The sequence below is a fragment of the Chryseobacterium proteolyticum genome, from assembly GCF_046591535.1.
GTDB classification, from domain to species: Bacteria; Bacteroidota; Bacteroidia; order Flavobacteriales; family Weeksellaceae; genus Chryseobacterium; species Chryseobacterium proteolyticum.
Map to the genome: position 1 here is coordinate 1 of NZ_JBJLWK010000004.1, position 115,343 is coordinate 115,343.

The 115,343-nt window shown below is 36.1% G+C and carries 108 protein-coding genes, 6 tRNA genes, 1 rRNA gene and 5 pseudogenes (1 of these 120 running past the window's edge); 69 read left to right on the top strand and 51 right to left on the bottom strand.

Annotated elements, in window-relative coordinates; genetic code table 11:
- Window positions 1-70: ribosomal RNA gene (gene rrf / locus ACJ5H0_RS23160) — 5S ribosomal RNA — on the top strand; the annotation flags it as partial.
- A gap of 244 nt (window positions 71-314) precedes the next feature.
- Here rrf and ACJ5H0_RS15720 read toward each other — a convergent pair.
- Entirely contained in the window at window positions 315-1,109 is a 795-nt protein-coding gene (locus ACJ5H0_RS15720) for an MBL fold metallo-hydrolase (protein ID WP_411250375.1), read from the bottom strand.
- Between the two features lie 175 nt (window positions 1,110-1,284).
- Complete coding sequence (locus tag ACJ5H0_RS15725) at window positions 1,285-3,423, bottom strand: S46 family peptidase (protein ID WP_411250376.1); 2,139 nt, start codon at window positions 3,421-3,423, stop codon at window positions 1,285-1,287.
- Window positions 3,424-3,586: 163 nt separating this feature from the next.
- Here ACJ5H0_RS15725 and ACJ5H0_RS15730 point away from each other — a divergent pair, with 163 nt between their 5' ends.
- The gene (locus ACJ5H0_RS15730) at window positions 3,587-4,069 is read left to right on the top strand and encodes a copper resistance protein NlpE (protein ID WP_411250378.1); all 483 of its coding nucleotides are present in this window, start codon (window positions 3,587-3,589) and stop codon (window positions 4,067-4,069) included.
- Between the two features lie 24 nt (window positions 4,070-4,093).
- Here the strand turns inward: ACJ5H0_RS15730 and ACJ5H0_RS15735 are convergent, their stop codons facing one another.
- The 5 genes from ACJ5H0_RS15735 to ligA form a co-directional block, all read right to left on the bottom strand.
- Complete coding sequence (locus ACJ5H0_RS15735) at window positions 4,094-4,741, bottom strand: MgtC/SapB family protein (RefSeq protein ID WP_172284681.1); 648 nt, start codon at window positions 4,739-4,741, stop codon at window positions 4,094-4,096.
- A 114-nt stretch (window positions 4,742-4,855) separates the two neighbouring features.
- A complete protein-coding gene (locus ACJ5H0_RS15740; RefSeq protein ID WP_411250380.1) occupies window positions 4,856-6,670 on the bottom strand; it encodes a DUF7619 domain-containing protein in 1,815 nt (604 codons plus the stop codon).
- A gap of 4 nt (window positions 6,671-6,674) precedes the next feature.
- On the bottom strand, window positions 6,675-7,409 hold the full coding sequence (locus ACJ5H0_RS15745) for a hypothetical protein (protein ID WP_411250382.1): 735 nt from the start codon (window positions 7,407-7,409) through the stop codon (window positions 6,675-6,677).
- 91 nt (window positions 7,410-7,500) lie between these two features.
- On the bottom strand, window positions 7,501-9,783 hold the full coding sequence (locus ACJ5H0_RS15750) for a DUF7619 domain-containing protein (protein ID WP_411250384.1): 2,283 nt from the start codon (window positions 9,781-9,783) through the stop codon (window positions 7,501-7,503).
- 108 nt (window positions 9,784-9,891) lie between these two features.
- Complete coding sequence (ligA, locus tag ACJ5H0_RS15755) at window positions 9,892-11,898, bottom strand: NAD-dependent DNA ligase LigA (protein WP_411250386.1); 2,007 nt, start codon at window positions 11,896-11,898, stop codon at window positions 9,892-9,894.
- Between the two features lie 242 nt (window positions 11,899-12,140).
- Between ligA and ACJ5H0_RS15760 the strand changes: the two genes are divergently transcribed.
- From ACJ5H0_RS15760 to ACJ5H0_RS15795, 8 genes and pseudogenes are all read left to right on the top strand, one after another.
- Window positions 12,141-15,215, top strand: coding sequence for a TonB-dependent receptor (locus ACJ5H0_RS15760; RefSeq protein WP_411250388.1), 3,075 nt, complete (start codon window positions 12,141-12,143; stop codon window positions 15,213-15,215).
- 64 nt (window positions 15,216-15,279) lie between these two features.
- Window positions 15,280-16,026 carry a glycerophosphodiester phosphodiesterase gene (locus ACJ5H0_RS15765; protein WP_172276502.1) on the top strand — a complete coding sequence of 249 codons (747 nt, stop codon included), beginning with the start codon at window positions 15,280-15,282 and terminating at the stop codon, window positions 16,024-16,026.
- Between the two features lie 350 nt (window positions 16,027-16,376).
- Window positions 16,377-19,349 carry a SusC/RagA family TonB-linked outer membrane protein gene (locus ACJ5H0_RS15770; protein WP_411250390.1) on the top strand — a complete coding sequence of 991 codons (2,973 nt, stop codon included), beginning with the start codon at window positions 16,377-16,379 and terminating at the stop codon, window positions 19,347-19,349.
- 11 nt (window positions 19,350-19,360) lie between these two features.
- Window positions 19,361-20,812: a SusD/RagB family nutrient-binding outer membrane lipoprotein gene (locus tag ACJ5H0_RS15775; protein ID WP_411250392.1), complete on the top strand. Its 1,452-nt coding sequence runs from the start codon at window positions 19,361-19,363 to the stop codon at window positions 20,810-20,812.
- Between the two features lie 43 nt (window positions 20,813-20,855).
- Entirely contained in the window at window positions 20,856-22,439 is a 1,584-nt protein-coding gene (locus tag ACJ5H0_RS15780; protein WP_411250394.1) for a calcineurin-like phosphoesterase C-terminal domain-containing protein, read from the top strand.
- Window positions 22,440-22,582: 143 nt separating this feature from the next.
- A complete protein-coding gene (locus ACJ5H0_RS15785) occupies window positions 22,583-23,296 on the top strand; it encodes a 3-ketoacyl-ACP reductase (RefSeq protein ID WP_411250396.1) in 714 nt (237 codons plus the stop codon).
- Window positions 23,297-23,408: 112 nt separating this feature from the next.
- Window positions 23,409-24,237 (top strand): annotated as a pseudogene (prmA, locus tag ACJ5H0_RS15790) (50S ribosomal protein L11 methyltransferase).
- Between the two features lie 17 nt (window positions 24,238-24,254).
- Complete coding sequence (locus ACJ5H0_RS15795) at window positions 24,255-25,091, top strand: SH3 domain-containing protein (protein ID WP_411250398.1); 837 nt, start codon at window positions 24,255-24,257, stop codon at window positions 25,089-25,091.
- Window positions 25,092-25,166: 75 nt separating this feature from the next.
- Here the strand turns inward: ACJ5H0_RS15795 and ACJ5H0_RS15800 are convergent, their stop codons facing one another.
- The 3 genes from ACJ5H0_RS15800 to ACJ5H0_RS15810 form a co-directional block, all read right to left on the bottom strand.
- On the bottom strand, window positions 25,167-25,991 hold the full coding sequence (locus ACJ5H0_RS15800) for a 5'-nucleotidase, lipoprotein e(P4) family (RefSeq protein ID WP_411250400.1): 825 nt from the start codon (window positions 25,989-25,991) through the stop codon (window positions 25,167-25,169).
- A gap of 322 nt (window positions 25,992-26,313) precedes the next feature.
- Window positions 26,314-26,387: transfer RNA gene (locus tag ACJ5H0_RS15805), tRNA-Arg, on the bottom strand.
- A gap of 31 nt (window positions 26,388-26,418) precedes the next feature.
- Window positions 26,419-26,493: transfer RNA gene (locus ACJ5H0_RS15810), tRNA-Pro, on the bottom strand.
- Window positions 26,494-26,927: 434 nt separating this feature from the next.
- Between ACJ5H0_RS15810 and ACJ5H0_RS15815 the strand changes: the two genes are divergently transcribed.
- From ACJ5H0_RS15815 to ACJ5H0_RS15860, 10 genes are all read left to right on the top strand, one after another.
- Window positions 26,928-27,632 carry a sulfite exporter TauE/SafE family protein gene (locus ACJ5H0_RS15815; protein WP_411250970.1) on the top strand — a complete coding sequence of 235 codons (705 nt, stop codon included), beginning with the start codon at window positions 26,928-26,930 and terminating at the stop codon, window positions 27,630-27,632.
- A gap of 124 nt (window positions 27,633-27,756) precedes the next feature.
- Complete coding sequence (locus tag ACJ5H0_RS15820; RefSeq protein ID WP_411250973.1) at window positions 27,757-27,891, top strand: MoaD/ThiS family protein; 135 nt, start codon at window positions 27,757-27,759, stop codon at window positions 27,889-27,891.
- Between the two features lie 5 nt (window positions 27,892-27,896).
- Window positions 27,897-28,280 (top strand): molybdenum cofactor biosynthesis protein MoaE, encoded by a 384-nt coding sequence (locus tag ACJ5H0_RS15825; RefSeq protein WP_411250402.1) that lies wholly within the window; start codon window positions 27,897-27,899, stop codon window positions 28,278-28,280.
- Between the two features lie 79 nt (window positions 28,281-28,359).
- Complete coding sequence (gene fdhD, locus ACJ5H0_RS15830; protein ID WP_411250404.1) at window positions 28,360-29,235, top strand: formate dehydrogenase accessory sulfurtransferase FdhD; 876 nt, start codon at window positions 28,360-28,362, stop codon at window positions 29,233-29,235.
- Complete coding sequence (locus tag ACJ5H0_RS15835) at window positions 29,232-29,582, top strand: DUF7009 family protein (protein ID WP_172276532.1); 351 nt, start codon at window positions 29,232-29,234, stop codon at window positions 29,580-29,582. Before fdhD ends, ACJ5H0_RS15835 begins: the two co-directional genes overlap by 4 nt.
- 27 nt (window positions 29,583-29,609) lie before the next feature.
- On the top strand, window positions 29,610-32,003 hold the full coding sequence (locus ACJ5H0_RS15840; protein ID WP_411250406.1) for an FdhF/YdeP family oxidoreductase: 2,394 nt from the start codon (window positions 29,610-29,612) through the stop codon (window positions 32,001-32,003).
- A 37-nt stretch (window positions 32,004-32,040) separates the two neighbouring features.
- Complete coding sequence (locus tag ACJ5H0_RS15845; protein ID WP_172276538.1) at window positions 32,041-32,529, top strand: molybdopterin-dependent oxidoreductase; 489 nt, start codon at window positions 32,041-32,043, stop codon at window positions 32,527-32,529.
- A 6-nt stretch (window positions 32,530-32,535) separates the two neighbouring features.
- On the top strand, window positions 32,536-33,777 hold the full coding sequence (locus ACJ5H0_RS15850) for an L-lactate MFS transporter (RefSeq protein ID WP_411250409.1): 1,242 nt from the start codon (window positions 32,536-32,538) through the stop codon (window positions 33,775-33,777).
- Window positions 33,777-34,694, top strand: a complete 918-nt coding sequence (locus ACJ5H0_RS15855; RefSeq protein ID WP_172276544.1) for a bestrophin family protein — start codon at window positions 33,777-33,779, stop codon at window positions 34,692-34,694. Before ACJ5H0_RS15850 ends, ACJ5H0_RS15855 begins: the two co-directional genes overlap by 1 nt.
- 19 nt (window positions 34,695-34,713) lie before the next feature.
- A complete protein-coding gene (locus ACJ5H0_RS15860) occupies window positions 34,714-35,259 on the top strand; it encodes a DUF488 domain-containing protein (RefSeq protein ID WP_345990192.1) in 546 nt (181 codons plus the stop codon).
- An 8-nt stretch (window positions 35,260-35,267) separates the two neighbouring features.
- Here ACJ5H0_RS15860 and ACJ5H0_RS15865 read toward each other — a convergent pair whose 3' ends face one another.
- From ACJ5H0_RS15865 to moaA, 5 genes are read right to left on the bottom strand one after another with little or no spacing between them, the layout of a single operon-like run.
- Window positions 35,268-36,308, bottom strand: coding sequence for a ThiF family adenylyltransferase (locus ACJ5H0_RS15865; RefSeq protein WP_411250413.1), 1,041 nt, complete (start codon window positions 36,306-36,308; stop codon window positions 35,268-35,270).
- Between the two features lie 18 nt (window positions 36,309-36,326).
- A complete protein-coding gene (locus ACJ5H0_RS15870; RefSeq protein WP_411250416.1) occupies window positions 36,327-36,929 on the bottom strand; it encodes an NTP transferase domain-containing protein in 603 nt (200 codons plus the stop codon).
- Window positions 36,910-37,386, bottom strand: a complete 477-nt coding sequence (moaC, locus tag ACJ5H0_RS15875; RefSeq protein WP_345990186.1) for a cyclic pyranopterin monophosphate synthase MoaC — start codon at window positions 37,384-37,386, stop codon at window positions 36,910-36,912. Before moaC ends, ACJ5H0_RS15870 begins: the two co-directional genes overlap by 20 nt.
- An 8-nt stretch (window positions 37,387-37,394) precedes the next feature.
- A complete protein-coding gene (locus tag ACJ5H0_RS15880) occupies window positions 37,395-38,666 on the bottom strand; it encodes a molybdopterin molybdotransferase MoeA (protein ID WP_411250420.1) in 1,272 nt (423 codons plus the stop codon).
- Entirely contained in the window at window positions 38,597-39,583 is a 987-nt protein-coding gene (gene moaA, locus ACJ5H0_RS15885; RefSeq protein ID WP_411250423.1) for a GTP 3',8-cyclase MoaA, read from the bottom strand. Before moaA ends, ACJ5H0_RS15880 begins: the two co-directional genes overlap by 70 nt.
- A 160-nt stretch (window positions 39,584-39,743) precedes the next feature.
- Here moaA and ACJ5H0_RS15890 point away from each other — a divergent pair, with 160 nt between their 5' ends.
- The gene (locus ACJ5H0_RS15890; protein WP_411250426.1) at window positions 39,744-40,580 is read left to right on the top strand and encodes a helix-turn-helix domain-containing protein; all 837 of its coding nucleotides are present in this window, start codon (window positions 39,744-39,746) and stop codon (window positions 40,578-40,580) included.
- A gap of 61 nt (window positions 40,581-40,641) precedes the next feature.
- Here the strand turns inward: ACJ5H0_RS15890 and ACJ5H0_RS15895 are convergent, their stop codons facing one another.
- On the bottom strand, window positions 40,642-41,376 hold the full coding sequence (locus ACJ5H0_RS15895) for an SDR family NAD(P)-dependent oxidoreductase (protein ID WP_411250429.1): 735 nt from the start codon (window positions 41,374-41,376) through the stop codon (window positions 40,642-40,644).
- A 155-nt stretch (window positions 41,377-41,531) separates the two neighbouring features.
- On the opposite strand from ACJ5H0_RS15895, the gene ACJ5H0_RS15900 reads away from it, so the two are divergent.
- Window positions 41,532-41,891 (top strand): winged helix-turn-helix transcriptional regulator, encoded by a 360-nt coding sequence (locus ACJ5H0_RS15900; protein ID WP_172276567.1) that lies wholly within the window; start codon window positions 41,532-41,534, stop codon window positions 41,889-41,891.
- 243 nt (window positions 41,892-42,134) lie between these two features.
- On the opposite strand, the gene ACJ5H0_RS15905 is transcribed toward ACJ5H0_RS15900, so the two are convergent.
- From ACJ5H0_RS15905 to ACJ5H0_RS15915, 3 genes are all read right to left on the bottom strand, one after another.
- Window positions 42,135-42,208: transfer RNA gene (locus ACJ5H0_RS15905), tRNA-Arg, on the bottom strand.
- A 46-nt stretch (window positions 42,209-42,254) separates the two neighbouring features.
- Window positions 42,255-42,329 (bottom strand) — tRNA-Pro (locus ACJ5H0_RS15910).
- Between the two features lie 24 nt (window positions 42,330-42,353).
- Window positions 42,354-42,438, bottom strand: a tRNA-Ser gene (locus tag ACJ5H0_RS15915).
- Between the two features lie 136 nt (window positions 42,439-42,574).
- Between ACJ5H0_RS15915 and ACJ5H0_RS15920 the strand changes: the two genes are divergently transcribed.
- The 4 genes from ACJ5H0_RS15920 (at window position 42,575) to ACJ5H0_RS15935 (ending at window position 47,070) form a co-directional block, all read left to right on the top strand.
- On the top strand, window positions 42,575-43,600 hold the full coding sequence (locus ACJ5H0_RS15920; protein WP_273650908.1) for an N-acetylmuramoyl-L-alanine amidase: 1,026 nt from the start codon (window positions 42,575-42,577) through the stop codon (window positions 43,598-43,600).
- Between the two features lie 73 nt (window positions 43,601-43,673).
- Window positions 43,674-45,074 (top strand): aspartate ammonia-lyase, encoded by a 1,401-nt coding sequence (gene aspA, locus ACJ5H0_RS15925; protein WP_172276572.1) that lies wholly within the window; start codon window positions 43,674-43,676, stop codon window positions 45,072-45,074.
- A gap of 84 nt (window positions 45,075-45,158) precedes the next feature.
- Window positions 45,159-46,007 carry a glycosyltransferase family 2 protein gene (locus ACJ5H0_RS15930; RefSeq protein ID WP_411250434.1) on the top strand — a complete coding sequence of 283 codons (849 nt, stop codon included), beginning with the start codon at window positions 45,159-45,161 and terminating at the stop codon, window positions 46,005-46,007.
- 22 nt (window positions 46,008-46,029) lie between these two features.
- On the top strand, window positions 46,030-47,070 hold the full coding sequence (locus ACJ5H0_RS15935; RefSeq protein ID WP_411250437.1) for a glycosyltransferase family protein: 1,041 nt from the start codon (window positions 46,030-46,032) through the stop codon (window positions 47,068-47,070).
- Here ACJ5H0_RS15935 and ACJ5H0_RS15940 read toward each other — a convergent pair.
- From ACJ5H0_RS15940 to ACJ5H0_RS15950, 3 genes and pseudogenes are all read right to left on the bottom strand, one after another.
- A pseudogene (locus ACJ5H0_RS15940) lies at window positions 47,063-48,542 on the bottom strand (lipopolysaccharide biosynthesis protein). The gene ACJ5H0_RS15935 and the pseudogene ACJ5H0_RS15940 sit on opposite strands and share 8 nt — an antisense overlap.
- Window positions 48,543-48,551: 9 nt before the next feature.
- A complete protein-coding gene (locus ACJ5H0_RS15945; protein ID WP_411250439.1) occupies window positions 48,552-49,346 on the bottom strand; it encodes an FkbM family methyltransferase in 795 nt (264 codons plus the stop codon).
- 175 nt (window positions 49,347-49,521) lie between these two features.
- On the bottom strand, window positions 49,522-50,187 hold the full coding sequence (locus ACJ5H0_RS15950) for a DUF2461 domain-containing protein (protein ID WP_411250442.1): 666 nt from the start codon (window positions 50,185-50,187) through the stop codon (window positions 49,522-49,524).
- A gap of 488 nt (window positions 50,188-50,675) precedes the next feature.
- Between ACJ5H0_RS15950 and ACJ5H0_RS15955 the strand changes: the two genes are divergently transcribed.
- From ACJ5H0_RS15955 to ACJ5H0_RS16000, 10 genes are all read left to right on the top strand, one after another.
- A complete protein-coding gene (locus ACJ5H0_RS15955; RefSeq protein ID WP_411250445.1) occupies window positions 50,676-52,370 on the top strand; it encodes a DEAD/DEAH box helicase in 1,695 nt (564 codons plus the stop codon).
- Window positions 52,371-52,521: 151 nt separating this feature from the next.
- Window positions 52,522-53,160, top strand: a complete 639-nt coding sequence (locus ACJ5H0_RS15960; RefSeq protein ID WP_172276589.1) for a DUF47 domain-containing protein — start codon at window positions 52,522-52,524, stop codon at window positions 53,158-53,160.
- A gap of 15 nt (window positions 53,161-53,175) precedes the next feature.
- Window positions 53,176-54,318, top strand: a complete 1,143-nt coding sequence (locus ACJ5H0_RS15965) for an inorganic phosphate transporter (RefSeq protein ID WP_172276592.1) — start codon at window positions 53,176-53,178, stop codon at window positions 54,316-54,318.
- A 104-nt stretch (window positions 54,319-54,422) separates the two neighbouring features.
- A complete protein-coding gene (locus tag ACJ5H0_RS15970; protein WP_411250449.1) occupies window positions 54,423-55,394 on the top strand; it encodes a polyprenyl synthetase family protein in 972 nt (323 codons plus the stop codon).
- Between the two features lie 83 nt (window positions 55,395-55,477).
- Window positions 55,478-56,431, top strand: coding sequence for a GSCFA domain-containing protein (locus ACJ5H0_RS15975; RefSeq protein ID WP_411250453.1), 954 nt, complete (start codon window positions 55,478-55,480; stop codon window positions 56,429-56,431).
- Window positions 56,431-56,955, top strand: coding sequence for a DUF4269 domain-containing protein (locus ACJ5H0_RS15980; protein WP_411250456.1), 525 nt, complete (start codon window positions 56,431-56,433; stop codon window positions 56,953-56,955). Before ACJ5H0_RS15975 ends, ACJ5H0_RS15980 begins: the two co-directional genes overlap by 1 nt.
- Before the next feature lie 4 nt (window positions 56,956-56,959).
- Window positions 56,960-57,724: a TatD family hydrolase gene (locus tag ACJ5H0_RS15985; RefSeq protein ID WP_345990140.1), complete on the top strand. Its 765-nt coding sequence runs from the start codon at window positions 56,960-56,962 to the stop codon at window positions 57,722-57,724.
- Window positions 57,725-57,730: 6 nt separating this feature from the next.
- Window positions 57,731-58,177 (top strand): hypothetical protein, encoded by a 447-nt coding sequence (locus ACJ5H0_RS15990; RefSeq protein WP_411250459.1) that lies wholly within the window; start codon window positions 57,731-57,733, stop codon window positions 58,175-58,177.
- A 571-nt stretch (window positions 58,178-58,748) separates the two neighbouring features.
- Window positions 58,749-58,976 (top strand): hypothetical protein, encoded by a 228-nt coding sequence (locus ACJ5H0_RS15995; RefSeq protein WP_411250465.1) that lies wholly within the window; start codon window positions 58,749-58,751, stop codon window positions 58,974-58,976.
- 55 nt (window positions 58,977-59,031) lie between these two features.
- Window positions 59,032-59,265: a hypothetical protein gene (locus tag ACJ5H0_RS16000; RefSeq protein ID WP_411250467.1), complete on the top strand. Its 234-nt coding sequence runs from the start codon at window positions 59,032-59,034 to the stop codon at window positions 59,263-59,265.
- Between the two features lie 44 nt (window positions 59,266-59,309).
- Here the strand turns inward: ACJ5H0_RS16000 and ACJ5H0_RS16005 are convergent, their stop codons facing one another.
- From ACJ5H0_RS16005 to ACJ5H0_RS16025, 5 genes are all read right to left on the bottom strand, one after another.
- Complete coding sequence (locus ACJ5H0_RS16005) at window positions 59,310-60,566, bottom strand: DEAD/DEAH box helicase (RefSeq protein ID WP_172276605.1); 1,257 nt, start codon at window positions 60,564-60,566, stop codon at window positions 59,310-59,312.
- A gap of 266 nt (window positions 60,567-60,832) precedes the next feature.
- Window positions 60,833-61,867, bottom strand: coding sequence for a DUF6438 domain-containing protein (locus tag ACJ5H0_RS16010; protein ID WP_411250472.1), 1,035 nt, complete (start codon window positions 61,865-61,867; stop codon window positions 60,833-60,835).
- On the bottom strand, window positions 61,860-62,843 hold the full coding sequence (gene obgE, locus ACJ5H0_RS16015; protein WP_172276611.1) for a GTPase ObgE: 984 nt from the start codon (window positions 62,841-62,843) through the stop codon (window positions 61,860-61,862). Before obgE ends, ACJ5H0_RS16010 begins: the two co-directional genes overlap by 8 nt.
- Window positions 62,844-62,921: 78 nt before the next feature.
- The gene (locus ACJ5H0_RS16020; protein WP_172276614.1) at window positions 62,922-63,503 is read right to left on the bottom strand and encodes an adenylate kinase; all 582 of its coding nucleotides are present in this window, start codon (window positions 63,501-63,503) and stop codon (window positions 62,922-62,924) included.
- A 45-nt stretch (window positions 63,504-63,548) separates the two neighbouring features.
- Complete coding sequence (locus ACJ5H0_RS16025; RefSeq protein WP_172276617.1) at window positions 63,549-64,103, bottom strand: phosphoribosyltransferase; 555 nt, start codon at window positions 64,101-64,103, stop codon at window positions 63,549-63,551.
- A gap of 197 nt (window positions 64,104-64,300) precedes the next feature.
- On the opposite strand from ACJ5H0_RS16025, the gene ACJ5H0_RS16030 reads away from it, so the two are divergent.
- Window positions 64,301-65,890: an ABC-F family ATP-binding cassette domain-containing protein gene (locus tag ACJ5H0_RS16030; protein WP_411250475.1), complete on the top strand. Its 1,590-nt coding sequence runs from the start codon at window positions 64,301-64,303 to the stop codon at window positions 65,888-65,890.
- A 145-nt stretch (window positions 65,891-66,035) separates the two neighbouring features.
- Here the strand turns inward: ACJ5H0_RS16030 and ACJ5H0_RS16035 are convergent, their stop codons facing one another.
- Window positions 66,036-66,626, bottom strand: coding sequence for a hypothetical protein (locus ACJ5H0_RS16035; protein WP_411250477.1), 591 nt, complete (start codon window positions 66,624-66,626; stop codon window positions 66,036-66,038).
- Window positions 66,627-66,712: 86 nt separating this feature from the next.
- Entirely contained in the window at window positions 66,713-67,648 is a 936-nt protein-coding gene (locus ACJ5H0_RS16040; RefSeq protein ID WP_411250479.1) for an alpha/beta fold hydrolase, read from the bottom strand.
- Window positions 67,649-67,853: 205 nt separating this feature from the next.
- On the opposite strand from ACJ5H0_RS16040, the gene ACJ5H0_RS16045 reads away from it, so the two are divergent.
- Entirely contained in the window at window positions 67,854-69,140 is a 1,287-nt protein-coding gene (locus tag ACJ5H0_RS16045; RefSeq protein ID WP_172276629.1) for an adenylosuccinate synthase, read from the top strand.
- A gap of 273 nt (window positions 69,141-69,413) precedes the next feature.
- On the opposite strand, the gene ACJ5H0_RS16050 is transcribed toward ACJ5H0_RS16045, so the two are convergent.
- From ACJ5H0_RS16050 to ACJ5H0_RS16065, 4 genes are all read right to left on the bottom strand, one after another.
- Window positions 69,414-70,238, bottom strand: a complete 825-nt coding sequence (locus ACJ5H0_RS16050) for an N-acetylmuramidase domain-containing protein (RefSeq protein WP_411250482.1) — start codon at window positions 70,236-70,238, stop codon at window positions 69,414-69,416.
- A gap of 69 nt (window positions 70,239-70,307) precedes the next feature.
- Window positions 70,308-71,186: a hypothetical protein gene (locus ACJ5H0_RS16055; RefSeq protein ID WP_411250484.1), complete on the bottom strand. Its 879-nt coding sequence runs from the start codon at window positions 71,184-71,186 to the stop codon at window positions 70,308-70,310.
- A complete protein-coding gene (locus tag ACJ5H0_RS16060; protein ID WP_411250485.1) occupies window positions 71,143-72,138 on the bottom strand; it encodes a hypothetical protein in 996 nt (331 codons plus the stop codon). Before ACJ5H0_RS16060 ends, ACJ5H0_RS16055 begins: the two co-directional genes overlap by 44 nt.
- 67 nt (window positions 72,139-72,205) lie before the next feature.
- Entirely contained in the window at window positions 72,206-73,816 is a 1,611-nt protein-coding gene (locus ACJ5H0_RS16065; protein ID WP_172276639.1) for a hypothetical protein, read from the bottom strand.
- A 384-nt stretch (window positions 73,817-74,200) separates the two neighbouring features.
- Here ACJ5H0_RS16065 and ACJ5H0_RS16070 point away from each other — a divergent pair, with 384 nt between their 5' ends.
- From ACJ5H0_RS16070 to ACJ5H0_RS16155, 18 genes and pseudogenes are all read left to right on the top strand, one after another.
- Window positions 74,201-75,040 (top strand): energy transducer TonB, encoded by an 840-nt coding sequence (locus ACJ5H0_RS16070; RefSeq protein ID WP_411250487.1) that lies wholly within the window; start codon window positions 74,201-74,203, stop codon window positions 75,038-75,040.
- 166 nt (window positions 75,041-75,206) lie between these two features.
- A complete protein-coding gene (locus ACJ5H0_RS16075) occupies window positions 75,207-75,980 on the top strand; it encodes a ParA family protein (RefSeq protein WP_172276645.1) in 774 nt (257 codons plus the stop codon).
- 78 nt (window positions 75,981-76,058) lie between these two features.
- A pseudogene (locus ACJ5H0_RS16080) lies at window positions 76,059-76,950 on the top strand (ParB/RepB/Spo0J family partition protein).
- Window positions 76,951-77,589 (top strand): DUF5683 domain-containing protein, encoded by a 639-nt coding sequence (locus ACJ5H0_RS16085; protein ID WP_172276651.1) that lies wholly within the window; start codon window positions 76,951-76,953, stop codon window positions 77,587-77,589.
- 31 nt (window positions 77,590-77,620) lie between these two features.
- On the top strand, window positions 77,621-78,322 hold the full coding sequence (dapB, locus tag ACJ5H0_RS16090; protein WP_411250489.1) for a 4-hydroxy-tetrahydrodipicolinate reductase: 702 nt from the start codon (window positions 77,621-77,623) through the stop codon (window positions 78,320-78,322).
- A 78-nt stretch (window positions 78,323-78,400) separates the two neighbouring features.
- On the top strand, window positions 78,401-80,056 hold the full coding sequence (gene lepB / locus ACJ5H0_RS16095) for a signal peptidase I (protein WP_172276657.1): 1,656 nt from the start codon (window positions 78,401-78,403) through the stop codon (window positions 80,054-80,056).
- A 58-nt stretch (window positions 80,057-80,114) separates the two neighbouring features.
- Window positions 80,115-80,738 carry a WbqC family protein gene (locus ACJ5H0_RS16100; RefSeq protein WP_411250492.1) on the top strand — a complete coding sequence of 208 codons (624 nt, stop codon included), beginning with the start codon at window positions 80,115-80,117 and terminating at the stop codon, window positions 80,736-80,738.
- Between the two features lies 1 nt (window position 80,739).
- Entirely contained in the window at window positions 80,740-82,422 is a 1,683-nt protein-coding gene (locus tag ACJ5H0_RS16105) for a S8 family serine peptidase (RefSeq protein ID WP_411250495.1), read from the top strand.
- Window positions 82,423-82,545: 123 nt separating this feature from the next.
- Entirely contained in the window at window positions 82,546-83,037 is a 492-nt protein-coding gene (locus ACJ5H0_RS16110; protein ID WP_411250497.1) for a hypothetical protein, read from the top strand.
- 25 nt (window positions 83,038-83,062) lie between these two features.
- Window positions 83,063-83,752: an OmpA family protein gene (locus ACJ5H0_RS16115; RefSeq protein ID WP_172276689.1), complete on the top strand. Its 690-nt coding sequence runs from the start codon at window positions 83,063-83,065 to the stop codon at window positions 83,750-83,752.
- Between the two features lie 108 nt (window positions 83,753-83,860).
- Window positions 83,861-84,748 carry a decaprenyl-phosphate phosphoribosyltransferase gene (locus ACJ5H0_RS16120; RefSeq protein WP_172276692.1) on the top strand — a complete coding sequence of 296 codons (888 nt, stop codon included), beginning with the start codon at window positions 83,861-83,863 and terminating at the stop codon, window positions 84,746-84,748.
- The gene (locus tag ACJ5H0_RS16125) at window positions 84,745-86,064 is read left to right on the top strand and encodes an FAD-binding oxidoreductase (RefSeq protein ID WP_172276695.1); all 1,320 of its coding nucleotides are present in this window, start codon (window positions 84,745-84,747) and stop codon (window positions 86,062-86,064) included. Before ACJ5H0_RS16120 ends, ACJ5H0_RS16125 begins: the two co-directional genes overlap by 4 nt.
- The gene (locus ACJ5H0_RS16130) at window positions 86,065-86,790 is read left to right on the top strand and encodes an SDR family NAD(P)-dependent oxidoreductase (RefSeq protein ID WP_411250500.1); all 726 of its coding nucleotides are present in this window, start codon (window positions 86,065-86,067) and stop codon (window positions 86,788-86,790) included. It begins immediately after the preceding gene.
- Between the two features lie 4 nt (window positions 86,791-86,794).
- On the top strand, window positions 86,795-87,382 hold the full coding sequence (locus tag ACJ5H0_RS16135) for an HAD family hydrolase (protein WP_172276701.1): 588 nt from the start codon (window positions 86,795-86,797) through the stop codon (window positions 87,380-87,382).
- Between the two features lie 23 nt (window positions 87,383-87,405).
- Window positions 87,406-87,870, top strand: coding sequence for a hypothetical protein (locus ACJ5H0_RS16140; protein ID WP_172276704.1), 465 nt, complete (start codon window positions 87,406-87,408; stop codon window positions 87,868-87,870).
- Between the two features lies 1 nt (window position 87,871).
- Window positions 87,872-89,047, top strand: a complete 1,176-nt coding sequence (locus tag ACJ5H0_RS16145; protein WP_411250503.1) for a cysteine desulfurase family protein — start codon at window positions 87,872-87,874, stop codon at window positions 89,045-89,047.
- 86 nt (window positions 89,048-89,133) lie between these two features.
- Entirely contained in the window at window positions 89,134-89,451 is a 318-nt protein-coding gene (gene trxA / locus ACJ5H0_RS16150) for a thioredoxin (RefSeq protein ID WP_034682284.1), read from the top strand.
- Between the two features lie 129 nt (window positions 89,452-89,580).
- Window positions 89,581-89,654 (top strand) — tRNA-Asp (locus ACJ5H0_RS16155).
- Between the two features lie 88 nt (window positions 89,655-89,742).
- On the opposite strand, the gene ACJ5H0_RS16160 is transcribed toward ACJ5H0_RS16155, so the two are convergent.
- Entirely contained in the window at window positions 89,743-90,495 is a 753-nt protein-coding gene (locus tag ACJ5H0_RS16160; RefSeq protein WP_411250506.1) for a M12 family metallo-peptidase, read from the bottom strand.
- A gap of 479 nt (window positions 90,496-90,974) precedes the next feature.
- Between ACJ5H0_RS16160 and ACJ5H0_RS16165 the strand changes: the two genes are divergently transcribed.
- Entirely contained in the window at window positions 90,975-91,844 is an 870-nt protein-coding gene (locus ACJ5H0_RS16165) for a L,D-transpeptidase (protein WP_411250509.1), read from the top strand.
- On the opposite strand, the gene ACJ5H0_RS16170 is transcribed toward ACJ5H0_RS16165, so the two are convergent.
- The 4 genes from ACJ5H0_RS16170 to ACJ5H0_RS16185 form a co-directional block, all read right to left on the bottom strand.
- Window positions 91,841-92,365: a hypothetical protein gene (locus tag ACJ5H0_RS16170; RefSeq protein WP_172276716.1), complete on the bottom strand. Its 525-nt coding sequence runs from the start codon at window positions 92,363-92,365 to the stop codon at window positions 91,841-91,843. The two genes, ACJ5H0_RS16165 and ACJ5H0_RS16170, sit on opposite strands and share 4 nt — an antisense overlap.
- Before the next feature lies 1 nt (window position 92,366).
- A complete protein-coding gene (locus tag ACJ5H0_RS16175) occupies window positions 92,367-92,498 on the bottom strand; it encodes a hypothetical protein (protein WP_411250512.1) in 132 nt (43 codons plus the stop codon).
- 13 nt (window positions 92,499-92,511) lie between these two features.
- Entirely contained in the window at window positions 92,512-93,690 is a 1,179-nt protein-coding gene (locus ACJ5H0_RS16180) for an aspartyl protease family protein (protein WP_411250514.1), read from the bottom strand.
- A 109-nt stretch (window positions 93,691-93,799) separates the two neighbouring features.
- The gene (locus ACJ5H0_RS16185; RefSeq protein ID WP_411250516.1) at window positions 93,800-94,438 is read right to left on the bottom strand and encodes an alpha/beta hydrolase; all 639 of its coding nucleotides are present in this window, start codon (window positions 94,436-94,438) and stop codon (window positions 93,800-93,802) included.
- Between the two features lie 146 nt (window positions 94,439-94,584).
- Here ACJ5H0_RS16185 and ACJ5H0_RS16190 point away from each other — a divergent pair, with 146 nt between their 5' ends.
- Window positions 94,585-95,097, top strand: coding sequence for a hypothetical protein (locus ACJ5H0_RS16190; RefSeq protein ID WP_306611176.1), 513 nt, complete (start codon window positions 94,585-94,587; stop codon window positions 95,095-95,097).
- Window positions 95,098-95,151: 54 nt separating this feature from the next.
- Here the strand turns inward: ACJ5H0_RS16190 and ACJ5H0_RS16195 are convergent, their stop codons facing one another.
- From ACJ5H0_RS16195 to ACJ5H0_RS16210, 4 genes are read right to left on the bottom strand one after another with little or no spacing between them, the layout of a single operon-like run.
- Complete coding sequence (locus ACJ5H0_RS16195) at window positions 95,152-95,502, bottom strand: response regulator transcription factor (protein WP_411250519.1); 351 nt, start codon at window positions 95,500-95,502, stop codon at window positions 95,152-95,154.
- A 25-nt stretch (window positions 95,503-95,527) separates the two neighbouring features.
- Window positions 95,528-95,785, bottom strand: a complete 258-nt coding sequence (locus tag ACJ5H0_RS16200; protein ID WP_411250522.1) for a response regulator transcription factor — start codon at window positions 95,783-95,785, stop codon at window positions 95,528-95,530.
- Window positions 95,775-96,599 carry a sensor histidine kinase gene (locus tag ACJ5H0_RS16205; RefSeq protein WP_411250525.1) on the bottom strand — a complete coding sequence of 275 codons (825 nt, stop codon included), beginning with the start codon at window positions 96,597-96,599 and terminating at the stop codon, window positions 95,775-95,777. Before ACJ5H0_RS16205 ends, ACJ5H0_RS16200 begins: the two co-directional genes overlap by 11 nt.
- Window positions 96,571-97,767 (bottom strand): hypothetical protein, encoded by a 1,197-nt coding sequence (locus ACJ5H0_RS16210; protein WP_411250526.1) that lies wholly within the window; start codon window positions 97,765-97,767, stop codon window positions 96,571-96,573. The genes ACJ5H0_RS16205 and ACJ5H0_RS16210 overlap by 29 nt, the downstream gene beginning before the upstream one ends.
- A 208-nt stretch (window positions 97,768-97,975) precedes the next feature.
- Here ACJ5H0_RS16210 and ACJ5H0_RS16215 point away from each other — a divergent pair, with 208 nt between their 5' ends.
- Window positions 97,976-98,398: a hypothetical protein gene (locus ACJ5H0_RS16215; RefSeq protein WP_411250528.1), complete on the top strand. Its 423-nt coding sequence runs from the start codon at window positions 97,976-97,978 to the stop codon at window positions 98,396-98,398.
- A 130-nt stretch (window positions 98,399-98,528) separates the two neighbouring features.
- Here ACJ5H0_RS16215 and tyrS read toward each other — a convergent pair whose 3' ends face one another.
- Entirely contained in the window at window positions 98,529-99,824 is a 1,296-nt protein-coding gene (gene tyrS / locus ACJ5H0_RS16220) for a tyrosine--tRNA ligase (RefSeq protein ID WP_411250530.1), read from the bottom strand.
- A gap of 276 nt (window positions 99,825-100,100) precedes the next feature.
- Between tyrS and ACJ5H0_RS16225 the strand changes: the two genes are divergently transcribed.
- On the top strand, window positions 100,101-100,661 hold the full coding sequence (locus ACJ5H0_RS16225; RefSeq protein WP_273650931.1) for an RNA polymerase sigma factor: 561 nt from the start codon (window positions 100,101-100,103) through the stop codon (window positions 100,659-100,661).
- A gap of 108 nt (window positions 100,662-100,769) precedes the next feature.
- Here ACJ5H0_RS16225 and ACJ5H0_RS16230 read toward each other — a convergent pair whose 3' ends face one another.
- Window positions 100,770-101,336, bottom strand: a complete 567-nt coding sequence (locus ACJ5H0_RS16230) for a hypothetical protein (protein WP_411250534.1) — start codon at window positions 101,334-101,336, stop codon at window positions 100,770-100,772.
- 114 nt (window positions 101,337-101,450) lie between these two features.
- On the opposite strand from ACJ5H0_RS16230, the gene lipA reads away from it, so the two are divergent.
- Window positions 101,451-102,317, top strand: a complete 867-nt coding sequence (gene lipA, locus ACJ5H0_RS16235; RefSeq protein ID WP_172276733.1) for a lipoyl synthase — start codon at window positions 101,451-101,453, stop codon at window positions 102,315-102,317.
- Window positions 102,318-102,413: 96 nt separating this feature from the next.
- On the opposite strand, the gene ACJ5H0_RS16240 is transcribed toward lipA, so the two are convergent.
- Together ACJ5H0_RS16240 and ACJ5H0_RS16245 are read right to left on the bottom strand one after the other, a co-directional pair.
- Window positions 102,414-102,710, bottom strand: coding sequence for a helix-turn-helix domain-containing protein (locus ACJ5H0_RS16240; protein ID WP_411250536.1), 297 nt, complete (start codon window positions 102,708-102,710; stop codon window positions 102,414-102,416).
- Complete coding sequence (locus tag ACJ5H0_RS16245; protein ID WP_411250539.1) at window positions 102,625-103,269, bottom strand: cupin domain-containing protein; 645 nt, start codon at window positions 103,267-103,269, stop codon at window positions 102,625-102,627. Before ACJ5H0_RS16245 ends, ACJ5H0_RS16240 begins: the two co-directional genes overlap by 86 nt.
- 188 nt (window positions 103,270-103,457) lie before the next feature.
- Here ACJ5H0_RS16245 and ACJ5H0_RS16250 point away from each other — a divergent pair, with 188 nt between their 5' ends.
- Entirely contained in the window at window positions 103,458-104,654 is a 1,197-nt protein-coding gene (locus tag ACJ5H0_RS16250) for an MFS transporter (protein ID WP_458796245.1), read from the top strand.
- Window positions 104,655-104,687: 33 nt separating this feature from the next.
- On the opposite strand, the gene ACJ5H0_RS16255 is transcribed toward ACJ5H0_RS16250, so the two are convergent.
- On the bottom strand, window positions 104,688-105,068 hold the full coding sequence (locus tag ACJ5H0_RS16255) for a SpoIIAA family protein (protein WP_172276742.1): 381 nt from the start codon (window positions 105,066-105,068) through the stop codon (window positions 104,688-104,690).
- Between the two features lie 111 nt (window positions 105,069-105,179).
- Between ACJ5H0_RS16255 and ACJ5H0_RS16260 the strand changes: the two genes are divergently transcribed.
- The gene (locus ACJ5H0_RS16260) at window positions 105,180-106,385 is read left to right on the top strand and encodes an NAD(P)/FAD-dependent oxidoreductase (RefSeq protein ID WP_411250544.1); all 1,206 of its coding nucleotides are present in this window, start codon (window positions 105,180-105,182) and stop codon (window positions 106,383-106,385) included.
- Window positions 106,386-106,458: 73 nt separating this feature from the next.
- Here the strand turns inward: ACJ5H0_RS16260 and ACJ5H0_RS16265 are convergent, their stop codons facing one another.
- From ACJ5H0_RS16265 to ACJ5H0_RS16280, 4 genes are all read right to left on the bottom strand, one after another.
- Window positions 106,459-107,139 (bottom strand): hypothetical protein, encoded by a 681-nt coding sequence (locus ACJ5H0_RS16265; RefSeq protein WP_411250547.1) that lies wholly within the window; start codon window positions 107,137-107,139, stop codon window positions 106,459-106,461.
- Window positions 107,045-107,659, bottom strand: coding sequence for a vWA domain-containing protein (locus ACJ5H0_RS16270; protein WP_411250549.1), 615 nt, complete (start codon window positions 107,657-107,659; stop codon window positions 107,045-107,047). Before ACJ5H0_RS16270 ends, ACJ5H0_RS16265 begins: the two co-directional genes overlap by 95 nt.
- A gap of 129 nt (window positions 107,660-107,788) precedes the next feature.
- The gene (locus ACJ5H0_RS16275) at window positions 107,789-108,463 is read right to left on the bottom strand and encodes an SIMPL domain-containing protein (RefSeq protein ID WP_411250552.1); all 675 of its coding nucleotides are present in this window, start codon (window positions 108,461-108,463) and stop codon (window positions 107,789-107,791) included.
- Window positions 108,464-108,613: 150 nt separating this feature from the next.
- Complete coding sequence (locus ACJ5H0_RS16280) at window positions 108,614-110,260, bottom strand: amidohydrolase family protein (protein ID WP_411250555.1); 1,647 nt, start codon at window positions 110,258-110,260, stop codon at window positions 108,614-108,616.
- Window positions 110,261-110,526: 266 nt separating this feature from the next.
- Between ACJ5H0_RS16280 and ACJ5H0_RS16285 the strand changes: the two genes are divergently transcribed.
- From ACJ5H0_RS16285 to ACJ5H0_RS16310, 6 genes and pseudogenes are all read left to right on the top strand, one after another.
- Entirely contained in the window at window positions 110,527-111,306 is a 780-nt protein-coding gene (locus ACJ5H0_RS16285; protein ID WP_411250558.1) for a tetratricopeptide repeat protein, read from the top strand.
- Window positions 111,307-111,328: 22 nt separating this feature from the next.
- Window positions 111,329-112,309: a sensor histidine kinase gene (locus ACJ5H0_RS16290; protein ID WP_411250561.1), complete on the top strand. Its 981-nt coding sequence runs from the start codon at window positions 111,329-111,331 to the stop codon at window positions 112,307-112,309.
- A 93-nt stretch (window positions 112,310-112,402) separates the two neighbouring features.
- Complete coding sequence (locus tag ACJ5H0_RS16295) at window positions 112,403-113,137, top strand: LytR/AlgR family response regulator transcription factor (protein ID WP_172276757.1); 735 nt, start codon at window positions 112,403-112,405, stop codon at window positions 113,135-113,137.
- A 163-nt stretch (window positions 113,138-113,300) separates the two neighbouring features.
- Window positions 113,301-113,745, top strand: a pseudogene (locus ACJ5H0_RS16300) (lipocalin family protein).
- Between the two features lie 101 nt (window positions 113,746-113,846).
- Window positions 113,847-115,099, top strand: a pseudogene (locus tag ACJ5H0_RS16305) (CinA family nicotinamide mononucleotide deamidase-related protein).
- Window positions 115,100-115,189: 90 nt separating this feature from the next.
- On the top strand, window positions 115,190-115,343 hold the start of the coding sequence (locus ACJ5H0_RS16310; RefSeq protein WP_411250566.1) for a polysaccharide deacetylase family protein. 3,245 nt of this gene lie beyond the right edge of the window; 154 of the gene's 3,399 nt are visible here — the first part of the coding sequence; it begins with the start codon at window positions 115,190-115,192; its stop codon lies off the right edge, out of view.

Below are 115,343 nucleotides of genomic sequence, written 5' to 3' on the forward strand. Positions count from 1 at the left end.
CGAACACAGAAGTTAAGCCCACCAGCGCCGATGGTACTGCGACAAGCGGGAGAGTAGGTCGCCGCCAGTTTTTATTAAAAGTCTCATACATGAATTTGTATGAGACTTTTTTGTTTTATAACTATACCTATACACATCTATACCTACCATACCATAGGAATAAATGATAAATGATCATTGATGAATTATAAATGATAAAAGATCATCCATCAACCATCAATCATCAACTATCAATCATTATTGATTAACAGACAAATTAATAGGGCTCATTATCAATCATCATTTATTATTTATCATTCATAATTCTTCACTCCTCACTGGTATCTGCTAAATGACTTCTCTACAATTTCTCTGGCATTCTTTTCTACATTCTGATAAGAATAAAAGCCGTAGATGGTATCGTAGTTTATTTCTTCAAAACGTTTTTCGATTCTTTTAATTTCATTCAAAGGAAGAGGAATTCTGTTGGGATAGCTTCTCATTGTGGCAAAATGATTCATAGATGGGGAAAGATACATGGTATCCCCAATTAAAAGCGTTCCGTTTTCGCTCATCCATGGTATTTCTATGACAGAACTTCCCTCAAAATGGCCACCAATATTGTGAAGCTTTAATTGATCCCATAGATTAAGCTGATGACCGGTCCAGTATTCTACAAAATCACCTCCATTTACAACCCATTCTTTATCGTTTTCATGAATATAAATTTTAGAATTAAAGGTATCTGCCCACATTTTCATATTGGAATAATAGTGCGGATGAGAGAAAGCAATAGCTTTTAAGCCTCCTTTAGAATTAATAAATGCAATAGCTGACTCATCAAGAAGGGGAATGCAATCCCATAATATATTTCCGTTTTTAGAAAGTACCAGCAAGGCCCGCTGTCCAATAGAAAACCTTGGATTAACAACCAGTTCGTAAAGGTTATTATTCAGTTTTTTAATTTTTATGCTATGCTTTTCCAGAAGCTTTTCATGGGTAGTCCACGATTGTCCGCTTTGAGGGACTGATTGTCTTTCGTCATTACAAATTAGGCAAAGATTGCCCTGATAGCTTTCCGGATATTGTATACCACATTCCGTACACATTTTAAGATGGTTATCATTCATAAAAAAGTTTTTATTAAAAATACATACTGTTCAGTGATCGGTATGTTATTTTATATAGATTTTACCTATCCTTAAATTGCGCTTAACTGCTCCTGGATAAGGAAAGATTATCTTTTCAATTAAAAACCCTATCTAACTTTAGATAGGGTTTAAAACATCTTATTATGGATAAGAATTATTTGATAACTTTCATTTCATCAATCAGCCACTTGGAATCGGCAAATTTTTCAATGATGAATAGAATGTACTTGGTGTCAACCATGATGTTTCTGCTAAAACGGGGGTCATAATTAATATCACTCATAGTTCCTTCCCATTGTCTGTCGAAATTTAATCCTACTAGATTTCCGTAAGCATCTAGAGCCGGACTTCCTGAGTTTCCTCCTGTGGTATGATTGGTTGCCGTAAATCCTACAGGAACATCACCTCCCTTATCTTTATAATTTCCAAAATCTTTTTTATTGTAAAGATCGATTAACTTTTTAGGAACATCAAATTCATAATCTCCCGGAATGTATTTTTCTATAACTCCTTCCAAATGAGTTTGATAACCATAAGAAACAGCATCTCTCGGATTTGAACCTTTTACTTTACCGTAAGTCACACGAAGTGTGGAGTTGGCATCAGGGAAGAATTTTCTGTCTTTATCGGTCGACATTTGTTGTTGCATGAATTTTTTCTGCAGCGCATCAATTTTTGTCTGGATTGAGGTATACTGAGGATCAGCTGTTTTTGAATAAGTGTCTTTGATATTTGAAAATAATTGATAAACAGGGTCTTTTTTTAATGTTCTTACCAGTTTATCCTGATTAGAAAATGCCTTGTCAATATCTGCACTTAAAGAAGCTCCATTTACAGCTGTTCTGCCGGTAATGATAGAGTTTTTAGAAATCTCTTCGATATTCTGAATGTTCTGTGCTTCGTTTTTAAATTTATCAAATCCCTCTGGTAAAAACTGAGCGTTTGTTTTGTTGGCATACAGGGCAAGGAGCTTTGCAGTTACTTTTGCATCAAGCTCCGGACTGTAATCTTTATAGAAAGAAGTCAGCTTATTTTTAAATGCTGTAATCTCCTTCTCATCCATTCTTCCTGCTTCTACGGATAAGATATAGTTGGAATACATATTAGCTAATGCTAATGTCTCAGCATTTTTAATTAACTCAGAATAATATGCATTATTTAAAGCATAAGGAGCCTGCTCAGTGTATAGCTTATTCAGCTGGTCTAATGTTGTTTTGATTTCCGGATTTTTAGCTACCAGAGATCCTTCGTACATTACTTTCTTTTCTACAGCATTAGACTTTTTCAGGCCTTCTACTTCTCCAATCCATTTTTTCCAGTAATTTGCCACTGAAGCATATTTAGAAGCATATTTAATACGTGTTGCATTGTCCACACGCATTTTTTCATCCAAAGTCTTTAAAGCGACATCGCGGACTGCAATTTTTGCAGGATCAATCTCATTCATGATTTTTTCAACTGCAATTGATGGAAGATACTCAGTGGTTTTTCCAGGAAAGCCAAATACAAATGTGAAATCATTTTCATTCTTATCCTTGATGGAAACAGGTAGAAAATGTTTAGGTACATAAGGAACATTATCTTTGGAATATTCTGCAGGCTTATTGTTTTTATCTGCATAAATTCTGAACATGGAGAAATCTCCCGTATGCCTTGGCCATACCCAGTTATCCGTATCACTTCCGAATTTCCCTATACTTTGTGGCGGTGCTCCTACCAAACGGATGTCTTTATAAGTTTCTATTGTATAAGCATAGTATTTATTTCCATAATACATAGGCTTTACCGTGATAGACTGATAATTTTCTATTTTTTGAGAATTCTTGTATATCTCAATATTGTTGTTGATTTTTTTCGAAAGATCAGGTTCGGAAAGATGATCCGTACCCTCCAGAATTTGATTGGTTACTTCTTTGATATCTACAATAAAATCTACTTTTAATCCGGGATTAGGAAGCTCGGTGCTCATATTCGTTGCCCAGAATCCATTGGAAAGAAGATCATTTTGTACTGTAGAATGTGCCTGAATTTGTCCAAAGCCACAGTGATGATTGGTTAATAAAAGTCCTTTTGGAGAAATAATTTCTGCTGTACAGCCACCGTTAAATTGAACAACGGCATCCTTAATACTGGCCTTTTGAGGATTGAAGATGTCTTTTGCAGAGATTTTCATTCCCAGGTCTTTCATTTCCTTTTCATTCAGCTCCGTTGGAATCCACATTCCCCCATATTGTTGGGCAAAAGCCATTGCGGCAGGCAAAAGAAATGCAGATAAAAGTATCTTTTTTATCATAATCAAAAATTTTGTCCAATTTACGAAGAAAATTAGGATTATAAGTTACAAGTCATCCTGAAAACGAGGTAGATTCATAGATAATGGCATTTAATATTTTGTATTAAAAAATATAATGGGATGGATCCCGTTATTTAATGACCAGAAACAAATAATATTTTTTATGGAAAACAAAACTTTTTTATCCGGAACTGTACTGGCCATATTACTGGCTTCATGTTCACCCAAAGAAAAACAAAGAGAAATATTTTCTGCCCCGGAAACAGATTCAGCTTCGATCCAAAAACCATTGGATTCAGTGGCTGGCAACTCTTTGATTGATGGGCATAACTCTCAGAATTCATTGGATTGGAACGGAACTTATGAGGCTGTGGTTCCATGTGCAGATTGCCCGGGGATCAAAACTTCTCTCACATTGAATAAGGATAATACGTTCCATATTACAGAAGAATATATCGACAGAAAATCAAAGAATGAAGATAAAGGAACCTTGGAGTGGGATAAAACGGGCAGTATTGTGACTTTAAAAGGAAAATCCGCTAATTACAAATACAAGGTCGGTGAAAACCATCTTACTCAGCTTGATTTGAATGGAAAGGAAATTACCGGTCCCAATAAAGATCTGTATGTTTTCAAGAAAAAATAAAGGCTGCTGCCTTTATTTTTTATTTTAAAATTGATAGGACATAATTTTAGGGTCATTCATCATTTGCTTAATCAAAAGCTCGTGTTGCCGGGTATTCCCCGTAAGTCTCCAGGTCGTAATTAAACTGTCTTTGGAATATTGCTGTCTCATGATAAGAAATTTTAAATGATTATTCCTGAATAATTCCTCACAATGACTGATGTGATCAGAAGCGGAGATAGATATTTTATATTCCCTGATTTTATGATTATTGTCGATAAAATTCTGCAAATAACTTAACGAGCTCAAGACAAGAAGAACCAATGTAGTGCCCAGCAACGAAAAGTATACATATCCTGAACCGACAGCCATTCCTATTGAAGCAGTTGCCCAGATGGTTGTTGCCGTTGTAATTCCATCGATTTTATTATCTCCTTTGAAAATAACTCCTGCTCCCAAGAAACCTATACCGGTAATAATATTGGCTGCCAGACGATCCGGATTCTGAACTCCTATTTTGATTGATAATATGGTGAAAAGACAAGATCCGAAACATACCAGAATAAACGTACGGAGTCCTGCAGACTTATTTCTATATTCACGTTCAGCACCGATAAAAAGCCCGAGCATAACTGAAATAAATATCAGTATCAGTTCATTTTGAATGGAATAGTGATCTTGTAGAAAATCCATGGGTGTATAATTAAAACCTTGAATAAAAATACAATAAATTCTTACGTGATCGTTCAAGCATATAAAAAAAGACTGCTTCTTAAGGCAGTCTTTCGTTTATTGATGTAAAGTGATTTAATTTTTTATGAATTTCTGTACCATAACCTGATCTTTTGTAAACAATCTGATCATATAGCTTCCTTTAGCAAGTTCAGAGATATTGACAGAATTATTGCTTACGCTTATTGAATTTAAAATCCTCCCTGCTGTATCATAGATTTCTGCCTTTACAACTTTCTCTTTTGACTTAATGAATAAAACATCTTTTACCGGATTCGGATAGATACTGAACTGGTCTTTATCATTAGTAATTTCGGATGTTCCTAAGGTATTCTGAACAGAAGTTGTAGCAGTATTCGTAATGATAGGTGCGTTATAATCAAAATAGATCTTGGCAGTATTACTGAAACTATCACCAATATTTAAAGTGGATTTTGTCTTAATTTTAAATGAAACATATCCGTCATTATTCGCATTATCAAAAGGAAGCTGAATGTTTTCAAAAATAAATTCGACTACATTTCCATTGATTCTCGTTACAAAATTATGGCTACCATTCAGTGCAACTAAGCTGGATATATCATATTTTGAAGTATCGATCTCATCCTTTACGACAATGTTTTGAGCATTGGCCGTTCCTGTATTCTCAAATCTCATCAAATAATGAACATAATCTCCGACTTGTGCCTGAGTGATAGAAGAGCCTTCCAGACAGGTTTTATCATTAGGATCAAAAGAGTTGACAACGATTTGGTTTAATGTAAATGTATTATCTGAAGGAGTATCATCTGTAGCTCCGTTGATTTGTGCTGTGTAATGCAGTACATCACCACCGTTTAAAGGAGGAGTCTGTGTAGGAGTATTCAATTTAAAGGTTACTGTAATTTCTTTAGTCTCAAAAGGTAAGATATTGTTGAAATTCCAGGATAAGATTCCAGTTGACTGTGAATTAGGAGCAATCGTGGAGCTTAGATAATTCATTAGATTGTCATTGAAATTATAAGCTAAGGTTCCTGATTGTGCGGAAGTTCCTTTATTTCTGTAAACAATTTTATATTTTGTATCAAATCCAGGTCTTGCTGATTCAATTGGAATAATCATAATTTCCAAATCATTATGTATTCCATTAGCCGTTAAACAAAAGTTTTGTGTAAATGGGCTTGCTTGAGTAGGAAAGGTGGTTATTAAATTTGCTGGCGAGACATTAAAGTAAGTAGGATTTTCGAGTATAGGACTAATAGTGTGAGTTCCAGCTTGTAACGGTATGAAATGGACACCTGCCGAATTTGCAATAAAATTAGCAGTGGAAGACCCACTTGTAACCAAGAAATTTTGAAATGCTTTTCCTGGATCCGAAATATCACAGCCATTATTGTTGGAATCGTATTTTGTGTCTCCATTTATGGTGTAAAAAGTTCCACCAGGAGTAAAAGAACAATAAGAATTAACATTAACATTAGTATAACCATACATATTCAAGTAGGATAAAACAGCATTGGTATGCTGTAAATCACAACATACATATTGTAATTCTGAATTATCATCAATATTGAAATTATATGGAACACCTTGTCCTCCATTTTTAAAATTTAAAATCTTTATATTGTTATCCGAACAATCTAAGTAAGAAAGTAAAGGATTAGAACTCAAATCTAATAGTGTGAGTTGGTTCTCTGAACACTTTACAGTTGTAAGAATAGGAAAACCTGTTAAATCAATACTGTTAAGAGCATTTTCATCAACATCAAAAATTTCGAGCAATGGGGATCCGGTTACTGTCAGGTTTGTAATTTCATTATCAACCAGTGAAATACTTTTTAGTAGTGGGTTGTTAGATATTGTTACATTAGGAACTGTAGTGCTATAATTGGAGGTAATTTCTGTGAGCAATGGGTTATTGGAAACAGATAAAGATTGTATGTCCGGGCCAAAAAGGGAGATTTTTTTTTAAATCATTACAGCCACTAATATTTATAGTATTATTTAACCATGAATAACCATAACTTGAAATCGTAACTTCTTCTAAATTATTTATACCGCTTAGATTAATATTACTTAGCAATACTCGTTCTAAATTTAGGACTTTGATATTTGGGCAACCTTGAAAATTTAAATAATTTAAATACTCTGAAATAGACAAATGTGTTAAAGAGGGAATATTTAAAGTAAGTGTCTGGAAATTTCCACCTTGAATATTCAATTTCTTAAGACCGGTACAATTATCTACATTAAACGCTGAAAGATAATAACCAGCAGCAAATAATTCTGTAAGGGAAGTCATCCCGCTAACATCAAAAGAGGTGAAGTTATTGTTCGGTATAAATTGTACAGAGAGTTTCGTAAGATTTGTGAAGCTTTTAATACCTGTAATATCGCCGATTTGCGATCCCACTGTACTCGTTGTTCCATTAATATCAAGAGTTTTTATTAAACTTGCTTCGCTAGCCTGAATTTCGTTGTCGCCGTTAAGATCTATAGCAACAGGATTGTGGTTAATATCGAGAGCGATATAATTTGTATTATTTGCAGATAATAAATAAGATTTAAAGTTCGGATCTGGAATATTTAAGATTTGTGCTTTAAATATAGGCAGAATACTTACGAAAAGAATGAGGTAAAGTTTTTTCATAAATTTTATTGGTTTATCATTTTTTATGTGAGTTATTTTAGCATTGCTTAATTGCTATTTAATGGTATCTAAAAAATATACTTAATTGAAATTAATTTTTTATGAATTTCTGTACCATAACCTGATCTTTTGTAAACAATCTGATCATATAGCTTCCTTTAGCAAGTTCAGAGGTGTTGACAGAATTATTGCTTACGCTTATTGAATTTAAAATCCTTCCTGCTGTATCATAAATTTCTGCCTTTACAATCTTCTCTTTTGACTTTATGAATACAATATCTTTTACCGGATTCGGATAGATACTGAACTGGTCTTTATCATTAGTAATTTCGGATGTTCCTAAGGTATTCTGAACAGAAGTTGTAGCAGTATTCGTAATGATAGGCGCATTATAATCAAAATAGATCTTGGCTGTATTACTGAAACTATCTCCGATAACCAAATTAGATTTTGTTTTGATTTTAAATGAAAGATATCCGTCATTATTCGCATTATCAAAAGGAAGCTGAATGTTTTCAAAAATAAATTCGACTACATTTCCATTGATTCTCGTTACAAAATTATGGCTCCCATTAAGAGCAACTAAGCTGGATATGTCATATTTTGAAGTATCGATCTCATCCTTTACTACGATATTTTGAGCATGGGCCGTTCCTGTATTCTCAAATCTGATTAGGTAATGAACGTAATCTCCAACTTTTGCTTGTGCAATTGAGGTTCCTTCAAGGCATGTTTTGTCATTGGGATCAAAAGAATTAACTACAGGTTGATTTAAAGTAAATATATTATCTGTTGGTGTATCATCTGTACCTCCATTAATCTGTGCTGTGTAGTGCAATAGATCTCCGCCATTTAAGGGTGGTGTTTGTGTTGGTGTGTTTAATGTAAAGGTTAATGTAATTTCTTTAGTCTCGAAGGGTAAAATATTGGTAAAATTCCAGGATAATATTCCGGTTGACTGAGTGTTTGGAGCAATCGTGGAGTTTAGATAATTCATTAGATTGTCATCAAAATTATAAACCAAAGTTCCCGATTGTGATGTGTTACCTTTATTTTTGAAAAAAACTTTATATTTTGTATCAAAACCTGGTACAGCAGCAGTCACAGGAATAATGATAATTTCTAGATCGTTATGTGTTCCATTGGCGGACATGCAAAAATTTTGAGTAAGGGGACTTGTTTGTGTAGGGAAATTTGCAGTTACATTTGTTGGTGAAATATTAAAATAAGTAGGGTTTTCTAATACAGGTGTAATGGTATAATTGCCGGCTTGAACTGGAATTGAATAATTTCCTGAAGCATTTGCTATCATATTACCGGCATTATAAGGATTTGTTATTGAGAATTTTTGAAACGCTTTTATAGGATCATTGATATCACAACCATTATTATTGGAATCATATTTCGTGCTTCCCTGTATGGTATAAGAATTTCCTCCGGGAGCAAAAGAACAATATGAGTTTAATACAACATTAGGCTGATTGTAATAATTGACCAGTGCATTTATCGCTCCCAACTCGATATCATCAACGCATATATAACTTAAACTTGGTGTGTTTGAAAAATATGGAGTTGCTCCTTGAGTATAGTTATTTTTTCCGTTCTTAATATTAAAGCTTACGAGATTGGGATTATTAGAAAAATTAAAATTACCAAGCTGTGTAAGTTGTCCCACATCAATAGTAGTAAAAAGATTATAATCAATATATAAATTTGCCACATTAGGAGCCTCCCCAAACGGAATGGTTACAAGCTTATTATGTGAAGCAACAATGTTTGTCAAATTATTATTGTTATTTAAAATTAATGTTGTAATTAAATTATTATTACATTCTAAAGTGACCAGATTTGGGAAATTGGAAATATCTACCGATACTAATTGATTTCCACTACATGAGAGACTTTGTAGATTGGTGGAGTTAGTAATTGAGAAACCAGAAAGTTGATTGTTAGCGATAGATAAAGTCTGCAGACTGTTCAAATTATCAAAAGAAACGTTAGTAAGATTGTTGTTGGCTACATGTATAAGTGTAAGGTTGGATAATCCTGTTATTTGAAGATTAGTCAAAGCATTATTAAAAGCACTTAAAGCCGTAAGATTGGTAAACTGATTGATACCTGTAAGATCAGCAATCATATTACCTGTTTGACCGGGAATAAAAAGTTCTGATACATTCAATGCTTCTGAAACCTGAATTTCACTATCTCCGTTTGTATCAATTACAATTTTTTGGTGGTTATTGTTGTATGCGATCCCGTTTGTTGTGTTTGCTGACAGAAGTTTGGCTTTAAAATTAGCATCTGGAATATTCACAATCTGTGCCTGAAACATAGCAAATATAATCAGAGAAATGATTAAGTAGATTTTTTTCATGTATTACTAGTTAGTAGTTATTTTTTTATTTTAAAAAGCAAAAATAAGCCATCAATAGTATATATCAATGGCTTATTATTTAATTATTGTTAAAATGTCTGTTTTTTTTTATTGATTTTCTATCAAATCTAAAAATTGTTGTTCATCAAGGATCTCAATAGTCCCGATATCCTGAGCTTTTTTCAATTTAATGCCGGCTTTTTCGCCCACAACAAGATAATTAAGGTTTTTAGAAACCGCGGAAATATTTTTTCCACCATGTTTTTCCACCATATCCTCTGCAGATTCTCTTGTGAACAGAGACAGTTTTCCGGTGAACAGGAATGTTTTTCCATCAAGAACATGGGATAAAACTTCATTGGTATTTTCTCCTTTTTCAAGCTGAACACCATAGGTTTTTAAGCGTTCAATCATTAAAATATTTTCCGGATTATTGAAGAACGCTTCAATACTATATGCAATTTTACCTCCTATATCTTCCACCTGACACAATTCTTCGGCAGTTGCATTTTTCAGGTCATCAATAGTAGGGAAGTTTTTAACCAGTTTCTTGGCAACTGTTTCTCCTACATGTTTGATACCGATTCCATATAATACTTTCTCAAAAGGAATTTCCTTAGATTTTTCAATTCCTGAGATAATATTTTGTGCCGACTTTTCAGCCATTCTTTCCAGCGGAAGTAATTGCTCTTTGGTTAAAGTGTAAAAGTCTGCCGGATTTTCAATTAATTTTTCCCGGTACAGTTGTTCAATGGTTTCGCTCCCTAAATTTTCTATGTTTAAAGCCTTTCTTGAAACATAATGAATCATTCTTCCTACTACCTGCGGAGGGCAGTGAAGTTCATTCGGACAGAAATGAATCGCCTGATCTTCCACTTTTATAAGTTCGGTTCCGCATTCAGGGCAATGTTTAATGTATTCGATCTCCTTGCTTTTTTCTGTTCTTTTGTCTTTGTTGACGCCCACAATTTTAGGTATAATTTCACCTCCTTTTTCTACATAAACAAAATCGTGTTCATGCAGATCCAGCTTTTTAATGATATCTTCATTATGAAGAGATGCCCTCTTAACAGTGGTTCCTGCCAATAGAACAGGTTTCAGATTAGCTACCGGAGTAATGGCTCCTGTTCTTCCGACCTGATAGGATACACTTTGTAATTCCGTTTCTACTTTTTCAGCTTTAAATTTATAGGCCATTGCCCAGCGAGGTGATTTTGCAGTATATCCAAGCTGTCTCTGCTGTTGTAAAGAATTTACTTTTAGTACAATTCCATCAATTTCAAAAGGAAGATTATGTCGTTCTGTATCCCAGAAAGTAATGAAATCTTTTACTTCATCTAAAGTTTTACAAAGTTTTGCCTGCTGGGAAGTTTTGAAACCCCAGGTCTGAGCTTTTTGAAGCAATTCCCAATGCGTTTCTGCCGGAATTTCCTCGGAAATAAACTGATACAATACAGAAGAAAGCCCGCGTTTTCTTACCTCACCACTATCCTGCATTTTCAAACTTCCGCTTGCCGTATTTCGTGGATTCATAAAAGGATCTAATCCTTCTTCCTCTCTTAGTTTATTGATTTTATCGAAATTTTTTCTCGTCAGATATATTTCCCCACGCATGAAAAAACGATACGGAAAATCTCCTTTCAATGTCAAAGGAATATCTGAAATAGTACGTACGTTAGCAGTGATCTCATCTCCTTGGAAACCGTCTCCACGAGTAACTCCCTGTATCAGTTTACCATTTTCATACAAAATAGAAATAGAAGCACCATCATATTTTAATTCTGCAACAAATTCCACGGGGCCGGTAATCGTTTTAATAATTCGCTTTTCCCAGTCTTCAAGATCATCAAAATCATAGGAATTATCCAGGGAATACATTCTGAACTGATGCTGAATAGTAGGAAAGACTTTAGTGATCCCACCTCCAACACGTACACTGGGAGAGTTGGCATCATAAAATTCCGGGTGCTTTGCTTCGAGATCCTGAAGTTCCTTTAATAATTGGTCAAACTCAAAATCTGAAATGGTAGGTTCATCCAGTAAATAATAATTTTCATTATGCTGATGAAGTTCTTTACGAAGCTGTTCTATCTTTTGTTGAATGTTTTCGGACATTGCTATTTTTTCTTTTAAGCAAAAATAGCTAAAACTAATATCATTAAGAAAATAACATAATTAAATAATATGGATACATTAAAAATTTGTAATACATGATAAGTTGTTGATTGCCATTTATTTATTTTATTTGTTAGTAATAGCTTAACATATCGTTCTAATTTAATTAAAGAAATGTTAAAATTTCCTTAAATAGCAAGCTTGTACAGACCCAATACCTTTGCCCCAGCTAATTTGAAAAGATGAGAAAAGTAAAGATTGTATTGGGATTATTGTTTTTGAGCTTTGGTACAATGGCTTATGCACAGACCACACAGGCATCCATTACCGGAAAAATCACCGGGACTAAAGCCCAGGAAAAAGTAAAGGTAACCATCGTTAATGAGTCTACAGGTTTTAGAACAGAAACTGAAACCAATTCAAAAGGAGAGTATATTTTTAAAGAAATTCCTCTTGGTGGTCCTTATACGGTTATTGTAAACGATGAAAAAAGAGAGGGCTACAATGTCAATTTTGGAGATCAGGTTACCGTAGATGTTAATCTTGGGGATCATGAAAAGGTAATTGAAACCGTAGTTGTAACGGGAAACCTTAAAAATAAGATCGGAAATCTTGGTGCGGCAACAGCTATTTCTGCTAAAAACATGGGAATATTGCCAGTTAATGGAAGAAACTTTACCAATCTTACAGAATTGTCTCCGTTAAGTGGAAAGGGAGGGAATTTATCAGGACAATTAGGATCTTCAACCAACTTTACCATCGATGGAATGACTGCCAAGAATCCAACTTCTGCAGGATCTACAACAAGCCGAAGTGGCGCACCTTATTCCATTTCAATTGAAGCAGTACGTGAATTTAAAATTACGACCAACCAGTATGATGTTACATTGGGAAGAAGTGGTGGAGGTACAGTGAGTGCTGTAACGAAATCAGGAACCAATACCTTTACGGGAAGTGCCTGGGAATATCTGAGAACAGGATGGTTATCCAGCAAATATGATATCAGGGGAAATGAAAGGGTGAACGACTTTTCAACCTCACAGTTCGGGGTATCTTTAGGAGGTCCGATTATTAAAAATAAGTTGCATTTCTTTGCCGCATGGGATCATCAATTGGATTCCAGGCCTTTGATCATTGCAGATGTAAGAACTAAAGATGATGCTTTAAGGTTTAATGTAACCAATGAAACACTTAATCAGGTTTTAAATATTGGGAGAGCTAAATATGGTGTCGGAAATACTCCGCAATTCGGAAGCTTTGATAAAGTAAGGAATTCTGATGCCGGATTCTTGCGTTTAGACTGGCAGATCAACCCTAAAAACTTATTAACCTTAAGAAATAATTTTACTTATGATTTTAATAAAAACGGACTAGCAGATAACACGGCCATCAATTTTTTTGAATCTTATGGAAATGACAAAAACCTTGATAATAGCTTATTATTAACATTAAGATCAAATCTGAAATCAAATCTCACCAACGAATTAAAAGCACAATATTTATATACTTACCAGAACAGTTATCAGAACAATCAGCTGGGGCATGCTGTTCCAAGGGCAATTGTAGAACGTGTACCGTCTACCATTGATGGAAAGGACCTTACAACCAATATCCAGATCGGCGGACACCGTTTCGGACAGGAAAGCTTTAGAAATAATGTATTCCAGATCGTAGACAATTTATACTATAATACAGATAAGATTAAATATACAGCAGGTATCGACCTGATGTACACAAAATCAAAATCTATTTATGGTAGCGAGGTGAACGGAAGGTTTCAATTCTTAGGAATTGATAATTTTAATAACCTTACGCCTTACAGGTTTTACAGAGAGGTTCCTTTAATGGATGATCCTTCTGTAAAATCGAACATTTGGAATGTTGGCGTATATGGTCAGATTCAAACAAAAATTGCTAAAGGACTTGACTTAATGGCTGGTTTAAGGCTGGATTATGGTGGATATCCGAAAGCCGAGCTTAATCAAAAGCTATATGATCAAATGGGAATCAGAACCGATAACCGTATTAAATCATTCGTTATTCAACCCAGATTTCAATTTGACTGGAATATCAATGAAGAAAGTAAAAACTTCTTGAAATTTGGTGCAGGAATCTTCTCTTCGGATATCAACAATTATATGGTGATCAACAACCTTGTATTTGACGGAAGACACTTGGCAACGGTAGATGTGACTGGTAAAGATGTTCCTGTCCCGAACTTCACCAGCTATAGGGATGATTACGGAACTGTTCCTACTTTATCGCAATATCAGATTCCTACCATTAATTACACAGGTAAGGATGCTAAAATTCCAATCGTTTATAAGGCGAATATCTCCTATACTCACTTCTTTAATGAAAGATTCAGAGCGGGTGTTGCTGCTTATGCTGCCTTAGGAAGAAACAATTATTTCTATTATGACAGAAACATGGTAGCCAATCCTTATTTTACACTAAATAATGAAGGGGGAAGAGGTGTTTTTGTTCCTTTGAATACAGTAAATGCCAATGGAACTGTTGATTGGAAAGCAGGCAGAATTAATAATAATTTCGGAAGGGTACTTGAACTTGTAAGCGACGGGAAAGTAAATCAGTTTTCGTTTGTATTTGATACAAGTTACCGTTATTACAAAGATGGAGAAATTACTGCAAGCTACACATGGTCTGATATCAAGGATAATACCTCATATAATGGAAATGTTGCCAATTCTGCAACTTTATCCACAATGGTTGAAAGTGACCCGAGAAATCTGAGAATGACATATTCCGATAATCAGTTCCGTAATAAAGTGGTATTGTATGGGAATTCACCCACCTTCTTTGGATTTACCGTAGGTATACGATATTCAGGGATAGGAGGAACTAGATTCTCAGTGACTTCCGGAGGAAATACGAACGGAGATTTTGTTGATACGAACGATCTGGCATACATATTCCCGAATCTTACACAGACTTTAATTGATAACCCTGAAGTAGGTAAAGCATTGAAAAACTATATCAGCGATTACAATAACAAAATTGCTGAACGTAATGGAGGTAAGAACGGTTTCTATGGAGTATGGGATATCCGTATTGCTAAGAAGATCAAGTTTGAAAAAATTGGTGGATTTGAACTTTCAGTTGATATTTTTAATGTTGCCAATCTTCTTAATAAAGAGTGGGGAGTTAATAAATCCTATGGAAATACAGCATTGTATAGAATTACAGGATTTGATGCAGCAACACAACAATATCAATACAAACTGAATACCAGCGGATTAGAACCTTTATCAGGTAATCCTTACCAGATTCAGTTAGGAGCGAAATATACTTTCTAAAATTTTAATACTACCTTTATGTCAAAGTCCCGGACTTTGACATTTTTAATTATCTGATTATATTATGAAAAATTTTATCTTAGGGTTAGCAGTTTTAAGTACAGTTGCAATGAAGGCACAAACCCAGATTATCGCACACAGAGGTTATTGGCAAACACAACCTCCAACCACCGAAAATTCATTAAAATCGTTGGAGAATGCCCAAAAGCTTAAGATTTATGGAGCTGAATTCGATGTGAGAATGACAAAGGATGGAGTCCTGGTCGTTAACCATGATGAGCACCATGGAAAAATGGAAATTTCCGAAACAGACTTCAAAGAGTTGGAAAAAGTGAAGCTCTCAAACGGTGAAAACTTCCCGACCCTTAAAGATTATCTGAAACAGGGAAAGAAAGATAAGTCTCTTAAGCTGATCGTTGAAATTAAGCCCGATAAGACAAAAGAAAAGGAAGATGAGCTGGTTCAAAAAACAATCAAAACAATAAAGGACCTGAAACTGGAATCTCAGAGTGAATTTATTTCTTTCAGCCTGAATATTTGTAAAGAAATTAAAAAAGCAGAACCGAAATTTAAAGTTCAATACCTTAATGGAGAATTGTCTCCGGAACAGATTAAAAATGAAGGTTTGGACGGGATGGACTATCATTACAGTGTTTTCGACAAAAATCCGACATGGATTTCCGAAGCTAAAGCATTGGGTTTAATTACCAATTCATGGACTGTGAATGATATTGCGGTTTACGAGAAATTAAAAAGCCAGGGAATCGGTTTTATTACAACAAATATTCCTGATCAGTTAAAAGGTAAATAGGCCTTAAAAGTTTATTTAAACGTAGATATTTTTAGCAGCTTGCCCATGGCAAGCTGCTTTTTTTATAATATACATTCAGATGAGAACGATTCTGTTGATCAAGTATTTGATTACTAGATTTTTATTGTGATGTAAAAGTAATGTATCATAAAAAGACAATAAAGATAATGAAATAAGTTATGCATGTCGCATTAAATAATATTCATCATTTTAATGTACTGTTAACCAGAAAAGTACAAACCCTTGTTGATAATGAGTTCATATTGTGTTTAATATTTTTTTAATAAATGTTAAAATAGTATTAAAACCATCTTCACCAGTAGCTTTTACTTTTGCGCAAACAAAAAGATATGCGTAAACAGAAACAGAAACTATTGTTTTTATCATTTTTGGGATTAGTTAGTTCCAGCCTGACAGCCCAACAGAAAGCCAGGAAAGATACCATTAAAAATATTGATGAAGTGGTTGTGACTGCTTTAGGTATTAAAAGACACGATAAATCTTTAGGATATGTTGCTGAAACCATCAAATCTGAAGAGCTGTTAAAAACCCAGAATAATAACTGGGCTCAGGCTCTTGAAGGTAAAGTTGCCGGTTTGAAGATCCAAACAGCGGGAGCGGGGCCTTTAGGAAGCTCACTCATCAAACTTAGAGGTGATATCTCGATGAATATGGATCAGAATAATGCACTTATCGTAGTGGATGGTGTTCCATTGAGCAATTCAACCACAGGTACCGGATTTTCAGCCTATGGAGCAGGAGCAAAAGCTGATTTACCTATTGATTACGGGAATGGAATCAACAGCATCAACCCTGATGACATCGAAACAATAACAGTTTTAAAGGGATCTACCGCAGCAGCCTTATACGGATCAAGAGGTGCGGGAGGTGCAGTAATGATCACAACCAAATCCGGAAAAACCAAAAAGGGAAAGATACAGGTTACCTTAAATTCCTATTCAAGCTATGATACAGTGCTAAAATGGCCGGACTATCAGTATGAGTATGGTCAGGGGACTATGCAAAAGGACTCGAAAGGGAATTATTTCTATTCGTATGGGGCTTCACCGGATGGAGTAAATACGGGTGGTACAAGTAGTGCATTCGGGCCGAAATTTGCAGGCCAATATTATTTTCAATATGATCCCACATTGGAAGGTCAGAGTGCGGAACGACAATTATGGAGACCATACAAAGACAATATCAAAGGCTTCTGGCAGACAGGTAGCACATTTTCAAACAATATTGCTGTAGAGGCATCCAATGAAAATACCTCTTTCAGGTCCTCATTAACCTATCTTAAAAATGAGTGGATGATGCCTAATACGGGTTTCGACAGATTTAATGCAGCGATTTCTTTTGACCATAAGATCAATGAAAAATTAAAAATAGGAGTTAAGTTCAACTATAATAAAATGACAAGTGATAACCTGCCTGCGACAGGTTACAGCAATCAATCGATTTCCTATTTCATGATTTTCCAGAACCCGAATGTAGATCTTGCCTGGTATCGGCCAATATGGAAAAAAGATAAATACCAGGTGGATCAGATCCATCCCTTCAGTTCCTATATTGATAATCCATACATGATCGCCTACGAAATGTTAAACGGGGTGGATAAGAATTTTATCACAGGAAACATAAACCTTAACTATAAATTGGCCAAAAACTTTGAGGTCATGTTCAGATCCGGTATGGAGCTCACCAATGAAGAACGTACTCAGCAAAGGCCATGGAGTTCTGCCAACTATCTTCAGGGAATGTACAGGGAGCAGCATATTAAACAGATGGACCTTAATAACGATTTATTATTTACTTATAAAAATACATTTAAAGATTTTGATTTCAGCGCATCAGTAGGAGGAAATATCCGTTATTCCGAATACACGATGTATGATTATCTCGCCGACGGTCTTTTGAAGCCGGGAGTTTATACACTGCCCAATGGCATTGCCAACATTACAAAATTTGCAACTCCAAACGATAAGCAGGTCAATAGTGCCTATGGTTTGGTGACTTTGGGGTATCAGAATAAGATCTTCCTTGACCTTACGGCAAGAAATGATTGGAGCAGCACACTTCCTAAAAACAACAGATCCTATTTTTATCCTTCAGCAGGGCTTTCTTTTATTCTTTCAGACATATTCAAACTTAGCTCAAACCAGTTCAATTACTGGAAATTAAGGGCTTCCTGGTCAAAGGTTGGAAATGACACAAGCCCTTATAAACTTATAAAATATTATAACAACAGTGTGTTCTCCGGATCAGTAGAGGCTCCCTCTTTATTTCCTAATCCTAACCTGAGACCTGAGATGCTTACCAATATTGAAGCCGGAATGGATTTCAGTATTATTAAAAACAGGATCAGCTATTCCATTACCGCATACCAAAACAATTCTAAGGACCAGATCGTTGATATCCCGGCTCTGTATGAAACAGGATATAGTAAAAGAACCATCAACGCAGGGGAGGTACGAAACAGGGGATTGGAAATGACTTTAAATACCTTTCCCGTTAAAAATAAAAATTTCTCGTGGAGTGTAAATGCGAACTGGTCAATGAACAGAAATAAGATCCTTTCACTTCCGGATGAATTTCAGGGACAGCCTTATACTTTAGGCAGTGTAGGTGGAGTGGTGTATTATAATGCAGTAGTTGGTGGATCGTTGGGAGATATGTATGGCTATGGACTGATGTATTCACCCGACGGACAGGTTGTATATGGAAGTGACGGCTTAACAGCGAAGCCAACTGAGATGAAAAAGATAGGAAATGCATATCCGAAATGGAGGGCCGGTCTTCAAAACGAGTTCAGATACAAGAATTTTACCATCAGCTTTTCTTTTGACGGACAATACAAAGGAATGGCCTATTCCCAGTCGCATCACAAAATGACTGAACAGGGTAAATTAACGCATACCCTGATCGGAAGGGATAATCCGAATGGTCTGATCGTAGGAGAAGGAGTGGTACAAAATCCTGACGGATCTTACTCACCAAACACCAAAGGTGTCGCCGTTTCGGCTTATTACGCTGATTATTACAGAAGAGCCAATGTAGAAACCAACTCATTTGATACCTCTTTTGTCAAATTAAGGGATGCAAGAATATCTTATACTTTTCCTAAAAGTGTAACGGAGCAGCTTAAGCTGACCGATCTTACAATAGCATTATTTGGAAGAAATCTTTGGATGTGGACAAAGTTCCCGTTATTCGATCCTGAAGCTGCAACTCTTAATGACAGTCAGATTACACCGGGAGTAGAAATGGGACAGCTACCTACGGCCAGAACAGTGGGAATTCAGCTTAACGTTAAATTTTAAAATTGAAAATCATGAAAAAATTATTACTCAACATATTATTAATTTCGGGAATAGGTCTTATCCCTGTTTCCTGCAGCAGAAGTCTTGATGAAGTAAATATTGACGAAAGCAGGATAAGTGATCCGGTAGCGGCTAAATTACTTGTTCCTATTCAATATAACATGGCTTCCGTTAATTACATGCGGGCCAATGATTTTACGTTTGACATTATGCAGGTGTCACTTGATTTTCCGAATGAAGGAAATTCGTTGAGCCGGTATTATCTTACCGAAAATACAGGAGCCGGATTCTGGAATAACTCATATAAATGGCTGAAACAGGTAAAAGACCTGAAAGAGGCAGCAATAGTAGAAAAAGATCAGAATTATCAGGCTATTGCTATGGTATTAAATGCCTGGATTTATTCCAATCTTACAGATACCTATGGTGATATTCCCTTTACTGAAGCTTCAAGATTAGACGATGGGATATCACAGCCTAAATTTGATAAACAAAAAGACATTTATATTCGATTGCTGGATGATCTGAAGGCAGCCAATGCACTTTTTATTACCAATAAGCCACTTACAGGGAATGATCTTTTCTATAAGGCAGAATCGGATGCCAATGGGATTATAAACTGGAAGAAGTTTTGTAATTCTTTGTCGTTGAGGTTGCTGACAAGAATCCTGAAGAAAAACGGAGAAGTAAATGTTCATCAGCGAATTCAGGAGATTGTAAATGATCCTGCCACATATCCTCTTTTTCAAAATAATAATGAGACAGCAAAGCTCAATATAACAGGAGTATCACCACTTCTTCCTCCTATTGCAAGGCCTCAGGATTTTACTACAGGAAGAGCGGCTTCGGAATTTTTTGTAGAAGCACTTAAAGCGAATAACGATCCACGTCTGGCTATGTTTTTCGGCCAGGCTAAAGATATTGCCAGCCAGCAGAATATAGGGTATAAAGGTGCTCCATCAGGTTATGCTTATGGAACGATATTCAGTTATCAACCGTCCAATATGAATCAAAATCTAGCAAAAGCTCCGCTGAATATTCTCATTTATCCTTATGCAGAACTGCAGTTCATCCTTTCGGAATTAGCAAACAAAGGAATCATTCAGGGAAATGCCCAGACCTTTTATGAAAATGGGGTAAAGGCTGCAATAGAACAATGGGGAGCTGTTGTACCTGCAAATTATTTTGCGAATCCGAATGTCGCTTATAATGGAAATATCGACAGGATTATGCTTCAGAAATATATTGCATTGTTCTTTGTAGATCAGCAACAATGGTTTGAAAAGAGAAGAACCGGTTTTCCTGTACTTCCCAATAATGGGGGTCTCCTTAACAATGGAAATCTGCCCCAAAGGTTGATGTATCCACCTAATCCAAAAGTTTTAAATACAGCAAACTATCAGGCTGCTGTTCAGCAGATGGGAGGAGATAATATCAATATTAAAACCTGGTGGAATAACTAATAAAAACCTGAAGTAATACATCTTAATAAAAATAAATCATCCTATGAATATTAAATTATTAATGCCATGCCTTCTGATTTCAGCAATAGCATGGTCACAAACTTCCGTATCCGGCTACGTGTACGAAGACATGAATAAAAATCAAGAAAAAGAAAGCCGTGAGAAAGGAATCGAGGGAGTTGCGGTATCTAACGGTGCCCAGGTTGTTTTAACAGATAAAAATGGAAGATATAGCTTACCGGTTAGTGAAAATCAAACCATTTTTGTGATCAAACCATCGGGTTACATGACACCTGTTAATAGTAATAATTTACCTCAATATTACTATCATTACAAACCAAAAGGATCTCCTTCGGATTTTAAATACAAAGGAACGCTGCCGACAGGGGAGTTACCAAAAGAGCTCAACTTTGCATTGTACAGACAAAAGGAGGATAAAAACTTTGATATCCTGGTTTTCGGAGATCCTCAGCCTTACACAGAGAAAGAACTGGATTATTTCAAAAGAGGAATTGTAAATGAAGTAAAGAACACAAAAAAGAATGCGGTTCTGGGAATCAGTCTTGGAGATCTAGTGGGAGATAATCTGAGCCTTCAGAAACCGTATGCTGATGTTATGAAAGAGATTGGTTTACCATGGTATAATGTAATGGGAAATCATGACATGAATTATGATGCAAAGGAAGATCAGTTTTCAGACGAAACTTTTGAAGCTAATTTTGGACCTGCCAATTATTCTTTTAATTACGGGAATGTACATTTTATTATTTTAGACGATATTCTTTATCCGGATCCGAGAGACGGAAAAGGATATTGGGGAGGATTCCGAAATGATCAGCTGCAATTCATTGAAAATGACCTGAAGCTGGTGGATAAAAACAAACTGATTGTGATCTCTTTCCACATTCCGTTGGAACATACTAATGAAGATAATTTCAGAAATGCGGACCGTCAGAAATTGTTTGATTTTTTAAGCCCTTTTCCTAACGCGCTTCTTTTATCAGCACATACTCATATCCAACAGCAGATCTTTTATGGCAAAAAAGCAGGTTGGAATGGAGCCAAAGACCTTCATGAATATAATGTAGGAACAACCTGTGGTGACTGGTATTCCGGAACTCCTGATGAAATGGGATTGCCTACTTCTACGATGAGAGACGGAACAGCCAAAGGATATTCATTCATAAGTTTTGCGGATAACCAGTATAAAGTTAAATACAAAACAGCCGGTAAACCTGGTGACTATCAGATAAAGTTGTATGTTCCGAAGGTCATTCCTTATCCATCAAAAACATCAGCTAAAATTCTTGCCAACTTCTTTATGGGGAGTAAAAAAGATAAAGTGGAGTACAGGATAGATAATGCGGAATGGAAAGATATGGAGTATGACGAAACGATCGATCCTAATTTTGCTTTGTCCGTATTCAAATGGGATACCACACAGAATCTTTTTCCGGGAAGAAGACCCTCAAATCCTGAAATGGCAAAACACATATGGATCGGTGGATTTACTAATAAATTAGAACTAGGGAAGCACAAGGTGGAAGTGAGAGCTATGGATATGTATGGAAACCAGTTTTCAGCTTCTGAAGAATTCGAGGTGAAAGAACCCGTGCTTATTCCTTAATTTATTCTTTTTTTACTATACTTTCTGAGAACCGGCTTCTATAAGCCGGTTTTATTTTAAAGAATATCGTGGAAAAACATTCACATGATTCATCTTTAAACAAAATATGCTTTCGTAAATTTGTATGACGAAAAAGTATTATTATGAACATAAAAGGAAAAAATGCCATTGTAACAGGTGGTGGAAGAGGCTTAGGAAAAGCAGTTGCTTTGGCTTTGGCGAATGAAGGAGTAAATGTTGCCATTACAGGCAGAAATGAAGCCAACTTAAAAGCGACTGTTGACGAAATTAAAAATATTGGGGTCAATGCGGCGTATGCTATTTTCAGTGTTGATGACGAATCAGCAGTAAAAGCAGGTATCGAATCTTTAGTAAAAGAACTTGGAGGTGTAGATATTTTAATCAATAATGCCGGAATCGGAGATTTTGGAACGATCGAAGAAATGCCTTCTGAAACCTGGGAACAGGTTATTAAAACCAATCTTTTTGGGGTGTATTATGCGGCAAAAGCAGTATATCCGTTTCTGAAAGAAAAGGGAGAAGGAGATATCGTAAACGTTGCTTCCACGGCCGGTTTAAAAGGAGGAGGAAATATGTCAGCTTACGCAGCTTCAAAAGCTGCCGTTATTTCTCTTTCACAATCCATGATGGCAGAATGGAGAAAGCAGAATATCCGTGTCGTAACCTTAACGCCAAGTACTATTGCTTCCGATATGAGCATTCAGGGAGGATTAACAGATGGAAACCCTGAAACAGTTCTTCAGCCGGAAGATTTCGCAGAATGGGTAAGAGATATCCTGAAAATGAACAGAAGAGCATTAATTGCAAACGGTTCTATTTTCTCTACAAATCCATAAGAAAAGATCTTTAGCAATACAGATAGATGAGCTATTTGCTGAATGATTTATTTTATATGAATACAGGCGGGTTTTAACCCGCTTTTCTTTATTTTTGTACCAAATTGATCACATGCAAAATTATTTAGAATTCAACTTCAGAATTTCTCCGCTTCAACCATGGAATGAAATATTAATGGCAGAGCTTATCGAAATAGGCTTCGACAGTTTTACGGAAGAATTGGAAGGGATTCTGGGTTATATCCAGAAAGATTTATTTAATGAAAATGAATTGAAGGCACTGCCTCTTTTTGAAAATGAAAATGTAACAATTGAATATACTTTCCAGGAAATGCCAAACATCAACTGGAATGAGGAATGGGAGAAAAATTTCTCACCCATTAATATTGATGATAAAGTCTTGATCAGAGCTGAATTTCATGATTCCGTACCCGGAATGCATGAAATCATTATCCAGCCTAAAATGTCTTTCGGAACCGGACATCATCCTACGACCCATCTCATGATCCAGCAAATGATGGATATTGACTTTCATGGTAAAAAGCTTTTGGATATGGGCTGCGGAACTTCAGTATTGGCCATTTATGCAAAGCAACAGGGAGCTGATGATGTGAAAGCTATTGATATTGATGAATGGTCTGTTGAAAATTCTAAAGAAAATGCTGAAAGAAATAATGTTGTCCTTGATATTGAGCAGGGAACCGCAGAGAATCTGGGAAAAGAGCATTATGATGTTATCTTGGCGAATATCAACCGTAACATTTTGATTTCAGATATTCCTACTTATGTTTCTGTTTTAAATAACGGGGGTAAATTATTGCTGTCAGGATTGTGCTTCTTCGATGTAGATGATATTCTTGAAGTATGTAGGGCAAATAACCTTGAGTTAAAAAAAACAGCTGCAGAGAGAAGAGTGGGTAAGCTTATTGCTTGAAAAATAAGAATATAAAATTATTGTATGAAATCTCTTTTCACTGTTTTATTTTTGGGTTTTCTGCAGTTCTTTTCAGCACAGGAGGAGGAATACCCTTACGGAGTTTTTAATTTTCAGGAAAATAAAACACAAAAAATATTTACCGATTGGACGAGGGTAAGGCAGGAGCCTAAAGTAGATGCACAAATTCTCGACTCTTTGCAAACCAATCAGCAGATTCTTATTGTTAAGAAAGAAGAAATTGTTTTAAAATTAGGAGAAAGGTCTTCCAACTGGTATAAAATATCCTATCAAAAGGGAGAACAGGTTGCTGAAGGGTACATCTGGGGCGGAAATCTTTGTGTAGGATACAGAAATAAAAACGGATATGATTTTCTTTTTGGTCTTTCAAAAACTGAAAACAGAAAGGATAAAAGATCAGGGGAAAATTTTAAACAAAATATAGCCAGTATTAAAGTGCTTGAAGGTAATACCCTTTTAGATGAGGTTTTCTTTAATACAGGACGTGGAGAAGAATTGAGCTATGGAACTTTTACCGTAGAAAGCAACCATAAACTGCAAAATGTGGAGCTTACCCTAAAAGCTGTGGTTTCCGGGGAAGCGTGTGGTATTGCCAGCTACGACCAATATGTATTGTTTAAAGATAAAAAGTTAATTGCATTGCCGCAGCTTATGAATGTTGGAGATGCCGATGTTTATTATCACAGTGAAAATTTTATTTTTCCCAATGATAAAGGAGGAGCTCCTAATACTATTATCTTCAAAATGGAGGAAATGGAAAAGGATGAAAAAGACAGGGAAAAGAAAAAATATTCCTCAAAAACTTATCTCTGGAATGGAACTTCTTACCAACTAAAATAAAAATCCCGCTGGTTTACAGCGGGATTTTTTGTTGTTTATCGGTATAGATAAAACTGTAAAAAAGATTTTCTTATTTTAAGGAGTAGTTTTTACTGCATTATACATCATTGAGTCTTTCTGCTGGTCAGTATAATCATATTTGTAGTGATAAAATGAAGATTCCCAATCACCATAACCAACATTAGGAATGATAATGAATTTTTTTCCGAAATCCTTTGCTGAATTCTTTACTGCAGCAGACCTTTCTGTTTCTGATTTTTTGTCGAATATGCCGGAGAAGTCAGAAAGATTATCTCCCAACAATAAAACAATATTATAATCTTTAGCAATATCAGCTCTTCGGTTTTCTTTACTGCTTTCCTTTGCACGGAGGATAAGGTTGGTATCATTTTGAAGCGGGAAATTGTATTTCTTCAAGTTTTTTACTGTTCCTGCACGTTCCTGCTCCAGACGATTGGTTACATAAAATACCTGAACACCCTTGCCAGCGGCATATTGGTAAAATTCCTGAGAGCCCGTAAGCGGTTTTGCAATTCCCTTAGCGGTCCATTCCTCCCAGGTGGCCTGGTCATAACCCTTTCCCATCTTAGAACGTTCAACGGCATAATAAGAATTATCTAAAAAAGTCTCATCAATATCTGAAACAATAGCTAAAGGTTTTTCTGATTTTTGTAGTAAAGCTTCATCCAAACGGAGCCTGGCTATATTATATGCCTGGAGACAAAGTGCTTCGTATTCTGCTGCCCGTTGCTGATAAAACGCAGCGTATATTTTTCCGTCACGCCCAAGATTCTGAGAAGGACCGTCCTGGACAGAAACGTTTGAAACCGGAGCTGCTGTTTTGCAAGATAATACCAAAACAAACAAACAGTTTGCGATAATGAATTTAAAATTTTTCATTGAATTAATATAGAGAAAACAAATTTAGGGTTTATTGATTTTTGCTGCAATTAAATGGATGGGTTGCCCGATAAAATATTTGTCTCTTTGAAAATTTTAGAAAGTTAAGTAGTATGTAATCAGTGTTTTTATGACATAAAAGTATGGTGAATATGGAACACAAAAAAACTCACAATTTTCATTGTGAGTTTAAAAGTGAGCGCGAAAGGATTCGAACCCTTGACCCGTTCCGATTAAAATCGGAATGCTCTATCCTTTGTTGTGTATTAATTGAAATTATAGGACACAAAAAAACTCACAATTTTCATTGTGAGTCTTAAAGTGAGCGCGAAAGGATTCGAACCTTTGACCGTCTGCTTAGAAGGCAGATGCTCTATCCAGCTGAGCTACGCACCCATTGGTAATTTTGAGAAAATTACTAAAACAGTCGGGGCGGCAGGATTCGAACCTGCGACCTCCTGGTCCCAAACCAGGCGCGATGACCGGACTACGCTACGCCCCGATTAAAGGTCATCTGAAACGAATTTTACCTCGTTTTTTGTGGGTGCAAATATATAGAGTTTTTTTGAATTATAAAAATAAAAATCAATAAAATATTTTTTAATTAAACGAAAGACTTGCTATAAGGCTTTTAATCATTATGTTAAATGTATAAGGGATTTTTTGTTTTGCAATGCAGGTCAATCAAATTACTTTTATATGGTAAGTATGGTTAATATTTATTAAATGTAAAAAATTGACAAAATCATCTGCTCACAAAACAATCAATACACTAAATAAACAATTTACAACATTCTTCTCACAAATTGTAGCAGAAACTTTACGCAACAAGCGTGCATTGCGCCTTAAAAATGAGTATTATTGTAAGAAAATTAATTTCTGCAAAATATATGGGGTATTGGGAGATCTTTTTGTTTTTTTTTAATTATCGCTTTCATTTATTCTTCCGTAGGTTTTGGAGGAGGATCCAGTTATCTTGCAGTTCTTGCCATGTATAACCTTCCTTACCAGGAAATACGCTTAACGGCACTTATTTGTAATGTTATTGTGGTCGTCGGAGGGGTGTTTATTTACATCAGAAATAAGCAGACGGACTGGAGGAAAATAATACCGCTTACCATTGTAAGTGTTCCTATGGCATTCCTGGGAGCGGTTTTAAAAATAAGCCAGGAAACCTTTTTTCTGATATTAGGGATTACATTAATCATTGCGGCATTGTTGCTTTGGATAAGAACAGATTTAAAAAATGGAGAAGATCATCCGGAACGTACGGGCACTTCTCTATTCAAAAACGGACTTCTGGGAGGTGGAATAGGATTTTTATCTGGATTGGTAGGCATTGGTGGGGGAATTTTTCTTTCCCCTCTCTTAAACCTTATGAAATGGGATACTCCACGAAAAATTGCAGCAACATCAAGTGTTTTCATCCTGGTTAATTCAGTGTCAGGGATTTTCGGACAGTTATCCAAACTCTCTGCCGATATGGATTATTTCAGGATCCTGAGTTTGTGTTTTGCCGTATTTATCGGTGGACAGGTAGGTTCCAGAATGTCCCTGAAATGGAATCCTTTGGTCATCAAAAGAATGACCGCTATTTTGGTACTGGTGGCTGGGATAAATGTTTTAATAAAATATTGGTAAAAAGCTAAATGTAAAATGATAATTAAAATATTAGCATTCGGAATAACGAAAGATATTTTCGGAGGTTCAGAAAAAAAAAATAGAAATAAATGAAGGAGCAAGCGTCAAAGTACTCAAGGAGTTTCTGGAGAAAGATTTTCCGGAGCTTAAAAAACTAAAATCCTATTTTATTGCCATTGACGATGAATATGCGGAGGACAATCAGATCATTGAAGTCTCTAACGAAATAGCAATAATCCCTCCGGTAAGCGGAGGGTAACACCTATGGTTGATATTAAAATAACAGAAAATATACTGGATCTTACAAATTGCTTTACCCTTGCTTCCGATCCTGCATGCGGAGGGATTGCGTCATTTGTAGGAACGGTAAGAAATCATACGAAAGGCCAGGCTGTCATCCGTTTGGAATATGAATGTTACGAGTCTATGGCGGTTAAGGAGATGAGGAAAATAGCAGATGAAGCTATTTCCTTATTTTCGGTAAAAAATATTGTAATTCATCACCGTACAGGAATTTTATTTCCTGGTGATGCAGCAGTGATAATCGTGGTGAGCGATGGTCACCGGAATACTGTTTTTGATGCGTGCAGCTATATTATTGAAAATATAAAAAAAAACGGTTCCCATCTGGAAAAAAGAAATTTTTGATAATGGAGAAGAGTGGGTTTCAGCGCACCCGTAATTTGAGGAATAAAATTTTGTATCTTTAAGTATCAATTATTAAATTATGAAAGCCCATCTGTTATCAAATAAATCAGTAAAGCAGATAGAAATCGTCAAAGTTAAGGAAAACAGCAGTTTCCAATATACGGATGATGTTTCTGTTGAGGAACCTTTAGAAATAAGGGTGGTCTATCATTTAGCAGATAAAAAAGAATCGAGGAATATATCTGTAACAATGAGAACACCTGGTAATGATGCAGAGCTGGCTGCCGGCTTTTTATTTACGGAAGGGATTATTTTTGACTATAAACAAATTGAAAGCATATACTCTCCTCAGGCAGAATGTGCCAGGAACAGCGAAAATATTATCATTGTTGAACTTGCAGAAGGTTTTGTTCCTGACCTTATGAATGCTGACAGGAACTTTTATACTACTTCCAGCTGTGGGGTTTGTGGAAAAGGATCCATTGAATCTATAAGAACAGTGAGTTCTTTTCATAACCGTACAAAAGAAAATATAGAGGTTTCTCTGGAAACCCTGTATCAATTATCTGAAAAGCTACAGTCTTTCCAGAATAATTTTAGTGCTACAGGCGGTATACATGCCTCCGGTATCTTTGACCGGGAAGGTAACCTTCTGGCGTTGCGTGAAGATGTGGGAAGACATAATGCTTTGGATAAACTCATCGGTCATGCATTATCAGCAGGGCTCCTGCCGCTTCATGACAAAATTTTGGTGTTGAGTGGAAGAGCCAGTTTTGAGCTTATTCAGAAAGCGGCAATGGCTGGTATTTCCATTGTTGCAGCAATAGGAGCTCCTTCCAGCCTTGCGGTAGATCTGGCAAAAGAATTTGATATCACTTTATTAGGCTTTCTCCGGGACAACCGGTTTAATATTTACCATTCCGGCAGCCATTTTAAAATTGAAAATGTATTATGAAAATAAGAATTAAAGATAACTCGTTGAGATTTCGTCTTACCCAATCCGAAGTGGCAAAATTAGGAGAAGACGGAATGATCTCCAGCTTTACGGAATTTGTGGACCGTCCGTTTATTTACTCTATCGAAAGAACAGAAGATGTGGATCTCTCGGCGGCTTTCATTGAAAACAGGATTGTTCTGAAAATGCCGGCAACAATGATCACGGAATGGATTTCCACGGATAGAGTAGGTTTTGAAGGGCAGGCCGGAAAAATCAAACTCTTGATAGAAAAAGATTTTGTATGTATTGATAATACAGTGGAAGACCAAAGTGACAATTATCCCAACCCGAACATAAAATGCTAATTTTTCATCTTTTTAAATGTAGAAATCATGGAAAACAAAGATATATTCAATAAAAAAGAGGACAGCAGATTACCTTCTGCAGAACCACCTTATAAACTGCTGGATCTGAAGCTGAAACCACCAAAAGCATGGGCAGCAGGAGTTCCTGCAGTTATTCATTCATTGGATCAGTTGGTGCTGAATGCCTCTGTTCTTCGTGGAGGGAGAGCTCTTTTCAGTATGAATCAGTTTGATGGTTTCGATTGTCCGAGCTGCGCGTGGCCAGACCCGGATGACGAACGTTCCAGATTGGGCGAATATTGTGAAAACGGGGCAAAAGCCTTAGCAGAAGAAGCGACTTCAAAAAAGATCGGGGCTGACTTTTTCAAAGAAAACTCCGTATATGATTTGGCAAAGATGACAGATTTTGAAATCAGCCAGTTGGGAAGAATAGCGGAGCCTATGTATCTGCCTAAAGGAGGAACGCATTATCAGCCAATCAGCTGGGATAATGCTTTTAAGAAAATCTCTGAAAAACTAAACGCTCTTGACTCGCCCGACGAAGCCATATTTTACACATCCGGAAGAACAAGTAATGAAGCAACATGGGTTTATCAGCTGTTTGCCAGAGAATTCGGAACCAATAATTTTCCGGACTGTTCTAATATGTGCCATGAAACTTCCGGTTATGCTCTATCAAGAAGTATAGGTATTGGAAAAGGAACCGTAAAGTTGGAAGACTTCTACGACACGGATCTTATCATAATCATAGGGCAGAATCCCGGGACCAATTCACCAAGAATGCTCTCCGCCCTAACTAAAGGAAAGAAAAACGGAGCAAAAATTATGGCTGTCAATCCGCTTCCCGAAGCCGGATTAAAAGGATTCAAAAATCCTCAGGATGTTCGGGCTCTGCTCAATAAACCATATGAATTGTCAGATCTGTATCTTCCTGTTAGGATTAATGGAGATATGGCGCTTTTAAAAGTACTGCAAATTCTTGTGCTAGAAGAAGAAGCTAAAAATCCGGGAAAAGTTCTTGACCAGGATTTTATAGCGAACAAAACCGCCGGATTTAATGAATTGGTTGAGGAATTAAAAAAATATGATCTCAACTTTTTATCGGAAGAATGTGGTATTCCGGTTGAGAGCTTGAGAGAAGCTGCACAAATGATTGCCTCAAAAAAGAGGATTATCATTTGTTGGGGAATGGGAATTACACAGCAGCATAATGGTGTGGAAATGATTTACAATATTGTGAATCTCCTGTTGATGAAAGGAAGTATAGGAATTCAGGGGGGAGGTGCGTGTCCGGTTAGAGGGCATAGCAATGTTCAGGGTAACAGGACGTTACTTATTAACCATCATCCAACAAAGGAACAATTGGATAGGCTGCAGGAATATTACGGCTTTGAAGTACCAAGAAAAGGAGGATATGACGTTGTAAACGCGCTTAAAGCAATGCATGAGGGTAAAGTGAAATTCATGTTCTGTATGGGAGGTAATTTTCTTTCTGCTGCACCGGATACTTCTTTTACAGCAGAAGCGATGCGCAGTCTTGAAATGTCTGTGATTGTTTCAGTAAAATTAAATAGAAACCACCTTATCCACGGGAAGGAAGCCTTGATCTTACCGGTCATCTCCAGAAGTGAAAAAGATATGATCAATGGGGAACTTCAGCATGTAAGCACAGAAAATTCAATGGGCGTTGTGGAATGGTCAAGAGGTGTTCTCGATCCTATTTCAAAACACCTGATCAATGAAACCCATGTCGCCTGCAGAATGGCGAAAGCGGTGTTAGGGGAACGCTCAGTTGTGGATTGGGATAAGTTTATTAACAGCTATGATGCCGTTCGTCACGATATTGAGCAATGTATTCCCGGATTTGAAAATTATAACAAAAGGGTAGTACAAAAAGGAGGCTTCTATCTTCCGAACGGACCAAGAGATGGTATTTTCAACAGTGAATTTTACCCGGGAAAAGCGGCTTTCAATATTACCGCTGTACCGGATAATTCGCTTGCAGATGACGAATATCTGATGGGAACAACCAGAACACATGATCAGTTCAATACGGTTGTTTATGGTTTAAATGACCGGTACCGAGGGATCTTCAATGAAAGGAGGGTTGTGATGATGAATGAAAAAGATATTGAAAAGGCAGGTCTTAAAGAAGGTGATCATGTAGATCTTTTCAATTATGATGATGGCATCGAAAGGATTGCACCGCTTTTTATTGTCGTAAAATATCCTATTCCACAAAAAAGCACCATGACCTATTTCCCGGAAACTAATGTTTTGGTGTCCATCAATAATGTAGTCAACGGAGCCAATATGCCGGCTTCCAAATATGTCCGTATTAAAATCCGGAAACATGATCCTGATATTTTTAAAAAGATTGATGACCATGTGATTGCAGCAGCCGGAACGAGTGTGGAGTAATGTTTAAAATATTTTATTGTTTAAACAGATTATAGTCATGAGAAGACTGTTTTTTGTTTTCATATTTTCTTTTTGTGGATTGCTATCGGCTCAGACGGCATTTCAATTAAAAGTTTCAGGTGAAGTTGCCCATCCTTTGGATTTAAGCTTATCCGATCTTTCAAAAATGCCCCGAAAAGATGCCGTACTGAGGGATAAAGATGGAAGCTCCCATACCTTTACAGGAGTCCCTGTCATGGAAGTTTTGGAAAGGGCAGGGATTCCGTCCGGAAAAGCACTTCATGGAGCAGAAAACCTTTCCAAATATGTACTGATAAAATGTTCGGATGGTTATCAGGTTTTATTTTCACTGGCAGAGCTGGACGCTTCCATTCAGGATAAAAATGTCATTATTGCAGATACTGTAGATGGGAAACCCTTGCCAAAGGAAAAAGGTCCCCTCAGGATTATTGCGGAAGGGGAAAAGAAGCCGGCAAGAAGTTCTTATCAGGTTAGAGAAATTTTTATTAGTTCAATAAAAAATTAATTGTAAATGGACTCATCGAAACTTAAAAATCGTTGGCTGATTGCTGCTTCTGCAGTCGGTATTCATATTTCTATAGGCTCTGTGTATGCCTATTCTGTAATGACAAATCCTGTGGGAGAGATTTTTAAAATAGATGAAGGAACCATAAAGTGGGCATTTAAAATTGCCATTCTATTACTTGGTTTATCCGCAGCGTTTATGGGAACCTGGGTAGAAAAAGTAGGGCCTAAAAAAAGTGGAACTGTCGCGGGAATTTTTTACGGAGTGGGAATCTTAGGTTCCGGGCTTGCCGTACAACTTGTATCCCTGCCCTTATTTTTGATCAGCTATGGATTCATAGGGGGTATAGGATTAGGAATTGGATACATAACACCGGTAAGCACCCTGGTAAAATGGTTTCCGGACAGACGTGGCCTGGCAACAGGAATGGCGATAATGGGATTTGGTTTTTCAGCTTTGATATTCGGTCCCCTGATGCAAATTTTATTTGAAAAAGTAGGTGTTTCTAATGCTTTTTATATTTTGGGAAGTATTTATCTGGTTGTGATTCTTTTGTCTTCAAGTTACATAGAAAAACCACCGGAAGGTTATTTACCCAAAGGGTTTAATCCTTCCGAAAGTAAGACCGCAACAAATGATATTGCCTATATAGATGCAAAAACTGCATTGAAGACAAAACGATTCTATTATATCTGGATCATGATGTTTATTAACATTACCTGTGGTATTGCAATTATTGCGGCAGCGAGTCCGATGACTCAGGAGAAACTTCATTATACCGCTTTGCAGGCAGCTGCAGTTGTGGGTTTAATTGGCGTATTCAACGGGATTGGAAGATTGCTTTGGTCTGGTTTATCAGATTACCTGGGGAGGGCTAATACCTATATTTTATTTTTTGTATTTCAGATTTTAGCTTATTATTTCTTACCTCAAATTTCCATAGAAATTTTATTTCTTGCTATTCTCTTTACCGTTATTACAATGTACGGTGGAGGTTTCGCTACACTTCCTGCATTTCTGGGAGACTTGTTTGGTACAAAACAATTAGGTGCAATACATGGATTTGTGCTTACAGCCTGGGCATTAGCAGGGGTTGCCGGTCCCTCAATATATGACTATGTTAAAAAACAGACCGGATCACTAACGACTACCTTAGAGGTTTTTTCAGGAATGTTCGTGATCGCACTTATTGTTTCGGTTCTGATGAAAATGAATATTAATCAATTGAAAAAAGAAAGGCAAAAATAATGATCATAAGAAAAAAAGAACATTGGTTCAGAATGCTTTTTGTTTGGCACGGCTCTGTTTTGCCTGCATTGCTTCCGCGGTTGGGATTGCTTTTAATTCTTTCTTTATTGGTCACTTATTTTCATGGAATCATTTTCTCTTTTAAAGTTCCGTTAAATCCTGCACCACTTACCCTGTTCGGTTTCGTACTGGCTTTATTCCTGGGATTCAGGAACAATGCCAGCTATGATAGGTTCTGGGAAGGAAGAAAGCTGTGGGGCGCTCTGCTGAATACTTCCAGGGCACTGACCCGCCAGGCAATCACGCTGAAAAATATAAAGGAAGATCAGGATTCAGTTCACAATTTTGTGCAGTTGCTGGGTGCATTTGTTTTTGCATTGAAACACCAGCTGAGAGGAACGGACGCTTATGAAGATTTAAAATCCAGGCTTAACGAAGATCAGCTGAAACTTGTTGCCGCATCAAAATATAAACCGGCTGTTATTATGCGCCTTCTTGCAGAATGGGTTCAGAAGCTAAAAGACGAAGGGGGAATGGATTCTATCCAGCAGGCGCGTTTTGATGAAAACTTTGATAAGCTTTCTGATATCTTAGGAGGTTGTGAAAGAATAATTTCTACCCCTATTCCATACAGCTACAGGGTTTTACTGCACCGGACTGTATATATATACTGTTTTCTGTTGCCTTTCGGACTTGTAGATTCTCTCGGATGGTTTACCCCTCTTATTGTTGTATTTGTTGCGTATACATTTGTTGCATTTGAAGCGATAGCGGATGAAATCGAGGAGCCGTTTGGAACAGATGCGAATGATTTAGCTCTTAACAGCATGTGTATCATGATTGACGAGACCATTCATGAGATGGTGGGAGAACATATTGCTGTTTCCCGAAAGAATACCCAGAATATTATTGATTGATCCCTTCTCAAAGACAGGTATGGAAGCTTCAGAAAAGCAATTGATTTATACAGTTGGACATTCTGTTCATTCATTAGAATACTTTATTGAAATACTTAATTCGTTTAAGATTGAGATGCTGGTTGATATCCGGCGGTTTCCGGGATCAAAAAGATATCCATGGTTTAATAGAGAAAATTTGGAAATACACCTACGCGAAAATAGTATAGGATATGCCCATCTTGAAGAATTGGGAGGAAGGAGAAAGGTACAGCCGGATTCAATAAACAGCCGGTGGCGGAATGAATCTTTCCGTGGGTACGCCGATTATATGCAAACCGGAGAATTTGTAGCGGCTATAGAAAAACTTGAAGATATTGCTAGGGAAAAAATTACGGCTTTTATGTGTTCGGAAGCGGTATGGTGGAGCTGCCACAGGGCTATGGTGTCAGATTATCTTAAAGCAAAGGGCTGGAAAGTCGAGCATATAATGAATGTCGGTAAAACAGAAGAACATCCTTACACTTCACCGGCAAGAATAAGTGATGGCAAAGTTTTTTATTCCGACGAAAGTTTATTTGATTAGTTTTTGTTTTATCTGTGTATTTTGTGAATACCATCTTTTAAAGAAAACACTTCCTTCTCAGGAAAAAGACTTTTAATTTTCCTCACTGCTTCTGCGCTGCGTTTTCCGGATAGGCAATAAGCTAAAATAGGCCGGGTAAGCCCGGAAATATATTCTGAATGATGTTGTAGCTCATCTACAGCTATATTGACTCCTCCAATATTAAACTCTTTATGCTCTTCTAGGGTACGGACATCTATGATTTCAAAGTGATCTTTATCCTGCATCAACTGTTCAAATGTGATGATCTCAACTGTCTGAGATAAGCTTGTAATGGGTAGGGCAAGTTTTCTTAATTTAATAATTTGGGTTTTGCCATTCAGCACATTCATCATCCAGAGTTTTCCTGCCAATAAATCTTCAGGATTTGTAAAATATTTTATAGCTTCATTTGCCTGCATGCATCCTACAATTCCTGCCAGTGTAGGAAGTACTCCGCCTTCTCTGCAGTTGGGGACCTGTGATTCTTCTGCATTAGGGAAAACATCGCGGTAATTGGGAGAGTATGTACCGTCTTTCTGCATAACATTCCATATGCTTACCTGGCCTTCATATTGGTAAATAGCACCATAAACCAAAGGTTTTCCGGTTAAAACGCAAGCGTCGTTCAGCAAGCATTTTGTTTCAAAATTATCTGTTCCTTCAATAATCAGATCAAAATCAGAAATTAAATCCATGACATTTTCGGAAGTTACCCGAAAATTAAAAGGAGTGATTTTCACTGATGGATTTTGTTGCTGTAATTTTTTGGTGGCAATGTCAACTTTTGATTTCCCGATATCATCCGGAGTATACAAAATCTGGCGGTGCAGGTTGCTTTCAGAAACAATATCGTCATCTGCAAGACCAATCGTTCCTATACCAGAAGCAGCAAGATACTGTGCTGAAGGACATCCAAGTCCTCCCATGCCCACGATGAGAACTTTAGCATTTTTAAGGAGTTCCTGAGAAGCTGTCCCAAATCCGGGTAAAGCCATCTGGCAATGATAACGTTCAAGAGAAGTATTCATATCAGCCTTTAATTAAATTTATTTTCTTAAAATCTCCTGGGCTTTTGCCATATCTTCAGGAGTATTTACATTCATTAAAGAATCCGGGTTATCTGGTTTCAGGATTAACGTATCACTGTTAATAAGAACTTTTCTTGGACAGGTATTTCCTGATCCCAAAAAATTCAGAAGCAGAGGATAGCTTTTAGGTTCCCAGATCGTAATTAATGGTTCGGGTAGTCCGTCAAAAGGGCTTTCGTAGGTTGTTGCCGCTTTTTCGGGGTTTCTGGATTGTATCAGAAATTCTAATGCACTTTTATCCAGCAAAGGAAGATCGCAGGCTACTACCAGCCATGCTTTTTCTCTCTGGGAGCGCAATGCCGAAAGTATTCCTCCAAAAGGGCCCATGTCCAGAAAAGTATCGGTAAGGGCGTTGTAATCACTATTAAAATTTTCCAGCTGGTTCTGTCTGCAAGAAATAAAGACTTCCTCACAAAATGGAGCTAAAAGATCAGCCGCATAATACCGCTGCTCTTTGCCATGCCAGTTGATTTTATCTTTAGGATTTCCCATTCGCCGGCTTTTTCCTCCTGCCAGTACCAGCCCGTTGAGTCTGGGGAAATCAGTCTCTTTTGAAATCATTTTTTCCTCCTGTTTTTTCGATGAGTTGTATTTCTTTGATCACAATATCATGGCTCATTGCTTTGCACATGTCATAGATGGTAAGTGCTGCCACAGATGCCCCTGTCAGGGCTTCCATTTCGATGCCGGTCTTAGCTTCAATCTCAGCAGTACAGTAGATTTCAATTTCATTCTGAGAATTGATTTCAATACCTATTTCACAATTATCCATACCAATAGGATGGCACAGTGGGATAAGGTCGCCTGTTTTTTTTGCAGCCATTATCCCTGCAATGATGGCAGTTTGAAACACAGAACCTTTTTTAGTTTTAAAGTCATCCTTTTGAAGCGCTTCCAGAATATTTTCAGGAATTACCACAATAGCTTTGGCGGTTGCTTTCCTGTGGGTAACTTTTTTATCACCCACATTCACCATACCTGGTTGTTCCTTTTCGTTAAGATGTGAAAAATTTGTCATGAGTACAATTAAAAATTATATTTCCAGATGGTATAGACTTCGCCTTTCTTAAATTCATTTTTTTTCAGAGGAAGTTCTATAAATGCATGGGTTTCTGCAAGATGGGAAAAATCTCCGGAACCATTGGTATTCACTGATTCTGCAATTACTTGTCCCGATCGATTCACACTGAGTTTTACCTGGGCAAAATATTGCAATGGAAAAGGAAAGTCTATATCATTTTGTAAAACGGCATGCAGTACTGTTTCCGGGATCTCTAAAGATTTTTCCAGCCAGGGAATAAAATACCGGTGCAGGCACATAAATACGGAAACTGGATTTCCCGGGAATGCAAAAATTAATTTTTCGTTCCGGCTTTTTCCAAACCAGAATGGTTTTCCTGGTCTTTGCTTTATTTTGTGAAAAAGTTTTTCGATTCCCAGTTCTTCACAAGCCTTGGGCAGATAATCGAATTTTCCCATAGAAACTCCGCCACTCATTAGTAAAATATCGTAACGGTCAATACATTGGGAAAGTTCCTTTTTTATGAGTTCAAGATCATCATTCCAATGCAGCCAGTCAGCACTGATCCTATATTTTTCCAAAACAGATTGTATGGTAATTCCATTGGAACGTCTCAGCTGAAATGGAGTAGGGGTTATGTCAGGTGACACCATTTCGTCTCCTGTGGAAATAATAGCCACCCTCGGAAGCTTTTTCACTTTCAGAAATGTCTTTCCGACGGACGCGGCAATCCCGAGAATAGACGGTGTTATAACCTGATTGGCTTTTACCAGTATTTCTCCCACTTTTTTATCCCTTCCTTTCAGGTGGATATTCTGCCCTTTTTTTACATCAATATTGATGTTTGCCACATTGTTGTTGATCAGGATATCTTCATAACGAATCACGGTGTCCATTGAAGAATGCAATGCAGCACCGGTCATAATTTCGACGCAGTTATTTTCTTCGTCAATAAAAACCGGAGCTTCACCTGCTGCCTGTACAGCTTTGATGGTAAAGTTGCGCACTCCTTTTTCATAGGATTTGAAACTGATTGCAATTCCATCCACCGTAGGTCTGTCAAAAGGTGGTAAATCACGATCTGCCAAAATATCCTCTGCTAAAATTCTTCCCAAGGCATTTTCATAGGAAATATCTTCTGTTCCGAAATCTCTTATCTGCGAAAAGATAATGTTTTCTGCCTGCTGTACACTGATCATTTCCATAATTATCCTCCTATAGTTGCCATTGACTGATGTATTTGTGATGCGGTCAGACTCAGTTTTTGAGCTTCCCAACCGTCCTTTGGTTTTTGGTGTATACTGCTTATAATTATATTTTTCAGCTCTTCATCTGTTTTTCCCATACGGATTTCATCCTTCAGATTGATACCGCCCCCTTCATACAAACAGGTTCTCAGAATACCGGAAGGGGTGATTCTTATCCTGTTGCAGTCTCCGCAAAATGAACGGGTATAAGCTGCAATAATCCCTATACCTCCTTCAAAACCAGGAATCTTATAATTATATGATGTTGAACTTTTAGGATCAACTGTCTTTTGGATGTCAGGAAAATGATCTTTTATATAGCTATGAATTTTTGTAAAGTTCCAATTCAGGGAAACATCTGTTTCGCTGCCATTAAAAGGCATCTCTTCAATAAAGCGCACCTCTACCGGAAGACCTTTTGTAAGCAGAACCAACGGAATAATATCTTCGGTATTTTGTCCTTCCATTACCACGGTATTGATTTTTACTTTTATATCATGCTGTAGTAAACCATCTAAAGTTTTCATGACCTTATCAAAACTATTTCTCCGGGTAATTTTGAAAAAACGGCCCCTATCCATTGTATCAAGACTTAGATTGACAGATTTTATTCCGTATTGTTTAAGCTGCGGAATATATGGCTCGGTGAGAAGGCCATTAGTGGTTATACTGAGATCATTAAGTCCGTTTAATTGTGATATATTTTTGATGAGGTCAATAGAGTTTTTTCTGACAAATGGTTCTCCTCCCGTTATTCTGATTTTATCTACTCCCATGGCTGTAAATACCGAACAGATCCTCAGCATTTCTTCATCGGTCATTAATTCATTCTGCTTAATCCAGGTAAGACCTTTTTCCGGCATGCAATACGTACACCGGAGATTACACCGGTCTACAATAGCAAGCCTTAGATAGTTGATATTCCTTCCAAATTTATCTGTCAACATTTTAAATAAAATAAGTCTTATTACAAATATACTGAATGTTTCCCTTCGGGAAGGGAAATTCTATAATTGCAGATAATAGACCATATTTATTTCACAATTCCGGATATAGATTCTTCTTCATATCTATTTTAAGTAACTTTATCCGTCATTAAAATAGAAAATGCCACACGATAATTTTAAAACATTAAAAGATCAGATTAAAGATGTGTATGTTGTGTATCAGGATACAATAAGTTCTTCCGAACTTAATCGTTTTCCCGATCATTCTTTTACAATTATACTTTTAGATGACTGTGAAAAAGGGAATTGTGTCACCGACATAGATACCTATATTTTAAATTCCCGGCAATTATTTGTTCACCTTCCCAATAGAAAATACATATGGGATCTGCCTTCAAATGCAAGTGGCAGAAGATTGATCATTAATGACTCTATTCTTGAAACATTTTCTCCGACATTAAAACATACTTTTTCCCCTCACAGTACCTATGAAATGATCCAGTCAAACGAGGAAGCTTATGAAAAGTTCAGTATGGAATTTGATGCCATCCGTAAAGAGATACATTCGGAAATGGTGTTTCCTGAACTTATTAATGCAAGGGTGAGGCTTTTGGCTCTGATGATCAATCTTTGGATAGAGCAGATGTATGGAAAATCTGCATTGAGTGATCATAATAACCCTGCTTTCCGGTTCCATGAACTGGTCGAAACCTATTACAAAACACAAAAAAGTGTAGCTTTTTATGCTGAAAAGCTATGTATTACGCCCAATTATCTAGGTGTTCTATGCAGAAAACAGTATAAAATATCTCCATTGGAATTTATAAAGCAAAGAATAGTATTGGAAGCAAAGAAATTATTACATAGTTCAAATAAATCAATTAAAGAAATAGCTTTTGAGCTTGGGTTTAATAATTTCTCTCATTTTTCATATTTTTTCAGAACACAGACAGGCTGGACTCCGAAGAATTATAGAATAACAATGGATAAGAGTTAAGTTTAATAATCTATTTAATTAAATAAAACGGCATCTTTAAAGGATGCCGTTTGCTATTTTATTATCTGCGAATGGTTACTCCTCCGTCTACGGACAGGTATGAACCCGAAATATAAGACGCTTCTTTTGAGGCCAGGAAAACAATAGCATTGGCTATTTCTTCAGCTTCCCCGATTCGTTTCAGCGGAACCGCTGCTGCAATAGCATTTTTAATATCCTCAGGTGTTTGATGATTCATCGGGGTATCAGTTAATCCCGGAGCTACGGTATTGACTCGGATTTTTCTGTCTGCCAATTCAGTTGCTGCTGTACGGGCAATTGCATCAACGGCACTTTTTGTTGCAGCATAAGCTCCCATTTGTGCATATCCACTGACTGAAACTCCGGAAGAGATCAGGATTACGGAAGCTCCTTCTGCTAAATGCGGAATTAGTTTTTGTAAAGTAAAGAATAAGCCTTTTACATTGATGTTGAACAAATCATCAAAAACTTCTTCAGTCGTCTCTTCAATGGAGTGTTGTTTCGCTATTCCTGCGTTCAGTACAAGTACATCAATTTTATTTCCGCTTTCCGCAACTTCTTTTGCCAACGTTTCAATGTCTGGTATTTTCGAAATATCCGACGCGAGGGTTTTTAAATTTTGGCTATTAATTTTTAGTGATGCTGCATTCAGACTATCACTATTTCTTCCTGTTATTAAAACGTTTGCTCCTTTTGTGATAAATGTTTGGGCAGTTGCCAATCCAATTCCTGCGCTTCCGCCGGTGATTATTATATTTTTATTTTTAAAATCCATTTTTTAAATTTTGAATGATTGAAAAATTAATTTTAGTCTAAGACTTTTTGTGTTTGAAATCGATTTCTTTAACGATGCAAAGTTATAATGAATAAATTTATTTTAGTAACTTTGTAACTAAAAGTAACAGTAACTTTTGAGTAACAAAGTAACTTATGGCGGAAATTGAATGCTCTGATAACGAGACAAACAGAAAACAAATCATGGCTGTTCACGATGCAATGGACGTATTGAATGGTAAGTGGAAAATTTCAATAATATCATCAGTTTGTTATTACAACAAACGGCGTTTTTCTGATATTTTGAATGACGTGAAGGGTATTTCCAATAAAATGCTCAGTAAAGAGCTGAAAGAACTGGAAATGAACCAGCTTGTAAAAAGAATAGTTAAGGATACTCAACCCGTGACGGTGCAATATCAGCTGACAGAATATGGTTTAACGCTGAAAAAAATTATTGATACTTTGGCTGATTGGGGAATCGAACATCGAAAAGTAATTGTTGGGAAGAAATGATAATAAAGAACCGGTAGTAAGAGCTTTTCTTTTATTTCCTGCGGAATTTCGGCGGCGGAAGCGTTATGATAATTCCTTCAGGTTGAACTTCCCCAACGGAACAAACAACGAATTAAGTAAACGCGAAAGGATTCGAACCTTTGATCGTCCCGATTAAAAACCGGGATGCTCTATCCTGTCTGATGTATTAATTGAAGTTATAGAACACAAAAAAACTCACAATACAAATTGTGAGTTTTAAAGTGAGCGCGAAAGGATTCGAACCTTTGACCGTCTGCTTAGAAGGCAGATGCTCTATCCAGCTGAGCTACGCACCCATAAAAAGTTGATTCCCGCTTAGTTTTACAAGCGCATTAAAAAAAGTCGGGGCGGCAGGATTCGAACCTGCGACCTCCTGGTCCCAAACCAGGCGCGATGACCGGACTACGCTACGCCCCGAGTATATTGTAAGAAAAAGAAAAGCGGAGGGTAAGGGATTCGAACCCTTGCGACACTTTCGCGTCGACAGTTTAGCAAACTGCTCCGTTAACCACTCCGGCAACCCTCCTTTTATCTTTATTTTTTAATGATCGTTATTCCGTTATTGCGAGTGCAAATATAGAATAGATTTCTTTATTTACCAAATAAATTTCAAGAAAATTTTGCGTATTTTTGAGCTAATAAATGATTAAAAAATTAGACTAATGCGTAAAACATTATATATCATCGGATTAACCGCTTTTGTTTTTTCTTGTGCCCCTCAGAAGAAAGTTGTGAAAACAACATATAAGCCGAAAAATCCAGTGACACAGCCAAAAACCGTAGTTAAAACTCCTGTTGCAGATAAGCCGAAACCACAAATTACAAGTGATCATGGAGTAGAGTTTTTTACAACCAATATTGCAGATCCTACCAAAAATGATAATACAGCAAGTTACGGCTCCATTGTCTCCGCAAAACCGGCCGGATATAAAGTAGTAAAAACCTATTTTCCTGCGATAGCGCAAAATTTCAGACAGAGATATTTAATATTACACTATACTGCTTTACCGGATGATAAATCCATAACTGTGCTTACCCAGCAAGCGGTGAGTGCACATTATCTTGTTAATAATATTGGGGATAATCAGATTTATCAACTGGTAGATGAAAATAAACGGGCGTATCATGCAGGGATAAGCTCTTGGAGAAATGATAAAAATCTTAATGATAATTCGATTGGAATTGAAATTGTAAATACCGGATATACTACTGATGGGACCGGAAAAAGGATTTTTGCCCCGTTTAGTGATGAACAAGTAAGAAAGGTAGCTGCATTAGCAAAAGATATTGCCACCAGATACCAGATTCCGGCGACCAATGTTTTGGCCCACTCCGATATTGCACCAACCAGAAAACAGGATCCGGGACCTATGTTTCCATGGAAAAAATTATATGACGAATATCAGATAGGAATGTGGTACGATGAAGCAGCAAAACAAAGTATCTTTGAACTGGCACAAACCGATTTTACAACCCGATATAATGAGCCGTCATTTATCTTTTTAATTCAGACAGCACTTCAGAAGTTCGGGTATGGGATTGAGCCGAGCGGAAAATGGGATGATGCAACAAAGAAAACCATTGAGGCTTTTCAATATCATTTCCGCCCTCAGAATTATGATGGAATAATGGATGCTGAGACCTGGGCCATATTGCAGGCTCTCAATCAGAAGTATCCGGTAAAATAAAATGAAAAAAAGCGCATCTGTTAACGATGCGTTTTTGCTATATTTAAACGATAAAAAAAATAGAAAATCTGTAATGGAAAATTTCAGAAAAGAAAGCGATTTGCTGGGAGAACTTAACGTGCCGGTGGACGCTTATTATGGAGTGCAAACCCAGAGAGCGATCGATAACTTCAAAATTTCGGGACAGCTTCTGTCTTCATATCCTGATTTTATTAAAGGATTGGCTTTTGTAAAAAAAGCTGCGGCTAAGACTAATTATGAATTAGGGCTTTTGGAAGAAGATCTTTATTTCAAGATTGCAGAAACATGTGATGAGATCATTGATGGACAACTTCATGAACAGTTCCCTGTGGACATGATTCAGGGAGGAGCCGGTACTTCGATCAACATGAATGCGAATGAGGTAATCGCCAACAGGGTTTTAGAAAAGTTAGGAAAGAATAAAGGAGAATATCAGTATTGTTCGCCAAACGATCATATCAATCTTTCCCAATCTACCAACGATGCTTATCCTACAGCTATTAAAGTTGGGCTTTTACGTATGAATGTACGATTGGTTGAAAAACTGGAAAAAATAGTAGCTGCTTTTCGTGCAAAAGGCGAGGAGTTTCACGATGTTATTAAAATGGGTAGAACTCAGCTTCAGGATGCGGTTCCTATGACTTTAGGGCAGGAATTTGAAGCATTTGCTGCCAATCTGGAAGAAGATATTTCTAAACTGAATAATAATGCCGATCTCTTTGTTGAGGTCAATATGGGAGCGACTGCTATTGGAACAGGGATTAATGCTCCGATCGGCTATGCTTCTCTTTGTGCTAAAAATCTGGCTCAGCTGACCGGATTTCCGATTGTTTCCGCACCAAATCTTGTAGAGGCAACTCCGGATACAGGATCTTATGTGATTTATTCTTCTGCTATGAAACGTCTTGCGGTAAAACTATCCAAGATATGTAATGATTTAAGGTTGTTAACTTCAGGTCCGAGAGCGGGTCTTTTTGAAATTAATCTACCTCCAATGCAGCCGGGATCATCGATCATGCCGGGGAAAGTAAACCCTGTGATTCCTGAAGTGGTAAACCAGGTATGCTTTAAGGTAATAGGAAATGATCTTACGGTAACTTTTGCTGCCGAAGCAGGACAGTTGCAGCTTAATGTAATGGAGCCGGTACTTTCGCATGCGATTATGGAAAACATTAATTTCCTTTCCAACGCTTTGGATACACTTCGTACAAAATGTATAGTTGGCATTACCGCTAATAAGGAAGTTTGTTTGAATATGGTAAAACACAGCATTGGTATTGTGACTGCACTTAATCCTTATATTGGATACAAACAATCGACACAAATCGCTAAAGAAGCATTGGAGACAGGAAAAAGTGTATACAACCTTGTACTTGAAAAAGGAGTGCTTACTCAGGAGAAGCTTGATGAAATTCTTGATCCTAAGAACATGCTGATGCCGCATAACAAATAAAATTGGTTATTACCTAAGAATAAAATAATATAAGATCTTCATCTGAAAATATTCAGGTGGGGATCTTTTTAATACAACCGGACATTGAGGTTTTTAATTATAATTCCTGCACACAACGAAGAGGATCATCTTCCATTTACCCTGGATTCTTTACAGCAACAACGTTATAAGGATTTCAAAGTTGTGGTTACCAATGATGGTTCCACAGACCATACCCCTGAAATTATTAAACGATATACAGATACAGATTCCCGTTTTGAAACAGTTACCCTGCAGAAGTCGGCTCATCAGCCAGGTTCTAAAGTAGTTAATGCTTTTAAAAAAGGATTGGAGACTCAGGATTTGGATCATTTTGATATAATCTGCAAGTTTGATGCGGATATTATTTTGGACGAAAATTATCTTGAAACAATAGAAAAATCTTTCAGCAATAACCCCAAATACGGTTTGGTAGGTGGTCTGCTGTATGTAGAAAAAGAAGGAGATTGGGTTTATGAGGGAAATTCAAATAAAAATCATGTCAGGGGCCCGTTGAAGGCGTACCGCAAAGAATGCTTTCTTGAGATCGGTGGATTAAGGGAAACATTGGGCTGGGATAATATAGACTCTATACTATTGGAGCATTTAGGATGGAAAGAAGTCGTTCTACCGGAATTAAAAGTAAAGTTGATTAAAGTAAAAGGAGCTGATTATACAGTCAGGGAATCGGATTATTACGGACGTTATTTTTACTTTCTTGGGCTAAACAGATTTCTGGCATATGTTGCATCCTTAAAGGAAGCGATGAAAATCAGATCTGTTTCATTTTTTTTCTCTATCATTAAAGCCTATGAAAGCTGCAGGTCTAAAAAACTGGAACAGAAAATCAGCAAAGAAGAACAACAGGTTATTAACAATAAAAGATGGGAGACTTTAAAAAAGAAATGGCTTTGAGGATAAAATAAATAAAAACATTTTGAAAAACATAGCTTACATAGAAATAGATACACATGCTGAAATTGCCCGTGCTTTCATGGATATTATGAAAGGTTCGGAAGAGTTTACGGTAGACTATTATTTTTCAAAAAAAATCAAAGATCAAATTAAGGAAGATGGCGAAACGATTTTTTTGTCTGACAGTTCCATGATCAGTGATCAGCTGAAAGCAAAAAATTATGATATCATTATCATCGGGACTGCACATCGTTATTTCAGTACTTTCCTCGCGATTGTTCAGAAATATAAAGCTGCTGTTATTACCCATAACCTGAATTTTCCTCAATCCTCAAAATTAAGCTTAATCAAAAGCATTTTCAAAGAAGACTTTATTTACAGGCTTAAATTATGGTGGAAAGAAGGTCTTTTCTATTCTTCAAAAGTTTACCAGCATGCAGGTCATCTTCTTGTGTTGGATAATGCGCTCTGTACGGATAAATATCAGTTTCTTCCCCTTTTTTATACTTCCAATTTTAATAGGGTTCAACAGGATGATGTCAATATTGTAATTCCAGGAGGAGTCTCTCAGAAAAGAAGGGATTATGATCATATTTTTAAAACAATCCGGACTTTAAAAACAGATCAAAGATTCACTTTTATATTTCTTGGGAAAGCTCAGGGTGAAGAGTTGAAAGTGCTTGAAAAATTATCCGGGAATTTACCTGCCAATATTACCATACATTATTTTAAAGAAAGGGTTTCGGCAGAAGATTATGACCTATGGATGGCAAAAGCAGATGTATTATGGTGTCCTGTTCAGCAGCAAACTGAATTTTTCAGTCAGAAAGAGATTTATGGAAAAACCAAAATGACCGGAAATGTCGGAGATGCGATCAAATATGGAAAATTGGCTGTTTTTCCTAAAAACTATTCCTCGCAATTGGATTTTATCATTCCGGAAAATGAGAACATTGCCGAGCAGTTTCAACAGCTTAAAAGACAGAGTTTTGACTTTCAGAAGAACTATAGTAAAGAAAGTATCCGGAAAAAGCTCGGGGATGTTTTAAATGGTCTTATTTAAACTTAAATATCCCTTTGATGAAAGCTGCATTCAGATAATCCTCAACAGGGAATATTTTTGTGAAATAATTTCCGATATAAATAAGCACCAAAACTACGCTTGGTTTGTAGATCAAGTTAATGAAATTATTATTGAAAGTAGGCAATACAATAGCCACGGTAATTGCTAACGTACAGATAATAGACACAAAGATCATCTCAATAGATAAGGGTGAAACCTTAAACACGAAATAATTAAAGGCTATTTTAATGACATTATAAGTAGTTAATGAAATGGCCGTCGACAAGGCAATTCCAATTAATTTCAAATCGGTATGCTTAATGAAATAATAGTTAAGTCCTATTGTTAAGCCTGCGAGAAGAAGCATAACTACGATGTTGAAACGATAGTATTTTGAAAGAGAAATAATATTTCCGTTGAATCCTGTTGCGAGATCTATTAAAACCGCTGAACCCCAAATCCAGACTACAGGTTCATATTCCCTGAGCATTGTTCCGTTCTTGGGCATGAACTGAGTAAGAAAGGGGAATCCTACCATAATGCAGGAAAATAATATGGCCCCTAGAAAATATAATGATAATGAGGTTTTTTTATGAAATCTGTCCAGTTCTTCCATATTCCCTTCCGCTAATGTTTTGCTGATGATCGGAGCAGAAATATTAAATAATCCCAGTTGTGGAATAGAGATGAGCGAAATCAGCGCGTACAGGACAGCGTAGATCCCATTCTCTTCCATTCCCATGAATTCACCGATCATGAAACTGTTAATCGCCAGGTAATTTCCAAAGGTTCCCAAAAAACCGAAGAAACTGTAGTTCGTAAATTCTTTCCAGAAATTATTTTTTTTTGAAATAGTCGGTACTGAAGTCGAGTTTGATCTTTTCTAACCTGTTCGTATAATAAATATACCCTAAGAGCATCAATGCGAACATACCAAAGAAAAACGCAAAAGCGATCTGCTGAGACAGAAGTAAATATGAAAAAAGGCAGAAGGCTCCTAGGTTTGCTATTTTAGGGAAAATATTGTCGAAGATATTGGAGACAACAATTCTCTTATAATTTGAAGTGTATTTATTGAATAGGGCGCAGAGTGATAAAATCAAAACCATAGGTAAAATAATTTCCTTACTTTTCCAGGCTTCAAGCTTTGTAAACTTGGGATAAATCAACGGAATGATGAAGAAAACAATAGCAAATACTGCAAAATTAATCAGAATGGTGAGCAGTGAGATGGAAAGCATATTTTGCTTTTTGCCATCCTTTTCTACCCTGTGGAAAAATTTAACGTTAGAATAAGAAATTCCCAATACAACAAAGGGAACAAGCATTTCTGCAGTAGGCAAAATGTAGCGAAGCTTTCCGTAAAATTCAAAATTGCTCGGAAAGATGAATATGGCTGATACGGTACCTAACAAGAAACCTATATAACCGATAATGGAATATTTGAATCCTTGTCTTGCTACTACACTCATAAAGATATTTTAAAAGGTTTTGGGTATAAAAATAATGTTGTTGATATATTCCGTTTTGTTTTTTTCGTCACTTGTATTTCGGACCAAAATTTCTTCTGTAAGCTTTTCAAGCCTGAAAAGGGATCGGTCTAAATAATGCGCTTCATAACCCCAGCTTTCTACTTCGGAAATCTCTCCCCAAATAGGTTTGTCATGATGTCTTTGTTCCATTTCCACCATAAGGGTTGGTAGGAACTTTAGGATGGTTTTCTTTCCGCCGAAAAGGGTTTTCATCTCATTTCCTTCAACATCTATCTTGATGAAATCCAGTTTTTTAAGACCTCCTTTTTCTGCCCAGTCGTCCAATTTTGTGACCGTTACTTTTTCTGTGTAACTCTTTTCCTCACCTTTTTCCTTATACGAAGTATTCAGTGTTCCCCTTGAAGCTACCATTTTTCCATTGATGATGGGAACTTTAAACTCAGCAACTGTATTTTCATCCGAAAGTGCTAAAGAAAGAAGATTCATAGAAGGAAACAATCTTTTTAAGCGGGTATACAATTTATGGTTAGGCTCAAAAGCATAAATATGCTGAGGTTTGAGTTTATGTTCCAGCTGGTATAAAAATGTACCTACATTGGCACCAATATCAAGAATCACATCGTCTTCCGACAGATATTCTTTGATCCACACCAGCTCCGGTTCTACATTTCGTGCTGAAAAGTTATCCTTTGAAAGGTGATGTAAACTTTTAAAATATCTGCTTTTATAAAAACTTGGACTGATGTACTGTAAGTTTTCTGCAATTCTTTGGTATAAAGACATCCTTGATTATTTGACAGAGAGCAAAGATAATCAAAAATGTTAAACTCATGTTAATTTTGTTTAAATCTAACGCGTTGATTTTCAATTAATATATACATGTCTGTTTTATTTTAAAAGAATGTGTAACTGGTTGTAATTCTTTTATTTCAGACATGTTTAAAATAGATTCTTGTAGTTACAGAAAAGGGGCATTCAGAAAATCATTGAATGGCTTCATAAGTTTGAAAACTTTGGTTAGCTCCTTAACGGCATTTTTATCCAACACTGTTTCATCCTTGATGTTGTACACAACAATGAAATTTTTCAGTTTTAAATATTCTGCCATCGGATCTTCTTTCTCGAATCCCTGGGGTGTCTTTTTTAACTGGTCACTTTGATCCAGTTCAGGGAAATGCTTTTTAAAATCTTTGTTATTAACAATTTTAATAAAGTCATCAGCATATAAGGAGATCTCTTTTCGTACTTCTTTTAAAACTGATGATTCAGGCATGTAAATACCTCCTGCTAAAAAAGATTTTCCCGGTTCCAGGTGAAGATAGTAACCTCCTTTCTGGCTTCCTTTTCCCATTCCTAATGACGCTCCAAAGTTTGTTTTATAAGGTATTTTATCTTTTGAAAAACGGGTGTCCCTGTAAATCCGGAATAGAGCTTTTTTAGCATCTATTTTAGCAAGCTCTCCATCGAACGCCGACATTTCTTTAATAAGGTCTTCCAGAAATGCAACCACATTTTCCTGTGATTCGGTGTAAAGATGTTTATTTTCATTAAACCACTCGCGGTTGTTATTTTTGGATAATTTTTTGAGAAAATTAAAGGTTTTTGTAGAAATGGTGGCGGACATGTTTTTTAATTTTAACCAAATTTAAGTAAATCTATTCATATGTCAATGCCTCAATCCGATCAGGATTTGAAGCATTAAAACAGGATGATGTCCAGAAACTATATTTTTTATGGCAAGACAGCAAATACGATAAAGAATCCTGTAGTGAAATGGCAAATGGTGTTTGCATAACAGAAAGTCTCACAACAATAATTGAAGATCTTTCTTTTACATATTTCATGCAATTTTCGGGAATATTAAAATAAAAAAATTATAATTCCTGATTTTATTTTTGAAAATTCATTAATCTCCACGAAAAAATCAATCCAATTTAACAAAAAAAAATATTGTTTAATATTTTTTTAACATAACGGTTTATTTTTTGCGTTTAATTTTTTAAAAATTAAAAATATATTAAAGTATTCTGAAATTAAGATTCGTTATTTAACACTTTATTCAAAATAAAGTCAAATATTAATTGTATCTTTGCAAAAATTTTAAAATATTTAATGAATTTATTTACGGAGTCCAATTTAAGTCCTGACATCCTTAAGGCTATTGGCGAAATGGGTTATGAAAGCCCGACAGAAATCCAAAAACAGACTATCCCTTTTATTCTTTCAGATATACGCGACTTGATCGCACTTGCGCAAACTGGGACAGGCAAAACAGCAGCTTTTTCGCTTCCGATTTTGGATATGATTGACGATACGAGTCGCAAAATCCAACTATTGGTGCTTTGTCCGACACGGGAATTATGTCTTCAGATTTCTAAAGACATAAAGAATTACTCTAAGTACATGCAGAATATCAAATCTACAGCAGTGTACGGAGGTAGCAGTATTATGGACCAAATACGTTCTTTGAAGGAAAAACCACAAATTATTGTAGGTACTCCCGGAAGAGTAATTGATTTGATTAACAGAAAAGCACTTGATTTTTCTGCGATCCATTGGTTGGTTTTAGATGAAGCTGACGAAATGCTTTCAATGGGTTTCAAAGATGAATTGGAAACAATTTTAAGTGAAACTCCTGAAACAAAACAAACTTTCTTATTCTCTGCAACGATGAATAAAGAAGTGGAAAGAATTTCTAAAAATTATCTTACAAAACCTCACCGTATTTCAGTGGGTTCTATTAACGAAGTTAAAAAGAACATTAAGCACGAATACTATGTGGTAGGATATCGTAATAAAAAAGAAGCTCTAAAGAGATTAATTGACGCAAACCCTAATCAGTATTCCATTATTTTCTGTAGAACAAGAATGGAAACTCAGGAAGTGGCAGATTTCTTAATGCAGAACGGTTATGCAGCTGATGCACTTCATGGTGATCTTTCTCAGGCGCAGAGAGATACGGTAATGAAGAAATTCAGATTGAAAAATATCGACATTTTGGTGGCTACCGATGTAGCAGCAAGAGGTTTGGATGTGAACTCACTAACTCACGTTATCCATTACTCTCTACCTGATGATCCTGAAGTATTCGTTCACAGAAGTGGTAGAACGGGTAGAGCTGGAAAAGACGGTATTTCTATGGCTTTGATTAAGCCTGAAGAAAGCAGAAAGCTAAAACAGATTAAATCAACAACAAAGATTGATATTGTTGAAAAAACAATCCCTACAGGTGATGATATCATCAAAGCACAGGTAGGAGGCGTTTTCGAAAAGCTATTTACGGAGCATGAAGACTTATTTGAGTTTGACGACAGCTTGATTCCGGATCTTAGCAAATTCACGAAAGAAGAATTGGTACATCAGTTACTGCAGTTCCAGTTGAAAGATCTTGCATTGTACTATAAAGATAAGCATGATCTTGCTGAACAGAAATTCAGTTCCAGAGATGATGATTACTCAAGAAGAGACAGAGGAAGAGATCGTGACCGAGACAGAGGAAGAGACCGTGATAGCAGAGGTGGAGACAGAAGAGATCGTGGAGGAAAACCTAGAAGAAAGAATGAAGATATGGTAAGATTCTTCTTCAACCTTGGAAAGAAAGATCAATTGAAGAAACTGGATGTTTTGGATATTATCAATAAAGCAACTGCCGGAAATGGTAAAAAGAGAGCTGAAATTGGTGATATTGAAATTTTAGAGAAATTCTCATTCTTTGAAATTGAGAAATCATTTAAGGGAGAGCTTTTGAATAATATTTCTTCAATGAAATTCAGAGGAAAAGATATGAGAGCTGAAGAAGCTAATTAAAACTCATTTTTATATAATATAAACCGGCTTATAGCCGGTTTTTTTGTTTGATAATCAGCACTTAAACCAATGTTAACAAAACTTAATGTTATATACTTTTTGGTAAGGTGCTTTTTTAGGAAATTTGCAGACGAATTATAAATACTTAAAAATGGGAATTGGTAATATTTTCCACGCTTTTCAGCCTAAAGATAAAATCTTCTTCGTGCTTTTCGAAAAAGTAACTGAAAATCTAGTAGCAATGTCTGAAGAGTTCAACAACGGGGTGAAAGATTTTGACCTTAATGACGACTCTATGTTGAAGAAAATGAGCGACTACGAACACAAAAATGATGAGCTTACGCACGAAATCTTTATTGAGCTTGGAAAAAACTTTATAACTCCTTTTGACCGTGAAGATATTCACACTTTGGCCACAGGTTTAGATGATATCGCAGATTATATCTACGCTTCAACAAAATATATTTTCTTATATAAATCGCCTTTAATGAAGGCATATGCAGACTTCTCATTGTTGATTCATAAAGCATGTCTTGAAATTCAGAATGCAATGAAAAACCTGAAAGGATTCAAAAATATGGATCAGGTGAAAGAAGCTTGTATCAAAGTAAACTCTATTGAGAATATTGCTGACGACTTACTTTCCAATTCAATGGTAGAATTGTTTGAAACAAACGACGCTATCAATATCATCAAAGTTTCATCTGTACTTAATTATCTTGAAATAGTAACCGACAAGGCTGAAGATGTAGCTAATACTATTGAAAACATTATGATCAAATACGCATAAACAATATAACAAAAAATGGAATTTCCGATTTTACTTACGGTTATTATTGCTTTAGCTTTAATTTTCGATTATATTAATGGTTTTCATGATGCGGCCAATTCAATTGCTACTATTGTTTCTACAAAAGTTTTAACTCCTTTTCAGGCTGTGCTTTGGGCGGCACTATGGAATTTTGCAGCCTTTTTTATCGCAGCATACATCATTGGAGAATTTAAAATTGGTAATACGATTGCCAAAACCGTTAATGAAAACTTTATTACCCTGGAGGTAATATTTTCAGGTCTTGTGGCAGCTATTGCCTGGAACCTTTTAACATGGTGGTTTGGTATACCATCTTCTTCATCACATACCCTAATTGGTGGTTTCTTAGGTGCGGCTTTAATGCATGCTTTCATCCTGGATTATCATGATGTAGCAGCTGCTCAGCCCAATCTGGGTTTTATAGATACTTTCAAACAGGCATTTTACCAGGTTACAACACAAAGCGTGGTTAAATTTGATAAAGTAATTCCTATCTTCCTGTTTATTTTTATGGCACCCGTTATCGGGATGGTCATTTCAATCATTATCACATTGATTATCGTTCATCTTTATAAGAGATCAAACCCTCATAAAGCAGATAAGTCTTTTAAAAGATTACAGCTTGTTTCTTCAGCCCTCTTTAGTCTAGGACATGGTCTGAATGATGCACAAAAAGTAATGGGAATTATCGGTGCGGCTTTAATTTATTACCATGTACAGATTTTACAGGATCCTGTATACTTAAATATACCTTCTGCCGGACGATTTGATTATTTCGCAGAACATTATCTTTGGGTACCTTTGGTTTCTTTCTTGGCGATAGGTCTGGGAACAATGAGTGGTGGATGGAAGATCATCAAAACAATGGGAACCAAGATTACAAAGGTAACTCCGCTGGAAGGTGTAAGTGCTGAAACTGCAGGAGCTATTACCTTATTTATTACCGATCATTTTGGTATTCCGGTATCTACCACACATACGATTACCGGGTCTATTATTGGAGTTGGATTAACGAAGAGGATTTCCGCGGTAAGATGGGGGATTACAGTAAGCTTGCTTTGGGCTTGGGTATTGACGATTCCTATCTCTGCTATTGTAGCGGCAGTTACTTATCTTTTGGTCGCTTTTCTTTCCTAGATATTAATTTAAAATTACAATACTGAACTTTGTCCAAATGGGCAAAGTTTTTTGTTTTATAAAGATTTGAAAAATCGTATTTTTGTTGGAAATTATTGGATTTTATGGAATTTTTAGACAAGTACCAACAGCTGGTTGCTGACGCTATTACCAAGTACACTTTTAAAGACAAACCCGCGGAATTATATGAACCGATGAATTACATCATTTCACATGGTGGAAAACGTCTGCGACCTATTATGGTTCTGATGGCTTGTGACTTATTTGGTGGTGATCTTAAACAGGCTATTAAGCCGGCTTTGGCGATTGAATTTTTCCATAACTTCACATTGATTCATGATGATATTATGGATGAAGCTCCTCTGAGAAGAAATAAGCCTACTATTCATACTTTACATGGAATTAATGTAGGGATCTTATCCGGAGACGGGCTGATGCTGAAGGCATATAAATTTTTTGAAGATCTTGAACCGGAAATATTTAAAGCCTGTATCCGAATATTTACCCATACCGGGCTCCTATTATGTGAAGGACAGCAGTACGACATCAATTTCGAAACACAGGAAGATGTGACTTTCGATGATTACATCAGAATGATTACTTATAAGACCGGAGTATTAAGTGCTTCATCTTTTGAGATCGGAGCTTTAATTGCTAAAGCTAATTTTAAAGATGCCAAGTCTATTTTTAATTTTGGAAAACATATAGGAATTGCTTTCCAGATCATGGATGATTACCTGGACGTTTTTGGAGATCAGGCTCAGTTTGGAAAAAAACATGCAGGTGACATTTATGAAAATAAGAAGACTGTACTTTATCTTCTGGCAAGAGAACACGCCACGGAGGATGAAAGAAAAGAATTGGATCACTGGTACTCTAAAAAAACCGATAATATCGATAAGGTGTACGGCGTAGAAAAGATCTTCAGAAGAACCAAAGTAGATGAAAAAGCATTGCGTTTAATTGAAAAGCACAATGAAATAGGGCAGAGTTATCTTAAAAAGATTAATATTCCTGAAGAAAAGAAAAAGCCATTCATAGAACTCGCTAATTATCTTTTAAGAAGGGAAAGCTAATGAGTTGCTGATTATTAAAGGTTTTGCTAAGGAGTTGTTCAGGCTTCTCCTTCCTCCTTTAGCTTTAGCCTCTTGTATTTACAATGAAATTCAGAACCGAAGTTGACATCAAAGAATCTGCAAAAAAGATTGAAATTGAAGATAAAATATTTTCAATAGGTTCCTGTTTTGCCTCAGAGATGTCGGATCTGCTTCACCAGGGACAGCTTCAGACGGTCAATAATCCGTTTGGAACCCTGTTTAATCCGTTTTCGATCAATAACGCAATACAAAGGCTTCATGATTCACACTTTTATGAAGAAGAAGATCTAATCACGTTTAATGACGAATTTATTTCCCTTGACCATCATACGAAATTCGATACAAGGTATATTCATCAGACATTGGATAAGATCAATGGCCATTTAGAAGAAGGCAATCTTTTTTTGCAGGATACCAATTGGGTTATTATAACCTATGGAACCTCCTTTATTTATGAATTTCAGCCTAAAAACAAGCTGGTAGCCAATTGTCATAAAATTCCACAAAAATTCTTTAACAAAAGGTTGCTTACCCATCAGGAAATCACAGATTCTATTTATCAGACCATTTTTAGCCTGAAAGATATCTGTAAAGAAAATGTTCAGATTTTGTTTACGGTTTCTCCCGTAAGACATACCAAAGACGGTATGATGGAAAATCAGTTAAGCAAATCAAAATTGATATCTGCAGTACATGAAGCTATTTCAGGAATTGAGAACTGTCATTATTTACCCGTTTATGAAATATTGATGGATGATTTAAGGGATTATCGTTTTTATAAAGAAGATATGATTCATCCCAATTCTCAGGCTGTTCAGTATATTTTTGATAAATTTGGAGCTGCTTATTTTGCGGAAGACACAAAGGAGTTTATCAAAGAAAATTTTAAAATCCATAAAGCGCTGCAGCACAGGACAGCAGATGAAAAAGATCCTAAATATGTTGATTTTAGAGAAAAATTAAAGCAAAGAATTGAAGCTCAACAGAAAAAGGTAAAACATAAGATATTCCAGTAATGATAACAGACTTTACAAAGATGGATTATTTGGAAAGCGGTAACCAGAGGCAGCAAAGGGCTCACGTATTGCTTACAAAATATCTGATCCTGGAAAAACTAAAAGATTTCTCACCCTTGCTTGCAGGAACTATTCCTATTGAAATTGATATTGACGGAAGCGATCTGGATATCATTTGTGAAGTTAAAGATGAAGATTTCTTTTTGGAAACGATCCGCCTTTCTCAACTTATTCCACCAGGAATTCATTCCAAAGTAGAAAAGATTAAGATAAAAGGGGAAAAATCTATTGTGATCAATTTTAATCTCGAAGAGTTTCCCATAGAGATTTTTGGTCAAGATAAACCGACTACGCAACAAAATGCTTATCGCCATATGATAGCAGAGTACACAATATTACAGGAGAAAGGAGAGGAATTTAAACAACAGATTATAGAGCTTAAGAAGAAAGGGATAAAAACGGAACCGGCTTTCGGTGTATTGTTGAATTTAGAAAACCCTTATGAAGATCTATTAAAATTTTAAAATTATGATTGACACCCATACACATTTATACGCTGAAGAATTTGATGAAGATAGAAAAGAGGCTATTCAAAGGGCTTTAGATAAAGGAATTACGGAGTTTTATCTTCCTGCTATTGACTCTGAGTCTCATGAAAAAATGCTTCAATTGGAAGCTGAATATCCTGGACAGGTTTTTTCAATGATGGGGCTGCACCCTTGCTACGTAAAACCCGAATCCTGGGAAAAAGAACTGGCAATTGTTAAAGAGTATCTTGATAAAAGAGCATTTCCTGCCATCGGGGAAATAGGAATTGATCTCTATTGGGATCAATCAACTCTAGATATTCAGGTAAAGGCTTTTGAACAACAAATCGACTGGGCTATTGAGATGGATCTGCCTATTGTAATCCATACAAGGGAAAGTTTTGATGAAACTTTTGAAGTCTTGGAAAGAAAAAAGCATCCGAAATTGAGAGGAATATTTCATTGTTTTTCCGGTAACCTTGAACAAGCAAAACATGCTATCGATCTTAATTTTTTATTAGGAATTGGTGGAGTAGTGACCTTTAAGAACGGGAAAATAGATCAGTTCCTGCAAGAAATCCCATTAGAAAAGATTGTTCTGGAAACAGACTCTCCTTACCTGGCTCCGGTTCCTCACAGGGGTAAAAGAAATGAAAGTTCTTATCTTGATCTGGTGGTAGGAAAGTTGGTGAATATCTACAATAAAGATTTTTCTGAAATTGACAGAATCACAAGCCAGAATGCAAAACACATTTACAATTACTAGGCCTATATGAAGCTTTTAAAAGAAAATATCCATTATCTTCTTTTCCTTTCTGCTGTGTTTTTTCTATGGAATCCGGCGAAGTTTCCGGTTGATGATGGTTATTTTTATCCACAGATTGCCTATAATATGGTCAGAAATGGCTTTATGGGGTTTAATGATTTATACCTTACCAATGGCTTCCATCCTTTATGGATGGTATTCTGTGTTATTGCGGAAGCGATCAATTTTTTGGGTAAAAGTTTCTCAGTATACATTCTATGGTTTTTTCAGGTTATCTTTATCATTGCGGGATACAGATTTTTTGAAAAAACCTTATTCAAAGATTCAGTAAGTGGAAAAGTATTGAGCTTAGCATTGTATTGCTTAATTTTTTTTCAGCCTTGGATCATTATATTTAACGGAAGCGCATCTCACCTTTTTCACCATTGCCTGGCTGCTTTATTTTCTTTGTAAAAGATACACAAACGATTTTCTGTTCGGATTCATTTGTAGCCTCGTTTTTCTGGCAAGGCTGGATCATATTTTTATCATTATTCCTTTAGGCTTTCTTTATTGGAAACACCGGGACTGGAATTTTCAAAGCATTTCTAAAGTAATTTTAGGATTTTTACTTTTGGCGGGACCTTATTTATTTTCCAATCAGTATTTGTTCGGAGATATGGTTCCTGTCAGTGGCAGAATAAAAAGTTCCTTTCCTAAAGCTAATCTGGATGATCCTTTTGGTTTACTCCCTGATTTATTCTTATTTGTGGGTTCCGCATATTTGATATTTTTGATTTTTACTAAAAATATACACTACCGCTCTGTCAAAATTTTATTTATTAGCGGAAGCTTTATTCATTTATTGTATAATGTATTTTTCCAGTCATATACAGGACAGTGGTATTTTGTATCACAATTTATTTTTTGTGGCTTTTTTATCAATGATATTGTTGAAAAATTTCAATTGAGAATAGTACCTGCGAGATCCAAGTTTATAATTTATTCTTTGGGTTCAACATTTTTCTTATGTACAATCGGGATTTTGAAGCTCAAGACCAACCTAAGCATATTTCATAATGTTTTTGCTGACAAGTCAAAATTTGAGAAGAAAACAAAGGATCTGGTAAAGAATTTGGCAGAAGATCTGGTTAAAGTAGTTCCCCGAAAGTCTCGAATATATGTTTATGATTTTCCGGGTAAATTTGCTTTCTACTCAGATTTTAATTTTATACCGGCAGATGCTTTGGTAGCCAACTCTACTTTTTTTTAATGAAATAAATACGCTCCGTTTTAAAGATTATCTCAAAAAAAATAAAATTAACTATATGCTCTTTCCCAGTCAACTGGAAAAAGAAAGGGATTCAATCACTTTTATGGGCATGGATGTTAAAAAGAAAAATAATCGTAATATGTTTTACTTTAGAAATACTTTAAGTAAGAAGATCATAGATAGTCTTGATGAAAATGAGTTAATTAAAGTGAAAACGTATTTAAATCCTGCAAAGACCTGGCAGGCCCAGTATGACTCGGTGACAATTTATAAGCTAAAAGAAAAATAACGAGAATAAAAAAGCTTTCAGGAATAACCCTGAAAGCTTTTTTTTTATTTTTTCCTAAAGAAACTTTTATTTTTTGGCTTTTTGAAACCAATGTCTTTCTTCTGAGTAGGTTTAGGTTTTCCCTGTCCCGGATTCATAGGTTTATTATTTGAATCCCTTTTTTGTGCAACCAGGTTTTCGGTGTGGAACGGGTGATCTTTAACCACCGGAATTTTAAGTCCGATAAGTTTTTCCGTATTTCTAAGGTTCAGTAAATCCAGACCATCTACAAAAGATAAAGAAGTCCCTTCCGAACCCGCTCTTCCTGTTCTTCCGATTCTGTGAACATAGGTTTCGGAAACATCAGAAAGCTCGTAATTAATTACATATTTCAGCTCATCAATATCAATTCCTCTTGCTGCAATATCTGTAGCAACCAATACTCTGGTTTTTCCGGATTTGAAGTTGTTTAGCGCATTTTGACGTGCATTTTGAGATTTATTCCCATGAATCGCTTCCGTTGAAATGCCATTTTTTTGTAATGTTCTTGCAATCTTATCAGCTCCGTGCTTGGTTCTTGAAAAAACCAAAACAGATTCAGAGATATGATTTTTAAGAATATGTGTAAGTAATCCCAATTTATCTTCTTTCTGAACAAAATAGACAGATTGTTTAATGGTTTCAGCTGTCGAAGAAACAGGCGTTACTTCTACCTGTACCGGATTGCTAAGGATGGAATTGGCAAGCTTTTGTATTTCAGGAGGCATAGTTGCAGAGAAAAATAAAGTTTGCCTTCTCTGAGGTAAGAGCTTAATAATTCTTTTAACGTCATGTACAAATCCCATATCCAGCATTCTGTCAGCTTCATCCAGAACAAAGATCTCCAGGTTTTTAAGACTGATAATTCCTTGTGCAATGAAGTCAAGAAGCCTCCCCGGTGTTGCTACAAGAATGTCTACTCCTTTTCTTAAAGCTGCTTCTTGTGAGCCCTGTTTTACACCTCCGAAAATAACTAATTTTCTTAATGGAAGATTTCTTCCGTAAGCATTAAAGCTTTCTTCAATCTGAATAGCCAGTTCCCTTGTTGGCGTTAAAACCAAAGCTTTGATCTGATTAGTCTTTGGACGTTCTGAAAGGTTCTGGAGAATGGGAATAGCAAAAGCTGCAGTTTTACCGGTTCCGGTCTGCGCCGTTCCCAGTAGATCTTTTTTCTCTAAAATAGAGGGAATAGCCTTTTGCTGTATAGGAGTTGGTTTTTCATAACCTTCCTGTTGAAGCGCATCTAAAATGGGCTTGATGATTTTTAAATCTGTAAATAACAAAATATATTGCGTATTAAAAATAATGCGGTCGAAGTAGTATACTTCATCATTTTTAGCGAATCTGCTAAAATTGATTAACAGAATTTTTAAGTAAAATTAATTACCGAAAGGGCTGAGAATGCCGCGAAATATCCTACAAAGGTAGTTAAAATATTTGAAGTTTATTATTTTACTTCCATACCTGCGCAATTAAGGTCTGTTAGCGATATTTTTAATCTGTGAAATGCACAGAAATAGGATCAATGAGTATCGGATGATCAGGGGACTTAATGTTTTATCTTCTTCCATTCCTGATTGAATCTTAGGTCGAATAAGGTTTTATAAAGAGTTGTTAATCCATAACTTCCAACTAAACCATAATCTTTAATCTTTTTGATCTTCCCGTTGTCATAGGTGATTGTTAAAGTTGACAACTGATCATCGGTCCAACTTACGGAATAATCATCTTTAAGCTCCGGAAAATTAATATAGCCAAGAATTGTTTCAATTTTTTGAAAATCCGATGCTTTTATTTGGGTTGTAAATTTTCCTTCACCTTTTTCAAAAGTTTTACGGGATTTCCTTTCTATTTTTTCAAAGGAATCATTACGGTTGATGAAATTGTAAGTCTTGGCAATAAATTGAGAGGTGCCGTTTTTACTCAATTCAAGCGTAAACACAGGACAGGTTCCAAAACAGGGCTCTGTTTCAAAAAATATTTTTTCAATAGTATATTTTTGAGGTTCCGGATTATACTCTACGAAATTATCAAATTTATAAGTCAGAATCTTATTGACGATTTTGTGGTAAAAATTGTATTTCTCAGAATTAAAATCTTCGGTAACTTCATCGTAGAAAACAGAGATATAATCTTTGCCATTTATGGTAGACAATTTCGGGATTACAAAATCAAAATGATTCAGAAGTAAACTCCTGGTCATATACTTATTGTCTATATCAAAAATAACCTTTACAACTGCACTACAACTGCCTCTGGATGATTGACAGCTGTTGTCATCCCCGATAAATAATAAATCCGTTTTTCCATTATGATCAAAGTCTCCTTTATAAAAACTTTTGTCAACACCCAGACTATCAGCAGTCCTTTTTATAAGGGGTGACAAATTATCATCTTCAAAGCTCCTGATCGTTTTTAACCTAAACTCAGATAAAAAATCATCTTTTGATTGTGAACATGACCGTATAAAATTGACAGCCTCAATGTCTGTTTTGAGGCTGTCAATTTTTGATAAAGTCTTACTGCTTTGTGAAAAACAAAATTGGTAAAATAAAACTAATATGAAGAACAGTGTTCTATCCATGTAGTTTTTTCCAGATAACATCCTTAAGTTCCGTAAGTCCTTCACCGGTTACACCCGAGAAGAATAGCGGCTGCCTGTTTTCAGGGAATTCTGCTGAAATTTCTTTTTTCAGTTCATCGTCCAGAAGGTCGGCTTTTGAAATGGAAATAATAAAGTCTTTATCCAATAATTCCGGATTGTATTCTTTAAGCTCATTTTCAAGAATTTTAAACTCCTGGAAATGATCTTCAGAATCTGCCGGAATAAGGAATAACAAAATTGAATTTCTCTCAATATGTCTTAGGAATCTATGGCCAAGGCCTTTTCCTTCAGCGGCTCCTTCTATAATCCCCGGAATATCAGCCATTACAAATGATTTGTAATTTCTGTAGTCTACGATTCCCAGGTTAGGCGTCAATGTTGTAAATGCGTAATTGGCAATTTTAGGTTTTGCCGCGGATACGGAAGCCAACAATGTTGATTTTCCGGCATTCGGGAAACCTACAAGCCCTACGTCAGCTAAAATTTTAAGCTCAAAAACCACATAACCTTCCTGTCCCTCCATTCCCGGCTGTGCATAACGTGGGGTCTGGTTCGTTGAAGATTTAAAGTGCTCGTTACCAAGTCCTCCTTTTCCTCCTTCCATCAGGATGATTTCCTGACCATCTTCTAAAATTTCACCGATGATTTCACCCTCTTCATTTTTGGCAATGGTTCCGATAGGTACCTCTATATAAACATCGGCACCATAAGCTCCTGTTAACTGATTTTTTCCTCCGTTTTCTCCACGCTCCGCTTTCACGTGACGGGTATAACGAAGTGGAAGTAAAGTCCATTCCTGAGCATTCCCCTTCATAATAACGTGGCCTCCACGACCTCCGTCTCCACCATCAGGGCCACCTTTGGGAATGTATTTTTCACGGCGAAGATGCGCAGAACCTGCACCTCCATGACCGCTTTTACAATGAATCTTTACGTAATCTACAAAATTTGACATAATTTTAATTCAAGGTTTAATGTGTAAGGTCCAAAGTTTAAACCTTGAATATTTAACTTTGAACCTTGAATCAAAAATTTATTTTTGAATTTTTTCTACTTCAGCAAACAATTTCTCAGAAATCTCATTGATCTCACCAACTCCGTTTACCTCTACATATTTTCCTTGTTGCTTATATAATTCAGCTACTTCAGCTGTTTTCGCATAATATTCTTTAATCCTGTTCTGGATGATTTCTTCGTTGCTGTCATCAGATCTTCCACTGGTTTCTCCTCTTTTCAGCAATCTTTCAACCAAAATTTTATCTTCAACGATTAATGAAAGACAAACATCAATCTCGTCATTCAGTTCCTCTTTAACGATTTTTTCCAAAGCCGCTGTCTGTACTGCTGTTCTTGGATATCCATCGAAAATAAACCCTGCCGCATCGGTTGGTTTTCTCAATTCGTCCACCAACATGTCGATTGTCACTTGGTCCGGAACCAATTCTCCCTTATCGATGTAAGATTTAGCTAATTTCCCAAGTTCCGTGTCATTCTTCATATTGAATCTGAATAGATCACCTGTAGAGATTTGCTTTAAGTTAAATTTTTCGATGAGATTCTGAGCTTGTGTTCCTTTTCCACTTCCTGGAGGCCCGAACAGAACAATGTTTATCATTTTTATTTAATTAGATATTTTAAGTTTAAATTTCAGGTTTTGAAATTAATGGTTGATTTTACCTTCTTCTAACTGATATAAATCCGAAAGATTTCTTCCCAATTCATCGTAATCTAATCCGTAACCCAGAACAAATTTATTTGGAATTTCCTTTCCAATATAATCCAGTTTAAAATCCTTCTTGTAAACCTCAGGTTTTAGTAAGAAAGAAGCCAGTTTTACAGATTTTGGTCGTTGTGTTTCTTTGAAATATTTGAAAAGGCTTTCAACAGTATTTCCTGTATCTACGATATCTTCAACCAGAATAATATGACGGTCCTTAACATCTTTCGTCAGCTCCATCTTCTGGTAAACAATTCCCGTAGATTCCGTTCCTACATAAGAACTCATCTGGATAAAAGCAATCTCACAGTTTCCCGGATAATGCTTTAAAAGATCTGAGAAGAACATGATAACTCCGTTCAAAACTCCTATGAAGACAGGAACTTCATCTTTGTAATCCTCATAAATTTTCAGCGCTGTCGCTTTTACTATTTCCTGAATTTCCGCGTCCTTTAGATAAGGAACAAAAGTTTTGTCGTGAACTTTAATGCTTTCCATAAAAAAATTTAGTAGTTGGCAAAGTTACGGATTTTTGATTTTTGATTAAAATGTTTTTATGTTTAATCTATTATTTGCATTATATTTGCATACACAAAACCTAAAAATACGCTCATGTAGGATATAATTTCTTTCAGATTTGATCAGATGATAATCCCCTTGGATTATTGATGTTTAACTTTAATTAGAAAGAAATCATGATTTTTCTACAAAATATATCCTATAGGTTTCCCAACAGAGACCTGCTTTTTAATCATATCAATGTAACGATCCCAACATCTTCAAAAACGGCTTTGGTCGGAAGTAATGGCATGGGAAAATCTACCCTGCTTAAAATTATAGCAAATGAAATCCAACCTTTGGAAGGGAACTTACATATTGAAGGAAATTTATATCACGTTCCGCAAATGTTTGGAAACTTTAATCATCTTACCATTGCAGAAAGCCTGAAAATTGACCAAAAACTAAATGCTTTACAGAAGATTAGTAGTGGCGAAGTAGACGACATTTATTTTGATATTCTCAACGATGATTGGGATATTGAAGATCGTTGCCAAATGGCTTTACAATACTGGCAGCTTGAGAACCTGGATTTAAATCAAAAACTACAGGGCCTGAGCGGAGGACAGAAGACAAAAGTCTTTCTTGCAGGTTTACAGATTCATCAGCCGGATATCATATTGCTGGATGAACCCACTAACCACCTCGATCTTGAAGGACGGAGTCTTTTATATGACTATATCGCGAAAACAAGTGCTACAATAGTTATTGTGAGTCACGACAGGACTTTATTAAATCTGGTTGATACGATTTACGAATTGAGCAATCAAGGCATTTCAACGTATGGTGGGAATTTTGATTTTTATGTTGAACAAAAGGAAATAGAGGAGGAGGCATTGCATCATGACATTCATGCCAAGGAGCGGGCTTTGAAAAAGGCAAAGGAAAAAGAAAGGGAGACCTTGGAAAGGAAACAAAAATTAGATGCCCGGGGAAAGAAAAAGCAGGAAAAATCAGGAGTTGCAAGAATTATGATGAATACCCTCCGGAATAATGCCGAAAAGAATACCTCCAAACTCAAGAATATTCACGCTGAAAAGATTAGTGATCTTTCCGCAGGACTTAGGGGATTGCGTTCATCTGTGAAAAATACAGAACAAATGAAAGTAAATTTCAACGATTCTGATCTTCACACAGGGAAAATTCTTGTGACAGCGGATGATATTAATTTCAGATATCATGAAAAACTCTTATGGACTAAAAATCTGGATCTCGAAATCAGAAGTGGAGATCGTATTTGTGTGAAAGGACCGAACGGCTCCGGAAAAACGACTTTAATTAAACTTTTAATTGGTGATTTGGACACTTCCATTGGAACTATTTCAAGAACTGATTTTAATAGTATTTATATTGATCAGGAATATTCGTTAATTGCTCAGGAAGCAACCATTTATGAATTTGCCCAAAGGTTTAATGATAATGCGTTACAGGAGTCCGAAGTAAAAACCATATTGTCCAGATTTTTATTTGGAAAAGAAACATGGGATAAAAAAGGAGAAATGTTAAGTGGAGGAGAGCGCCTTAGACTTTTATTGTGTGGGCTTTCCATCAGTAATAAGGCTCCCGATATCATTGTTCTCGATGAACCCACAAATAATCTGGATTTGCAAAATGTAGAGATTCTTACCAATTCCATTAAAGATTATAAGGGGACGTTATTAGTGATTTCTCATGATGAAATCTTCCTGGATGAGATTGGTATACAAAGTGAAATTGTGCTGGATTAATGCAGCGATAAGTATTTTAAGAATGATACTTTTTGAGTTGCGGAGATTTTAGGGTCGATAATATTTTGGAATAATCATTCCGAAGGAATCTAACTGTTAAATGTGAATAATGGCTTTGGAATCCTTCGGAATGATAATTTAGTACCTATTTTATTTCAATGTTCGGTAATTGATAATTTCCAACGACTTCTATTAATTTGGTAGAGTTATTTTTCAAATTATTGAAGAAATTTTCTATGTTTTCTTTATATCCCCTTTCACTAACGCCGAAAAGTAGGACTCCTTTACTTTTATTGTTTGAAATAAGTTTATAACGGTAAACATTTCTTTCTGCGATGAGTATTTCTTTCCCATCTTTCGAGTTCTCAGTAATGAGAAAATCTAAGATATATTCTTCGCCGTTTTCATAGATTTTATAATTGACGACCGGATTGGATTTTTTCAGGTTCTCAAGTTCAGTTACTTTTCGATTAATTACATCTTCAATTTTAAGAATTCCCTGAATATAATCGATCATAACTAATGTGCCGTATTTTTCGATTTTCTCATTTGGGCTTAGGTATTCTTGTTTGTAGTAATTCTGATTAGGATGAGAGCTCCAGATTAGATTATAGAATGTATTATCAATTTTAATAGGTCCGGGAATACTCAGATACTCATTAATTTTATTTTGTGCGTCTAAAGAAAGAGAAGAGTATAGAAACAGGATAATAAGAAGGAGTGATTTTTTAGACATGTTTGCTTTTAATTTTTGTGTTGTTATTGATGATCAAATATACAATAATCAAAATGCCTAAAATGAAAGAGTTATAAGGATATTTGTTACAAAAGTTTCTCAATCCACTTGTAAATATCATCCAGAACCTCTTTCCGGATTTCCTCATTCATAATTTCATGCCTCATTTCAGGATAGATACTGTAATCCACCTTAATGAATCCATCCTGTTTTAAATTATTTACTGTTTGCATAACTCCTTTTCCAAAATTCCCGATAGGATCGTTTTTTCCACTAACAAATAAAAAAGGGAAGGATTTGGAAATGGGATTTGCCCAGTTTCTTTTAGTTGCTTTTTTATACAGTTTGAATAATGCATAAAATGCATTGTTGGTAAAAGGAATTCCAGAAAGTTCATCCTGAGTAAAAGCATCTCTATTGGCTTCATTGAGGCTTAGCCAGCTTGTGTCGCCAAAATTTTTATCTTTTCTGAAATGGTTATTGTTTACAAAATTAAAAAGTGAATTGAAAAATGTTTTTTGTTTGGGTGCTATTTTATTGGCGATTGAAAAATAGGTATTCAAAAGACTGATACCCGCTAAAGTACCTCCGGTGCCAACGATGACAGCTCCTGTAAGCCGGTTGCTAATTCTTTGAAGAAGACACCGTGTAACAAAAGAACCCATCGAATGACCGAGGACAAAATGGGGGACATCAGGATATTGATCGCTCAAGTGATCACTCATCATTTCCGCATCATCGATCAATTTTTTATCCGGTCGGTTCAATTGAAAAAATCCGATATCTTTTTTTTCTTTCACTGATTTTCCATGTCCCAGATGATCGTAAGTGATTACAGCTAATCCGTGACCGGCAAAATATTCTGCTATTTCTTTATACCTTCCGCTATGTTCCTGCATTCCATGGATAATTAAAAGACTTGCCTTTATCTCATTCGTCTCAGGGGTAAATTCATTGTAAAAAAGTTTAAGCTGATCGCTGGTATTTTTAGACAAGTATCCTGTTTGATGTAATGTTCTCATATCATAAACTATCTTTATTATTCTCAAACGCTACTCAAATATACACATAAATAAAAGATTTTTGGTTTGATGATAGATCAATGATGTCGTAAAAATGCCTGTAATTCTATGATTTTAAACTAGAATGAAAATAAATTTTCCACATAATTTGCCCACCCTATTTTTTCAGAGTAATTTTGCATGAATCTAAAAACAATAGTAAAATATGTCAACTTACGTAGTTGTAGGTCTTCAGTACGGAGATGAAGGTAAAGGGAAAATCACGGATGTTTTATCCGCTAAATCGGATTATGTAGTACGTTTCCAGGGTGGAGACAATGCAGGTCATACGGTTTATGTGGGTGATGAAAAATTTGTTTTACACCTTCTTCCTTCAGGAGTTTTGCAGTGCAAAGGAAAATGCATCATTGCCAATGGAGTAGTGGTGAATCCTAAATCTTTCATCAAAGAAGTTAGCCAGATTGAGAGCAAAGGTTTAAGAACCGACCATATCTTTATCAGCAGAAGAGCGCATGTGATCATGCCTTACCACATTCTTTTGGATACTTACCGTGAAGAAGAGCATGGAGGAACTCAGATCGGGACCACTAAAAAAGGAATCGGACCTTGTTACGAAGATAAAATTGCAAGAGTTGGAATCAGAATGATAGATCTTCTGAATCCTGAGATTTTAAGAGAGAAAATAGAGAAAAACCTTAAAATTAAAAATTCTCTTTTTGAAAAATACTACGGAAAACCGACTTTAGACGTAGAAGAAATTTACAACGAATTTTTAGAGATAGGAAAACAGCTTCAGGACAGAATTGTAGATACAGAAGTTGAATTGAATGAAGCGATCAGAGATGGTAAAAACGTTCTTTTTGAAGGGGCTCAGGCATTGATGTTGGATATTGATTTCGGAACGTATCCATACGTTACTTCATCTTCTCCATCTACAGGAGGAGTTTGTACGGGAGCTGGTGTTCCGCCAACTTCACTTCAGAACCTTATTGGAGTTGCCAAAGCATACTGCACAAGGGTTGGAAACGGACCTTTCCCATCTGAATTGGATAACGAATTAGGAGAAAAAATCAGACAGATCGGTGGTGAATTCGGAGCGACTACCGGAAGACCAAGAAGAACCGGATGGTTGGATCTTGTTTCGTTGAAACATGCTTGTATGATCAATGGTATCAATAACCTTGTAATTACTAAACTTGACGTTCTTACAGGAATTGAAAACCTAAAAATTGTAACTCAGTATAAAACAGAAGATGGTAAAGTAATCGATTACTTCACTTCTTCTACAGAAAAATTATACAATTATGAGCCGATCTACCAGGATTTACCAGGATGGAGTGAAGATCTTACGAAGGTAAGAAGCTATGATGAACTTCCTGATAACGCTCAGAAATATATCGAATTTATCGAGCAGTATTTAGGAATCAATGTGTACTTGGTTTCTGTTGGACCGGAAAGAAGTCAGAACATTATCAGAAAAGAATTATTCTAATACTATAGAATATCATTTATAAAAAAAGAGACTGTCAGATGTGATGGTCTCTTTTTTTGTGATCCATAAGGCTTATTCTTGTCGCTGTGATGATTATTTGTGGTAAAATAATTTGTCACTCCATGTATTGTTGTTATATTTTGAATGTTAACTTAAATTATATATTGAAAAAAACTCCCACAGATTTCATCGATTAATCCGAATTTTTTTCTGTGAGAGTTTCAATTGCAGAACAAAGGGAACTTTTGAAATCAGTGTACTGCTTTTAACCATCTAATTCAAATATTTTGCATAAGCCTTAGCAAGCTTTTCATCGTATTTATTCTGCTTATAACCCGTACCATTATAGCCTTTTGCAAAATTGCCCCAGTTTTTATTTCTCAAATGAACCAAAAGTCCATTCTTTTCTAAAAACTTTCCAAAAGCTTTCAGGTGTTCTCCTTCATTGGTCTCCATTTTGGACACAAAATCATTAACATCGGTATAACCTAAATTTTTAGCATGGAATCCCATGATCTGAAAGCTTCCCCAGGATGCTGAAGATAATGCGGCGTCTTTAAATTTAACATCAGTCCCTAAACTTATAGCCTCATTTAATCGGTCATATTCTCTAACCCCACCCAGGTAATAGGTTCTGGTCCATTTAGGATAAAGAATGTCTTTACTTAACTCGTTGTAATAAGAGTTTGGATTAATTCCTCGCTTTTCGAGTTCATTCCAGAAAATATGCCCTTCAAAAAGAATCTTAGGTTTATTGTTGATTAAAAAACCTTTTCCACTGCTTTCAATTTCATTAACGGCTTTTACAGCTGCTAATTCAAGATCGTACTGATCAGCAAACGAGATAAGGTCACTTTCTTTAAGGAATTTATCCGTTGAGATAATCGGATTAGAATTTTTCTGCAATAATACTGCCCATGTTTTTATTCCGACAATTCCGTCTATTACTAAAGCATTTTTGCTTTGGAAATCTTTAACTGCCGCATCTACTTCCAGGCTGAAAGAATCTGAAATTTTAATAGGATATCCCAACTTATAAAGAAGCTCACATAATGCGAGAACTTCAGGCGCTTTCGTATTGTATTTTAAGAGTTTCATGGTGTTTTTTTTTGTTTATTAAAAGATTAAACTATTTTTGTGTAGGGTTCGTCCATATATTTACGAAAGTTAGCTAACGGGAATCTTTGGCATCTTCTCACAAATCATTCCCATCAAGAAAAATGACTTGAATTTAACTTCCTCTCTCTGAAGTTTGTATTCTAAATTAATAGGAGTTGTACTTGTTACACTGAAGTTTTGGTTCAAAACTGAGTAATCATCTATTCTCAGCTCAATACTGTATTCGCCTAATGCGATAACCTGATTGACAATTCCTGCTTCGTTTGTTTCTATTTCATAAATTCTGCTGTTGTTGGTTCCTTTAATGGAGATTGAACATTTATAAACAGGATCGTTATTGATTTTATCCAGGACCCTGAATTGTATATTCGCTCCTGATGATGGAACCTGGATAGGGTATTTTATGGGGACAAAGATTCCTGTATTTCTAATGGGGATTACAGGTTTTACTGGTGGAGCCGGAGTTATGGGTTGTGGTGTTGAAACGGGAGTAACCGGTCTTACATTCCTTACACTATTGAGAACATTCATATTAATTCTGTTGAATGCAGGGATCGGATGTACTTTGGCTGTTTCCGCAACAGGTTCAGATTCAGGTTTTGTTATGAATTCTGTGGCAGTAATCTTTGAGTTTTCATAAAGGGCTGTTTTTCTGGTTAAGTTGCTGAGCTGGTCGGATTTAATGGTTTTTACATTTGTAATGGCCTTTAAGAACTTTTGATTATTGTTTTTATTGACAAAGAGCTGCTGCTTCATGATCAGAGGACCAAAATAAATAAGTTGATCGGGGTTGTTGATTGCATCATTTGTAATTGAAGGATCTAAAATTATTTTCAGATTCTTTATTAAAATCATGGTCTTTGGAAAAGCGGGTAGTTTAAAATCACTGGAAATTGTTTGTCCGTCCGATATTTTTTTTTGGCTCATTCCATTCAAATAGTTGCGAAAGCATAAAGTTTTTGCTGAACCAGTTTCTTTTTAAATGCACAAAAGAATAATCCAGTTCAACTGCTTGAATAACGCCCTCGTCATAGTCAATCGAAAGAATTTCTGAAGGGAGGTTTTCGTGGGAGTTTTTTGCTTCCGTATATAAGGTTTCGAGTTCCTGTTTTTCAATTCTTATATTGTTCCATCCTGATTCATTTTCCATGAAATCATAAGGGATAAAATTAATATCATGAATAGAAGCATTAGTGATTACGTCTGTTTTTTCAGCAACTTCAAAGGTGTTTTTAGCATTTTGGGCCATTGCGAGATAGACATCTGCATCAGAAGCTTTGTTGATTCTTGTCAATTCCTTATCGATGTTATCTTTATTTCCTTTTATTTTCCAATCTGAAAAGGCGATCTCTTTTGTTCCGTTTAAATGAGTAAGCTGGTCATTCCAATTGTTTCTTTCCTCATCGCTGTCCAGATCGTCAAAAAGCTCGAGATGAGCTGTGATCTTATCAATTACCTGTTCATGAGCCAGTCTGTATTTTTTGTAAGCTTTAAATTCTTTAGTGTCATTCTTTTTAGCATCGAAAAGGATGGAACTTTCAATTGCCAGTGTCTTATCAAGGCTTTCTTCAAGATTTTTTAAATTGTTTTTATCTAGAATATCACGATAAATGTCAAACAGGGAATTGTTAGGATTCAGGTCCCAGAACTGAGAAGATATAGGAACTGAATTAAGTTCGTAGGCCATATTCTGCTTTTTAATAATAGAAAGGGCTTTTTTCTGATCATCGTTGAGCTGGTTTTGTGGCTTTAAAAGCTCAAGTTCTTCATTTTCATATACCCTGAGGGAAGGACATATCATGGGAAGGTCATTTTCCATCGAGCTTTGGGATAGATAAGTGTTTTTAAGTTTCTGGTAGACGGCAATAAAATATTTCATGGCATTAGTTTTTGTTTTGTAAATAACCGACAGAAAAATCTGCCGGCTATTCTTGATGAGAAGGATATTATGATTTTCCGTCAGTCCATTTTTTGATCTCAGGATTTGGATCCGGTGATTTCGGAATGACATGGCATTTATAACCGATAATGTAGATTCCGTCAGAATTCAGTTTCTTTCCATTCCATTTGGCATTGGATTGTACATCCTGGTTATCGTAACTATAGCTTCCGCCGAAAACGAACGGTCCTATTCCAACTGCAGCCCCCGCACTGACAGAGTTTTTAACATCCGTAAAAGCAGTACTGTTGTTTGTAAAATCAAGGCAAACGTCTTTGGCAATGATAAGCTCGGTAATGATAGAAGGCATTAATCCTTTTCCTTTTCCGTCGCTGATGACATCGCCACTTAAAGTTTGAGGAGATTGCTCATGTAATTTCCAGTATTTGGATTCAATAAAGTTCTGATTAAGCCATCCTCTTTCCACTCTTACTTTTCCAAGCTTGAAAGAGACCTTCATATTCGTATAATCTGTATTGATCTTTGTTTTTTCGTGCTTTCCGCCACCTTTTGCACCGATAGAGAAAATGCCCATGCTAAATCCTGCGGCTGCACCCCAGTTGTGAACTGATTTTGAATAATCATAATTAGATTCACCTTCTACGATGGTAACTGTGGGCCATCCTTTAGACTCTTTTAATGCATTAGCGGCAACCGGAACGGATGGTGAATAATTTGTATAGTCCAGAACCCTTGTTCTCTGACTGTTTCTGAACTCAGATTCCATCCTTTTTTTGATGACGAGCATGTTTTTCTGCTCTACTTCACTTAAATAGTTTTGTATTTTCTCGACGGCTTCTTTGTATCCAAGAGACTGCCACGCTTTAAGGGATGCATCTTCTCTTTTTTTCATGTTCTTGCCATCGATCGATAATTTGGCCATTGCTTCCGCGTCTCCGTTATCGGCAGCAGTTCTGATTTCATTATTGGCGTCTACGATATCGTAATATTTCATCTGATATTCTACATATTTAGAATACATCGGAGAAACGAAAGTGTGGAAGATCTCAGGTTTGTTTGTGTCGTCTATAGGTGAATTAGGATCAAAGTCTGTGTTTTTTACCTTCTTAATTTTGAAAAGCTTATCCCTTAATGTATTCAGCTTTTTTTCTACTTTTTCATCAAATTGAGTATCAACGACTACGGACCATTGCAAAAGATCTTCATATACTTTAGATACTCTTTTCTGGGAATCGTTCATAATACTCATGATCGACATTACCCTTCCGTTGCCTGAACTGGTAAGCGGAGGAAGCTGAGAAGGAATGACATCCACCATTGCAGCAAATTGCTCCATTTGAAGATATTTTCTGAATTTACTGTTTGACAGGGCGTTCTGGTAAGCCTCCATGTCAATTTTCGGATTTCCGTTAGCATCCAGGATAGGCTCTCCTTTGGCGTCCAGCATTGGTTTTGGTGACGGGGCGTCCCCAAATAGTCCGTTGAGTGCGTAATCAAAAGTGTCTTCGGATAGAGTAATCCCTACCGGGTCAAATGAAATGAAATCATTAGGTCCCAGAGAGTCCGGGTCTCCACCATTGGTTACGGTGTCATACACTTGTTTTAAAAGCATGCTCATTAATGAGTTTGATTTTGCTTCTTGAGTTAAAGTTGGCATAATTATTAAGTTTTTATTTTTTTGCTTACTCTTTTCGGTTTTCAGCATCCCCGGTTTGGTATGGTACAAATGTATTTTGACTCTAGGTTCAATATCTCAGTATTTTTCCTATTTTAAGATGTGGTTTTTCTATTTTTAAAATATTAATGAATTTAATTAGTTAAAAATATAATATTGTTGAATAATTTTAATATATATAATGGTGTTTTTAATGCTTTACTATTGCTTGCATAGTTAATTTTATCGATTGTCATAAATTTTTTTAAAATATTAATGTTTTGTCAATAAAATGGCAAATGTTTTGATGGTGTAATATTACTTATCGATAAGTGCTATAAAAACTAATAATCGGATTTTTTATTAACCGTTTAAATCTTTTAAGTGATGAAACACCTACACACTAATCAGGAATTTCGCTTCAATGAAGTTCTTTTCGAGCATCGTAACAAGGAATATGGCGCTTATGTTTTGAGAAATGAGTCCGATAAAATACTAACAAAGGCACTGTTTGTAGGTGTAAGTTTGTTGGCTGCGGTTTCCATTACTCCACTGATTATTTCAGCATTTAGTAACAGCACTCCGGTACATGTGCCTGTTGATGGGCCACCAGTAGTTATTAAACTCAAGGACCCCGCTACTCCTGAACAAACTCCACCAGTGCAGATCGTTAAACCTGTAACCCCTCCAAACACTAAACAGTATGATAGCCAGATACCAACACCAGCAGCGCATGCAATAGAGCCTGTAAAAGTTGAAAAGCCTGCCGATGCAGCTCCGGGTTTGGTTAATAATCTTGATGGGGAGTCGATCAAAAATACTTATATACCTCCGGCACCCCATATCGGAACAGGTCCTGCTGCTCCGCCGGCAAACCCACAGCCTGTACAACCTGCAAATCCCGGGAATTCCATAGTGGATGCAGAAGCGCTTAGTGTTGAAGCTAATTTCGTAGGTGGAATCGATTCCTTCAGAAATAAAGTAATGAATAACTTTGATGGTTCCGGATTTGAGAGCGACGGAGTCGTGAAAACAACGATCACTTTTATTGTTGAAATTGATGGAACTATTTCCGGTATCAAAGCCAATGGAGGAAATGCAGATTTCAATAGTGAAGCAATCAGAACAGTAAAATCGATCAGAGGAAAATGGATTCCTGGAAAAAATAAAAAAGGTGAAGCCGTAAGAAGTTATTTCAAATTTCCAATTTCTATGAAGTTTGAATAATCTATATCAAACAAATCTTGACAGTTATCCACAAAATACTATTTTTTGTGGATAATTTTTTTTTAGGGTTAATTTCCTTATTAACAATATTTTAACTCATTTTTGCTTTTCATCATTCATTCAGAGCAAAGAAAAATGTGTATTTTTGAGGCTTAAAGTTCTAATAATGGGAAAAATCATAGGTATCGCTAATCAGAAAGGGGGAGTTGGAAAAACGACAACAGCTGTAAATCTTGCTGCGGCATTAGGGGTATTGGAAAAGAAAATATTAATCATCGATGCCGATCCTCAGGCTAATGCTACTTCAGGATTGGGTGTGGAAGATGTCCAGTATTCTACGTACAATCTTTTAGAACACAGTGTGGATACTGCCACTTGTATTAAAAAGACAGCAACACCAAATCTAGATATCGTACCATCTCATATAGACCTTGTAGCAGCTGAAATTGAATTGGTAGACAAGGAAGATCGTGAGTATATGCTGAAAAAAGCATTGGAAAGCGTAAAAAATGAGTATGATTTTATCATTATTGACTGTGCTCCGAGTTTGGGATTGATTACTGTAAATGCGCTTACAGCTGCTGATTCTGTAATCATTCCGATCCAATGTGAATATTTTGCATTGGAAGGTTTAGGAAAACTTTTGAATACCATCAAAAATGTTCAAAAGATTCATAACAAAGATCTGGACATTGAAGGTTTACTTCTAACGATGTATGATAGCAGGTTAAGATTATCCAATCAGGTGGTGGAAGAAGTAAATGCACACTTCCCGGAAATGGTTTTTGAAACCATAATCAGCAGAAATGTGAGATTAAGTGAAGCACCAAGTTTCGGGGAAAGCATCCTGAATTATGATGCCGAAAGTAAAGGAGCAATTCAGTATATTCAGTTAGCAGAAGAAGTTCTGTTGAAAAATGAAAATTTAGTAAAGAATTAATTAAGAGTAAATAATAGATAATTGCAATATGGATCAGCTGATCTTGGTTGTAATTGTCATCATTTATCAAAAATATCTATGAAGGACAAAAAAAGAGCTATGGGACGTGGTTTGGGGGCTATTTTAAGTGCTGAATCCAAAGCTACAGTGAACTCTGCTACTGATGAAGGAGCAGATAAGTTTGTTGGAAATATCGTAGAAGTAGCGATTGAAGATATTTATCCCAACCCAACCCAGCCAAGAACTTATTTTGACGAAAAAGCACTCAATGAACTCGCTCAGTCTATAGAAAATTTAGGGGTGATCCAACCGATCACTCTTAGAAAAGAAGGCGAGAGATTTGAAATTATATCAGGGGAAAGACGTTTCAGAGCGAGTAAAATTGCCGGACTGACTTCTGTTCCTGCTTATATCCGTTTGGTAAACGATCAGGAGCTTTTAGAAATGGCTCTTGTTGAAAATATCCAGAGGGAAGATCTTGATTCTATTGAGATTGCATTGACGTATCAAAGACTTTTGGACGAAATCGGAATGACTCAGGAAAACCTTAGCCAGAGAGTAGGAAAAGACAGAAGTACGATTACCAATTCTATCAGGTTATTGAGACTAAGCCCGGATATTCAGAATGCTATCAGAAGTGGTGAGATTTCTGCCGGACATGGCCGTGCTATTATCAGTATGGAAAATGAGGAGCTACAACAAATTTTGTTTGACCTTATCATTAAAGAACAGTTGAATGTACGCCAGGCTGAGCAGGCTGCTACAGCTTTAAAAAAATCCAAAATCACCTGCTGCCAAAAAGGTAAAAGCTGAACTTTCCAATAACTATAAAAGAGCTCAGAAAACAATTGCTGACATTTTAGATGTAAAAGTGGAGATCAAAACCACCGGAAATGGTAAAAAAGGTAAAATTGTTCTTGACTTTAAGAATGAGGATGAATTGGAATATATTCTATCCCACATTAAATAAATGAAGAAATTATTGTTCACTTTTTTCTTGTGCCTGTATGCAGCTGCTTACTCACAAGTAAATCCTAATGATACCATTCGGGTAGAGCACTACCCGAAGGATAGTATCCCTGCCGCAAAGCCTCAAAAGTCTGAAGCTAAAGTGGTGGCTGATCTGGAAAAGGCCAACGGTCCCACAGCAAAAACATTAAAATTAAATCCAACAAAAGCGGGTTTATACTCGGCTGTTTTCCCTGGACTAGGGCAATTTTACAACAAAAAATACTGGAAAATTCCTATCGTTTGGGGTGCTGTAGGTACCGGAGTAGGAATAGCCATGTGGAATGATAAACAATACAAGAAGTACAGAGAGTACTATATTGCTAAATTGAACGGAACTCCCAATGAATTTATCGATAGTCGTCCATGGCTTGATAAAGTTGCACTGGCGAACGTTCAGGACAGAGCGAAAAGACAAAGGGACTATGCAATCGCAATTACCGGGCTGATCTATATCCTGAGTATAGTAGATGCTGTTGTAGATGCACACCTTTATGAAAGCCGCCATGACCCTGATTTAACTTTTAAACCTACAGTTATTCAGGATCAGTTTAGTATCGAACCTCCAAAGACCGGATTAAGTCTGAGTTACAGGTTCTAGATCGTAAGTAGGTATATCTAAAATAAATTACATGAAAATAGCATTAGTTGGATATGGAAAAATGGGCAAGATCATTGATGAGATTGCAACAAATAGAGGACATGAAGTAGTTGCCCGCCTTAAAGAAACTCCAACTGCTGAAAACCTTAATAATCCAGATGTTGTTATCGAGTTTTCGTTACCTGAAGTAGCTTTTAATAATATAAAAGCATGTCTGGAAAATAAAATTCCAGTGATTTGCGGTACAACAGGATGGTTAGAGAAAAAGGCTGAAGTAGAAAGAATTGCGGTGGAAAATCAGACGGCATTTTTATATGGTTCCAATTTTAGTTTAGGCGTTAATTTATTCTTTGCTTTAAATGAAAAGCTGGCTGATCTGATGAAAAATGTTAACGAATATTCTTGTCAGTTGGAAGAAATTCACCACATTCATAAACTGGATGCTCCAAGCGGAACGGCAATTTCTCTGGCCGAAGGAATATTTAGAAATAATCCCAAATTTGATGCCTGGAAGCTTGAAGAAACTCAGGGGAATCAGCTGGGTATTTTCGCTATTCGTGAAGATGAAGTTCCGGGAACGCACAGTGTCTTTTACAGAAGTGGAGTGGATGAAATTGAAATAAAGCATACCGCATTTAACAGAAATGGTTTTGCACTTGGAGCCGTAGTAGCTGCGGAATGGATTAAAGACAAGAAAGGAAACTTTACAATGAAAGATGTTTTAGGGCTTTAACTTGTAACAAATGCTCCAAATAGTAAACTAATAAAAACAGTTGCTCAACACAAATCAATAGAATAAGGCACGAAATTTATGAATTATTTTTTAACTTATACAGTATACGTTCTCATTTTATCCGTATTAATGGGGATTTCAACATGGAAGCTGTTCAAAAAATTAGGGTATAGCCCTTTATTTGCTTTTATACCTTTTTACAATTATTTTATTGTTTTAAAAGAGACCAAACACCCTAAATGGTGGGCTATTTTATCATATTTGCCGATCGTAGGTCCGATTATGATGTCGGTTTTTCATATTTATCTTATGAAAAAGTTTGGAAAAAATCTTTTCCAGCACCAGCTTCTAACTGTTATTTTGCCGTTCATATACATGGCTACGGTCAATTATTCTAAAGATACAGAGGTAGAAGACGAAAATGAGCTATTCCTGACGGATGAAGAGAAAAATGCTAAAAAGAAAGATTCCTTCATAGGTTCAGTGACTTTTGCTGTTGTATTTGCAACGATTATTCACGTTTTTGTAACACAACCTTTTGGTATCCCTACAGGATCCATGGAAAGAACCCTTTTAGTAGGAGATTTCCTTTTTGTAAATAAATGGAGCTATGGATACAGATTGCCGATGCGTCCGCTTGCAATTCCTTTCTTACAGGGAACAATCTTTGATTCCGGAGAAAAAGGAAACCCGAAGGATGATCCCAAATCTTATGTTGATGGAGTGAAGCTACCTTACGCCAGAATAATGCAATTCAGCAAACCTCAGAAAAATGATGTTCTTGTTTTCAACTATCCTCAGGATTCAGTGCATACAGCTATTGACAGGAAAGACCCTTATGTAAAAAGATGTGTGGCAACTGCCGGCGATACTTTTGAAATGAGAGCTGGAAGACTTTTTGTAAACGGAAAACCAGAAACGGTGTTAGGGGATCAGGAAGTTCAGCACGCATATACAGTTAACACAGGTACTCAATTGGATATTCCAGGATTATACAATACGTATGGATTCTTGCCCGTAAGGGAAATGCAGACGGATAAAGGATTTGTATACATGTTCCAGGGATTAACCGATAAAACGGCTAAAGAGATTAAAGCATTGCCGAACGTAATTGATATGGAAGAAAGTATTTTTCCTAAGGATTCAGCTACGGTTCAGCACAAGCTTAATGCCGACAGAACGGCTTACACAAAAAGTATCGATACCACTCAATCTATATTTCCTATCAATAAGCCTTGGAATCAGGACTGGTACGGACCTCTTAGAATACCTAAGAAAGGTGATGTGGTCGCAATTAATAAAGAAACGCTTCCGATGTATCAGTGGATTATTTCGGAGTATGAACACAATAGCCTGGAAAATAAAGACGGAAAAATTCTAATCAATGGTAAAGAAGCCAATCAGTATACAATCCAACAGGATTATTATATGATGGTTGGAGATAACAGAGATGCTTCACTTGATGCAAGATTCTTTGGTTTTGTTCCTGAAGAAAATATTGTAGGAAAGCCAATGTTTACATGGATGAGTCTGCAAGGTGTTTTCAAAGATGCCAGCTCTACATATCAGGCGCCTTTCAAGATCCGTTGGGAGAGAATGTTTAAAGCTACAAATACAGGAGAAGCCAATAAAACTTCATACTGGTGGATTGCAGCGATGATTCTTATTCTATTCTTCGGATGGGACTATTTTGTTAAACTATTCAGAAAGAAAAAAACTGAGGAGGATTTATAAAGTAAAATAAACTTTAAAATAGAATGAAGTATTTGAAAAAATACTTCATTTTTGTATTATGAATATGAAGAATGTATTATTACCGGTGTTTTATTTACCACCGATTTCCTGGTTTTCAGTGTTTTTAGATCCTGAAAATGAGGTTACTTTTGAACAATTCGAAAATTTTCCCAAACAGACATACCGAAACCGGGCGAATATTTATGGGGCAAACGGAAAACTTTCTTTGATCATCCCGATCAGTCATACGGGTAAAAGACAATTCAAAGAAATAGAGGTCTCCAACAGGGAAGATTGGAGGAAGCTCCACTGGAAATCAATTAAGACAGCTTATCAAAGTTCTCCTTATTTCGAATTTTATGAAGATAAACTGATCAGATTATTTGAATTAAAAGAAAACTATCTTTTGGATTTCAATCTTAAAGGTTTAGAGATCATACAACAAATCCTAAAAACGGAAAAGGCATACTCTTTGAATGAAGAGTATATCAAAAATCCTGAAGAAGTAAATTTCAGAGAAAAATTTTCTGCAAAATTTGCTTCCGAATATAAAATGGATGATTACTATCAGACATTTTCTGATAAAATGGGATTTTTAAGTGATCTGTCAATTTTGGACCTTATTTGTAACAAAGGGCCTGAATCTTTGACTTATATTAAAAATATTAAACAATCATACTAGCATGAAAAAGGTATTATTAGCTGCTGTCTTTTTAGCAGGCTTTAATTCTGCTTTTGCACAGGAAGCACAGGCGAAGAGCGTTGACCCGAAAGAAAATAAAGATTTAATGACCTGGTACCATAAAGATTTTGGAACAACCAAAGTATATGGTGTCAATACAGAAAATGCATATAAATATTTAGAATCTAAAGGTCTGAAGCCTAAGACTGTTGTTGTAGGTGTTCTGGACAGTGGAGTGCAGGTGGATCATCCGGGACTGATCAAAAATATCTGGTCAAACCCGAATGAAGTTCCGGGTAACGGAAAAGATGATGACGGTAATGGCTATATCGATGATGTTCACGGATGGAATTTTATCGGAGGAAAGAATGGTGATGTAGACGTTGATAATATGGAGGTGACAAGGGTCGTAGCTAAATATAAGCCTGTATTCGAAGGAGATGATTCTACTAAGAATAAAGCCAATCAATCTAAAATGCCTGAAGAGTTTGCCATGTATATGAAGGCTAAAGAACTTTTCACAAAGAAAAGTGTTGAAGCTAAGCAAAGTCTCCAGCAATACACAATGATCAATGATCTGATTCCGAACATGATTAAATTGTTAGGAGGGAAATCAGTGACTTCTGAAAATATTGCTGCTATAAAGGCTCCAACAGAACAAAAAGATGCAATCGCACTTAATATTCTGACTCAGGTTGCCCATAGTCCTGAATTTGCAGGAAAATCTTCTGCAGATTTCGAAACTTCAATGAAGAAAGAAATGAAAGGCGCTATCGATCATTTTGCTCCTGCAGCAAAACAATATGATCTAAGCTATGATACAAGAGCCGAAATTGTTGGAGATAACTATGATGATTATTCTCAAAAAAATTACGGTAATAATCATTATCAGGGGCCTGATGCAGAACACGGGACTCACGTTGCCGGTATTATTGCTGGATTACCTCAGGGGAAAGAAGTTCAGTACGGGGTAGCTTCAAGAGTAGCAAAAATTATGTCCGTGAGAACTGTTCCTAATGGAGATGAGAGAGATAAGGATGTTGCTAACGCCATCAGATATGCTGTAGATAATGGAGCTAAAGTATTAAATATGAGCTTTGGAAAACCAGTGTCTCCCGGTAAGAATGTTGTTTGGGATGCATTCAAATATGCCGAAGATAAAGGAGTTCTCCTTGTAAAGGCAGCCGGAAATGAAAATGAAGATGTTGCTGAGCACCTTGCATATCCTACCAACTTTAAAAATATTACAGACGAAAAACCTTTCGTAAATAACGTGATTGTTGTAGGAGCAAGTACTAATAGAAACAATGAGTTGAGAGCGAGCTTCTCTAACTTTAACAAGAAAATGGTAAATGTTTTTGCTCCGGGTGAAGAGATTTATTCTACGGTTCCAACAAGTGAATATGAATATCTTCAGGGAACTTCAATGGCATCACCTGTTGTTGCCGGTGCTGCTGCTGTTTTATTAGCGTATATGCCTAATTTAAGACCTGACCAGATCATTGAAGCTCTTGTAAAGTCAAGTAATCCAAGTACGGAAAATGGATTTGCCGACCTTTCTCAAGCCGGAGGTGTTATCGATCTAAAGAAGGCTGCTGAATATGCTTATACGAACTTCTATAACGGTAAGACATCAGCTGTGAAAAAGGCTACGAAATCCGTAAAAAAGGCCGTTAAAAAATAATATATTTCACTGTATTACAGTGTATGTGATAAAAAGTCCGAATTTTTCGGACTTTTTTGTTTTTATTTTTCAATTTTGGCACGGTTTTTTGTAACTTTAATGTAACAAAAAATAAACGACAAAATGAAAAAGTTACTACTTGCAGGAATGTTGGGAACATCACTTTTTGCAGTGTCTTGTTCCTCAGTGAAAAATGCACAAACATCACAAAACCAAAAATCTGATTTTTTAAAGATTAAAGGAGATTGGGAGATTGTTAGTATCGATTATGATAAAGGATTTAAAATTAAACCATTTGATGAAGGAGCAGATGCTCAATGTTTCGTAGGAAGTCATTGGAGATTGATTCCCAATAACTATACCGGAGCGTATACTCTAAGCGGAGGCGGTTCATGCCCTAGCCTTACACAGCCAATTAAGTTTGAAGTAAAGAATGGGAATACCTTTATGTTCAAAAAGATTGCTACAGGAACAAAAGCTAAGCAAAATACAGTAGGATATTCTTTAAACCTGATCAACCAATCTACAGATCAGTTTTCACTTGAACAAAACGTTCCATTTGATGGAAGTACAGTGAGAGTGGTATACAATTTCCAAAGAACTGGAATGAAATAATTTATAACAAGAAAAAATTAAAAAGATGAAATTTAATAAAACATATATCGCAGGTATTTTCCTATCATCAACTTTATTATTGACAAGTTGTGAAGCAGTTCAGAATTCTAACCACCAGCAAAGAGGTACAGCAGTAGGTGTTGCATCGGGAGCTGTACTTGGAGGTATCTTAGGTAATAACGTAGGTAAAGGAGGAAACGGAGCATTAGGAGCAGTATTGGGAGGTATTATTGGTGGTGTTGCAGGTAATGTTATCGGTAACAAAATGGATAAGCAGGCTAAAGAAATTAAAGAAACTTTACCTGGTGCTGAAGTAGAAAGAGTAGGAGATGGTATTAAAGTGACGATGAATGAAAGTATAGTAAACTTTGCATTCGATTCATCTAACCTTACCTCTGTAGCTCAGACCAACCTTGATAAATTAGCTCAGGTATTGGCCAATAACCCAGACACGAACATCAATATCTACGGACACACAGATAGCGTTGGTAAAGATGCTTATAATATGGCCCTTTCTCAGAGAAGAGCGGATGCGGTTAAAGCATATTTAGCAGGTAAAGGAATCGCTTCAGGCAGAATGTTTACGAAAGGAGAAGGTAAAAATATGCCTGTAGCTAGCAATGATACAGAAGAAGGAAGAGCAAAAAACAGAAGGGTAGAGTTTGCCATTACAGCAAATGAAAAAATGATTAATGAAGCCAAACAAGGCAAATAATTAATTTAATATATAAATATTTTCTTAAAAGACCGCCACGGCGGTTTTTTTTTGTACTTTTATGCTACTCATCTTGAAATTACTATTTTTGCAATTGAAATAACATAAATGAAGAAATATCTTAAACTGCTGCGTGTAGAACAATGGGTAAAAAATTTATTTGTTTTTGTGCCATTATTTTTTTCCGGCAATATCAAAAACCTTGATCTGCTTACCAAGAGTATTTTTGCTTTTGTTATCTTTTCCCTTGCTGCCAGCATGGTTTATATTCTGAATGATTACAATGATATAGAGGCAGATCGCAGGCATCCTGAAAAAAGAAGAAGACCGCTGGCGAGTGGTGCTATCTCTAAATCAAAAGCTATAGGAATTTTAATAGGACTCGCAATTACAGATATTTTCCTTGTTCTTTTTGCTCAGTTCTATTTCGAGCAACTTCTCTGGAAATTTGCAACCATTATTGCATTTTACTTTGTGATGAATCTTGCTTACACATTCAGGTTGAAGCATGTTCCTATTATTGATATTTTTATCATAGCCACAGGTTTTGTATTAAGGGTTCTTGCAGGAGGTTATATTACCGGAATCAGTATTTCACAATGGGCTATACTGCTTACATTTGTTCTGGCATTGGTATTGGCAATAGGAAAAAGAAGAGGTGAATTAATCAATGCGCAGGTTTCGGGTAAGACGAGACGTGCTCTGGACGGTTATAACGTACAGTTTGCCGATATAGCACTGTCTATTTCTGTTACATTGGCCATTATGTGTTATTTAATGTTTACACTGTCACCGGAGGTACAGGCAAAATTTCATGAAAGGGTTTTTTATACCGTTATTTTTGTAGTATTTGCCTTTCTCAGATACCTGCAGCAGACTCTAGTGTATAACAGAACGGAATCCCCTACAAAAATAGTGTACAGGGACAGGTATATACAGGTTACCTTACTATTGTGGGTTGCAACATTTTTAATTCAAATTTATTTTAAAAAATGAAGCCGAATTTCATACAAAAAGTTACCAATTGGGGCAATTTTCCTGTAGTGGAAAAAGAAATGAAGTCTGAAGACAGCTTCAGAAATATAAGGGAATTTGTATTGAACCATAATGAAGTGATCGCGAGAGGGAATGGAAGATGTTATGGAGATGCTTCATTAGGGGAACATATATTTTCGACAAAAAAACTCAATAAATTTATCAGCTTTGACCGGTTGAACGGTATTATAGAATGCGAATCCGGAGTGCTGCTTTCAGATGTTTTGGAAATAGCTGTTCCGCAAGGATACTTTCTTTATGTAACTCCGGGAACCAAGTTTGTTACTGTTGGAGGCGCCATCGCATCAGATGTACATGGTAAAAACCATCATTCAGAAGGTTGTTTTTCAGAATATGTCATTGAATTTAAACTCATGAATGAAAATGGGGAGATCATAACATGTTCGAGAGAGACCAATTCAGATAAATTCTGGGCAACTATCGGCGGAATGGGACTTACGGGCATCATTCTGACGGCAAAGTTTAAGCTTAAAAATATAGAATCAGCTTATATTCGCCAGGAAAGTATTAAAGCTGAAAACCTTGATGAAATATTCAGGCTTTTTGAAGAAAGTGAAAACTGGACATATACTGTTGCCTGGATCGATTGCTTACAAAAGGGTAAAAATATAGGAAGGAGCATTTTGATGAGGGGAGAACATGCTTTTCAGCATGAACTTCCTCAGAATATGGCAAAAAGCCCTCTACGGCTTAAGAAAAAGTTTCAACCAACTGTCCCTTTTTATTTTCCGGGCTTTGTCCTGAATGCTTTAACAGTAAAAATATTTAATCTGCTGTATTATAAAAAGCAGTCTAAAAAAGAAGTTAAAAGCTTTATAGATTACGAAACATACTTTTACCCTCTGGATTTTGTTACTGATTGGAATAAAATTTATGGTAAATCAGGTTTTATCCAATACCAGATGGTAATTCCTAAAGACTCCGGAAAGGAGGGCATGAAGAAGATCCTGGAAACCATTGCCAATAGCGGAAACGGATCCTTTCTGGCTGTTTTAAAACTCTTTGGAAAGAATAACGAGGAAGCTTACAACTCATTTCCTATAGAAGGGTACACTTTGGCACTTGATTTTAAAGTAAATTCGAAACTTAAAAAGTTGGTAAAACAGCTTGATGATATTGTTCAGGAATTCGGAGGTAGAATTTATTTGACCAAAGACAGCATGAGTAAATCTTCTTTGACGAATTACCTTAAAAATATTCAAAATCCTAAATTTGTGTCGTTACAGCACAAAAGAATCATAAATAATAATTCATAAATGATAGTTCTGGGAAGTACCTCTGAAGTAGCACAAGCCTTTGTTGAAAAAGCTCTGCAGGAAGGTGAAAAATATGAGAAAATCTATCTTCTGACCTCAAATAAGGAAACCACGGAAAGGTTTGCAAGACATATTGATGTTAAATTTCTGCAACAGGCTGAGGTGATTGAGTTGGATTTAATGAAAGAAATAGATTACACCCGATTTGATCATGTCAATTCAAATGTATTATTTTGTGCAACGGGATATTTAGGTGATGGAACAGAAGAAGGTTTGTATGATAATAAAAATACGGAAAGAATAATTAATATCAATTATTCAAAACTGGTTCCTGTGATGAATTATTTTGCACAGAAATTTGAAAGCAGAAGATCAGGAACAATCATAGGATTGTCCTCTGTGGCAGGAGATCGAGGAAGGCAGAGTAACTTCATTTATGGAAGTGCAAAAGCAGCATTTACAGCCTATTTAAGTGGGCTGAGGAACTATCTGTTTGATAAGAAAGTTCATGTGCTTACGATTAAACCTGGGTTTATGGAAACTAAAATGACAGAAGGACTTCCGTTAAATCCAAGATTAACGGCAAAGCCAAAACAGGCTGCAGCTTCCATTTACAATGCGTATAAAAAACAAAAAAATGTAGCTTATGTATTGCCTGTCTGGGGAATTATTATGATGATTATCAGGAATATTCCTGAATTTATATTTAAAAAATTAAAGCTCTGATAAAATGAAAAAATTGTATTGTTTTGATTTTGATGGAACGATTACCTATAAGGATACAATGTTTATGTATCTGAAATTTTATGATTCTACGAAATACCATATACAATTTTTAAGACATGTTCCTCTGTTTATTTTATTGAAATTAAAACTGGCTGAAACGGAAAAGGTCAAAAAAAGCTTCATCGGTTCAATACTGAAAGGACAATCACAAGAAAAAATAGAACGAAAATCGAGACAGTTTTTTGAGCAGCACTATCCTAAGATTGTACGTGAAAATGCCCTCGACTTTATTAAAAATATAGATCGTAATAATACTCAGAGTCTATTAGTTACGGCTTCTCTGGATATCTGGGTGAAACCATTTGCAGAGGAATTGAAAATGCAGCTGGTTTCCACGCGTGCAGAGTTTAAAAACGGGATTTTTACAGGGAATTTTATAGGGAAAAACTGTAACGGAAAAGAAAAACTCATAAGAATCCAGGAGCAGATCAACAATTCAAAATACGATAAAATAATCGCTTTTGGCGATACTTCAGGAGATAAGCAAATGCTGAAATGGGCAAATGAAGGACATTACCAATTTTTTCACTAATTTTGGGAGGTAAAAATGTAACAATGAATAAACTGTTTATTTGGTTCCTTGCTTTTTTCATGAGCTGTACAAGTGCACCGTCTTCAGTATCTAATGATACACAAAAAGGAGGTGAAATCCTTGTTTCTGAATCTCAGGGTGGCACTGAAACCGCTGGCTTCAAAATTCTTAAAAGTGAAGAAGAGCTTCAGAAAATTATAAAAGGTAATTCCAGCCTTGCTGAACTAGGACAGGATGCAGCAATTAAATACCCTGCCTTTCCAAAAAATCAAAAAGCTGTTTTATACAACCTTGGAACTTTTAGGTCAGGAGACCATAAGATCAGTGAGATAAAAAGTCTTTCTGTGAAGGATAATATTTTGTATGTAGAAGTTCCACAGCGTGAGTCCGGAGGAATGGAGATCCAGGTGATATCCAATCCTTGGGTGGTTTTTACAGTTCCTTCCAATTATCAATTCAATTCCGTCGTATTAAAATATTCAAAATAAAATGAATAAAGTATATTTAGATAACGCAGCAACAACACCCCTTTCAGAAGAAGTTATTGATGCAATGGTAGGTACCATGAAGGTAAACTTTGGAAATCCTTCTTCTACACATAGCTTTGGGCAGGAAGCTAAAATCCTGATCGAAAATGTGAGAAGGCAGGTGGCTGATTATCTTCATGTAACACCCGCTGAGATTATTTTTACATCATGTGGGACAGAGTCCAACAATATGATCATTAAATCCAGTGTGGAACACCTTGGAGTACAAAGAATCATCAGCTCTCCACTGGAACACAAATGTGTTTCAGAAAGTATAATTGATATGAAGGCAAGAAAGGGGGTAGAGGTTGTTTATATCCGTCCGAATGAAAAAGGAGATATCGATCTTAATAAGTTGGAAGAACTTTTAAATGCATCAGATAAAAAGACCCTTGTAAGCTTAATGCATGCCAATAATGAGATCGGAAATATCACCAACCTTAAAAAGATGGCTGAAATATGCAAAGCAAATAATGCACTTCTGCATTCTGATACTGTTCAGACCATGGCGCATATCGATCTTGATTTCTCTGACATTCCGGTAGATTTTGCTTCATGCAGTGCACATAAATTCCATGGACCAAAAGGAGTAGGTTTTGCCTTTATCAGAAAAGCGACAGGTCTTAAGGGGATTATCACAGGAGGACCTCAGGAAAGAAGTCTTAGAGCAGGTACTGAGAATGTTGCGGGTATTGTGGGGCTTGGAAAAGCTTTAGAGCTTTCTCTTAATCATATGGAAGCATACACCCATCATATTCAGGAAATAAAAAATTATACCATTGAAAGATTATCTGCTGAAATAGCAGGGATTAAGTTCAATGGAAGAAGTGCCGAAACTGAAAATAGTTTATACACTGTTTTAAGTGCCCTTTTACCATATAAAAATCCGTTAATAGGTTTGCAGTTGGATATGAAAGGGATCGCCATTTCTCAGGGTAGTGCTTGCTCGTCAGGAGCATCAAAACCTTCAATGGTTATGATGATGGTTCTATCAGAAGATGAAATGGATAATTGTACACCTTTACGTATTTCATTTAGCCATATGACCACAAAAGCGGATATTGATGTTTTCGTAAATGCCCTGAAAGAAATTTCAGATTATTTGGTTATAGAAAAAACAAATGTTCAGCATAGATAACCTTATTGCTGAAAAGTAGTAATTTTGATAATCCAATTAAGGATTAAAAAAACAATAGAATATTAATTTAAATAAAATAAAAAAAAATGGCTTTAGAAATTACGGATAGCTCATTTCAGGAAACGGTTTTGAAATCTGATAAACCAGTATTGGTAGACTTTTGGGCGGTATGGTGTGGACCTTGTAGAACACTGGGACCAATCATTGAAGAAGTAGCAACAGATTTTGAAGGAAAAGCTGTAGTAGGAAAAGTAGATGTAGACAACAACCAGGAAATCTCTATGCAGTACGGCATCAGAAATATTCCTACAGTTCTTATTTTTAAGAATGGTGAAGTTGTTGATAAATTAGTTGGAGTAACACCAAAAGAAGTGATCGCAGAAAAATTAAGCGCACACTTATAAAAAAAAATAACTTTGATAATGAATGCCTTCCACTTTTGGGAGGCATTTTTTTAACAAATAATTTGCAGGTAATTAAAAAAGGTGTAATTTTGCAATCACAAAAAAGAAACAAGTTCTTTAACAAAATTTGATCCGGTAGTTCAGTTGGTTAGAATGCCGCCCTGTCACGGCGGAGGTCGCGGGTTCGAGTCCCGTCCGGATCGCAATATAAAATGCTGTAAATATTATTTACAGCATTTTTTGTTTTTTAAAGATTCTATATTCAATGAATCATTAAGTTTGAGGTGAAGATTACTTTCCACCATTTGCCTTAAGGTCAGCTTTACAATTATTATCCAATTGAGGAACATTTCCATTTATAATAAAGCCTAAAATATCTGTGGTTTCAGAAGCGTAGTACATCAGACAATTTTGATTATTACAATGGTTTCCATTTGAAGAATCTTTGTGATCTGTCTGCATCGGTGATCCTAGATTTACTAATCCCATCAAATGTCCCAGTTCATGCTCAAGCACTGTAGCTTCAAGTTTTGTTCTGCTGGTCTGCCCAAATCCTCCGGAATTCTCCTGAATTGTTTTTCCGAATAAAGCAATTGAAGTATTGCGGTATGCAATTCCTAACGTATTAGAATTGCCGCTATATTTCCCGTTGGTATATAGAATGTTTATTGCAAGAGTTGATCCGTTGGTAAATACAGTTCGGTTTGTATTCTCAATTTGCCTTATATCATCCGCAGATAAAGTGGAGGAGGACGTTCCCGGAATTTCTCTTTGAATAACGGTTATACCACCATCTTTGCGGAGAAAAGTGGATAGGAAGTTTTTCAAATGATCAACAGCTTGCGAATTCGGGGCATATCCCGGCATATACTGAATTTCGATCAATAATGAATTATACCGGTTATTGCTTAATAGGTCGTTGGCTGACGCGCCAACAGGACGCGTGTGGTTGTAATCTGATGATCCATTGCTGAATTCATTATCTCTGCTACAGGATATTGTACATAGCAAGGCTAGAAACGGAATAATTAGTTTTTTAATCATAGGTTTTGTGTCTTTTGTTAAATATTTAATATTGCAATATTAGTAAAAATAAGTTTTGTGGTAGCAATATCACAGTAATGTATTTGTTTTATATCTGTTTTTATGTTGAATTCATTTCTCAAACCCGGCGGGTTTGTTTTTATTAATGAAAACAAATTGATTTTTCATAGATAATGATAGTGTCAGTCTGCTTTTATACTGATACTTTAATCGTTCTTAACCGTATTTTTACGATATTTTTAACCATCATTATGATTATTCCGTTTTAGGTCTGATATTTGTACTGAGTAGCAAAACTAATCGACCTTTTAAATTTATGAACGTAATTGTGAAAAAATCTTTTTTATACAGTCTTATACTGGTTTTATTTTTAGTATCATGTAAAAAGGAAATTGAAAAAATAAATGATACTTTAGGAACCGATACAACTACCACAGAAAGTCCAACGGAAAAAACTGATTCAATAAAAAAAAGATTCAGTGGTTAAAAAGGAATCTGTACCTCCGGCAATGCAGGAAACCGGCTTTTATAATGCTTTTGTACTTCCAAAAGATAAAAAGCTTAGAGATTCTGTATATGCTGCATTCAGCAAAAAATATAATGAAAGAGAACGGTATGCTATTTTAGCACTGAACAGATTGGATTCTAAAAATAAATGGAATTCTGATACATTGGTAGTTCCGGCCAAAATAGATACCACACTGATGGCTTATTCACCTTTTCCAATGCAATTGGATGTATTGAGTAATGTAAAGAAATTTGTTATTTTTTCTTATCCGATTCAGGCGTATGGAGTGTATTCCAACGGGAGTCTTGTAAAGTGGGGACCTACCAGTATGGGAAAAAAAACCGCACAGACCACAAGAGGATTAACTTTTGCCAACTGGAAAAAGAAGCTTTCCATTTCAACGGTTAGTAGTGAATGGAAATTACCTTATAATTTCAATATTTTTAACACAGGAGGAATCGGATGGCATCAATATGACCTACCCGGCTATCCGGCATCGCATTCTTGCTTACGGCTATTGAAAAATGATGCCCAATGGTTATATTCTTATGCAGATACCTGGATCCTGAATCCGGGAGGAGCCACCACTAAAGCAAAAGGAACTGCAGTAATGGTTTTTGGCGATTACAAATGGGGGCACAGGAAACCGTGGAGAAATCTGTTGGATGATCCTAATGCAAATAATATTTCTGTAGAAGAAATGAATAAGCTCATAGAGCCCCATATTGAAAAAATAATAAAAGAGCAGGAGAACAGGGAAAAAGTGGCAGATTCTATCAAGGCAGCGAAGGCTGTTGAGATTCAGGAACCTGCAGTGAAGCCACAAGTGCTTGCCCCTTAAGACTTCTTTTCAAATTGTAAAGTAGATTCTTCTGCAAATTTTCTGAGCTTCTGCATTTCATCTTTAGCTTTACTTTGTCCGAATCTGGCCGCAGCATATGTTGCGGCAATACAAAGCAGCATGATAAACGAGGCATTGAGTGCCCAAGGAAATTCATTGCTTTTGATTTGTTTTTCTACATAGTACATGGTGAAAAAGGTCATCCATAAAATCGAAAAAGAGAAATAAAGAAACATAAAGAAGGTCCACACAGCCGAGCTTGGCCCGAATACCCCACGGATCACAATATCATCATCTTCTGCCTCCACGCGAAGAGAAAGTCTGGGTTTCCAGTAATTATCATAAGGTGTTTCCACACAGATGGTAGCTACCTCCTTATTGACATTGCCGGAAAATTCTCCTTTGTGTTCCTTGAGGTATTTGTTAAGGTTTTCAGCATATTCTTCCTTACTGAGATGGGTAAACATTTTAAACCTCGGTCGTGTGCGTATCTTATCTAATGTGGTTTCTTCTGTTTTCATATTATTCCTGATAGGGGATTGGGTCTTCCAGAGTAAAGCTCAGTGTAAGTTCCTGGTCTTTCCTTTTTATAAGCATGGTAATGGTTTTTCCTTCTTCAGATTTCATCAGTTCCATAATGTATTCCAAAGTCATATCAAGGGTTTTTCTACCATTGATTGTAATAATCCGGTCGTCTTTTTTTTAGTCCTGCTCTATCTGCGGGAGAATCTTTACGTACACCTGCAATAGAAAATAAAGGCTTTAGTACAAATTTATACTGTAAGTTATTATTAATCACCTCGATTTCATTACTTGCCTTTTTTGCACCGGTTTCAAGGGCTACAAAATCTTTTTCCCAGGATAATCCATCCTGTTGAAAATCAAGACCACTCATATTAAAATGGAAGGGGTCGTCATAATTTTTATTTTTCTTTAAGTAGATTTTCTGGTTAGGATAATCAAAAATGATAGTAAATCGGCGGAGAATTTCTCCACCCACTGAACCTCTTCTGTTTTCAACAAGATTTACATGCTGAATAGAAAACTCATCCGGCATCGCGGTAAGAGGCTTTTCAAACTTAAAATCCCCCAGGTAAAAGTTATGAATACGGCTTCTTTTTCCGTATACATCTCCATTAAATCCTCTGCCTAAAAAATCATCAATATTAGGACGGTTGTACACAAAATTCTTTATAAGAGTAGGAAAGAGCCATATAGGATCGCTGTTTCCTAAGTCTATAAGGAGTTTGGATGTCTTTTTTTCATTGGTCATTTCAACCTCTGCTTCAATATACGGTTTATTTTTTTCAATAGAAATGGGAAACTCCTCAAATCTTTTGGTTTTTTTCCTAAGCAGTTCAATATCGTTGTAGATGGTAATCTTTTTGGAAACGTAATCTATAGAAACAGCATGATCTTTAAAAAAATGATATCCTATGATGCCGTTAACAGGGATTCCTACATGAGAAGAAATATTAAATTCCTGATTAACGATAATAAAAAGGCTCAGAGACTTGTTGATAAAATTTTTTCCTATTGTACCTGTATTATTATCAGACCGAAATCCATCTATACTTGCGTTCCCACCTAAACCTGAAAATTTGATCTTTTCAAGCGTTGTTAGTTTTACTTCTTTGTTTTCGAGGCTGAAAATTGATGTTTCCGCAACTCCTGTATCTAACAAAAAGGTAAGATCTGCTCCATTAATATTAACCGGAATGAAAATCAGATTATTAATCAGCTTAAATGGAACTACCGTCTTTTTAGCATCTTTAATCTCAAAAGAGTTCTGAGCATTGATAAAAATGCTAATCAATAAAAGCCAGATAAAACATCGATATTTCATTTACTGAATATAAGCAATTTATCACTATGTAAAATAAAAAACATTCTCTATTTTGAGAATGTTTATGTAATTTTTAATGTTTTGTCTGATATGTTTTATTATCCGTAAATTATTTCGAAAAGAAATCCATAAGGTCAATATAATTTTTTTGATTTACTCCATGTCCACTCATGTATTCTCTGAAAGTAAAATAACAACTCAATTCATACAGCAGATCTGCAGCCTTTCTTCCCCATTCTAATGGAATTACAGCGTCATCGGTTCCATGGGAGATAAAAAATCTAAGCTTTTCCAATTTCTTTTTATCTCTAACGATATCACCTAAGATTTTCTCTTCAGGATAGCTGCTCAAACACGCCACATAATTAAATAAATCAGGATATTGTAATGCCAGGGCATAGCATAAAATTCCACCCTGACTGAAGCCGCATAAATGGGCCCTGCTTTCAGTAATTCCGTATTGATTAATTATTTTTAGAATATTCTCCAGAACACTGTTCAGAGATTCTTTTGCCTGATGGACATCTATAAAGTTTTCTGGATTATTAAAATCAATGTCATACCATGAATATCCTTCGAATTGAGTATTCTTTGGAGCCCTGAAACTAACGATGATCCAGTCGGCGGGGAGGGTTTCCCTGAAACTAAAAAGATCCTGTTCATTGCTTCCATAACCATGAAGCATAAAAAGTATTGGAGTAGAAGAAGTAATATTTTCTGGTTCTCTTACAATATAATCTAAATTCATACTACAAAGATAAGTAATAAATCAAATTGCTAAATTTTTATGTTTTGAATAATCACGGCTTTAATTTTAACTATAAAATATGAATAATGCTTAAAATCAGACATAAATATTATTTTTATTGATTTGATATTGTTTGGAAATCTTTATTGGAAATTTTTCATAAAAGTTATTTTTATATTGATAAAAAACCTATATTTGAAACATTAAAAAATCTATTTGGAGAAATGAAGCAATTTTACAAATCAAAAAGTTTATTAAGACTTTCTTTTTTATTCATCGTATTATTTTCGGTAATTTCTATATTAAATTCTTGTAAAAAAGATGATGACGATGAAGACTTTAAAGATCATATCGTACAATTTGAAGTAAAGGGGAGTACAGGTGTTATTTCAAAAACCATCGTTACTCAGGTTGGAACTACGGTAAATAATATGTATAATACTACATTGACTCCCATTACCCTTCCTTGGTCAAGCGGAGAATTTTTTGTTAACTCTAGCCAGGCCCAGTTAAATCTTTCAGCTAATGCAACGATGCCTGACGATGATTCTAAACTTATTGTGAACATTTGGATTGATGGAGAAGTGGCAAAGAGTGATACCGTTGTTGGTAAAGGTGTTTTAAGTGCTGCTGTTTTTCACAGCTTCTTGGAATTATAAGAATCAAATTTACAGATAAAGAACAAACCGCTTATTTAGGCGGTTTTCTTATTTTCAGATAATATTCTGTTGCAAGGCAAGAGTGATAAGTTCTGTTGAATTTTTAGCCTTAAATTTTTGAAGCAAATTTTTTCGATGCGTATCAACAGTAAGTGGGCTTAAAAATAATTCATTTGCAATTAATCCGCTGGTTTTTCCCTGGGCCAATAAGCTTAAAATCTGTTTTTCCCGTTTGGTAAGTCTTGGAATCATAATTTCATTTTGAGACGGTTGGCTGATGATCTGTTTGATCTCATTACAAAATACAATATCTCCCGAAAGAGCCCCTTTTACACATTTTATCAGCTCATCAATAGATGTGTTTTTTAGTAAATATCCACTGGCTCCATTTTGTACACATTGCATTACAATACTCCTTTCGGACCTGTTGCTAAACATAATAACAGAGGTATTGGGTGATTTTTTTTTTAATTTCCTTACAGAGATTAATCCCATTGGAATCCGGTAATGCAATATCCAGAAAAACAATATCCGCTTCATCGGAATTAATGAAGTTTACTGCTTCTATTCCTGAGGTAAAACTCTGAGAGATAGAAAATAAAGGTTCACTTTTCAGCATCATCTTTAGTCCCTCGATAACAATAGGATGGTCGTCTACAATTACAATTTTTATAAGATCAGTTTTCATGCGTATTGAGTTCAATATTAATACTGGTTCCGTCATGATCAGTACTGATCTCCATTTTCCCCTGAAGATAATTGATCCTGTTTCTGATATTCCGGAGCCCCATACTTTGAGGTTGTACAACATCTTTCTGAAAGCCTTTGCCATTATCCTCGATTGTAATAAAAAAAGCACTTTCAGCCTGAGAGCATTGCAGCAGAATATTGGTAGCTTCTGAATGCTTTACTGCATTGGCGAGCAATTCTTGTACGATCCTGTAAATAGAAAGCTGTGTAGATAATGATAACTTTTTGTTTATATTGAGAGGCTGGAAGTCAATAATCAAATTTTTCCTTGTGTAGAAATCACAGAGATCGCGGAGTGCTGTCTCCAGGCCAAAATTAAGCAGAGATTCAGGCATGAGATTTCTGGCAATATGTCTTAGCTCGCTTACAGAATTATCTAACTGCCCCAGTATCCTGTAAAATTCCTGTTGCTTTTCGCCAGCTAGGTTATTGGAAGACCAGGTAGAAAAATTAATTTTAACTCCCGCAAGCATACCTCCAAGTCCATCATGAAGATCTTTGGCTATGCGTTCTCTTTCCCTTTCCTCTCCATCCAGAATAGCCTTTGTAAGGCTTAATTCTTCTTTTTGTTTAATATCATTTATTTTTTGCTGAAGATTTATTTCCTTTTGCTCCGATAGCTTTCTGTTATTCCTGTAGAGTATATATAAGAAAATGACGAGAGTAAGAAAGAGGAGTAAAATCAGGCTGAGTCCCCATAAATAAGAGTTCTTCTTACTTACTTCAAGCTCTTTTTGTTTTTTTTTCTGCATCCAGGCTGGCAATTTTTCTTTCTTTTTCTGCTGTATTGTATTTTGTTTCCAGCTTGTTGATCTCCAATTTAATATTTTCGTTATTTAAGCTGTCATTTAATTTTGAATAGTTCCTTTGCCACACCAGTGCTTCCCTGATATCTCCCATTTGCTCATTTATATTTGATAATTGGAAATAAATCGTTTTCCTGTTGTTGGCATCGATAACAAGTGTTTTTTCTGCTAGGATATTCTTTAGTAAATTTCTGGCTTCAGGATATTTTTTCTGCCTCCTGAGGATATCGTATTTATTAAGATAAAACATTTGGGTAAGCAAATTCTGATGAAATTTCCTGGTATAATAAAGTCCCTTTTCAATTGTAGATAAGGTTTCTTCGCTTTTTTGCTTTGTGATGTAATATAAGGTCTTACCGTAAAGATAAAATGAATTGGATGAAGAATCCGGATAAGGTTTAATGAGTTTCTCTGCTTTATCCAGAAAAGATTTTCCCATATCTCCCTGAGCCTGGTAAAAATAATTGCTGGCTGTGTTCAGATAGGCAAAGAATAATTCGGTAGAATCATAACCGTTTTTTTCAAGCATTGTAATTGCCTTTTTATTGAAATTTTCAGCCTTTTTAAATTCTGCATTATAGGTTAGCATGAGGGCCAACTGCGTATATTCAAATGCCAGAATTTTACTGTCTCCGTATTTTTCAAGCAGTGGAAGGCTTTTTTCAAGTATCGTTTTAATGAGAAACGGATAACCTTCTTTATTTTTTTGAGCTAATCCATAGCCGAACCAACATTTAGATTGTATGAGATCCGATCCTTTAGTTTTAAATTGAGACAACAGTTCAATTCCTTTTAAATAAGAAGATGAAGCCTTTGCTTTATTACGATCTGAATAATACTGCCCTTCATAATAAAAATATTGAGCTGAGATGAAGGAGGTAGGCTTTGCTAAAGACCTTCCTTCTTCAAGATATCGTCTACTTTGGACAGAATCAATATTTCGATAATAATTAGATAACAAAAATGAAGCAATAGCTTTTGACTGATTATCCCTTTTTAATCTCATAATACCCTGCAAGCTATCTAAATAAATCTTTTCATCAAGAGGTATAATCTGCTTAGACTGTAAAGTTAAAGAGAGCAAAATGCTTAATACAAGAGCTAATCTTTTCAATTTTTTGAGTTTTGATTATGTGCTAGGATTTTATATTATCCGACTTACAATTTAGTTAAAATTTTTAGCACTAAAAATACCTAAGATTAGGTAGAAATAATTACTGTTTTTTAAGGATTGATAAGAATGTAATAGCAGGATAGCTTTGTAGGTATCAAATCAATTAATCAATAGAATTAAAAATTGTAGAAAACTTAAACAAAAAATTATGAAAAAAACGGGGTTAAATAGTAGACTAAAAAAAGCATTTATTGCAATGGTTGCAACGGTGCTTTTAGGATTTATAGCATCGTGCAGTAATGATGATGACGATAATAATGGTGGTGGAAGTTCCGGATCCAGCCATAAAGTAGTTTTTAAAGCACAAGCCTCTCCCGGAAGTAATATAGCTAATGCAGCATATGGTTACGATGCTAATAATACTCAAGTTACAGGACTTAGCGGAACAAGCTGGACGAGCCCTGAAATTACAGTTCCCGCAGGAGCTGTTATAGTAAATGGTGGAGTAGTAGGAACGGGCGCTAATGCATCTTCTACACTTAAAGTACAGATTTACATAGATGGTGAATTGAAAAAAGAAGCAACCGGCAGTGGAACAACACTTTCCGCAACAGCTAGTTACAGTTTCTAATCATAACAGTATTTTTTAATGGTAAAGCCATGAGGGAAGTCTCGTGGCTTTTGTCTTGAAAAAATATTGTCTGTTGTAAAAGAAAAACACTTTGGCAAGCCAAAGTGTTTTTCTTTTATTTGAAATGTTATTATTGAACTTTAATAATGAAGTAACTTTTCTTTCCTTTTTGCAGTAATAAAAATTTACCATCGATCAGGTCACTTTCGTTTGCTGTAAAAGTATCATTTATTTTTTGCTTGTTTACGGAAATTGAATTTCCTTTGATCTCTCTTTGGGCCTCACTTTTTGATTTTAAAAATCCTGATTTTTCTGAAAGAAGATCAATAATGTTGATTCCCAATACATCTGCTTTTGCTACTTCTTTTTGTGGAACTCCGTCAAAAACTTCAAGGAAAATTTCCTCATCCAGACTTACTAAATCTTCAGCAGTGGAGCGGCCGAAAAGAATTTCTGAAGCCTTTAAAGCCTTTTCATATTCTTCTCTTCCATGAACCCATACGGTTACTTCTTCAGCTAATTTCTTTTGAAGCTTTCTTTCATGTGGAGCTGTTTTGTGCTCTTCTATTAATGCTTCAATTTCTTCTTTACCCAGGAATGTATAAAATTTAATAAATCTTTCGGCATCAGCATCGGTTGCATTCAGCCAGAATTGGTAGAATTTATACGGTGATGTTTTCTTCTTATCTAACCAGTAATTTTCACCACTCTCGGATTTTCCGAATTTGGAGCCATCTGCTTTCGTGATCAAAGGAACCGTTAATGCAAAAGCTTCTCCTTGTGCCTTTCTGCGGATCAGTTCTGTCCCTGTAGTGATATTTCCCCACTGATCAGAACCTCCCATTTGTAACTTTACATTATTATTCTGGTACAAGTGCAGGAAATCATACCCCTGAATCAGCTGATAAGTAAATTCAGTAAAACTCATCCCTTCAGCTCCGGCTTCCCCTGAGAATCTCTTCTTTACGGAATCTTTAGCCATCATATAGTTTACAGTGATGTTTTTTCCCACATTTTTGGCAAAGTCTAAAAACGAGATGTTTTTCATCCAGTCGTAATTGTTTACCAACTCAGCCTTATTGGCTCCATCTCCATCAAAATTCAGAAACTGAGAAAGCTGATTTTTCAAACAGTCGACATAATGTAAAAGTGTTTCCTCATCCAGAAGATTTCTCTCTGCAGACTTTCCTGAAGGATCCCCGATCATCCCGGTAGCACCTCCTACTAATGCAATAGGCTTGTGGCCATGCTGTTGAAAATGAGCTAAAATTTTAATTTGAATAAGACTTCCAATATGCAAAGAATCAGCAGTTGGATCAAAACCGATATACGCAGTAGTTACCTCTTTATTCAGTTGTTCATCGGTTCCTGGCATCATATCAGCAAAAAGACCACGCCATTTTAATTCTTCAATAAAGGAATTCATATTATAATTTTTCTTTAAAATTTAACTGTGCAAAGATAGTAAATTCAGAAGTACGGATGGTAAAGTGTGAGGGCTAAAAAGCGAAAAGCCAAAAAACTGAAAGGCAAGAATCCCATACTATATGGGTCAATTTACCCTTCATGATTTCTCGATCACGGCATAATCATTTTATCATGTAAAAGCTGTCCAGGTAACTGTTTTATGAATCCTGGATTTTGCGATTTTGCCATTCAGCCTTATTGTCATTTCCCTGAAAATAAATTATATTTGTTACTAATGAACGACGAACAGTTATTTTCACTTATTCAGAAAGCTAAAGAAAAAGACCAGAAGGCCCAAACAAAACTCATTAATGTTTTTTGGGTGGATGTCTTTTCTTTTGTGATGAAAAAAGTCCGTGACGAAAATGATACAGATGAAATTACGGTCAATGTTTTTTCAAAGGTGTTATCTAAACTGGATATGTACGATCCTCATTTTCAGTTTAAAACATGGATACTGACAATTGCTCAGAATACGGTTATTGATTTTTGGCGAAAGAGAAGCCGTGAAAATCAGGATCCGACAGAAAACCTGGATGAAGTGAAGAACCAGTTTGCCAAATCTCCGGAAGAACTGATGATTTCTGATGAAGAGCAAAAGAAAATCATTAAAACAATTGAATCCTTAGATGCCAATTATCAGGATATCATAAAACTCAGATTTTTTGAAGAGAAAAGCATAAAAGAAATAGCTGAAGAGTTGGGAATTTCTGTTGCAAATACCAAAGTAAGGGTAATGCGTGCTAAAAAAGTCCTGGCTGAGCTTCTCAAAAACAATGAGTTTGATGAGGATTGATAAGTATTAAAATATCTCTCAAGTTTCAAAAGATATGACTACAAATGAAACTCAGCTTTTGTTTTTGGAAACTTAAAAGTTCTTTCTTCTGAATTTCTGTTTTGTAGATTAATCTTCCAGTCTTTTTTTTATGACGGTTTCTTTTTCAGATTTTCCGTTGTCTGGGTTATCTTTACCTTCTACTTCTTTAGAATATACCAACTGTCCGGTGGAAAGGTTATAATCAATATCCGCCCAATAGTCTCCCGGTCTTCCGTAGCTAAGGGAGTGACCAATCAGTTCGAAATGTCCGTTCTGAAAACGGTATTTATCGGTGTATCCCCATTTCCAGCTGCTTCCACCAGCCTGAGTAATTTCTAAAATTCCTTTTTTAATGGCCATACTCTGATAAGGATCTCCCATCATTCCTCCATGATTGCTTTCGAGGATAGCTTTTCTTGATTTTTCTAAGATGCTCCACTTACCATTTGTTTTTTTTAGAATCTGGATTTCACGGATATTTCCCATATCCGTAGTATCTTTCGTATTGTAGATAATTACTTTTTCTGGGATTTTATCTCCGTCAAGATCGCCATCTACGGTTTCTATAATCTCAGATCCCACCGGTTGAAATTCTTTTTGGGCAGAACAAATGATACTGAAGAATAGAGATAAAAGGAAGAAGGTTGTTTTCATGGAAAAAATTTGGTGATCTAAATTACAATTATATTTTTAATTATGTGTTCCATCAATTTCTGCATTAGATGGTTTCCATTAAAAATTCCTTAACTTTGAAGTTCAATTTTAGAAATGGAAAATTTAGTTCAAGACACTACCGTTCAAAAACCAAAGTGGATTCGTGTAAAACTGCCTACCGGAAAGAATTACAGAGAACTGAGAACCTTGGTTGATAAATATAAATTAAATACAATTTGCCAGAGCGGGAGCTGCCCGAATATGGGGGAATGTTGGGGTGAGGGAACTGCAACTTTCATGATCCTGGGGAATATCTGTACGCGGAGCTGTGGATTTTGTGGTGTAAAAACCGGAAAACCTATGGATGTAAACTGGGATGAACCCGAGAAGGTAGCACGTTCGATCAAATTAATGAAAATTAAGCACGCAGTACTTACTTCAGTGGACCGCGATGATCTGAAGGATATGGGATCCATTCTGTGGGGGGAAACTGTAAATGCGGTACGAAGAATTTCTCCGGGAACTACAATGGAAACATTGATTCCTGATTTCCAGGGAATAACAAAGCACCTTGATCGATTGGTGGATGTTGCTCCGGAAGTGATTTCTCATAACATGGAAACAGTAAAACGTTTAACAAGGGAAGTGAGAATTCAGGCGAAATATGAAAGAAGCCTTGAAGTATTAAGATACCTGAAAGAAGCAGGACAGAGAAGAACCAAAACGGGTGTTATGCTTGGTTTGGGAGAAACAAGAGATGAAGTTTTCCAGACGATTGAGGACATCAGAAATGCCAACGTGGATGTGATTACCTTGGGGCAGTATCTTCAGCCTACTAAAAAACATCTTCCTGTAAAAAAATTCATTACACCGGAAGAATTTGATGAATTCGGTGATTTTGCAAGAAGTTTAGGTTTCAGACATGTTGAAAGTTCACCACTTGTAAGAAGTTCTTATCACGCAGAAAAACATATTCACTAAAAATACAAATCGCTCCAACACGGAGTGATTTTTTTTATTAGAAAAGGGCAGTTGATATGTAAATCAGCAAAACTCAATTTAGCTATTTAGCCTTCATCACCCCTCAATTTTAGCCAAATGCTTTTTCCTGAACTCTGATGGTGTTTCACCTACATGCTGTTTGAATAGCTTATTAAAATACGACAGACTTTCAAAACCTACCTGGAAACAAACTTCCGTTACGGACGAATCCTTTAACAAAAATATCTTTGCCTGATTGATCCTGTAGTTGTTTACAAAATCAGTAAATGTCATATTGGTTTGCTTTTTAAAATACCGGCAGAAAGCCGCAGTACTCAGGTTTACTGTTGCTGCAATGTGATTGACATTCGTTTTTTTTATCATAGTTTTCATGAATGTAATCGTAAATTGTTCCCATTCTTATTTTATCGTTAAGAAACCATTTGATCCGGGTATCTTCGTTATTCAGTTCTTTTACTTCATTTGAGTTGGCAAGGATCTGTAGGATTTCAATTAATCCGATGAGGGAATCAAAATTTCCTGTAGTCATGAGGCTATGCATTTTTTCAACGACGATCCGCTTTGTGTCTCCGGAGAAAGATAGTCCAAGATAGGAACGTTCCAGAAGATGTCTGATATCGTCAAATTCGGGAACCGGATCAATAATATCCTGTAAAAAATTTTCTCTCATCTGGAGAACCATCTGTCTGCACTCTGTTTGGATTTTGTAATCGAAGTTGAGATGTGGAACATTAGAGCCAATCAGTAAAAGGTCACTATTAGTAAAACCGGAAATATCTTTTCCTATATGGCGGATTCCATTTATGGCTTCAACATAAACCAATTCTATTTCAGGATGATAATGCCAGAAAAAGCAGTCTTTCAAGGAAGGAGAAAAAAGCTTGAATGATTTTCCTTTTTCGAAGTCAATAATTTCTTTCTGGATTTTCATTTGGTTCTATCTTGATTATTTTAAGATTTAAAATTAAATAAAAAGGTCAATATGGAGCAAATTTTTATCATTTGAGTGGAAGCAAAATTCAAAATTTCTATCGATTTTTGCACTTTCAAATAATAGGATTGCTTTTACTATCTCTAAAACAAAGAAGCAATTGAAAGAAACAAAATGATATGGGAATGATAGATAAGAGGATTATACCACTGGCCATTGGTGGTTTGGGGATTGGAACAACAGAATTCACCATTATGGGCTTACTGCCCGATATTGCTAAAACTTTACAGGTAAGTATTCCCGAAGCCGGGCATCTTATTTCTGCATATGCACTAGGAGTCGTTATTGGGGCTCCGATATTAATCGGTTACTCTGTGAAGTTTCCACCTAAAAAAGTATTGATTGTTTTAATGATGATTTTTACTTTGTTTAACGGTTTATCAGCGATAGCACCAGATTACACATCAATGCTCATTATCCGGTTTTTGTCTGGCCTGCCACATGGAGCATTTTTCGGAGTAGGGACCGTAGTGGCATCTCGGCTGGCAGGAAAAGGCAAGGAGGCATTCTATATTTCTTTAATGTTCACCGGGCTTACTATAGCGAACCTGGCAATGGTGCCCCTGGTCACTTATATAGGGCATACCTTCCACTGGAGATGGTATTTCGTGATTGTCGCGGTAATTGGATTATTTGCCTTATTGTTTTTAAAGTTCTGGCTTCCTACCATGGAAACAAAGCAGGATACACACTTTCTGGAGGAATTAAAATTTCTAAAACATAAACAATCCTGGCTGGTATTATTAATTACCGCAATAGGATTTGGCGGACTATTTACCTGGTTTAGTTATATTACACCACTAATGACCATCATTGCAGGCATTAAGGCAAGCCAGATGGCATATGTTATGATTTTGGCGGGAGCAGGAATGGTAGTGGGAAATCTGGCTGGAGGTTTTTTATCAGATAAATTAGGGCCCGAAAAAACATGTTCTCTTTTATTACTTCTGATGATGTCGTCATTGGCAGGTGTATTTTTCTTTTCAGAAAACAGTATTATTGCTCTGGTACTTACTTTTGTATGTGGTGCGTTATCAATGTCTGTGGCTGCCCCGATTAATATTATGATGATGAAAGCCGCTCCAAGAAGCGAAATGATGGCTGCGGCCTTTATGCAGGCTGCTTTTAATATTGCCAATGCAATGGGAGCATTTTTAGGTGGAATTCCTTTAGAAAATGGATTTTCGTTTAAATATCCTTCTTTGGTGGGTGTCGGAATGACGTTTATAGGACTGATGATCAGTATACGGTATATGTATTTATACAGATCTTCAAAACTTATAACAGAAGAAATAACAGTGGAATGTATTCCGGGAGATCAATAAAAAAAAGAGGCATTTGCCTCTTTTTTTAACCCTTTATGCTTCAACTTCATTACCGTTCTTACACCAGTAAAGGGCATTGTATACATTTTCTTTAGGAAAAGACTTAAATTCACCGGGCATCAGGACACTGAATATATCGGTGAAATTCTGAACACCTTTGCTATCCGTGACAATAGCTGTACGATTCCATTTAGCAAGGTTTTTTAGTCCCAAAAGTGCGTCTTGTAACCAGGCTCCCATGGTAAAATTCTCCAGATCCGTATCTAAATACAACAAATAATTAAGTTCATCAAACTGATCGACCTTTTGTTTTACATGGGGAATAACAAGGTTTTCAAAGTCCTCTCGGGTCACTTCTCCCGTTGCGCTGAACGCCGCAACATTCTCCGGGGCATCTGGAATAATAGTAATCATAGTATATTTTTTATGGTTTGGTGGTATTTCACCAACAATAATTACACCAATAATCGTCCGAAAATCGTTAAAATACTCACAAATATTAGTATTTTAGTTTAAAATATTAATATGGATTTAAAATCGAATGAACCATTTTGGTTATTAAAGAATGGATTGACAGCCTCTTATCCTTCTTTAAAATCAGATGAAGAATGTGATGTATTGATTATCGGGGGTGGAATAACGGGAAGTCTGATTGCCCACCAGATGGTAAAAGATGGATACAGGACGATCCTTATTGATAAACGGGAGATTTGTAACGGAAGCACCTCAGCCACTACTTCTATGCTGCAATATGAAATTGATATTCCACTTTTTAAACTGATTGATCAGATCGGGGAAAAAGGAGCTGTTGAAAGCTACAAAGCCTGTTCAGATGCTATTGATATTATAGAACAGCTTACAAAAGAATTAAAATCAAAGGCCGGTTTTAAAAGAAAGAGATCTCTGTATTATGCGTCAAGAAAAAAAGATGTCCCGTGGTTGCAGCAGGAATTTGAAGCCAGAAAAAAATACGGATTCGAAGTGGAATGGCTGGATGCTGAAGAAATTCAAAAAGAATTCGGATTTCAAAATACATTTGGAGGAATTGTATCTAAGCAGGGAGCAAGCGTAGATGCATTCAAATTGGCCCATGAATTATTGGAATTTAATCATAGGAAAGGACTTCTTGTATTTGATAAGACAGAGATGAAAGCGGCAAAGAGTTACAGAGGATATAATCTTGTAAGCACAATAAAAGGACCTCAGATCAAAGCTAAAAAGATCATTTATTGTATAGGCTATGAGAGTAAAAGTCTGATCAAAGAAAATTTTGTGGATCTCAAAAGCACATATGCTCTAGTTTCCGAGATTGATGATGATAAATTTAAAAATATCTCCAGTACACTGGTCTGGAATACAGATGAACCTTATATGTATATGAGGACTACTGATGACGGAAGGTTACTGATCGGAGGAGGGGATGAGGATTTTTATGACGCGAAAAAGCGGGATGCATTGCTTGATAAAAAAGAAAGACAGATTCTGAAAACATTAAAAAAGATCAGACCCGATTACCATTTTTATACAGATTTTGTATGGGCTGGAACCTTCGGGGAAACTAAAGACGGGTTACCTTATATAGGTGAACATGAGAAATTCAATAATTCCTATTTTGTGCTTGGTTTTGGTGGGAACGGGATTACTTTTTCAGTTACAGGAATGGAAATGACATCTCTTTTTATGAAAAATAAAAAACATCCCTTATCGAGATATTTTAAGTTTGAAAGATAAAACCAGATGGTTATCAAAACATCATCCACCTGGTTTTATCATTACTATATTGGTGGCTTCCAAGCTGCCAATATTATATAGTATATCCGCTTTTTCTGGCCAATTCCAAGATTGAAGTTTCGATAGCTTTGCCCAGATCATCAGAGTCTGCATCTCCTCTTTTTTTCATTTCGTTATCGATATATTCCTGTCTTTTTTTGGAAAGCCCCTCAATTTCTTTTTGAATCTTTTCCCGTTCGGCAGATTTCTCGGTTACCAGCCTTTTTACTTCTTCTTTAGTTTTGCCTTTTAATTCAGCGGGAAGTTCACTTTCTTTAACAGTTGTTATAAAGTTGACATCCTTTTCCGCTTTGTCTACAAGGTCCCAATGATCATTCTTATATGCATTCTTTTTACTTTTGGCTACCGTTCTTTCCACAGCATTGGAAACAGACTGAACTGCTGCATTTTTATCCTGCATGATCTGTTTGCTCTTGTATTCGGAACCATGGCTTCCGTAATATACATAAGTGTCATTGAGTTTCGTGTTATACTCTGAAATTTTAGCATCATATGGTGTTTCCACATAGATTACCTTTCTGTCACTATCGATATTAAAGTACTTTCCATCACCTGTAACAGCTCCATTTTGCCAGAATGACTGGATGCCTTCATTTCTGTCACCACAAAATATAGTATTGGTATAGATTTTTTTTTGCCTTAGCAGATGAAATAACTTCCTTGTAGTTAATTCTTCCCTGATCAAACGGCTCATTACCGGCAATGTAGATAAGTTTCATACTCTTATCATTTTTATCCCAGTTCAGATTCATAGCCGCATCCCGAATCACGGCACCGCAGTATTCACTTCCACCATTGGTTCTTAATCCGAATAATTTTTCTGAAACCAGATCCAGATCCTGTGTTAGGGGAGTTACCTGGCGGATGAAATTTTCATCGCGAATTCCGTCATTGCCATATTCGTATAATGCAATTTCTATTTGTGGTGCTTTTCCTTCATACTTTAATGTAGTCAGCGTATTTACAATATTCCAGAGTCTGGATTTAGCCTGATCGATTAATCCGTCCATGCTGTTCGAAGTATCCAGTAAAAGGGCAACCTGAATTTTGTTATCCCCTGATGATGGTTGTGCAGTATACAAAGAAGGTCTTTGTGTTGTAATGTGCTCAATTACCGAAGGATTGTTTTTTCCCATACAACGTGGCTCTGTAAGGCTATTAGAACTTAAAAAAGCAGCACCTATACTCAATGTTAAAATTTTTAAAGTTGTCATTATTTATATTTTTAATTGTTTATTTTCTATACTAATGAATTTGCAATGTTTTGGATTTTACCTTAAAGGAAAAATTGATGACCCTTTAGTTTGAACAAAGGCAACTGCGGAGAGCTGCCTTTAAGTATTTTAAAGTATCTCGTATCTGGTTTTAATGCTGTATTTCAATTTGATATTTTCAATATTGTCAAATGAATAATCAACTCCTGCATCAGCTTCTATTTGTACATTACTGGATTTGCTCATGTAGGCAGACATTGGCATAATAGTGTCACTTGTATAATCCTCGATCTCTGTAATTTCTAAAGGAGCTCCGGTTTTTTTACCCATGCTTTCCAGTAAATAATCCGCTTTTTCTTTAGCTGTCTTTAATGCATTTATTTTTACGGTTTTTCTGAAATCTGCAATTTTGGTATTTTTTACCTCTGCAATATTCAGGTTGCTTACCCACTTTTGATTTAACCCTTCGAATACCTTACTGAGGTTGGTCTTAGCATTTACCTTAAACTGGAAACTTTTGGTGAACTTGGTTGTTTTTGAGTAAAGATTCTGATACATTGATTTGAAGGTGATATCCTCATTCTTTACCCCATTACTTTTTAAAGTTTCGAATAATTTCTTTTCATTGTCTGCCAGCTCATTTTTGTTGTCGGCCTTTATTCCGATGTTGAAGATGATTTCGTCCGGCTCTACTTCCATTTCAGCAACTCCCGTTACCTCAATTGCATTTTTCTTTACTTCCTGTGCGTTTATTAAACTTCCTGCTGTAAGGAATCCGATTAATAAAAAATGTCTCAATTTCATAATTTCTTGTTTTAAATTCTGAAGTAAAATTAGCCCGATTGTAAACCTGAAATGGAGAGACTTGGTGAAATGAAGTTTTCACTTGGTGAAATGACAAAAAAAAGACAGTTTACTCGAACTGTCTTTTTATTATAGGTATTTAAATTCTTTTTAAGGCAAGAAAAAGACCTTTGAAATCTTATTGTCTTTTATTTCATAGATGGCAGTTGCTTCTACTTTTCCGTTTTTCCTGATTCCTGAAACACTTTCTTTATCCACGACAAAATTCCCTTTGATCAGCCTATTGGTAATTTCACAATGAAGATCCGGCAATTTGTCAAACATAGCGCTGTAGGTTTTTCTCATGGCATCTTTTCCCTTGCTTATTAATTTATCAGGGAAAGTATAGAGTTCGACATCGTCGGCATAAGGTTCTAGAAATGCATCTATATTTCTGGCATTGTATCCGTTTACCTGTTGCTGGACAAGGATTTCCGGGGTAATTTTTAAAATTTTATCAGGCTGTATTGGCTGTCCGTTTTTGAAAATCATTTCTATCTGGGTAAGATGATCCAGATTTTCAGTGGGATCTGCGCGTAAAAGAACCATATCTGCTACTTTACCGGTGTTTATACTTCCCGAAATATTTTCTTTATTAAAGATCTTGGCTGGATTAATTGTTGCAGACTGAATGATCTGCCAGTTGTTCATTCCACTTTCTTTCATTGCTTTTAGCTCGGCAAGAAAGGAAGTAGCATGTTGGGTGGCAATGTTTCCCGCATCTGTACCCGCTGCAATGGTTACTCCTCCGTCCGAAAGTCTTTTTAGATTAATGATTCTTACAGAATCTTTCTTTCTGGCGTAAGCGTTCAGCTGAGGTAGGTTGAAACGCTTTTTCATCTTATTAATCGTTGTGGAGTCTGCAGAATCTGCTAAATGTTGAAGATCATAGATAGATCCTACTGTTTGTGGATTCGAATTCTCCAGTTCATAGGTATTGTATTTCTTTTTCTGGGCATAGGTTTTAAAGTAATTATCCATCACCGTGAGTGTCGGGCTGAGTACTACTTTTTTTGATTTAAGAAGTTTGATAAAGTCATCTGGTACAACTTCATCTTCCACATCATGCACTAAAAAGTCGGCTCCATTTTGTACGGCAATCTGTGCGGTAATTCTTTCCGTAGCATGTACTGCAACTTTAAGGTTGTTTTTGTGAGCTTCTTCAATAATAGTTTTAATAATAGGCTCATATTTTCTTGCCATGGCTTCTATTTCTTTCGGGTCTGCCATAACGATATACCATATTTTGATAAAGTCGGGTTTATAGGGAAGTTGCTCCTGAACCATTTTGCGTCCCTCTTCACTGGTTTTCACTAGTTTGAAAGGCTCATTTTTATCCAGGTTTTTAAAAGCTTCGGGCTCGTAGGTTGTAATAAGTGGCCCTGTCATATAAACAGAAGGCAGAGTAGGATTTTTTGCAAATGAATCTCTTAATTTCAGAAAGTTGAAAGTAGCCCCGGCATCGATGACGGAAGTAATTCCATTTTTAAGATAACGCAGTAAAAAATCTTCCATATTCTGATGTACCCAATCTATTTCTTTTTCATAAGGGATCTGCTTTCTGAGATCAAATGCATCCGGTCTCGTATATAAGCCTCCGCTCTGGAAGAAATGAACGTGGGCATCCGTCATTCCCGGCATCAGAAATTTACCTTTTCCATCTATAACCGTCGCATTTTTAGGGATTGTTACTTTATGCCCCGGTTTGATTTCAGAGATCATGTCTTTTGTAACCACTACGGTTTGATTGGGAATCATTTTTTTTATTCATCACATCCACAACCGTTACATTCTGAATGTAGGTTTGTGCATGAATTGTCTGGGTAAGAAAACACAGAAGGGACAGTAAATACAAATAGGTTTTCATGAGTTTCTTTTAAGAGATTTGTAATTCACAAATATATGAAAACAGGTGTATTGATTATTATTTCTTTTAAACTTGGTGAAATATACGTTTCACTTGGTGAATGGTAAGAGACGATACCTAAAGTTTTACTTACTTTGCATAATAGATTTGGATACAAGTGAAATTACTTTTTAAAATTATATTATTCATTACCTTGGCAATTGGAAGTTCTTCTTTTGCCCAGGATTCTACGAAGGTTTCTAAAGTACTTAAGTCTGCCTCCAAAATTAGAAAAGCGGTTGATAATAATGATAATAAAACGGTCGCGGATACCTATGTCAGTATGGCAAATGATTATTACGGTCAGGGAAATTATGCAAAAAGTGAAGAATACCTGATAAAAGCAAGGAATCTATACCAAAACCTAAACGATAAAAAGAACCTCGAATTTGTAACCCGAAAGCTCGCGCAGTCCCAGGAAAAACAAAATAAAATAAGTCCGGCCATCCTTAACTACAGCAGAGCAGCTGATATCAGCTACTCAAAGGAAAACAAAAGCATCAATACCAACGATGTGACCAGGCTCTCGTCACCTTCTAAGGAAGAGAGGGCGGAAGCGATCCAGAGCAATATTGATATCAGCAGGAAAGACAATGAAAAAGCAGATCTGGCAGCCAGTTACAGTCAGTTAGCTGATGTAAACATCCAGCAAAACGATATCCCTAAAGCTGAAGCGAATCTTAAAAGTGCTTACACAATTTCCAAAAAGCAGATGGAACCTCAGCAGGCTCTGGAAATTAATCAGAAGCTGACCAATTTTTATGTTGAGAATAAAGATTTTGATAAAGCCATTGAAGCCAAGAAGAAAGTTTTGAAAGAGGACTTTGTAAAAGATAATTCTCAGAAAAAAGTAGAGCAGATTCAGGAGCTCGCTGATATTTATATAAAAAAAAAATGACACAAAAAGTGCTATTGAAACATTGAAAAATGCCTACAATATTGCACTGGAAAAAGGACATACGCTGGAGGCCCAGAAAAGTGTAAAAAGATTGGACAGTTTGTACAGTGTTTCCGAAAATACGGGTGAATCGGTAAAGCTATACCGGGATTTTCTCGGACGATTACCGGATCTTGTTTCAAAGGACAGAAGTCTTGTTGATAATAAAATTCTTGAAGACACCGAACAAAGAATAGCACAATTAGAAAAAGAAAGGGAATTAAAAGATGAGCTGATCCGCAAAAAGAATGCATTTAATTATAGTCTTATAGGAGCCTTGGTTGTATTGGCAGCATTGGCAGGCTTCATTTTATGGACATTAAAGAAAGTTCAGATCAAAAATAAAAAGATAGCTTTACAATCCCTTCGCCGGGAAATGAATCCACATTTCATTTTCAACAGTTTAAATAGTGTGAATCAATTCATCGCCACGAATAATGAGTTGGAGGCGAATCAATACCTGACAAAATTTTCGAAACTGATGCGCGGTGTTATGGAAAACTCAGCAGAGGATTTTATTCCTTTCCAACAGGAACTCGATCTGTTACAGAACTATCTGGCTCTGGAAAAAACACGGTTTGCAGATAAATTTGACTATGAAATCAAGGTGGATGAAAGCCTGAATTTACAGAGTCTATTGATACCCGGCATGCTGATCCAGCCTTTTTTGGAAAATGCGGTATGGCATGGGCTACGGTATCGTCAGAACAAAGGATTTTTACAACTGAATTTTGAGAAGCAGGGTCAATATATGATAATAACCGTTGATGATAACGGAATAGGTATTGAAGAAAGTAAAAAATTGAAAACAGAACATCAAAAATCAAGGCGAGGAAGGGGGATGAAAAATACGATGGAAAGAATTACATTGTTAAATGACCTTTATAAACAGGACATCCACTGTACCATAACGGATAAAAAGAATGAACAAGGTGTAACTGTACAGATCCGCTATAAATTATAACTTTTTCAGGATTATCTTATCTAATAGACGTTTGTATTTCAACTAAATATTATATTTTTACATGTAAACCGGACATTATCCGGATCTGTATCAATGAAAATAAAAGCTGTTATCATAGATGATGAGGTTATTGCAAGAGAGGTTCTAAGGAATTATCTTACAAAATATTGTCCTCAGGTAGAAATCCTCGGTGAAGCCGAAAATATAAAAGATGCCGTTCCTCTGATCGCTGAGAAGCTTCCGCAGCTTGTTTTTCTGGATGTGGAAATGCCATTCGGGAATGCTTTTGATGTCTTGGAAGCTACTAAGGATTACACCTATGAAACGATCTTTATAACTGCTTTTTCTCAATATTCCTTACAGGCTCTTAATAAGTCGGCCAGCTATTATATTTTAAAACCTATAGATATCCAGGAGCTGATTCTTGCCGTCAATAAAGTAGCAGAAAGCCTTGAAAAAAAGGAAGAGCTGAACCGGAATAAAATACTGTTGGAAAATCTCAAAGTAAAACCTGATAAGCAGCAACTTATCCTGCCGACATTACAGGGATTTGATGTTGTGAAAACTGAAGAAATAGTAAGACTGCAGGCAGATGGAAATTTTACCCTCGTTTATCTTACAGACGGAACCAAAAAGATGGTATGCAGATTTTTAAAACATTTTGATGATCTTCTTGAAGCTCCCTTTGTCAGAGTTCATCGTTCACATATCATCAATACAGGTTTTGTTAAATCATATCACAAAAGCGGGACTGTTACTTTATTGGATGATGCTGAGATTGAGGTTTCAGGGACATTCAAAGAAGCTTTTCTTAAAACCTTTTCTTAGCTTTATGTTAAGGGGAACCTAAAGGCATCATTTTTGGACTTTTTCATAACCACAAACTTATATTATTATGAAAAATTTTCAGAAAATAGTTATTCCTGTCTCGATAGGAGTTTTAGGATTTCTCATTTTTAATCAATGTTCTGTAAGGGTACCAAAAGGTGCTATGCCTGTCACCCGTTTTGATTCCGGAAGATACCTGGGAAAATGGTATGAAATTGCCCGCTTCGATTATAAGTTTGAGAAAGACATGGACAATGTTACGGCAACCTATTCCCAAAATCCCGATGGAAGCATCCGGGTAGATAATAAAGGGTATAATTATGTGAAAAAAGAATGGAAAGAGTCCATAGGAGAGGCAAGGTTTGTAAAAGATAAAACGGAAGCCCGCTTAAAAGTTTCTTTTTTTTAAACCTATTTGGGCAGGCTATAATGTGATTGATATCGATGAAAACTATCAGTATGCCTTAGTAGCAGGAAACAGCTTAAAATACCTGTGGATATTATCCAGAACGACTGAAATCCCGGAAAGCATAAGATTACGGTTTTTAGAAAAAGCAAAGAGAATAGGATATAATACGGATGAATTGATCTGGGTGAAGCATAATTAGCAAAAAGGCTGATTTGCCTAAAAAGATTTCTATAATAAACATTGCCGAGGCCACAGATTTTTCCGTCATTTGTATTAGATTTTTTTTCAAGAATGTACAATATGGAAAATGCTGTTCTCATTACTATCGGAGACGAGATCCTTTCAGGAAATACAATAGATACCAATTCTAATTTTATTGCTACTGAACTTAAGAATATAGGGATAAAAGTTTCACAGATTTTCACGATTTCTGATGAAATTGAAACCATTAAAAATACTTTACATGCTGCTTTTGAGATAGGAGACCTTGTTATTACAACAGGTGGGCTGGGTCCTACAAGGGATGACAAAACTAAAAAAGCGCTTGCCGATTTTTTTAATGATGAAATAGCTCTGGATGAACCGACTTTCGAACATTTAAAAAAAATATATGGAAAAAAGAGGCCGTCTGGAAATTCTGGAAAGAAACAGAGAACAGGCTTTTGTTCCTACTAAATCTACAGTTTTCCAGAATCAGTATGGGACTGCTCCATGTATGATGATGAAGTATGGTGATAAACTGAGCTTTAGTCTTCCCGGAGTGCCTTATGAAGTAAAGCCCCTGATTAAAGACCAGATTATTCCTTACCTAAAAAATACTTTTAGCTTACAATATATCACCACAAGAATTGTTTCCGTAGTAGGAATTCCTGAAAGTATTTTAGCGGATATCATTGAGGATTGGGAGCTTTCGTTACCTGAGAATCTGGCTTTATCCTATCTTCCGGTGGGAACCCGCGTGAAGCTTCGCCTTACAGCATCTGGACATGATGAAAATATTCTGAACAGACAACTTGAGGAAGAGATTCAAAAACTCTTTCCATTGGTAGGTGAAAATATTATCGCTACTACTGAGGACAAAATTGAGAAAATATTAGGGGAACTTTTGGGTGAGAAAAAACTTACGCTTTCCACGGCCGAAAGCTGTACGGGAGGAGAATTGGCAAAAATGATCACTTCGAATTCAGGAAGTTCCAAATATTTTATAGGTGGAATTGTTCCCTATGCAACAGAAAAAAAAAGTTGAAATATTAAAAGTTTCTCAAAGCACGGTGGACGAATTTACGGTTGTAAGTGAACAGGTAGCTGAAGAAATGGCAAAGGGATGTCAGCGCTTATTTGATACGGATATTTCCATTTCTACAACTGGAGTTGCCGGACCGGGAAAAGGAGAGGATGGAAAGGATGTAGGAACCGTTTTCTATACAATCAGGATTCATGATCAGGCTCAAAACTTCAAACTTTATATGCCACATCTGGAAAGACTTGACTTTATGAATTTCGTTTCACAGAAAATTATTCAGGATTTGGTGAGCTTGCTTGTAAATAATTAGTTAAACTTTTCTTTTTTTTTAATTTTTTTTTTAATTTTAAATACAACAGTTTTTCACACTTTTTGAATCTTCAGCCGAAAATATCAAAACGTGGAAAATTCAAAACAGGTTTTTCAAACAACTAATAAAAAACGCTGGAGAAATGTGCAGTGGGGATCCCGCATTTTTATCTTTGTCGGGATATTGCTTTTCCTGGCGTTGGCACTCATGATGAAACTGGACAAAAGTCCCAAAATCCCTTTTC

Coding starts and splice junctions, on each gene's coding strand:
- ACJ5H0_RS15720 (WP_411250375.1), bottom strand. CDS start 1,109: ATGAATGATAACCATCTTAAAATGTGTACGGAATGTGGTATACAATAT.
- ACJ5H0_RS15725 (WP_411250376.1), bottom strand. CDS start 3,423: ATGATAAAAAAGATACTTTTATCTGCATTTCTTTTGCCTGCCGCAATG.
- ACJ5H0_RS15730 (WP_411250378.1), top strand. CDS start 3,587: ATGGAAAACAAAACTTTTTTATCCGGAACTGTACTGGCCATATTACTG.
- ACJ5H0_RS15735 (WP_172284681.1), bottom strand. CDS start 4,741: ATGGATTTTCTACAAGATCACTATTCCATTCAAAATGAACTGATACTG.
- ACJ5H0_RS15745 (WP_411250382.1), bottom strand. CDS start 7,409: ATGAAAAAACTTTACCTCATTCTTTTCGTAAGTATTCTGCCTATATTT.
- ACJ5H0_RS15750 (WP_411250384.1), bottom strand. CDS start 9,783: ATGAAAAAAATCTACTTAATCATTTCTCTGATTATATTTGCTATGTTT.
- ligA (WP_411250386.1), bottom strand. CDS start 11,898: ATGTCCGAAAACATTCAACAAAAGATAGAACAGCTTCGTAAAGAACTT.
- ACJ5H0_RS15760 (WP_411250388.1), top strand. CDS start 12,141: ATGAGAAAAGTAAAGATTGTATTGGGATTATTGTTTTTGAGCTTTGGT.
- ACJ5H0_RS15765 (WP_172276502.1), top strand. CDS start 15,280: ATGAAAAATTTTATCTTAGGGTTAGCAGTTTTAAGTACAGTTGCAATG.
- ACJ5H0_RS15770 (WP_411250390.1), top strand. CDS start 16,377: ATGCGTAAACAGAAACAGAAACTATTGTTTTTATCATTTTTGGGATTA.
- ACJ5H0_RS15775 (WP_411250392.1), top strand. CDS start 19,361: ATGAAAAAATTATTACTCAACATATTATTAATTTCGGGAATAGGTCTT.
- ACJ5H0_RS15780 (WP_411250394.1), top strand. CDS start 20,856: ATGAATATTAAATTATTAATGCCATGCCTTCTGATTTCAGCAATAGCA.
- ACJ5H0_RS15785 (WP_411250396.1), top strand. CDS start 22,583: ATGAACATAAAAGGAAAAAATGCCATTGTAACAGGTGGTGGAAGAGGC.
- ACJ5H0_RS15795 (WP_411250398.1), top strand. CDS start 24,255: ATGAAATCTCTTTTCACTGTTTTATTTTTGGGTTTTCTGCAGTTCTTT.
- ACJ5H0_RS15800 (WP_411250400.1), bottom strand. CDS start 25,991: ATGAAAAATTTTAAATTCATTATCGCAAACTGTTTGTTTGTTTTGGTA.
- ACJ5H0_RS15825 (WP_411250402.1), top strand. CDS start 27,897: ATGGTTGATATTAAAATAACAGAAAATATACTGGATCTTACAAATTGC.
- fdhD (WP_411250404.1), top strand. CDS start 28,360: ATGAAAGCCCATCTGTTATCAAATAAATCAGTAAAGCAGATAGAAATC.
- ACJ5H0_RS15835 (WP_172276532.1), top strand. CDS start 29,232: ATGAAAATAAGAATTAAAGATAACTCGTTGAGATTTCGTCTTACCCAA.
- ACJ5H0_RS15840 (WP_411250406.1), top strand. CDS start 29,610: ATGGAAAACAAAGATATATTCAATAAAAAAGAGGACAGCAGATTACCT.
- ACJ5H0_RS15845 (WP_172276538.1), top strand. CDS start 32,041: ATGAGAAGACTGTTTTTTGTTTTCATATTTTCTTTTTGTGGATTGCTA.
- ACJ5H0_RS15850 (WP_411250409.1), top strand. CDS start 32,536: ATGGACTCATCGAAACTTAAAAATCGTTGGCTGATTGCTGCTTCTGCA.
- ACJ5H0_RS15855 (WP_172276544.1), top strand. CDS start 33,777: ATGATCATAAGAAAAAAAGAACATTGGTTCAGAATGCTTTTTGTTTGG.
- ACJ5H0_RS15860 (WP_345990192.1), top strand. CDS start 34,714: ATGGAAGCTTCAGAAAAGCAATTGATTTATACAGTTGGACATTCTGTT.
- ACJ5H0_RS15865 (WP_411250413.1), bottom strand. CDS start 36,308: ATGAATACTTCTCTTGAACGTTATCATTGCCAGATGGCTTTACCCGGA.
- ACJ5H0_RS15870 (WP_411250416.1), bottom strand. CDS start 36,929: ATGATTTCAAAAGAGACTGATTTCCCCAGACTCAACGGGCTGGTACTG.
- moaC (WP_345990186.1), bottom strand. CDS start 37,386: ATGACAAATTTTTCACATCTTAACGAAAAGGAACAACCAGGTATGGTG.
- moaA (WP_411250423.1), bottom strand. CDS start 39,583: ATGTTGACAGATAAATTTGGAAGGAATATCAACTATCTAAGGCTTGCT.
- ACJ5H0_RS15890 (WP_411250426.1), top strand. CDS start 39,744: ATGCCACACGATAATTTTAAAACATTAAAAGATCAGATTAAAGATGTG.
- ACJ5H0_RS15895 (WP_411250429.1), bottom strand. CDS start 41,376: ATGGATTTTAAAAATAAAAATATAATAATCACCGGCGGAAGCGCAGGA.
- ACJ5H0_RS15900 (WP_172276567.1), top strand. CDS start 41,532: ATGGCGGAAATTGAATGCTCTGATAACGAGACAAACAGAAAACAAATC.
- ACJ5H0_RS15920 (WP_273650908.1), top strand. CDS start 42,575: ATGCGTAAAACATTATATATCATCGGATTAACCGCTTTTGTTTTTTCT.
- aspA (WP_172276572.1), top strand. CDS start 43,674: ATGGAAAATTTCAGAAAAGAAAGCGATTTGCTGGGAGAACTTAACGTG.
- ACJ5H0_RS15945 (WP_411250439.1), bottom strand. CDS start 49,346: ATGTCTTTATACCAAAGAATTGCAGAAAACTTACAGTACATCAGTCCA.
- ACJ5H0_RS15950 (WP_411250442.1), bottom strand. CDS start 50,187: ATGTCCGCCACCATTTCTACAAAAACCTTTAATTTTCTCAAAAAATTA.
- ACJ5H0_RS15955 (WP_411250445.1), top strand. CDS start 50,676: ATGAATTTATTTACGGAGTCCAATTTAAGTCCTGACATCCTTAAGGCT.
- ACJ5H0_RS15960 (WP_172276589.1), top strand. CDS start 52,522: ATGGGAATTGGTAATATTTTCCACGCTTTTCAGCCTAAAGATAAAATC.
- ACJ5H0_RS15965 (WP_172276592.1), top strand. CDS start 53,176: ATGGAATTTCCGATTTTACTTACGGTTATTATTGCTTTAGCTTTAATT.
- ACJ5H0_RS15970 (WP_411250449.1), top strand. CDS start 54,423: ATGGAATTTTTAGACAAGTACCAACAGCTGGTTGCTGACGCTATTACC.
- ACJ5H0_RS15975 (WP_411250453.1), top strand. CDS start 55,478: ATGAAATTCAGAACCGAAGTTGACATCAAAGAATCTGCAAAAAAGATT.
- ACJ5H0_RS15980 (WP_411250456.1), top strand. CDS start 56,431: ATGATAACAGACTTTACAAAGATGGATTATTTGGAAAGCGGTAACCAG.
- ACJ5H0_RS15985 (WP_345990140.1), top strand. CDS start 56,960: ATGATTGACACCCATACACATTTATACGCTGAAGAATTTGATGAAGAT.
- ACJ5H0_RS15990 (WP_411250459.1), top strand. CDS start 57,731: ATGAAGCTTTTAAAAGAAAATATCCATTATCTTCTTTTCCTTTCTGCT.
- ACJ5H0_RS16000 (WP_411250467.1), top strand. CDS start 59,032: ATGCTCTTTCCCAGTCAACTGGAAAAAGAAAGGGATTCAATCACTTTT.
- ACJ5H0_RS16010 (WP_411250472.1), bottom strand. CDS start 61,867: ATGGATAGAACACTGTTCTTCATATTAGTTTTATTTTACCAATTTTGT.
- obgE (WP_172276611.1), bottom strand. CDS start 62,843: ATGTCAAATTTTGTAGATTACGTAAAGATTCATTGTAAAAGCGGTCAT.
- ACJ5H0_RS16020 (WP_172276614.1), bottom strand. CDS start 63,503: ATGATAAACATTGTTCTGTTCGGGCCTCCAGGAAGTGGAAAAGGAACA.
- ACJ5H0_RS16025 (WP_172276617.1), bottom strand. CDS start 64,103: ATGGAAAGCATTAAAGTTCACGACAAAACTTTTGTTCCTTATCTAAAG.
- ACJ5H0_RS16030 (WP_411250475.1), top strand. CDS start 64,301: ATGATTTTTCTACAAAATATATCCTATAGGTTTCCCAACAGAGACCTG.
- ACJ5H0_RS16035 (WP_411250477.1), bottom strand. CDS start 66,626: ATGTCTAAAAAATCACTCCTTCTTATTATCCTGTTTCTATACTCTTCT.
- ACJ5H0_RS16040 (WP_411250479.1), bottom strand. CDS start 67,648: ATGAGAACATTACATCAAACAGGATACTTGTCTAAAAATACCAGCGAT.
- ACJ5H0_RS16045 (WP_172276629.1), top strand. CDS start 67,854: ATGTCAACTTACGTAGTTGTAGGTCTTCAGTACGGAGATGAAGGTAAA.
- ACJ5H0_RS16050 (WP_411250482.1), bottom strand. CDS start 70,238: ATGAAACTCTTAAAATACAATACGAAAGCGCCTGAAGTTCTCGCATTA.
- ACJ5H0_RS16055 (WP_411250484.1), bottom strand. CDS start 71,186: ATGAGCCAAAAAAAAATATCGGACGGACAAACAATTTCCAGTGATTTT.
- ACJ5H0_RS16060 (WP_411250485.1), bottom strand. CDS start 72,138: ATGAAATATTTTATTGCCGTCTACCAGAAACTTAAAAACACTTATCTA.
- ACJ5H0_RS16065 (WP_172276639.1), bottom strand. CDS start 73,816: ATGCCAACTTTAACTCAAGAAGCAAAATCAAACTCATTAATGAGCATG.
- ACJ5H0_RS16070 (WP_411250487.1), top strand. CDS start 74,201: ATGAAACACCTACACACTAATCAGGAATTTCGCTTCAATGAAGTTCTT.
- ACJ5H0_RS16075 (WP_172276645.1), top strand. CDS start 75,207: ATGGGAAAAATCATAGGTATCGCTAATCAGAAAGGGGGAGTTGGAAAA.
- ACJ5H0_RS16085 (WP_172276651.1), top strand. CDS start 76,951: ATGAAGAAATTATTGTTCACTTTTTTCTTGTGCCTGTATGCAGCTGCT.
- dapB (WP_411250489.1), top strand. CDS start 77,621: ATGAAAATAGCATTAGTTGGATATGGAAAAATGGGCAAGATCATTGAT.
- lepB (WP_172276657.1), top strand. CDS start 78,401: ATGAATTATTTTTTAACTTATACAGTATACGTTCTCATTTTATCCGTA.
- ACJ5H0_RS16100 (WP_411250492.1), top strand. CDS start 80,115: ATGAATATGAAGAATGTATTATTACCGGTGTTTTATTTACCACCGATT.
- ACJ5H0_RS16105 (WP_411250495.1), top strand. CDS start 80,740: ATGAAAAAGGTATTATTAGCTGCTGTCTTTTTAGCAGGCTTTAATTCT.
- ACJ5H0_RS16110 (WP_411250497.1), top strand. CDS start 82,546: ATGAAAAAGTTACTACTTGCAGGAATGTTGGGAACATCACTTTTTGCA.
- ACJ5H0_RS16115 (WP_172276689.1), top strand. CDS start 83,063: ATGAAATTTAATAAAACATATATCGCAGGTATTTTCCTATCATCAACT.
- ACJ5H0_RS16120 (WP_172276692.1), top strand. CDS start 83,861: ATGAAGAAATATCTTAAACTGCTGCGTGTAGAACAATGGGTAAAAAAT.
- ACJ5H0_RS16125 (WP_172276695.1), top strand. CDS start 84,745: ATGAAGCCGAATTTCATACAAAAAGTTACCAATTGGGGCAATTTTCCT.
- ACJ5H0_RS16130 (WP_411250500.1), top strand. CDS start 86,065: ATGATAGTTCTGGGAAGTACCTCTGAAGTAGCACAAGCCTTTGTTGAA.
- ACJ5H0_RS16135 (WP_172276701.1), top strand. CDS start 86,795: ATGAAAAAATTGTATTGTTTTGATTTTGATGGAACGATTACCTATAAG.
- ACJ5H0_RS16140 (WP_172276704.1), top strand. CDS start 87,406: ATGAATAAACTGTTTATTTGGTTCCTTGCTTTTTTCATGAGCTGTACA.
- ACJ5H0_RS16145 (WP_411250503.1), top strand. CDS start 87,872: ATGAATAAAGTATATTTAGATAACGCAGCAACAACACCCCTTTCAGAA.
- trxA (WP_034682284.1), top strand. CDS start 89,134: ATGGCTTTAGAAATTACGGATAGCTCATTTCAGGAAACGGTTTTGAAA.
- ACJ5H0_RS16160 (WP_411250506.1), bottom strand. CDS start 90,495: ATGATTAAAAAACTAATTATTCCGTTTCTAGCCTTGCTATGTACAATA.
- ACJ5H0_RS16170 (WP_172276716.1), bottom strand. CDS start 92,365: ATGAAAACAGAAGAAACCACATTAGATAAGATACGCACACGACCGAGG.
- ACJ5H0_RS16175 (WP_411250512.1), bottom strand. CDS start 92,498: ATGACTTTGGAATACATTATGGAACTGATGAAATCTGAAGAAGGAAAA.
- ACJ5H0_RS16180 (WP_411250514.1), bottom strand. CDS start 93,690: ATGAAATATCGATGTTTTATCTGGCTTTTATTGATTAGCATTTTTATC.
- ACJ5H0_RS16185 (WP_411250516.1), bottom strand. CDS start 94,438: ATGAATTTAGATTATATTGTAAGAGAACCAGAAAATATTACTTCTTCT.
- ACJ5H0_RS16195 (WP_411250519.1), bottom strand. CDS start 95,502: ATGCAATGTGTACAAAATGGAGCCAGTGGATATTTACTAAAAAACACA.
- ACJ5H0_RS16200 (WP_411250522.1), bottom strand. CDS start 95,785: ATGAAAACTGATCTTATAAAAATTGTAATTGTAGACGACCATCCTATT.
- ACJ5H0_RS16205 (WP_411250525.1), bottom strand. CDS start 96,599: ATGCAGAAAAAAAAACAAAAAGAGCTTGAAGTAAGTAAGAAGAACTCT.
- ACJ5H0_RS16215 (WP_411250528.1), top strand. CDS start 97,976: ATGAAAAAAACGGGGTTAAATAGTAGACTAAAAAAAGCATTTATTGCA.
- tyrS (WP_411250530.1), bottom strand. CDS start 99,824: ATGAATTCCTTTATTGAAGAATTAAAATGGCGTGGTCTTTTTGCTGAT.
- ACJ5H0_RS16225 (WP_273650931.1), top strand. CDS start 100,101: ATGAACGACGAACAGTTATTTTCACTTATTCAGAAAGCTAAAGAAAAA.
- ACJ5H0_RS16230 (WP_411250534.1), bottom strand. CDS start 101,336: ATGAAAACAACCTTCTTCCTTTTATCTCTATTCTTCAGTATCATTTGT.
- lipA (WP_172276733.1), top strand. CDS start 101,451: ATGGAAAATTTAGTTCAAGACACTACCGTTCAAAAACCAAAGTGGATT.
- ACJ5H0_RS16240 (WP_411250536.1), bottom strand. CDS start 102,710: ATGAAAACTATGATAAAAAAAACGAATGTCAATCACATTGCAGCAACA.
- ACJ5H0_RS16245 (WP_411250539.1), bottom strand. CDS start 103,269: ATGAAAATCCAGAAAGAAATTATTGACTTCGAAAAAGGAAAATCATTC.
- ACJ5H0_RS16255 (WP_172276742.1), bottom strand. CDS start 105,068: ATGATTACTATTATTCCAGATGCCCCGGAGAATGTTGCGGCGTTCAGC.
- ACJ5H0_RS16260 (WP_411250544.1), top strand. CDS start 105,180: ATGGATTTAAAATCGAATGAACCATTTTGGTTATTAAAGAATGGATTG.
- ACJ5H0_RS16265 (WP_411250547.1), bottom strand. CDS start 107,139: ATGAGCCGTTTGATCAGGGAAGAATTAACTACAAGGAAGTTATTTCAT.
- ACJ5H0_RS16270 (WP_411250549.1), bottom strand. CDS start 107,659: ATGACAACTTTAAAAATTTTAACATTGAGTATAGGTGCTGCTTTTTTA.
- ACJ5H0_RS16275 (WP_411250552.1), bottom strand. CDS start 108,463: ATGAAATTGAGACATTTTTTATTAATCGGATTCCTTACAGCAGGAAGT.
- ACJ5H0_RS16280 (WP_411250555.1), bottom strand. CDS start 110,260: ATGATTCCCAATCAAACCGTAGTGGTTACAAAAGACATGATCTCTGAA.
- ACJ5H0_RS16295 (WP_172276757.1), top strand. CDS start 112,403: ATGAAAATAAAAGCTGTTATCATAGATGATGAGGTTATTGCAAGAGAG.